Annotated in this window: 116 protein-coding genes and 1 tRNA gene (2 of these 117 only partly in view); 54 read left to right on the forward strand and 63 right to left on the reverse strand. The window is 69.6% G+C overall.

What is annotated here, in order from left to right; genetic code table 11:
• The 8 genes from I7X12_RS19820 to I7X12_RS19855 all read right to left on the reverse strand — a co-directional run.
• Positions 1-284 carry the 5' portion of an NRDE family protein gene (locus tag I7X12_RS19820; protein WP_198061729.1) on the reverse strand. 460 nt of this gene lie to the left of the window's left edge, so 284 of the gene's 744 nt are visible here — the first part of the coding sequence; the start codon lies at positions 282-284; its stop codon lies off the left edge, out of view.
• Between the two features lie 83 nt (positions 285-367).
• Positions 368-1,897, reverse strand: coding sequence for a class I adenylate-forming enzyme family protein (locus I7X12_RS19825; protein ID WP_198063933.1), 1,530 nt, complete (start codon positions 1,895-1,897; stop codon positions 368-370).
• Positions 1,898-1,935: 38 nt separating this feature from the next.
• Entirely contained in the window at positions 1,936-3,000 is a 1,065-nt protein-coding gene (locus I7X12_RS19830) for a mandelate racemase/muconate lactonizing enzyme family protein (protein ID WP_198061730.1), read from the reverse strand.
• Positions 2,997-3,953: a 1,4-dihydroxy-2-naphthoate polyprenyltransferase gene (locus I7X12_RS19835; protein WP_198061731.1), complete on the reverse strand. Its 957-nt coding sequence runs from the start codon at positions 3,951-3,953 to the stop codon at positions 2,997-2,999. Before I7X12_RS19835 ends, I7X12_RS19830 begins: the two co-directional genes overlap by 4 nt.
• Before the next feature lie 74 nt (positions 3,954-4,027).
• Positions 4,028-4,585 (reverse strand): PAS domain-containing protein, encoded by a 558-nt coding sequence (locus I7X12_RS19840; protein WP_198061732.1) that lies wholly within the window; start codon positions 4,583-4,585, stop codon positions 4,028-4,030.
• An 88-nt stretch (positions 4,586-4,673) separates the two neighbouring features.
• Positions 4,674-6,149: a DUF6498-containing protein gene (locus I7X12_RS19845; protein WP_198061733.1), complete on the reverse strand. Its 1,476-nt coding sequence runs from the start codon at positions 6,147-6,149 to the stop codon at positions 4,674-4,676.
• Positions 6,150-6,352: 203 nt separating this feature from the next.
• On the reverse strand, positions 6,353-7,249 hold the full coding sequence (locus tag I7X12_RS19850; RefSeq protein WP_198061734.1) for a 1,4-dihydroxy-2-naphthoyl-CoA synthase: 897 nt from the start codon (positions 7,247-7,249) through the stop codon (positions 6,353-6,355).
• Positions 7,250-7,284: 35 nt separating this feature from the next.
• Positions 7,285-7,671 carry a RidA family protein gene (locus tag I7X12_RS19855; protein ID WP_198061735.1) on the reverse strand — a complete coding sequence of 129 codons (387 nt, stop codon included), beginning with the start codon at positions 7,669-7,671 and terminating at the stop codon, positions 7,285-7,287.
• Between the two features lie 146 nt (positions 7,672-7,817).
• On the opposite strand from I7X12_RS19855, the gene I7X12_RS19860 reads away from it, so the two are divergent.
• Positions 7,818-8,921: a J domain-containing protein gene (locus I7X12_RS19860; protein WP_198061736.1), complete on the forward strand. Its 1,104-nt coding sequence runs from the start codon at positions 7,818-7,820 to the stop codon at positions 8,919-8,921.
• 28 nt (positions 8,922-8,949) lie between these two features.
• On the opposite strand, the gene menD is transcribed toward I7X12_RS19860, so the two are convergent.
• Both menD and I7X12_RS19870 read right to left on the reverse strand, forming a co-directional pair.
• On the reverse strand, positions 8,950-10,740 hold the full coding sequence (menD, locus tag I7X12_RS19865) for a 2-succinyl-5-enolpyruvyl-6-hydroxy-3-cyclohexene-1-carboxylic-acid synthase (RefSeq protein ID WP_198061737.1): 1,791 nt from the start codon (positions 10,738-10,740) through the stop codon (positions 8,950-8,952).
• Positions 10,737-12,083, reverse strand: a complete 1,347-nt coding sequence (locus I7X12_RS19870; protein ID WP_198061738.1) for an isochorismate synthase — start codon at positions 12,081-12,083, stop codon at positions 10,737-10,739. Before I7X12_RS19870 ends, menD begins: the two co-directional genes overlap by 4 nt.
• Positions 12,084-12,336: 253 nt before the next feature.
• Between I7X12_RS19870 and I7X12_RS19875 the strand changes: the two genes are divergently transcribed.
• The gene (locus I7X12_RS19875) at positions 12,337-12,555 is read left to right on the forward strand and encodes a ribbon-helix-helix domain-containing protein (protein ID WP_006884454.1); all 219 of its coding nucleotides are present in this window, start codon (positions 12,337-12,339) and stop codon (positions 12,553-12,555) included.
• A gap of 67 nt (positions 12,556-12,622) precedes the next feature.
• Complete coding sequence (locus I7X12_RS19880) at positions 12,623-12,901, forward strand: UPF0058 family protein (protein WP_198061739.1); 279 nt, start codon at positions 12,623-12,625, stop codon at positions 12,899-12,901.
• Between the two features lie 217 nt (positions 12,902-13,118).
• Here I7X12_RS19880 and I7X12_RS19885 read toward each other — a convergent pair whose 3' ends face one another.
• The gene (locus tag I7X12_RS19885; RefSeq protein WP_198061740.1) at positions 13,119-13,571 is read right to left on the reverse strand and encodes a hypothetical protein; all 453 of its coding nucleotides are present in this window, start codon (positions 13,569-13,571) and stop codon (positions 13,119-13,121) included.
• A gap of 155 nt (positions 13,572-13,726) precedes the next feature.
• Between I7X12_RS19885 and I7X12_RS19890 the strand changes: the two genes are divergently transcribed.
• Positions 13,727-14,638, forward strand: a complete 912-nt coding sequence (locus I7X12_RS19890; protein ID WP_198061741.1) for an alpha/beta hydrolase — start codon at positions 13,727-13,729, stop codon at positions 14,636-14,638.
• A gap of 729 nt (positions 14,639-15,367) precedes the next feature.
• Here I7X12_RS19890 and I7X12_RS19895 read toward each other — a convergent pair.
• Positions 15,368-15,440 (reverse strand) — tRNA-Arg (locus I7X12_RS19895).
• Between the two features lie 77 nt (positions 15,441-15,517).
• Positions 15,518-15,838 carry a Sec-independent protein translocase subunit TatA/TatB gene (locus I7X12_RS19900; protein WP_232342938.1) on the reverse strand — a complete coding sequence of 107 codons (321 nt, stop codon included), beginning with the start codon at positions 15,836-15,838 and terminating at the stop codon, positions 15,518-15,520.
• Positions 15,839-15,989: 151 nt separating this feature from the next.
• Here I7X12_RS19900 and I7X12_RS19905 point away from each other — a divergent pair, with 151 nt between their 5' ends.
• The 4 genes from I7X12_RS19905 to I7X12_RS19920 all read left to right on the forward strand — a co-directional run bounded on the left by I7X12_RS19905 (position 15,990) and on the right by I7X12_RS19920 (position 19,318).
• Positions 15,990-16,466 carry a redoxin domain-containing protein gene (locus I7X12_RS19905; RefSeq protein WP_198061742.1) on the forward strand — a complete coding sequence of 159 codons (477 nt, stop codon included), beginning with the start codon at positions 15,990-15,992 and terminating at the stop codon, positions 16,464-16,466.
• 87 nt (positions 16,467-16,553) lie between these two features.
• The gene (locus I7X12_RS19910) at positions 16,554-17,366 is read left to right on the forward strand and encodes an HD domain-containing protein (protein WP_198061743.1); all 813 of its coding nucleotides are present in this window, start codon (positions 16,554-16,556) and stop codon (positions 17,364-17,366) included.
• A gap of 95 nt (positions 17,367-17,461) precedes the next feature.
• The gene (locus I7X12_RS19915; RefSeq protein WP_198061744.1) at positions 17,462-18,754 is read left to right on the forward strand and encodes an MFS transporter; all 1,293 of its coding nucleotides are present in this window, start codon (positions 17,462-17,464) and stop codon (positions 18,752-18,754) included.
• A 111-nt stretch (positions 18,755-18,865) separates the two neighbouring features.
• A complete protein-coding gene (locus tag I7X12_RS19920) occupies positions 18,866-19,318 on the forward strand; it encodes a hypothetical protein (protein WP_198061745.1) in 453 nt (150 codons plus the stop codon).
• Positions 19,319-19,334: 16 nt separating this feature from the next.
• Here the strand turns inward: I7X12_RS19920 and gfcR are convergent, their stop codons facing one another.
• Positions 19,335-19,970, reverse strand: a complete 636-nt coding sequence (gfcR, locus tag I7X12_RS19925) for a transcriptional regulator GfcR (RefSeq protein WP_198061746.1) — start codon at positions 19,968-19,970, stop codon at positions 19,335-19,337.
• Positions 19,971-20,162: 192 nt separating this feature from the next.
• Here gfcR and I7X12_RS19930 point away from each other — a divergent pair, with 192 nt between their 5' ends.
• The 6 genes from I7X12_RS19930 to I7X12_RS19955 all read left to right on the forward strand — a co-directional run bounded on the left by I7X12_RS19930 (position 20,163) and on the right by I7X12_RS19955 (position 27,164).
• A complete protein-coding gene (locus I7X12_RS19930; protein WP_198061747.1) occupies positions 20,163-21,476 on the forward strand; it encodes an HAD family hydrolase in 1,314 nt (437 codons plus the stop codon).
• Positions 21,477-21,651: 175 nt separating this feature from the next.
• Entirely contained in the window at positions 21,652-22,716 is a 1,065-nt protein-coding gene (locus I7X12_RS19935; RefSeq protein WP_198061748.1) for a Gfo/Idh/MocA family protein, read from the forward strand.
• A gap of 176 nt (positions 22,717-22,892) precedes the next feature.
• Positions 22,893-23,990: a glucose 1-dehydrogenase gene (locus I7X12_RS19940; protein ID WP_198061749.1), complete on the forward strand. Its 1,098-nt coding sequence runs from the start codon at positions 22,893-22,895 to the stop codon at positions 23,988-23,990.
• A 103-nt stretch (positions 23,991-24,093) separates the two neighbouring features.
• Entirely contained in the window at positions 24,094-25,152 is a 1,059-nt protein-coding gene (trmB, locus tag I7X12_RS19945) for an HTH-type sugar sensing transcriptional regulator TrmB (RefSeq protein ID WP_198061750.1), read from the forward strand.
• A gap of 353 nt (positions 25,153-25,505) precedes the next feature.
• Positions 25,506-26,297: a helix-turn-helix transcriptional regulator gene (locus I7X12_RS19950; protein ID WP_198061751.1), complete on the forward strand. Its 792-nt coding sequence runs from the start codon at positions 25,506-25,508 to the stop codon at positions 26,295-26,297.
• Positions 26,298-26,516: 219 nt separating this feature from the next.
• Positions 26,517-27,164 carry a dolichyl-phosphate hexose transferase gene (locus I7X12_RS19955; protein WP_232343163.1) on the forward strand — a complete coding sequence of 216 codons (648 nt, stop codon included), beginning with the start codon at positions 26,517-26,519 and terminating at the stop codon, positions 27,162-27,164.
• A 22-nt stretch (positions 27,165-27,186) separates the two neighbouring features.
• Here the strand turns inward: I7X12_RS19955 and I7X12_RS19960 are convergent, their stop codons facing one another.
• The 6 genes from I7X12_RS19960 to I7X12_RS19985 are packed head-to-tail and all read right to left on the reverse strand — an operon-like array spanning position 27,187 to position 35,017.
• On the reverse strand, positions 27,187-27,774 hold the full coding sequence (locus I7X12_RS19960) for a gluconate 2-dehydrogenase subunit 3 family protein (protein WP_198061753.1): 588 nt from the start codon (positions 27,772-27,774) through the stop codon (positions 27,187-27,189).
• A 6-nt stretch (positions 27,775-27,780) separates the two neighbouring features.
• The gene (locus I7X12_RS19965; RefSeq protein ID WP_198061754.1) at positions 27,781-29,838 is read right to left on the reverse strand and encodes an ArnT family glycosyltransferase; all 2,058 of its coding nucleotides are present in this window, start codon (positions 29,836-29,838) and stop codon (positions 27,781-27,783) included.
• Positions 29,838-30,989, reverse strand: coding sequence for an ABC transporter ATP-binding protein (locus tag I7X12_RS19970; protein WP_198061755.1), 1,152 nt, complete (start codon positions 30,987-30,989; stop codon positions 29,838-29,840). The genes I7X12_RS19965 and I7X12_RS19970 overlap by 1 nt, the downstream gene beginning before the upstream one ends.
• Positions 30,990-31,008: 19 nt before the next feature.
• Positions 31,009-32,613, reverse strand: coding sequence for an ABC transporter permease (locus tag I7X12_RS19975; protein WP_198061756.1), 1,605 nt, complete (start codon positions 32,611-32,613; stop codon positions 31,009-31,011).
• Positions 32,614-33,798 carry an extracellular solute-binding protein gene (locus I7X12_RS19980; protein ID WP_198061757.1) on the reverse strand — a complete coding sequence of 395 codons (1,185 nt, stop codon included), beginning with the start codon at positions 33,796-33,798 and terminating at the stop codon, positions 32,614-32,616.
• A 49-nt stretch (positions 33,799-33,847) separates the two neighbouring features.
• Positions 33,848-35,017 (reverse strand): alpha-1 4-glucan-protein synthase, encoded by a 1,170-nt coding sequence (locus tag I7X12_RS19985; protein WP_198061758.1) that lies wholly within the window; start codon positions 35,015-35,017, stop codon positions 33,848-33,850.
• Between the two features lie 292 nt (positions 35,018-35,309).
• On the opposite strand from I7X12_RS19985, the gene I7X12_RS19990 reads away from it, so the two are divergent.
• The 5 genes from I7X12_RS19990 (at position 35,310) to I7X12_RS20010 (ending at position 39,659) form a co-directional block, all read left to right on the forward strand.
• A complete protein-coding gene (locus tag I7X12_RS19990; RefSeq protein WP_198061759.1) occupies positions 35,310-36,053 on the forward strand; it encodes a beta-ketoacyl-ACP reductase in 744 nt (247 codons plus the stop codon).
• 1 nt (position 36,054) lies between these two features.
• Positions 36,055-37,677: an acyl-CoA carboxylase subunit beta gene (locus I7X12_RS19995; RefSeq protein WP_232342939.1), complete on the forward strand. Its 1,623-nt coding sequence runs from the start codon at positions 36,055-36,057 to the stop codon at positions 37,675-37,677.
• A complete protein-coding gene (locus I7X12_RS20000; RefSeq protein WP_269750339.1) occupies positions 37,677-38,036 on the forward strand; it encodes a hypothetical protein in 360 nt (119 codons plus the stop codon). The genes I7X12_RS19995 and I7X12_RS20000 overlap by 1 nt, the downstream gene beginning before the upstream one ends.
• A 97-nt stretch (positions 38,037-38,133) precedes the next feature.
• Positions 38,134-39,282, forward strand: coding sequence for a thiolase family protein (locus I7X12_RS20005; protein ID WP_198061760.1), 1,149 nt, complete (start codon positions 38,134-38,136; stop codon positions 39,280-39,282).
• Positions 39,282-39,659: a Zn-ribbon domain-containing OB-fold protein gene (locus tag I7X12_RS20010; protein ID WP_198061761.1), complete on the forward strand. Its 378-nt coding sequence runs from the start codon at positions 39,282-39,284 to the stop codon at positions 39,657-39,659. The genes I7X12_RS20005 and I7X12_RS20010 overlap by 1 nt, the downstream gene beginning before the upstream one ends.
• Positions 39,660-39,689: 30 nt before the next feature.
• On the opposite strand, the gene I7X12_RS20015 is transcribed toward I7X12_RS20010, so the two are convergent.
• The 6 genes from I7X12_RS20015 to I7X12_RS20040 form a co-directional block, all read right to left on the reverse strand.
• Positions 39,690-41,213, reverse strand: coding sequence for a hypothetical protein (locus tag I7X12_RS20015; protein ID WP_198061762.1), 1,524 nt, complete (start codon positions 41,211-41,213; stop codon positions 39,690-39,692).
• 245 nt (positions 41,214-41,458) lie between these two features.
• Entirely contained in the window at positions 41,459-41,941 is a 483-nt protein-coding gene (locus I7X12_RS20020) for an HTH domain-containing protein (RefSeq protein WP_198061763.1), read from the reverse strand.
• Positions 41,942-42,069: 128 nt separating this feature from the next.
• A complete protein-coding gene (locus I7X12_RS20025) occupies positions 42,070-42,789 on the reverse strand; it encodes a DUF7547 family protein (RefSeq protein WP_198061764.1) in 720 nt (239 codons plus the stop codon).
• A 76-nt stretch (positions 42,790-42,865) separates the two neighbouring features.
• Complete coding sequence (locus tag I7X12_RS20030; protein ID WP_198061765.1) at positions 42,866-43,963, reverse strand: Gfo/Idh/MocA family protein; 1,098 nt, start codon at positions 43,961-43,963, stop codon at positions 42,866-42,868.
• Between the two features lie 124 nt (positions 43,964-44,087).
• The gene (gene dpsA / locus I7X12_RS20035; protein WP_198061766.1) at positions 44,088-44,636 is read right to left on the reverse strand and encodes a DNA starvation/stationary phase protection protein DpsA; all 549 of its coding nucleotides are present in this window, start codon (positions 44,634-44,636) and stop codon (positions 44,088-44,090) included.
• A gap of 124 nt (positions 44,637-44,760) precedes the next feature.
• A complete protein-coding gene (locus I7X12_RS20040) occupies positions 44,761-45,147 on the reverse strand; it encodes a hypothetical protein (RefSeq protein ID WP_198061767.1) in 387 nt (128 codons plus the stop codon).
• A gap of 112 nt (positions 45,148-45,259) precedes the next feature.
• Here I7X12_RS20040 and I7X12_RS20045 point away from each other — a divergent pair, with 112 nt between their 5' ends.
• Positions 45,260-47,362, forward strand: a complete 2,103-nt coding sequence (locus I7X12_RS20045; RefSeq protein ID WP_198061768.1) for an acetate--CoA ligase family protein — start codon at positions 45,260-45,262, stop codon at positions 47,360-47,362.
• The gene (locus I7X12_RS20050; RefSeq protein ID WP_198061769.1) at positions 47,359-48,507 is read left to right on the forward strand and encodes a phosphotransacetylase family protein; all 1,149 of its coding nucleotides are present in this window, start codon (positions 47,359-47,361) and stop codon (positions 48,505-48,507) included. The genes I7X12_RS20045 and I7X12_RS20050 overlap by 4 nt, the downstream gene beginning before the upstream one ends.
• A gap of 291 nt (positions 48,508-48,798) precedes the next feature.
• Here I7X12_RS20050 and bioD read toward each other — a convergent pair whose 3' ends face one another.
• The 8 genes from bioD to I7X12_RS20090 form a co-directional block, all read right to left on the reverse strand.
• On the reverse strand, positions 48,799-49,512 hold the full coding sequence (gene bioD / locus I7X12_RS20055) for a dethiobiotin synthase (RefSeq protein ID WP_198061770.1): 714 nt from the start codon (positions 49,510-49,512) through the stop codon (positions 48,799-48,801).
• Positions 49,509-50,720: an aminotransferase class I/II-fold pyridoxal phosphate-dependent enzyme gene (locus I7X12_RS20060; protein WP_198061771.1), complete on the reverse strand. Its 1,212-nt coding sequence runs from the start codon at positions 50,718-50,720 to the stop codon at positions 49,509-49,511. The genes bioD and I7X12_RS20060 overlap by 4 nt, the downstream gene beginning before the upstream one ends.
• A 69-nt stretch (positions 50,721-50,789) precedes the next feature.
• Positions 50,790-51,389, reverse strand: coding sequence for a hypothetical protein (locus tag I7X12_RS20065; protein ID WP_198061772.1), 600 nt, complete (start codon positions 51,387-51,389; stop codon positions 50,790-50,792).
• Positions 51,390-51,471: 82 nt separating this feature from the next.
• On the reverse strand, positions 51,472-52,596 hold the full coding sequence (locus I7X12_RS20070; protein ID WP_198061773.1) for a saccharopine dehydrogenase family protein: 1,125 nt from the start codon (positions 52,594-52,596) through the stop codon (positions 51,472-51,474).
• A gap of 24 nt (positions 52,597-52,620) precedes the next feature.
• On the reverse strand, positions 52,621-53,757 hold the full coding sequence (gene bioB, locus I7X12_RS20075; RefSeq protein WP_198061774.1) for a biotin synthase BioB: 1,137 nt from the start codon (positions 53,755-53,757) through the stop codon (positions 52,621-52,623).
• Positions 53,758-53,825: 68 nt separating this feature from the next.
• Entirely contained in the window at positions 53,826-54,530 is a 705-nt protein-coding gene (locus I7X12_RS20080) for a protein sorting system archaetidylserine synthase (protein WP_198061775.1), read from the reverse strand.
• A gap of 98 nt (positions 54,531-54,628) precedes the next feature.
• Positions 54,629-54,883 carry a DUF7344 domain-containing protein gene (locus I7X12_RS20085; RefSeq protein ID WP_198061776.1) on the reverse strand — a complete coding sequence of 85 codons (255 nt, stop codon included), beginning with the start codon at positions 54,881-54,883 and terminating at the stop codon, positions 54,629-54,631.
• A gap of 156 nt (positions 54,884-55,039) precedes the next feature.
• Positions 55,040-55,705 (reverse strand): helix-turn-helix domain-containing protein, encoded by a 666-nt coding sequence (locus I7X12_RS20090; protein ID WP_198061777.1) that lies wholly within the window; start codon positions 55,703-55,705, stop codon positions 55,040-55,042.
• Between the two features lie 130 nt (positions 55,706-55,835).
• Between I7X12_RS20090 and thrC the strand changes: the two genes are divergently transcribed.
• Positions 55,836-57,074: a threonine synthase gene (gene thrC / locus I7X12_RS20095; RefSeq protein WP_198061778.1), complete on the forward strand. Its 1,239-nt coding sequence runs from the start codon at positions 55,836-55,838 to the stop codon at positions 57,072-57,074.
• Between the two features lie 18 nt (positions 57,075-57,092).
• Here the strand turns inward: thrC and I7X12_RS20100 are convergent, their stop codons facing one another.
• Positions 57,093-57,767 carry a metal-dependent hydrolase gene (locus I7X12_RS20100; protein ID WP_198061779.1) on the reverse strand — a complete coding sequence of 225 codons (675 nt, stop codon included), beginning with the start codon at positions 57,765-57,767 and terminating at the stop codon, positions 57,093-57,095.
• A 212-nt stretch (positions 57,768-57,979) separates the two neighbouring features.
• Here I7X12_RS20100 and I7X12_RS20105 point away from each other — a divergent pair, with 212 nt between their 5' ends.
• On the forward strand, positions 57,980-59,053 hold the full coding sequence (locus tag I7X12_RS20105; protein WP_198063937.1) for a CNNM domain-containing protein: 1,074 nt from the start codon (positions 57,980-57,982) through the stop codon (positions 59,051-59,053).
• Positions 59,054-59,106: 53 nt separating this feature from the next.
• Here the strand turns inward: I7X12_RS20105 and trxA (I7X12_RS20110) are convergent, their stop codons facing one another.
• Positions 59,107-59,571, reverse strand: coding sequence for a thioredoxin (gene trxA / locus I7X12_RS20110; RefSeq protein ID WP_198061780.1), 465 nt, complete (start codon positions 59,569-59,571; stop codon positions 59,107-59,109).
• Between the two features lie 144 nt (positions 59,572-59,715).
• Here trxA (I7X12_RS20110) and I7X12_RS20115 point away from each other — a divergent pair, with 144 nt between their 5' ends.
• Positions 59,716-60,015, forward strand: a complete 300-nt coding sequence (locus I7X12_RS20115) for a PRC-barrel domain-containing protein (RefSeq protein WP_198061781.1) — start codon at positions 59,716-59,718, stop codon at positions 60,013-60,015.
• Between the two features lie 182 nt (positions 60,016-60,197).
• Here the strand turns inward: I7X12_RS20115 and I7X12_RS20120 are convergent, their stop codons facing one another.
• Together I7X12_RS20120 and I7X12_RS20125 are read right to left on the reverse strand one after the other, a co-directional pair.
• Positions 60,198-60,596, reverse strand: coding sequence for an OsmC family protein (locus I7X12_RS20120; RefSeq protein WP_198061782.1), 399 nt, complete (start codon positions 60,594-60,596; stop codon positions 60,198-60,200).
• 118 nt (positions 60,597-60,714) lie between these two features.
• Positions 60,715-61,449, reverse strand: a complete 735-nt coding sequence (locus I7X12_RS20125; RefSeq protein WP_198061783.1) for a metal-dependent hydrolase — start codon at positions 61,447-61,449, stop codon at positions 60,715-60,717.
• Positions 61,450-61,589: 140 nt separating this feature from the next.
• Between I7X12_RS20125 and I7X12_RS20130 the strand changes: the two genes are divergently transcribed.
• Positions 61,590-61,946 carry a hypothetical protein gene (locus tag I7X12_RS20130; protein WP_198061784.1) on the forward strand — a complete coding sequence of 119 codons (357 nt, stop codon included), beginning with the start codon at positions 61,590-61,592 and terminating at the stop codon, positions 61,944-61,946.
• A gap of 37 nt (positions 61,947-61,983) precedes the next feature.
• On the opposite strand, the gene I7X12_RS20135 is transcribed toward I7X12_RS20130, so the two are convergent.
• Positions 61,984-62,301, reverse strand: a complete 318-nt coding sequence (locus tag I7X12_RS20135; protein ID WP_198061785.1) for a hypothetical protein — start codon at positions 62,299-62,301, stop codon at positions 61,984-61,986.
• 84 nt (positions 62,302-62,385) lie between these two features.
• On the opposite strand from I7X12_RS20135, the gene I7X12_RS20140 reads away from it, so the two are divergent.
• Together I7X12_RS20140 and I7X12_RS20145 are read left to right on the forward strand one after the other, a co-directional pair.
• Positions 62,386-63,753 carry a serine hydrolase domain-containing protein gene (locus I7X12_RS20140; protein ID WP_198061786.1) on the forward strand — a complete coding sequence of 456 codons (1,368 nt, stop codon included), beginning with the start codon at positions 62,386-62,388 and terminating at the stop codon, positions 63,751-63,753.
• A 77-nt stretch (positions 63,754-63,830) separates the two neighbouring features.
• Entirely contained in the window at positions 63,831-65,018 is a 1,188-nt protein-coding gene (locus I7X12_RS20145; protein ID WP_198061787.1) for a S1C family serine protease, read from the forward strand.
• A 70-nt stretch (positions 65,019-65,088) separates the two neighbouring features.
• Here the strand turns inward: I7X12_RS20145 and I7X12_RS20150 are convergent, their stop codons facing one another.
• The 3 genes from I7X12_RS20150 to I7X12_RS20160 form a co-directional block, all read right to left on the reverse strand.
• Positions 65,089-66,135 carry a hypothetical protein gene (locus tag I7X12_RS20150; RefSeq protein ID WP_198061788.1) on the reverse strand — a complete coding sequence of 349 codons (1,047 nt, stop codon included), beginning with the start codon at positions 66,133-66,135 and terminating at the stop codon, positions 65,089-65,091.
• Between the two features lie 16 nt (positions 66,136-66,151).
• A complete protein-coding gene (gene priS / locus I7X12_RS20155; protein WP_198061789.1) occupies positions 66,152-67,312 on the reverse strand; it encodes a DNA primase small subunit PriS in 1,161 nt (386 codons plus the stop codon).
• A gap of 275 nt (positions 67,313-67,587) precedes the next feature.
• A complete protein-coding gene (locus I7X12_RS20160) occupies positions 67,588-68,073 on the reverse strand; it encodes a GNAT family N-acetyltransferase (RefSeq protein ID WP_006884509.1) in 486 nt (161 codons plus the stop codon).
• Between the two features lie 106 nt (positions 68,074-68,179).
• Between I7X12_RS20160 and I7X12_RS20165 the strand changes: the two genes are divergently transcribed.
• The 4 genes from I7X12_RS20165 to I7X12_RS20180 all read left to right on the forward strand — a co-directional run bounded on the left by I7X12_RS20165 (position 68,180) and on the right by I7X12_RS20180 (position 72,887).
• Positions 68,180-69,208, forward strand: a complete 1,029-nt coding sequence (locus I7X12_RS20165; protein WP_198061790.1) for a DUF502 domain-containing protein — start codon at positions 68,180-68,182, stop codon at positions 69,206-69,208.
• Complete coding sequence (locus tag I7X12_RS20170; RefSeq protein ID WP_198061791.1) at positions 69,205-69,633, forward strand: archease; 429 nt, start codon at positions 69,205-69,207, stop codon at positions 69,631-69,633. Before I7X12_RS20165 ends, I7X12_RS20170 begins: the two co-directional genes overlap by 4 nt.
• 67 nt (positions 69,634-69,700) lie before the next feature.
• Entirely contained in the window at positions 69,701-70,792 is a 1,092-nt protein-coding gene (locus I7X12_RS20175; RefSeq protein WP_198061792.1) for a DoxX family protein, read from the forward strand.
• Positions 70,793-71,381: 589 nt separating this feature from the next.
• Positions 71,382-72,887, forward strand: coding sequence for an RtcB family protein (locus I7X12_RS20180; RefSeq protein WP_198061793.1), 1,506 nt, complete (start codon positions 71,382-71,384; stop codon positions 72,885-72,887).
• Between the two features lie 13 nt (positions 72,888-72,900).
• On the opposite strand, the gene I7X12_RS20185 is transcribed toward I7X12_RS20180, so the two are convergent.
• A complete protein-coding gene (locus I7X12_RS20185; protein WP_198061794.1) occupies positions 72,901-73,389 on the reverse strand; it encodes a type IV pilin N-terminal domain-containing protein in 489 nt (162 codons plus the stop codon).
• Between the two features lie 178 nt (positions 73,390-73,567).
• Here I7X12_RS20185 and I7X12_RS20190 point away from each other — a divergent pair, with 178 nt between their 5' ends.
• Positions 73,568-74,419 carry a translation initiation factor eIF-2B gene (locus I7X12_RS20190; protein ID WP_198061795.1) on the forward strand — a complete coding sequence of 284 codons (852 nt, stop codon included), beginning with the start codon at positions 73,568-73,570 and terminating at the stop codon, positions 74,417-74,419.
• Positions 74,420-74,464: 45 nt separating this feature from the next.
• Here the strand turns inward: I7X12_RS20190 and I7X12_RS20195 are convergent, their stop codons facing one another.
• The gene (locus I7X12_RS20195) at positions 74,465-75,223 is read right to left on the reverse strand and encodes a proteasome assembly chaperone family protein (protein ID WP_198061796.1); all 759 of its coding nucleotides are present in this window, start codon (positions 75,221-75,223) and stop codon (positions 74,465-74,467) included.
• A 164-nt stretch (positions 75,224-75,387) separates the two neighbouring features.
• Between I7X12_RS20195 and I7X12_RS20200 the strand changes: the two genes are divergently transcribed.
• Complete coding sequence (locus tag I7X12_RS20200) at positions 75,388-76,551, forward strand: mechanosensitive ion channel family protein (protein WP_198061797.1); 1,164 nt, start codon at positions 75,388-75,390, stop codon at positions 76,549-76,551.
• 21 nt (positions 76,552-76,572) lie between these two features.
• Here I7X12_RS20200 and I7X12_RS20205 read toward each other — a convergent pair whose 3' ends face one another.
• Together I7X12_RS20205 and I7X12_RS20210 are read right to left on the reverse strand one after the other, a co-directional pair.
• Entirely contained in the window at positions 76,573-76,974 is a 402-nt protein-coding gene (locus tag I7X12_RS20205) for a universal stress protein (protein ID WP_198061798.1), read from the reverse strand.
• A gap of 105 nt (positions 76,975-77,079) precedes the next feature.
• The gene (locus I7X12_RS20210) at positions 77,080-78,435 is read right to left on the reverse strand and encodes a bifunctional metallophosphatase/5'-nucleotidase (RefSeq protein ID WP_198061799.1); all 1,356 of its coding nucleotides are present in this window, start codon (positions 78,433-78,435) and stop codon (positions 77,080-77,082) included.
• Between the two features lie 126 nt (positions 78,436-78,561).
• On the opposite strand from I7X12_RS20210, the gene I7X12_RS20215 reads away from it, so the two are divergent.
• The 5 genes from I7X12_RS20215 to I7X12_RS20235 all read left to right on the forward strand — a co-directional run bounded on the left by I7X12_RS20215 (position 78,562) and on the right by I7X12_RS20235 (position 80,913).
• Positions 78,562-78,801, forward strand: coding sequence for a DUF5816 domain-containing protein (locus I7X12_RS20215; protein WP_135363358.1), 240 nt, complete (start codon positions 78,562-78,564; stop codon positions 78,799-78,801).
• A 120-nt stretch (positions 78,802-78,921) separates the two neighbouring features.
• A complete protein-coding gene (locus I7X12_RS20220) occupies positions 78,922-79,230 on the forward strand; it encodes a DUF7116 family protein (protein WP_198061800.1) in 309 nt (102 codons plus the stop codon).
• Between the two features lie 87 nt (positions 79,231-79,317).
• Complete coding sequence (locus tag I7X12_RS20225) at positions 79,318-79,956, forward strand: hypothetical protein (RefSeq protein ID WP_198061801.1); 639 nt, start codon at positions 79,318-79,320, stop codon at positions 79,954-79,956.
• On the forward strand, positions 79,953-80,606 hold the full coding sequence (locus tag I7X12_RS20230; RefSeq protein ID WP_198061802.1) for a hypothetical protein: 654 nt from the start codon (positions 79,953-79,955) through the stop codon (positions 80,604-80,606). The genes I7X12_RS20225 and I7X12_RS20230 overlap by 4 nt, the downstream gene beginning before the upstream one ends.
• Before the next feature lie 106 nt (positions 80,607-80,712).
• Positions 80,713-80,913, forward strand: a complete 201-nt coding sequence (locus tag I7X12_RS20235) for a dodecin (protein ID WP_198061803.1) — start codon at positions 80,713-80,715, stop codon at positions 80,911-80,913.
• Here the strand turns inward: I7X12_RS20235 and I7X12_RS20240 are convergent.
• The 6 genes from I7X12_RS20240 to I7X12_RS20265 form a co-directional block, all read right to left on the reverse strand.
• Complete coding sequence (locus I7X12_RS20240) at positions 80,910-81,281, reverse strand: HesB/IscA family protein (protein ID WP_198061804.1); 372 nt, start codon at positions 81,279-81,281, stop codon at positions 80,910-80,912. The two genes, I7X12_RS20235 and I7X12_RS20240, sit on opposite strands and share 4 nt — an antisense overlap.
• A gap of 90 nt (positions 81,282-81,371) precedes the next feature.
• Complete coding sequence (locus tag I7X12_RS20245; RefSeq protein WP_198061805.1) at positions 81,372-81,875, reverse strand: GNAT family N-acetyltransferase; 504 nt, start codon at positions 81,873-81,875, stop codon at positions 81,372-81,374.
• An 81-nt stretch (positions 81,876-81,956) separates the two neighbouring features.
• Complete coding sequence (gene hisD / locus I7X12_RS20250) at positions 81,957-83,279, reverse strand: histidinol dehydrogenase (protein WP_198061806.1); 1,323 nt, start codon at positions 83,277-83,279, stop codon at positions 81,957-81,959.
• Positions 83,280-83,393: 114 nt separating this feature from the next.
• Entirely contained in the window at positions 83,394-84,482 is a 1,089-nt protein-coding gene (locus I7X12_RS20255) for an ArsR/SmtB family transcription factor (protein WP_198061807.1), read from the reverse strand.
• A 93-nt stretch (positions 84,483-84,575) separates the two neighbouring features.
• Entirely contained in the window at positions 84,576-85,793 is a 1,218-nt protein-coding gene (locus I7X12_RS20260) for a DnaJ domain-containing protein (protein ID WP_198061808.1), read from the reverse strand.
• 117 nt (positions 85,794-85,910) lie between these two features.
• Positions 85,911-86,102 carry a hypothetical protein gene (locus I7X12_RS20265; RefSeq protein ID WP_198061809.1) on the reverse strand — a complete coding sequence of 64 codons (192 nt, stop codon included), beginning with the start codon at positions 86,100-86,102 and terminating at the stop codon, positions 85,911-85,913.
• 184 nt (positions 86,103-86,286) lie between these two features.
• Here I7X12_RS20265 and I7X12_RS20270 point away from each other — a divergent pair, with 184 nt between their 5' ends.
• On the forward strand, positions 86,287-87,126 hold the full coding sequence (locus I7X12_RS20270; protein ID WP_198061810.1) for a CPBP family intramembrane glutamic endopeptidase: 840 nt from the start codon (positions 86,287-86,289) through the stop codon (positions 87,124-87,126).
• A 12-nt stretch (positions 87,127-87,138) separates the two neighbouring features.
• Here the strand turns inward: I7X12_RS20270 and I7X12_RS20275 are convergent, their stop codons facing one another.
• On the reverse strand, positions 87,139-87,531 hold the full coding sequence (locus I7X12_RS20275) for a hypothetical protein (protein ID WP_198061811.1): 393 nt from the start codon (positions 87,529-87,531) through the stop codon (positions 87,139-87,141).
• A gap of 274 nt (positions 87,532-87,805) precedes the next feature.
• Between I7X12_RS20275 and I7X12_RS20280 the strand changes: the two genes are divergently transcribed.
• The 4 genes from I7X12_RS20280 to I7X12_RS20295 all read left to right on the forward strand — a co-directional run bounded on the left by I7X12_RS20280 (position 87,806) and on the right by I7X12_RS20295 (position 90,028).
• Entirely contained in the window at positions 87,806-88,201 is a 396-nt protein-coding gene (locus I7X12_RS20280; protein ID WP_198061812.1) for a cupin domain-containing protein, read from the forward strand.
• Positions 88,202-88,318: 117 nt separating this feature from the next.
• A complete protein-coding gene (locus I7X12_RS20285) occupies positions 88,319-89,164 on the forward strand; it encodes a helix-turn-helix transcriptional regulator (RefSeq protein ID WP_198061813.1) in 846 nt (281 codons plus the stop codon).
• A 156-nt stretch (positions 89,165-89,320) separates the two neighbouring features.
• Positions 89,321-89,695: a hypothetical protein gene (locus I7X12_RS20290; protein ID WP_198061814.1), complete on the forward strand. Its 375-nt coding sequence runs from the start codon at positions 89,321-89,323 to the stop codon at positions 89,693-89,695.
• Positions 89,696-89,698: 3 nt separating this feature from the next.
• Positions 89,699-90,028: a hypothetical protein gene (locus tag I7X12_RS20295; RefSeq protein WP_198061815.1), complete on the forward strand. Its 330-nt coding sequence runs from the start codon at positions 89,699-89,701 to the stop codon at positions 90,026-90,028.
• Positions 90,029-90,129: 101 nt separating this feature from the next.
• Here I7X12_RS20295 and I7X12_RS20300 read toward each other — a convergent pair whose 3' ends face one another.
• Positions 90,130-90,603 (reverse strand): DUF3368 domain-containing protein, encoded by a 474-nt coding sequence (locus tag I7X12_RS20300; protein WP_232342940.1) that lies wholly within the window; start codon positions 90,601-90,603, stop codon positions 90,130-90,132.
• A 7-nt stretch (positions 90,604-90,610) separates the two neighbouring features.
• Complete coding sequence (locus tag I7X12_RS20305; protein ID WP_198061817.1) at positions 90,611-90,856, reverse strand: UPF0175 family protein; 246 nt, start codon at positions 90,854-90,856, stop codon at positions 90,611-90,613.
• A 517-nt stretch (positions 90,857-91,373) separates the two neighbouring features.
• On the opposite strand from I7X12_RS20305, the gene I7X12_RS20310 reads away from it, so the two are divergent.
• Positions 91,374-92,987 (forward strand): GMC family oxidoreductase, encoded by a 1,614-nt coding sequence (locus tag I7X12_RS20310; RefSeq protein WP_198061818.1) that lies wholly within the window; start codon positions 91,374-91,376, stop codon positions 92,985-92,987.
• A gap of 11 nt (positions 92,988-92,998) precedes the next feature.
• Here the strand turns inward: I7X12_RS20310 and I7X12_RS20315 are convergent, their stop codons facing one another.
• A complete protein-coding gene (locus I7X12_RS20315) occupies positions 92,999-93,457 on the reverse strand; it encodes a CopD family protein (protein ID WP_198061819.1) in 459 nt (152 codons plus the stop codon).
• A gap of 148 nt (positions 93,458-93,605) precedes the next feature.
• Between I7X12_RS20315 and hisC the strand changes: the two genes are divergently transcribed.
• The 9 genes from hisC to I7X12_RS20360 all read left to right on the forward strand — a co-directional run bounded on the left by hisC (position 93,606) and on the right by I7X12_RS20360 (position 101,769).
• On the forward strand, positions 93,606-94,688 hold the full coding sequence (gene hisC, locus I7X12_RS20320; RefSeq protein WP_198061820.1) for a histidinol-phosphate transaminase: 1,083 nt from the start codon (positions 93,606-93,608) through the stop codon (positions 94,686-94,688).
• Positions 94,688-95,194, forward strand: a complete 507-nt coding sequence (locus tag I7X12_RS20325; RefSeq protein ID WP_198061821.1) for an adenylate kinase family protein — start codon at positions 94,688-94,690, stop codon at positions 95,192-95,194. The genes hisC and I7X12_RS20325 overlap by 1 nt, the downstream gene beginning before the upstream one ends.
• A 13-nt stretch (positions 95,195-95,207) precedes the next feature.
• Positions 95,208-95,816, forward strand: coding sequence for a CDP-alcohol phosphatidyltransferase family protein (locus tag I7X12_RS20330; RefSeq protein ID WP_198061822.1), 609 nt, complete (start codon positions 95,208-95,210; stop codon positions 95,814-95,816).
• Between the two features lie 192 nt (positions 95,817-96,008).
• Positions 96,009-96,356 carry a hypothetical protein gene (locus I7X12_RS20335; protein ID WP_198061823.1) on the forward strand — a complete coding sequence of 116 codons (348 nt, stop codon included), beginning with the start codon at positions 96,009-96,011 and terminating at the stop codon, positions 96,354-96,356.
• A 146-nt stretch (positions 96,357-96,502) separates the two neighbouring features.
• Positions 96,503-96,700: a hypothetical protein gene (locus I7X12_RS20340; RefSeq protein WP_198061824.1), complete on the forward strand. Its 198-nt coding sequence runs from the start codon at positions 96,503-96,505 to the stop codon at positions 96,698-96,700.
• Between the two features lie 707 nt (positions 96,701-97,407).
• A complete protein-coding gene (locus I7X12_RS20345; RefSeq protein ID WP_198063949.1) occupies positions 97,408-98,127 on the forward strand; it encodes a hypothetical protein in 720 nt (239 codons plus the stop codon).
• A gap of 115 nt (positions 98,128-98,242) precedes the next feature.
• Positions 98,243-99,604, forward strand: a complete 1,362-nt coding sequence (locus tag I7X12_RS20350; RefSeq protein ID WP_198061825.1) for a DNA polymerase Y family protein — start codon at positions 98,243-98,245, stop codon at positions 99,602-99,604.
• 51 nt (positions 99,605-99,655) lie between these two features.
• The gene (locus I7X12_RS20355; RefSeq protein ID WP_198061826.1) at positions 99,656-100,375 is read left to right on the forward strand and encodes a fumarylacetoacetate hydrolase family protein; all 720 of its coding nucleotides are present in this window, start codon (positions 99,656-99,658) and stop codon (positions 100,373-100,375) included.
• Positions 100,376-100,455: 80 nt separating this feature from the next.
• Complete coding sequence (locus I7X12_RS20360) at positions 100,456-101,769, forward strand: MFS transporter (RefSeq protein ID WP_198061827.1); 1,314 nt, start codon at positions 100,456-100,458, stop codon at positions 101,767-101,769.
• Between the two features lie 36 nt (positions 101,770-101,805).
• Here the strand turns inward: I7X12_RS20360 and I7X12_RS20365 are convergent, their stop codons facing one another.
• Positions 101,806-102,582, reverse strand: a complete 777-nt coding sequence (locus I7X12_RS20365; protein WP_198061828.1) for a CAP domain-containing protein — start codon at positions 102,580-102,582, stop codon at positions 101,806-101,808.
• Positions 102,583-102,643: 61 nt separating this feature from the next.
• Positions 102,644-102,991, reverse strand: a complete 348-nt coding sequence (locus I7X12_RS20370) for a hypothetical protein (RefSeq protein WP_198063938.1) — start codon at positions 102,989-102,991, stop codon at positions 102,644-102,646.
• A 178-nt stretch (positions 102,992-103,169) separates the two neighbouring features.
• On the opposite strand from I7X12_RS20370, the gene I7X12_RS20375 reads away from it, so the two are divergent.
• Positions 103,170-105,269 (forward strand): helicase HerA domain-containing protein, encoded by a 2,100-nt coding sequence (locus I7X12_RS20375; protein ID WP_198061829.1) that lies wholly within the window; start codon positions 103,170-103,172, stop codon positions 105,267-105,269.
• A gap of 42 nt (positions 105,270-105,311) precedes the next feature.
• Here I7X12_RS20375 and I7X12_RS20380 read toward each other — a convergent pair whose 3' ends face one another.
• From I7X12_RS20380 to tpiA, 5 genes are all read right to left on the reverse strand, one after another.
• Entirely contained in the window at positions 105,312-105,869 is a 558-nt protein-coding gene (locus I7X12_RS20380; protein ID WP_198061830.1) for a sugar O-acetyltransferase, read from the reverse strand.
• Between the two features lie 96 nt (positions 105,870-105,965).
• The gene (locus tag I7X12_RS20385; RefSeq protein ID WP_232342942.1) at positions 105,966-107,225 is read right to left on the reverse strand and encodes an MFS transporter; all 1,260 of its coding nucleotides are present in this window, start codon (positions 107,223-107,225) and stop codon (positions 105,966-105,968) included.
• 93 nt (positions 107,226-107,318) lie between these two features.
• Positions 107,319-107,699: a hypothetical protein gene (locus tag I7X12_RS20390; RefSeq protein ID WP_232342944.1), complete on the reverse strand. Its 381-nt coding sequence runs from the start codon at positions 107,697-107,699 to the stop codon at positions 107,319-107,321.
• Between the two features lie 63 nt (positions 107,700-107,762).
• Positions 107,763-108,119, reverse strand: a complete 357-nt coding sequence (gene trxA / locus I7X12_RS20395) for a thioredoxin (RefSeq protein ID WP_198061831.1) — start codon at positions 108,117-108,119, stop codon at positions 107,763-107,765.
• Between the two features lie 239 nt (positions 108,120-108,358).
• Positions 108,359-108,761, reverse strand: the 3' portion of a protein-coding gene (gene tpiA / locus I7X12_RS20400; protein ID WP_198061832.1) for a triose-phosphate isomerase. The gene runs 245 nt beyond the window's last position; the window shows 403 of its 648 coding nt (coding positions 246-648); its start codon lies beyond the right edge, outside the window; its stop codon occupies positions 108,359-108,361.

Consider the following 108,761-nt stretch of genomic DNA (forward strand, 5'->3'; position numbering starts at 1 on the left):
TCCGCCGAGGACTGGCGGAGCGCGTCCCGGACGAGCAACCCGCGCGAGCGCTCGCCGCCCGGGTCACGCCCGTTCCACCGATTGGTGATCGCGACGAACACACCCGCCTCGTTGTAGCCGATCCAGGTGCCGCCCGCTTCCTCGTCGCGGGGGGCGACGACGCGGGGTGACTCTTCGATCACTTCGGGCGGCGTCGACGGTCTATCGAGCGCCTCGTCGCGGTTGGCCGCCGCGACGACCGGCGCGTCGGGGAACACCTGCCAGGCGAAGACGAGCGTACACACGACTCGGGGTAGGCGACCGAGCGGATTAAACCTCGTGGCGCGACCCGCGGAGAATACGCCTGCCGTCCGGACGAGGACGGCAGTTACTCGTCGGTCCGCGCCGCGACCAGTCGCTCCCGAACGGCCTCGCGGTCGATCGTCCCGGAGTGCGTTCGCGGTATCTCGGTGGCGAACGCGACGGTCTTCGGGACGGCGAACGCCGCGAGGTCGTCGCCGGCGGCCGCTCGGACACGCTCCGGGGAGAGCGCCGCGGCGTCGGCAGGCACGACCAACGCGGCGACGCGCTGGCCCCACTCTTCGTCGGGGATGCCGACGACGGCCGCGTCGACCACGCCGTCGGTATCGCGGAGCGCGTCGGCGACCCCCGCGGTGTGAACGTTCTCGCCGCCGGTGACGACGGTGTCGTCGACGCGACCGACGACCCACAGTCGCCCCGCGTCGTCGGTGTACCCCAGATCACCCGTGTGAAAGCCTCGATCGTCGACGGCCGACGCCGTGTGAGCGGCGTCGAGATAGCCCGGCGTGACCGTCGGGCCCGAGACGACGAGTTCGCCGGTTTCACCGGGCTCGGCGGGTGAGTCGTCGTTCCCCAGGACCGTGACCGTCGTCCCACGGAGTGGCTTGCCGACCGTGCCCGGGTTGTCCCTGGCCTCCCCGGGGGTCGCAGTCGCGACCTGCGAGGCGGTTTCGGTCGTGCCGTAGGTCGGACAGGCGGGGACGCCGCGGTCGGCACAGCGCTCGACCAGCTCGCGCGAAGCGGGCGCACCGCCCAGGAGGACGAACCGCAGCGAGTCGGCGGGCCGCCAGCCGGCGTCGAGCAGTCGGGTGAGCATCGTCGGGACGAGCGAGACGGCGGTGATATCGCGTTCGTCGAGCACGCGTGCGGTCGCCTCGGCGTCGAACTCGCGCTGGACGACGGTCGTCGTGCCGTACAGCGTCGACCGGACGATCGGTGCGAGCCCGCCCATGTGATAGGTGGGGAGACAGACGAGCCAGCGGTCGTCCGGTTCGACGCCGAGCCGGTGAGCCGAGGCGGTAGCGCTCGCGACGAGGTTCCGACGTGTGAGACTGACGCCCTTCGGATCGCCCGAGGTCCCGGAGGTGAACATCACGACGCGCTCGGAATCGAGCGCGCGCTCCGACGGGGCGACACCGCCACGACCGTCGCGATCGCCGTCGTCGAGCGGGAGTCGCGCCACGTCGTCCACCCCGGGGTCGTCGACCGATGCGACCGACACGCCTCCGGGAGCCACCGCGGACGCCAGGTCCTCGGTTGCCCGCTCGCCGACGAGCAGGTCGATATCGGCCCGTGCTGCTTGCGAGCGGAGCCGCGCGGCGGGGAGTTCGACGTTCAGCGCGACCGCGCTCGCACCGAGTCGGCCGACCGCGAAGTACAGGTCCGCGACGGCCGGCCGAGTCCCGAGCACCAGGCCGACGCGACTCCCGTCGAGGTCGGTGTCGGCGACGGCTTCGAGGGCCGTGGCGCGGGCGGACGCCCGCTCGTCGAGGTCGGTATAGGTCCACTCGGCCCCCGTGTCGGCGTCGACGACGGCGGTCGCCCCGGGCGTCGAAGCGGCGCGCTGTGCGAGGCTGTCGACGGACTGGTCCGCCATCGGGTCGTCGACGGGCCACTCGGTCGGACCCGGGAGCGTCACGGACGGTCCTCCGTGATCTCGACACCGATCCCCGGGTCCTGCGGAACCGCGATCCGTCCGTCTTTCACGGGCGCGGGGTCGTCGGCGAGGTCCTCGGCGAGCATGTCGGCCGTCGCGAGTCCGCAGGGAGCCACGTCGGGGATCGACGCGGCGACGTGGACCGCTGCCGTCCGGGCGACGACCGCGTCGACGGTGGTGGTCACCACCGGCTCCATCCCCTCGTCGCGAGCCCGGAGTGCGAGGGTCCGTGCGTTACCCGGGCCGCCCAGTACCATCGGTTTCAGGACGACCACGTCGGCCGCCTCGGCGTCGAACACCTCGGCCATGGAGTGTTCGACGAGCCCCTCGTCGATGGCGATATCGACCCCGCTCCCGCGGAGCCCCGCGAGTCCCGCGAGGTCGTCGGCCGGAACCGGCTGTTCGGCGTAGGCCACGCCGAGCGGTTCGACTCGTTCGAGCGCTCGCTCGGCCTCGGCACGGGACCAGCCGCCGTTGGCGTCCAGACGGAGCGTCACGTCGTCGCCGACCGCCTGGCGGACGGCGCGGACGCGCTCGACGTCTTCGTCGACCGAGCGCGCACCGACCTTGAGCTTCAGGCAGTCGACCCCTTCCTCGACGGCCCCACTGGCGTGGCCGACGGTGGTCTCCGGGTCGGCGTCGCCGACGGTGGCGTTGACCGGCACCGACTCCACCGTTCGCGAGTCGTCGAACCAGCGGTAGAGCGGGCGGTCGTCGGCCCGCGCGTCGGCGTCGAGCAGCGCGGTCGCGAACCCGTGGCGGGCCGCCGGCGTCTCGTCGGCGTCGAGTTCGAGCAGCCCCGTGCTGTGGGCGCCGTCGGCCCCCGCGTCGAGCGCGCGGTCGAGGCCGCGCTCGCAGGCGTCGAGCGACTCCGTCCAGCCGGGGAGCGGCGTCGCCTCCCCGAGCCCCGTCTCGCCGCGGTGGTCGTAGCGGACGAGGTAGCCCGAGCGCTCGGTGACCTCGCCGGCGGCGGTCCCCAGCGGCGATTCGAGCGGGAGCGTGAAGGGGTCGACGTCCTCGCGGGTCGGGTGCTCGCCGCTCATAGCAGTTGGGGAGCGGCGAGGCCGGCAGCGAACAGGATCGAGTGGACGAACAGCGTCTGTCCGACGCGTTCGAGCGCCGGGTTGAGCGCCTCGCCCTCGGTGCGTTCGAGGACGGTCGTCGTCACGCCCCCCGCGAGCGGGAGCGAGGCCAGCGGCGCGAGCGCCCACAGCCCGTAGGCGGGGTCGAGCGCGAAGACCACGGGGACGACGTAGGCCATCCCGACCAGCGCGAGGAACTCGACGCGGCTCCAGCGGTAGCCGAGGATCACCGCCAGCGTCCGCTTGCCGGTCGCGGCGTCGGTCTCCCGGTCGCGGACGTTGTTCACGACGAGGATAGCCGTCGAGAGGCCCGCGGCGGGGAGGCTCGCGACGACGGCCGCGAGCGACAGAGTTTCGGCGGGGAGTCCCGTGGGAAAGAGTCCGACGCCGGCCGCGGTGACCGCCTGGACGTAGTAGGTGCCCGTCACGGCGACGACGCCGAAGTAGACGAACACGAAGAGATCGCCGAGCCCGCGGTAGCCGTAGGGGTAGGGACCGCCGGTGTAGAGCACGCCGGCGGCGATCGAGGAGAGCCCGACCAGAAGGATGGGGACGCCGCCGATGGCGACGAGGTAGGCGCCGACGACGACGGCCAGCGCGTAGGTGGCGACCATCGCCCACTTGACCTGGGCGGGCGGGATGAGCCCGCCGGCGGTGACGCGGGTGAACCCCTCGCGGTCGTCGGTGTCGGCGCCGTTGACGGCGTCGTAGTAGTCGTTGGCGAAGTTGGTCCCGACCTGGATGAGCAGTGCGCCGACGAGCGCCGCCAGCCAGGGAAGCGGGGCGAACACGCCGGCGTGGGCCGCCAGACCGGCACCGACCACCACCGGCGCCGACCCCGCGGGCAGCGTCTGGGGCCGAGCGGCCATCAGCCACGCTCGCCGTTTCGATACCTGCGCGTCTGCGGTCGACATACCCGCAGGTCGGGTCCCGCCGAGTGTCAAAGTTCGCATCCCCGGTCGGCTCTGCGGGCGGACGCTCTCCGCAGTCAGTCCACCGGCACGGCGGCCTGGAGGCCGAACCAGTGTGCGACCGTCCCGTCGTCGCCCGGCCTCGGGACGAGCGTCAGGCGGTTCCGGAAGGGCGTGCCGTCGGCCCGGTAGTTGCACAGCTCGACCGTGACGCCGTTCCAGTTGCGCAGCGCGTTCCGGAGGGCGCCGACGGACGCGTCGTCGGTCTCGGGCCCCTGCAGTCGTCGCAGGTTCTCGCCGCACAGCTCCGCCAGCGAGTACCCGGTGAGCCGCCGCGTCGCCCGGTTGGCGTACCGGATCGGGTTGTCGTGGTAGGCGGCGCCCGCGACGACGACGCCGAGCGGTGCCTCCGCCAGCGTCCACGCGCGCCAGACCGGCTCTCTATCCGGCGCGTCGAGGTGCCCGACGGCGGCTGGCGCGTCGAACGTCTCGGGGTCGGTGTCCAGGCGATCCGTGTCGAAGCCGTGCTCGCCGGCCAGCCGGGCGACGGTCTCGCGGAACGTCCGGCGGTCCGCTGTGAGGGCCTCGCGGAGCCTCGCGCGCAGTTCCGGCTGCTGGGTCGGTCCTCGGTCCACACCAGCCGGTCGGCACCGGATCGGCATAGTCGCAGTGACTCTGACCCGGCGGTGTCGCGCGTCGACCCTCGGCGATGCGAGGACGAAGTCACCTACGCTGGCCGCGAGAGGAACTCGGCTCGGACCGTTCCGGATACGCCCGACGCCACAGCGCTCTGGGGACGGCCAGTCCGACCGGGAGGAAGAAGACGGCGTACAGCAGCGAGGTCGACGACTCCCACGGCCCCGCGACCAGCGCGACCGCGACGGCGACCAGCGCGACCAGCGAGCCGACCGCGGCGCCCGCGACCCGCCGGTCGACCGACGACAGTTCCGTCGTCCCGATCGACAGACCCAGGCGCTCGGCGGCACCGCTCGGGTCCGTGAATGGCCCGAGGAGCCGTCGGTCCTCCTCGTCCCAGCCGGTCGTGGCGGCGACCGTCCGCGTCCCGAGCAGTCGGTCCGAGACCCGGTCGCCGACGACTGCTACGTCCCGGAACGCGTCGACCGAGGCGGCCCACTGCGGTTCGCCCAGCCAGCGGTCGTGGGCGACGACGCGGTCGCCGTACCGGCGGTACTCCAGCGGTCCGTATCGTAGGTAGTGGCTCGTCGCCTTCACCGCGAGCGCGACCAGCAACAGCCCCGCGCCGACGACCGTCGCCGCGACGATGGTCGCGGTCGAGGCGGTGTCGCCGCTCAGGAACACGAGCGCGAAGAACCAGAGGATCGAAAACACCCTGGCGTAGAGCGGCCCGGATTCGAGGACGGCGTGCCCGACCGCGGCGTACCCGGCGGAGCGCCGGTCGACCGAGACCCGGTCGTCGGGCTCGCCCGCCGGGACCCGGGGCGGTTCGGGCTCGTCTGCGGACGCGTCCGGGCCCGAGAGCCAACCGGCGATCCGGCCGTCGCTGCCGTGCGTGGCACGGAACGCCGACCACTCGACGAGGAGTTTCGCAAGCACGAACGCCGCGAGGACCGGTGCGACGGGGGCCCCGCCGTCCTCGGGTCGCGGGACGGCGATCAACACGGCTATCAGGAAGAACGTCTGTCGCGCCGGCGTCTCGACGACCGTGTACGGCGAGACGGTTTCGTATCGACCGCCCCGGAGGTAGTCCCGCCAGGTGTCGACGGCCTGGCCGACGACCAGCGAAGCGACGCCCGTCAGGACCATCGGTTCCCCGAGAACGCCCAGCACGTCGACGGTCTCGTACAGCACGAGCCCGAGGATGCCGGTGAAACTCATCGAGACGCCCAGCACGGTGACGGCGAAGGGGACGGTCCGGAGGTGCAGCGGCGGGAGCCACCCGGCGACCGTCACGCTCCCCCGTTTCCCGGTCAGGTTCGCGTTCGAGACGCTGATCGTCCCGCCGTCGTCGCGGTCGGTCTCCGGCGGCCGCTGGGCGAACAGCGCCTTCGCCGCGGCGATCGGAAAGGAGAGCACGGCTTCGAGCGCGTAGATCACGACCAGCGTCGCCGGGTCCCAGCCGAACCGGAGGACGCCGACGAGCGGCACCAGATTGCCGAGGAGTATCGGCGCGAAGCCGACGAGTGTGGGAGAGCGTTTCGGATCGAGCGGGGAGGGCATCTATCGTCCGCCGATTCGGACGGTATCGCTTAAACACAGGTGATGGCCGGACGATGGCGCGGTCGCGGTGGCACCAGCGTGAACACCGGACGCGAGGGAGCGAAGCGAGGTGTGACCGGAGGGAGCACCTCGTTGTGAACGGCGAGCGTAGCGAGCCGTGAACGAGGCGACCGAGACAGTCGGTCTTTTCGCAGAAAGTGGGCCTAATAAAACCAGTCGTAGTCGTCGAACTCGGGGTCGCGGCCCTCGTTGAAGGCGTCGCGGCCTTCCTTGGCCTCGTCGGTCATGTAGCCCAGCCGGGTGGCCTCGCCGGCGAAGACCTGCTGGCCGACCATGCCGTCGTCGGCGGCGTTGAAGCCGTACTTCAGCATGCGGATGGCCATCGGCGACTTGCTCGTGATGCGGTCGGCCCACTCTATGGCGGTGGCCTCCAGTTCCTCGTGCGGGACGGCCTCGTTGACCATGCCCATGTCCGCGGCCTCGTCGGCGTCGTAGGTCTTGCCGAGGAAGAAGATCTCGCGGGCCTTCTTCTGGCCGACCTGGCGGGCGAGGTAGGCCGACCCGAAGCCGGCGTCGAAGCTCGCCACGTCGGGGTCGGTCTGGAGGAACTTGGCGTGGTCCTCGCTGGCGAGAGTGAGGTCGCAGATCACGTGCAGCGAGTGGCCGCCGCCGACGGCCCAGCCGGGGACGACGGCGACGACGGGCTTGGGGATGTGGCGGATCTGGCGCTGGACCTCGAGGATGTGGAGGCGCCCGGCCTCGGCGGCGTCCTCGCGGTCGGCGTCGTCGTCGCGGTACTCGTAGCCGTCGTCGCCGCGGACGGACTGGTCGCCGCCCGAGCAGAAGGCCCAGCCGCCGTCTTTCGGCGACGGGCCGTTGCCGGTCAGCAGGACGCAGCCGACGTCCGATTGACGCTTGGCGTGGTCGAGCGCGGTCGAGAGTTCGTCGACGGTGCCCGGGCGGAACGCGTTGCGCTTCTCCGGACGGTCGAAGGCGATTCGGACGGCGGGGGTGTCGGTCCCGCGGTGATAGGTGATATCGCGGAAGTCGAACGCGTCGACCGACTCCCAGCGGTCGGGGTCGAAGATCTCCGAGACCATGGCGGCTCTCGGGTCGGGCCGCGCAAAAAGATTCCTCAGTCCGGGACGACCGCCGTCGCCTCGACTTCGACGCAGAAGTCCTCGTCGACGAGGCGGCTCACCTCGACCATCGTCGCGGCCGGGCGCACCTCGTCGAACACCTCGCCGTGGGCGCGGCCAACGGCCTCGTAGTCGTCGATGTCGGTGACGTACATCCGCGTTCGGACCACGTCCGCGATCTCCGCCCCCGCTTCTCCGAGCGCGCCTTCGACGATATCCAGTGCGGCCTTCGTCTGTTCGTACGGGCCGTCGCCGATCACCTCTCCATCGTCGTCGACCGGCGTCGTGCCGGCGACGTGGACCTGTCCGTCGACCGCGACCGCCCGGGAGTAACCGACGTGGGCTTCCCACCCGGTACCGCTGCCGACCGTCTGCCGAGACATGTGAGTGGACTGAGAGGGCGTGGGCAATAGCGTTCCGGTCGCCGAGGGTCTCGCCCGTCCGGACCGAACGCTATCGATCCCGATAGTTCGGGCACAGGGATTTTACCGTCGGCCGCCGAAGTCGAGACGATTCAGGGCGTTCCCCCATGACAGAGACCTTCTACGACCGCCTCGGTGTCGCCGACGACGCGACGACCGAGGAGATCGAGGACGCCTACCGCGAGTCGGTCAAACGGGTCCATCCGGACGTGAGCGACGACGTCGACGCCGGGGAGCGCACGAAACGACTCAACGAGGCCAAGCGCGTGCTGACCGACGGGGAGGAGCGCGCCAGGTACGACCGACTCGGCCACGCCACTTACACCGGCGAGGGGACGCCCGACGCCGGGTCGACGCGGACGGCCGCCGGGAGCGGCGACACCGAATCGGGTTCGAACTCCGGGGCCGGATCGAGCTCCGGATCCACGACGGCCGGGTCGCGAGCGGGCAGGTCGGGAACGGGCGGTCCGAGTTCGGACACCGCGACCGGGACGGGGCGGTCCGACCGTCGCGGGAACACGTGGCGCGGGTCCCAGCAGCGCGGTCGGCGCTCCGGGTCCGGTCGATCGACAGGTGAGACCGACAGGCGTCGCCGCGACCGAGCGCGGGGGCGCAGGCGGGCGGACGCTCGCGGAGCGGCCGCGGGGTCCGCGGACGAGACGAGCCGTTCGACCGGCGAGTCGACGGGGCCGTCCTGGCAGTCCGGCGGCACGGCCGCCGCTGCGGGGGGTGGCGGGAGCGCCGGCTCCCCCTCGGCCCAGCGGCAGGCGGCCGCGGGGGCTTCGAACGGGCCCAACGTCGACTGGTCGTGGAACGCGTGGGACGCCACCGGCGCCTGGGCCGTTCGCAACGGTTCCGACGGGGGCGGCGGGCTCCGACTCGGTCGCCTGTTCCCGGTCGAGCAGTCGGTCGTCCTGCTGGTGTCGACGTTCGTCTGCTACCCCTTCTTCGTCGGCGCCACGCTGTTCCCCGGATTCCCACTGATCGCCCGGGTGACCGTCGGCGTCTGCACGCTCCTCACCTTCGCCTATCTGCTGTCGATCCCGGAGGTCGCGATCCTCGTGTTCGGCCTCTGGAGCGTCGTCGTCCCGATACTCCTGCTCGCGATCCCTGGAATCGGGGTCTTTTCGCTCGCGGGCGTCATCGGCCTGACCGCCACGTGGGTTCCGCTCGGCATGTCCGTACTGACGTTCTCGCTCGTGCGGTCGTGAGCGTCGGCGAGACGAGGCGGAGCGAGACTTAGCGGTCGGCGGCGACTCGATCGCAGACGCGCTCGTGCAGTCGTTCGCGCCGGCGGTGGCTCGCCTCGCCGTCGGTCCGTACCTCGATAACCTGCGTGCCCTCGCTGTCGAGCGACTCGCGGTAGGCCGCCGCGAAGTCGTCGAGGTCCGTCGCGCGCCGGAACGACAGGTCGTACAGGTCCGCCGAGTGCTCGAAGTCGAGGCCGTGCGGCGTGACGAACTGCTCGGTGAACGGCGGGTCGAACGCCTCGATGGGCAGGATGTGGAAGATGCCGCCGCCGTCGTTGTTGATCAGGACGATCGTCGCGTCGACGCCGCAACGGGCGACCGAGAGCAGCCCGTTGGCGTCGTGGTAGTAGGCGAGATCGCCGGTGACGAGCACGAGCGGATCGTCGGTGGCGCTCCCGGCTCCCAGCGCGGTGCTCGTGATCCCGTCGATGCCGCTGGCGCCGCGGTTGCCCAACACCGTTAGATCCGCCTCGCGCGGGCGCCCGAAGCGGTCGCAGTCGCGGACCGGCATGCTGTTCGAGACGAACACCGTCGCGGGATCGGGCGCGTCCGAGACGACTGCCGAGAGGACGGCCCCCTCGAACGGCGTCCCGGCGGCCGCCGACTCGGTGGCCTCGTCGACGAGGTCCCAGTAGCTGGCCTCGGCGCGTTCGAACCGGCGGCGCCACGTCGTCTCGGGGCCGTCCTCGGCCGCCCGCGGACTATCGACTCGCTCGGCGAGCGCACGCGCCACCGCACCGGGGTCGGCCTGGACGTAGTCGGTCGCGGTGAACTCGGCCTCGGGCCAGTCGCCGGCCGGGTCGACGACGACCTGCCGCGCGTCGGCGTCCCGGAGGAACTGCCGCAACACCTTCGACGTGGGCGAGGCGCCGACCCGGAGGACGACATCGGGGTCGGGCCAGTCGGGCGCGTCGAGATACGAGTCGTAGCCGCCGAAGACCGGTCGGTCGGTGGCGAGCGACCCGTACCGTAGGCCCGAGAGCGGGTCGGCCAGCAGCGGGACGCCCGTCGCGTCGAGCAGTGCGCCGACGGCACCCGGGTCGGAGACGCCGGGGTTCAGCGGGCCGGCGACGACCAGGCCGCGCTCGGCCGACTCCAGGGCGTCCGCGACCTCGTCCATCGCAGCGCTGTCGGGTTCCAGCCGCCCCGCGGTCGTCCGGACGAACGGGCCGTCCCGTCCCTCGACGGCAAGCGGCGCTTCCTCGGCCAGCGAGTCGGGCACGTCACCCGGCTCTTCGGTGGGTTCGAGCGGTTTGGCGACGGGGACGTTGAGGTGGACCGGTCCGGGGTTCGATCCGGTCGTCTTCGCGACGGCGCGGTCGGCGGCGACCCGGAGCGACCGGAGCCGTCGGGGCTCGGGCGCGGGTTCTGGCAGGGTCTTGTACCACCGGACGGCGTCGCCGTAGAGCTTCTGCTGGTCGACGGTCTGGTTGGCGCCGCTGTCGGTGAGTTCGGCGGGCCGATCGGCCGTGAGCACGAGCAGCGGCACGCGGGACTGACTGGCCTCGACCACGGCCGGGTGGTAGTTGGCCGCGGCCGTCCCGGAGGTACAGACGAGGGCGGTCGGTTCGCTGGTCCGCCGGCCGCGACCGAGCGCGAAGAAGGCGGCCGACCGTTCGTCGAGGACGGAGAACGTCTCGATGCCGTCGTGTTCGGCGAGCGCGACGGTCAGCGGCGTCGAGCGGCTCCCCGGCGAGACGACGGCGGCGGTGACGCCGCCCTTCGCGAGTTCGTCGACGAGCGTCCGGCCCCACAGCGTCGCGCGGTTCGGTGCGGTCATTCCAGCGCGTCCAGCACCGGGCGGTACTTCAGTTGTACCTCGTCCCACTCGCGGTCGGGGTCGCTATCGCTGACGATGCCGTTACCGGCGAACAGCGTCGCCCGCCGGTCGGTCGCGACCGCCGAGCGGATCGCGACGGCGAAGGTGCCGTCGCCCTCGGCGTCGAACCACCCCACCGGCGAGGCGTACCAGCCGCGGTCGAACGCTTCGGCGTCTTTGATCGTCTCCAGGGCCTCGTCCGGCGGGAGTCCCCCGACCGCGGGCGTCGGGTGCAGCGCCTCGACCAGCGAGAGGACGTGGTCGTCCTCCGCGAGTTCGGCCGTCACCGGCGTCTGAAGGTGCTGTACCGTCGCGAGCCGACGCACGGTCCGGTCGCCGGTCGAGATCGAGGTGGCGTACGGTGACAGCTGCGTCTTGATCGTCTCGACGACCAGGTCGTGTTCGTGGCGGTCCTTCTCGCTGTCCTGGAGTTCGCTGGCGAGCCACTCGTCCTCCTCTGGGGTGTCGCCCCGGCCGGTCGAACCGGCCAGGGCCTCGGTCCTGACGGTCCGGCCGTCACGGCTGATCAGCCGCTCGGGCGTCGCGCCGAAGAAGTGCCCGCCGCCCTCGGGGGCGACGAGGAAGCGAAAGCAGTCGGGATAGGTCGCCGAGAGGCGTTCGTACACCGACGGGACCGACAGCTCCTCGCGCAGGTCGACCGTCAGCGCCCCCGCGAGGACGACCTTCCGGAGGGTCCCGCGTCGGATGCGCTCGACGGCGGCCTCGACCTGGCGGCGCCAGCCGGCGTCGTCCGGCGTGAACGTGCGGCGTTCGATCCCCGGCCCGTCGTCCGACAGCGTGTCGTCGAGCGCCTCGACGCGACCGACCCACTCGTCGAGTCGCGCCCCGGCCTCGGTCCCCGCCGACGTCCCGGTGGCAGTCGCGACGACCCAGGTCGACCCGTCGTCGGTCCGAACGACCTGGACGGCCGGGAGCACGAACTGCGCGTCGGGGAAGCCGTCCCACGGCGACCCGTCCTCGTCCTTGTCGCCTTCGTGGAACGCGAAACCGCCGAACAGCCGCGGTCGGGCGGCCCGCGGCAGGTCAGATTCGACGGTGCGGCCGGCGAACAGCGCCTCGCCGGCCCGCCGGACGTGGTCGAAGCGGTACGGGCCGTCGGCTGTGATCGTCGCCACCGACCCGCCAGCGGCGACGCGCTGGCCCTCGGCCCACCAGGCGACCGTCGGTCGCGGGAGGTCGGCCAGCACGGTCCCGACCGCGACGCCGTCGACCTCGCGTCCGCGAGTCGCGATGGTCGTCTCGTCGGGTTCGACCGGCGACTCGTCACCACGGAGAGGTTCCATCTCCAGGCGCTTAGGACCGTACGCCTTTCAGCCTAACTACTTCGGACCGCACCGCCGGAACCCCGACGGTGGGTCGGTACCACGCCGAAGCGGTGGCCGGTCGGTCTGTCGAGTTGGCCATCTCTCGGCCCAGCGACCGGCAGTCCGGCGGCGATAGGTGCGAGCCGGACGAATCGACCGCTGTGCCGTGATCGGTTCGGCTATCACCCCCGCCAGGCTTAAATACACCCTCCCCGAAGCATCGAGCGATCCGATGCCCAAGGTAGATCTCACGATCCCCGAACACCTCGAGATGCGTATCACCCAGCTCGTCGAGCAGGGTGAGTTCCTCAACCGCGAGGAAGCCATCGAGGACCTGCTCTCGACGGGGCTGAAGGCGTACAAGACGAGCGGGCCGATGGACGACGACGACGAGGCGGGCGGGTACGAGGACGACGGGATGATGGGCCACGAAGACGAGTACGTTTTCTGACCCCGACGATTCGCGTGTGACCCTCTGACGGACAATCGTTAAACCGGCGGTTCACATAGGGACGCCCATGCACAAGGACGAACTCCTGGAACTCCACGCGCAGATGCTCACGATCAAGGATTATTTCGCCGGGCTCGAAGACGTCGACGCGACGCTGTTCGACGCCTACGAGGAACTCGACGTGACCCCCGAAGACGTCCACAAGTCCAAGAGCGAGCACAAACACGCAGTGTTCGTCCTCGGCAACGCCCTCGCGATCGCGATGAGCGAAGACGAGTTCTCCGACGCCGGCCGCGTCGGCAAGCGCATGAAGGAACTCGCCGAGGACGCCGAGAAGAAGCTGTAGCCCGCCGCCATCGACCGATCGACCGCCCGGAGTTCGTCGCTCCCAGGAGTCCGTGTGCTCTTCTCACCGCGATCGCTTCACCGCATCTCACTCGACGCCTCTCTGCACCGTGACGGCCAGGATCGCGGACCGCCAGCGTCGATCCGGTCCCGAACGCCGTCGATTTCGGCCCCGGAACCCCGTGTCGATGCGTGACCGCGAGCGGGGGTGAAACCCGTCAGCGGCGTTCCGCCGGTTCTTCCCGGTCGGGAACCCAGGTGAGTCGGGCCAGTCCCGCTCGGAACCGCCGGGCCGTTTCGGCAGGTCCCCACCGGATCCCGAGCACGTACGCGCTCAGCAGTGGGAACAGGTGAGTGAGACCCGACGGCATCGGATCCACGAACACAAGCGCAAGGATCAACACCGTCGAGAGCTGGACGACTCCGAAAGCGACGAAAAACGCGACCGACTGGACCGCGTCGGGCCGATTGCCCGTCGCCTCCACGAGCGCTATCGGGACGGCACCGGCCACCAGAATCGTTTCGGTCATGGACAATCCGAGCAGGTGGGCTGTGGGCCAGGTGAAGGCCGCGGCCACGGTGCCCCCGACCGGAACGCCCACGAGCACGAAGGCGACGAGCAGACCACCGAGGTCGCGCGTCTCCTCCGAGGCCGTCCGCTCGTGATCCATCTGTCACGAGTCGTCGGCCGCACGGTGTAAATCTTGTGTCGGCGACAGATCGGTCGGTGTGGGTCCTGACCGGTCTGACCCGCTCGTGACCTACGCGACGACACCGTGCCGAGAGTTGGCAAGCGTATATCGTGGACTGTCTCGTAGGGAGACACATGAGGGCCGACGTGACGTTCGAATCGGACGGTGCAGCGATCAGCGGCTGGTTCTACTCGCCCGATACGCCACCACTGTGGCCACTGATCGTGATGGCTCACGGGTTCTCGGCGACCAAACAGATGGTCGCCGACAGATACGCGGAGGCCTTCACCGAGCGGGGACTGGCCGTATTGTTGTACGACCACCCCGGGTTCGGTGAGAGCGGTGGCGAGCCTCGACAGCAGATCGATCCCTGGGTGCAGTCACGGGGGTACCGTGACGCGATCGCCTTCGGGACCACGCTCGAGAACGTCGACCCCGATCGTATCGCCGTGTGGGGCGACAGTTACAGCGGTGGCGTTGCGTTGGTCGTCGCGGCTGTCGACGACCGGGTCACGGCCCTGGTCGTTCAGGTGCCGGCGCTCGGCGGTGAAGACCCTCCAGACGACCCGGATGGCTCCCGTCGTGAATCGATGAAAGAGACGGTTCGCGCCGGCTCTGTCGAACCGACCGAGGACGAAGTTCGCGGGCCGATGCCCGTCGTCTGGGACGACCAACAGCGGCGCCCGTCAGCGCTGAAACCGGAGACGGCGTTTCGGTGGTTCAACGGATACGGGACCCGTCCGGGTACCAACTGGGAAAACGAGGTCAGTATCGTCCGTCCGGAAACCCCACAGTGGCACCCTGGGCTCTGTGCTACGGACGTTTCGTGTCCGGCCTTGTTCGTGGTCTCTCCCGAGGACGAGATGCCTCGGTCCGTTCCCGCCGTAGCACGCGACGCCTACGAGAGGCTATCAGGCGCGAAAGACTGGGTGGAGATTCCCGGCGGTCACTTCGGGCTGCTGTACTACCCGAGCGAGGCGTTCGACCGGTCGTCGTCCGCCCAAGCGCGGTTCCTCGCGGAACGTCTCGTATCGACGGACACGTGAACGCGGACACGTCCTCGGGGTCGACGACTGACGCGAGCGAGCGCAGCGAGCCCGTCGTCCGGCATTCCCGTGAGGGTAGTGAACGATATGGTTCGAGACAGCAGAGCTGTCTCGTCGTGCCGAAAATCTCCGATTTTCGAGCATCTCGTCAGAGCAAGCTCTGACGGTGTCTCTCCCCACGTTTTTGCAGCGGCGGATAGGGTCGCGGACCGTCGACCCGCGACCGCAAATCGTGACGGCGAAGCCGCCACGCGCCCGCGACGCGTCCCCGGCGCGCGGGGAACTCTCCGCTGCAAAAAGTGGTACCGGCGTGACGGGACTGAGCGAAACCGTCGGTTTCGCGAATGTCGAGAGACGCCACCGGCGTCTCTCGGGATTCGAACCGGAGCCAGACGTGCTCGTTCGCTCCGCTCGCTGCGCGCGACTTCCAGGATTCGAACCGGAGGAAGACGTGCTCGTTCGCTTCGCTCACTGCGCGCGACTTCCAGGGTTCGAATCCCGTTCCGGTTCGGTCGCGCGAGCCGAGGCTCGCGCTCCCTGCACGGGCGTGGCGGGACCGAGCGAAACCGCAGGTTTCGCGAGGGCCGCCACGCCCGCGAGCGTGTTCCGAGCGGACGCGAGGAACCGCGAAGCGGGCGTGGCGGGATTCGAACCCGATGCGAGACTCGCTTCGCTCGTCTCGCGTGATTCGAATCCCGCCATGCCGGTTCGCTCCCTACGGTCGCTGCACGGGCGTGGCGGGATTCGAACCCGCGATCGAGGGGTTAGGAACCCCTCGCCCTGTCCCCTAGGCCACACGCCCTACCGAGGACGGCGGGCGCCGGGAGAAAGAACCTTGCTGTTGCTCGCCGGCGTGAGAGAGCGGGGAGAACGGAGTCGTCAGTTCGAGGACGAGGACGAGTCCGAGGAGTCGATGGACGCCTCGGTCTCGCGCTCGGCCTCGGTCTTGAGGATCTCGCCGTCTTCGTCGACGATGTTGCCGTCGTCGTCGATAGTCGCGCCCTCTTTCATCTCCTCGAGCTCTGCCTCGACCTGCTCGCGACCCTTCTGGAACTCGCCCATGGCCTGGCCGGTCGACCGCGCGAGTTTCGGGATCTTGTTGGCGCCGAACAGTAGCACGGCGATCAACAGGATCACGATCAGTTCCGTCCCGCCCGGCATGCCCCCGACCGGGAACAGGGGGATGAGTGTATCCATCATCTCTACCCGACGCTTACTCGACGCCAATTATAACCTTTTTGCTGTCTATCACCCCGCTTGGTACCCGTTTCATCAATCTTTCGCCGGGGCCGGATCCGGCCGCGCCCGCCGGTGTCCCAACGCCCTTGCCGCGCGAGGCTAACCGGCCCGTATGGTCGACGAGGGAGACGCCGCACCCGATTTCACCGCACCGCTGGCCAACGGCGACGTGACGCAGTTCACGCTGTCCGACCGGCTCGACGAGGCGCCGCTCGTGCTCGCATTCTTCCCCGGCGCGTTCACCGGGACCTGCACCCACGAGATGGAGACTTTCGAGGACCGCCTCGGCGAGTTCGACGACCTCGGCGCGACGGTGTACGGCGTCAGCGTCGACACGCCGTTCGCCCTCGACGCCTTCCGCGAGGACAGCGATCTCACGTTCGGGATGATCAGCGACACGAACAGACGGATCGTCGACGCATACGACCTCGGTATGGACTTCGCGTCGATCGGCGTCGACGACGTGGCCAAGCGTGCAGTGCTCGTGATCGACGGCGACGGCGTCGTCCGCTACGAGTGGGTCGCCGGCGACCCGAGCCTCGAACCCGACTACGACGACGTACGCGACGCCGTCGCCGCGCTGAACTGAGGGGGTCGGCTCGCGGTCGCGGCGCCGGATCGACCGGGACCCGAGCGGGTACGAGGGTTTTTGCGCACCCGGCCGGACAGTGGAGACATGAGTGACGACCGAGACGCCGTCGACGGGCAGTCGTACGACCCCGAGGCCGAGCACGCCTTCCCCGACGAGCGACTCGAGGAGGTCCTCGCGTTCGTCGACGACGACGAGGAGATACAGACGTATCTCGACGCCCAGAACGTCAACCCGGTGGCGCGGATGCGCTACAACGACCACGGTGCCAAACACGTCAGCATCGTCCGTGACCGGGCGCTAGCGCTGTACGACCTCTGCTACGAGGGCGGCGTCGAGTTCAACGGCGCCGCCGATCAGGGGCTCGACACCGCCGACGAGCCGGTGATCGTCGCGCTCGCCGCGACGCTACACGACATCGGTCACGTCGTCCACCGGGACGAACACCCCTACTACTCCATCCCGCTGGCGGCCGACCTGCTCGACCGGATTCTCGAGGAGTGGTACGACACCGCCGACGCCGTGCGGATGAAAGGTGAGGTGCTGCACGCGATCCTCTGTCACCACACCGCGGAGACGCCGCTGACGACCGAGGCGGGGATCGTCCGGCTGGCCGACGGGCTCGACATGGAGCACGGCCGGTCGCGGTACCCCTACGAGCGTGGCGGGCGCGGGATCAACACGGTCTCCAGCCAGGCCATCGAGTCGGTGACGCTGAAGCCGGGCGACGGCGCGGCGGTCCTCGTGGAGATCGAGATGCACAACGCCGCCGGCGTCTATCAGGTCGACGAGCTGCTGAAGGCGAAACTCCGCGGGTCCGGCCTCGAAGAGCAGGTCCGGATCGTCGCTGTCAACACCTCCGAGCGTGGCGAGAACATCGTCGAACGGATCGAGCTGTGAGGCGACAGAGCGTCGCCGTCGGGGGGCGCCGAGGACAGCCGGAAGGGCCCGCCGGAGACGAAACGCCCTTTCGGCCGTAGCCGGACCGGTCGATCGTGAGCGACGGCTCGGGCGGATCGCTTCGGCTGTTCGGCAACGCCGAGTTCGTGGCCCTGGCGGGCACGGCCTTCGCGCGGTCGCAGGCGTACTCGACGATCGCGATCGCGCTGGCGCTGTACGCCGACGAGTTCGCCACCTCCGGGACCGTCGAAGGGCTGTTCGGCACCGCCTTCGCGCTGATCCAGCTGATCATCGTCCTGCCGCTCGGGCGGAAGATCGACACCGGCAACGCCAAGCGCTATCTGCTGGTCGGGCTCGCACTGAACGTCGCCGTGTTCGTCGGCTTCGCGATGGTCGAGACGGTGAGCCACGTCGTGATAATGCGGGTGTTCCAGGGACTGGGCGCGAGCCTGCTGTGGATAACCGGATCGACCGTCGTCGGCGAGATCAGCCCGGACGCCGAGCGCGGGCAGTGGCTCGGCACCTACAACCAGGTCGGCGCGTTCTCCAGCCTCGCCGGCGACCTCGTTGGCGGGATCCTGCTCGCGACCAGCGGGTTCGCCCTCACCTACAGCGTGCTCAGCGGCGTGACGCTGCTGGCGTTCGTCGGCGTCTACGTCTTCCTCCGGGACGACCCCGGCGGCCAGGCAGACCCGGAGGAGGCGACCGGCGTCGAGACCCTGCGAATGTTGCTCGGCCGCGCGGCCATCCGCGCGCTTGTCGTCTTCCGGCTCGGCCTGAGTTTCGGCAAGATGGCGGTCATCCTCTTTCTGCCCATATACGCGCGGACACGTTTCGGGATGAGTCCAGTTCTGGTCGGCGGGATCCTCGCCGGCGGGAAGCTCACGAAGTCGCTGACCCAGGGGGTCGTGGGCTCGTACACCGACGAGCTGGGCCACAAACACGTGTTCGTCTTCGTCGGGGCGGTGCTGTACGCCCTCGGTGCGGCGATAATCCCCTTCGCGGAGTACGCCGTCGACTACTTCGCGCCGTACACGGTCGCCGTCGCGGGCCTGTCGACGACGCTTCCGCCCGCCTTCTTCCCGCTGTTCGGTGCCTTCGCCGTCTGTGGGGTCGCCGACAGCCTCCGCCTCCCGGCGAGCATGGCGCTGTTCGTCGAGGAGGGCGAGCACTTCGACGCGGTCGCGGGGAGCATGTCCCTGCGGTCGATCGCCTGGAAGGTCGGCCAGGTCGTCGGCCCGGTCTCGGTCGGCGCGCTGTGGGACGCCACCTCCGTGTTCGCCGCCTTCTTCACCGCCAGCGCGTTCATCGTCGTCGCGGCGGTCGCCTTCTTCGGGCTCTACACCGTCGAACCCGCACCTGAGGGCGTCCCGGCGGCGGGAGACTGATACCGAGGGCGACGCGAACCCCCGTGGACGCACCTGACGGGATCGCGGTAGTACCACGAGTGTGTCATCGGTTAGCACAATGATTTTTACCGTTCCACACCAAGGATAGGTATGAGCCAGACCCCCGTCGACGGGTCCGACAGGGAGGGTCGGACCGTCGGGGACCCAGACCGGGGTACCGAGCCCGATTCGTTCGTCAGCCGCTTCGCCGCACGACTCCGATCGCTCGGACGATCACTCCGCGCCCGGTTCGGGTCGCTGACCGACCGCGAGGAGCGCTCGGCATTCGACGACGCGCAGGCGGTCGAACGAGCAGAGACGGCCGACCGGACGCGCTCGGTGCAGTGCGTCGGACTCACCGAGGAGGTCGTCGAAGGGGACGGCCGCGCCGTCACCGACGACCTCGTCCGCGCGCAGGCGGCCGATGCGCCCGAGCGAGACGGGCCTTCGGAGGATCGCCCGGAACTGGTCGTCAGGTGGACCGACGGCGAACTGACCCTGTCCTCGCCGGACGAACCGGACGCCCACATCACGTCGACCTACTGGGAAGACGTCGAACCCTGACTCGGGCCCAGCCCGGCTACTCGGACTGACCGACGCGCAGCACCTGCACGAGCGAGTAGACGGGGACGCCCTCGATCTCTTCGACGCCGCGCTTGTCCGTCAGCACCGCGCAGGCGACGGGCTCGCCGCCGCGGTCGCGGATGGCCTCGACGGTCTCGGTCATAGTCGTGCCGCTGGTGATGGTGTCGTCGACGACGTAGCACTCGCGGCCGCGGATGCCGGCGAAGTTGCGGGAAAACGAGCCCGACAGCTCCTCGCTCTCGCCGTCGTCCCACTGGTGTTTGCTCGGTGCGTAGGTGCCGAGATCCGTGTCGAGTTCCCGGGCGACCGTCGTCGCGATGGGCGCGCCGGCCTTCTCGATGCCGATGGTCAGGTCGACCTCCTCGCCCTGTTTGGAGAGCAGGTCGGCGACGGCGCGGCCGACGTAGGTGAGCCGGGCGCTGTCGCGACCGATCGCCGACCAGTCGACGTGGATGTCGTGCGGGCTCTGGGAGGTCTTCGAGGTCGCCGTCGTCGTCGTGGCGCCGCTGCGCGAGACGAGCCACGACGCCGTCTCCTTCGAGACGTTGAGCTCGTCCGCGATCTCGCCCTTCGAGAGGCCCCCTTCGGCCAGCTCCGCCGCGCTGTCGATGAGATCGTCGATGTTCTTCATGCGTCTTACCCGTTCGTTCGCACGCGGGGGTGTTACCCGTTGTGGGTTCCAGTCGCTGGCTCGCAGGGCGCCTACGCGACCACCGGGCCCGAAGAGCCGTCCCCCGAGCCGACCGCCTGGAACGAGCCGCGGACCCGCCGTAGTGCGACCCCGATCCCAATCTACACAACGCGCCCCGACGGAACTACGACAATGGAACGCTACGACCAGCTCTATCGGCTCTACGAGGAGTTCGACGCCGAACGACTGGCCGCCCACCAGGCGTTCGTCGACCTGTTCCCGCCGCTGGACTCGCGGGTCGCGCTGACCTACTGGGAGGACGCCAGCGACGAACTCGAGGAGTTGCGCGGGGAGATACGCGACGCCTTCCCCGGCACCGGCGAGACCTACGCCGACGTGGCCGCCCACGCCACCCGCGACCAGGCTTTCGCCGGGCTCGACCTGGCGACGAAGTACGACCGGTCGGTCAACGCCCTGGTCCTCGACGTCGACGAGACGTTGCGCTCGGCGGGAACGACCGACAACGAGATCCCCCGCGAGACGCTGCACCTGCTGACCGAGTTCCACGAGGACGGGATCCCGATCGTCGTCTGTACCGGCCAGACCCTCGAGAACGTCAAGGGCTTTCTCAGCCAGGGGCTGGGCAACGCCGTCGTCAACTCCGGCGACGTGAGCGTCGTCTACGAGAGCGGGACCGGCGTGTTCACGCCCGGCCACGGCCCCGACACCAAGCGCCTGCTGTACGAGGGCCTGGACGAGACGGTCCGCGGGGTGTTCGACCGCCTGCGCCAGCGCGTGCTCTCCGAGGCGCCCGAGACGGTCGCCCGCGGCTGCCACCTCCAGGGCAACGAGTTCAACGTCACGCTGAAGCCGAACTTCGAGACCGGGAGCGACGACGCCGTCGCCGTGATCGACGACGCGCTCGTCTACCTGCTCGACCTGCTCGGCGTCGTCGTCGCCGAGTGCGTCGAGGGCATCCAGGCGGGCGAGCGCGGCGACGACGAAGACGTTCTCGGCGCGGCCGCCGGCGAGTGGACCCGGGCGTTCTACGCCGCTCGGGACCCGGAGATCGAGGCGGTGCTCGACGACCGGGGCGAACTGCCGGCGGAGGGCGCCGAGACCGAAGGGGCGGATGGGACCGGCGAGTCGGGCGTGCCCGACGCGGTCGCGGCGTTCCTCGACCGCGTGGACGTGGCCTACTACGAGGGCGACGCGGCGGAGGTCGTGAGCCGGGAACTCGACAAGCCCGGCGGGGTCGAGGCGGCCTTCGAAGTGCTGGGGGTCGACGACCCGTTCGCGCTGGTGCTGGGCGACAGCAAGAGCGACCTGCGGGTGATGGAATGGGTCGCCGAGCGCGACGCGGGGATCGCCGCCGCGCCCGAGCACGCCTCGACGGTCGTCCTCGAGCACGTCCGGGAGCGCGACGACCTCGTCTTCCCCGCGGGCGACGCCGGCGACGTGCTGCGGACGGTGTACGCCCTCGACAGGCTGGTCGCCGCCGAGTGACGGCGCGGACGTCGTCGGACGACCACGGAAGTTACGGGTGAGCGGCGCCCTGTGTCCCGGAAGATCGAACGGTGCGGGTGGTCGTTCGACTGGCCACGACGTTCAGCCCGCGATCGCGGGAGATTTACAGGAGTCGGTGTGTAGGTTTCCGTGAGAGCCGAACGGAGTCAACACTATGGTCGATATCTCATCTGTCAGACTCGGTATCGTCGGTCTGGGTAACATCGGACACCACCACGCGGAGCGGTTCGTCGACCAGGGAGCGAACCTGGTCGGCGGTGTCGACATCGCGGAGGGGGCCCGTGCCTCTTTCGGCGACGAGTTCGGGGTTCCCACGTATCAGGACCACCACGAACTGTACGACGAGGTCGACGCCGTCGCCGTCACGACCCCCAACAAGTTCCACGAGCAGTACGTCGTCGACGCTCTGGAACAGGGGCTGGACGTACTCGTCGAGAAGCCGCTGGCCAACACGCTGGAGGCGGCCGAGCGGATCGCCGACGCGGCCCGCGCCGCGGAAGGCTTTTGTATGGTCGGCTTCCACACCCGCTTCGAGAGCCCCGTCGAGGTCATCAACGGCTACCGTCAGGAGGGTCGGTTCGGCGAGTTGAGCCACGTCGAGGCCAACTACATCCGACGGCGGGGCGTCCCCGGCCGCGGCTCGTGGTTCACGAGCAAGGAGGTCGCCGGCGGCGGCGCGCTCATCGACATCGGCGTCCACGCCGTCGACCTGTCGCTGTACCTGCTGGGCTACCCCGACGTCGAGGAGGTCTCGGGGGTCACCCGCTCGCAGTTCGGCGGCCGCGACGACTACACGTACATCCAGATGTGGGGCGACGACCAGGGCCCCGAAGGGTTCAACGTCGACGACTCCGCGACCGCCCTCATCCGCTGTGCCGAGGACCGCACCATCTCCCTGGAGGTCGCCTGGGCCGTCAACCGCCCGAAGAAACAGGAGTACGTCCTCCGCGGCACCGAGGCCGGCGCGACCTTCCGCCCCGGCGAGGGCGTCACTTTCCACGAGTCGGGGACCCAGGGCGCCGGCCACATGGTCGAGTCCGAGGTCGAGACCCGGGGCAACGACGCCCACGCCGCCGAACAGACCTACTTCCTCGAACACTGCGCGGCCGGCGAGACGCCCGAACGCAACACCGTCGACCAAGGCCTGACCGTCCAGCGCGTGCTCGACGGTATCTACCGCTCCAGCGAGACCGGCGAAGCCGTCCCGGTCGAAGACTGACCGCCGAGCGTCTCCCGTCTCCGACGACCGATTTCGGTCCCGATTCGACGACCGGCGGACCGTGCCCCGGCCCCGGTTCGGCCGGAGCCACGGCCGAGACTCGACCCGGACTCGGCGGTGGTCGCGGCGCTCCAGAAAGACTTAACTCGGAATAGAGTGGTCATTTTTAGCAACTGATGAAAGCGATCGCTGTCCAGCGAGGATCGGAGGGACCGACGGTGATAGAGAAGCCGCGGCCTGAGCCCGACGAGGGCGAGGCGTTGCTTCGGACGCTCAGGGTCGGGGTCGACGGGACCGACCACGAGGTCATCGGCGGCTCCCACGGCGGGTTCCCCGAGGGTGAGGACCACATGGTGCTGGGCCACGAGGCCGTCGCAGTCGTCGAAGACGCGAACGGCACCGACCTCGCGGAGGGCGACGTGGTCGTTCCGACCGTCCGGCGGCCGCCCGCGGAGGGGACCAACGACTACTTCGAGCGAGGCGAGCCCGACATGGCACCGGACGGCGAGTACGTCGAGCGTGGGATCGTCGGCGAGCACGGCTACATGGCCGAGTACGTCACGAGCGCGCCGGAGTACCTGATCCCGGTCCCGGCCGAGCGCTGGGAAGTCGGGTTCCTCGTCGAACCGATCAGTATCACCGAGAAGGCGCTGGAACACGCCTACGCCTCGCGGTCGGCCTTCGAGTGGGCGCCCGAGTCGGCGCTCGTGCTGGGCAACCGGTCGCTGGGGCTGCTCACGCTCGCGATGCTGGAGTACGGCGTCGACAGCGACCGCTCCTTCGCCGCCCACGACTTCGAGCGAACCTACTGTCTGGGTCGCCGCCAGCGGCCCGACCCGACCGTCGACATCATCGAGGAGATCGGCGCGACGTACGTCGACTCGACGGAGACGCCGCTGGAGACGGTCCCCGACGAGTTCGAGCCGATGGACTTCGTCTACGAGGCGACGGGCTACGCGCCCCACGCCTTCGAGACGGTGGAAGCCCTGGCGCCCAACGGCGTCGGGGCGCTGCTTGGCATCCCGGACTCCTGGGAGTTCGAGGTCGACGGCGGGCGGATCCACAACGAACTCGTCCTGCACAACAAGGCGCTCGTGGGGACGGTCAACTCCCACGTCGAACACTTCGAGGGGGCGGTCGATACGCTGGCAGAACTGCCCGAGTGGCTGCTCTCCGACCTCGTGACGACCGTCGCGACCCCCGAGGACGTGGAACCGGCCTTCGAGTACGGCGACGACCAGATCAAGGCGGTCGTCGAGTTCGACCGTCTGTAGCGAGCGCGTCGGCGCGGGCGACCGGCGGTGGCGCCGGCGGGGTCGCGCGTGGACTGCGCGAAGGGACAGACTGATTTACTCGGTGGCGAAAGAGGGAACCGACATGGCTGGTGACGACCTCCTCGCCTCGCTCGAAGCGGTCTCCGAGCGGTTCGACTTCGGGGAGTACGAGGCCAAGGCGTACCTCACGATCCTCGAACACGGACAGGTCACGGCGTCGGAGATCGCCGACTACACCGATATCCCCCAGCCGCGTGTCTACGACACGGTCCGGAGCCTGAGCGACATCGGTCTCGTCGAGCTCCAGGAGTCGCGACCCATGAAGGTGCTGGCGCTCGACCCCGCCGAGGCGTTCGACGACCTCCAGGAGTCACTGGACACGCTCGTCGACGGGCTCGAACAGCAGTACACCCAGCCCGCTCGCGGCACGGAAGCGGTCTCGCTCGTCAAGTCTCGGCCCACGATCCTCCGATATCTCTCCGAGGTCATCGATTCGGCGCAGTACGAGCTGATGCTCTCGCTGACGCCCGAACTGCTGGAGCGCTTCGAGAGCCAGCTCCGCCACCAGTACGAGGAGGGTGTGGCCATCGAGCTTCTCATCTCGCCGGCGGCGGAGGTCGAAGCCTCCGATGAGCACGAGTACGACGACCTCGCCAGCACGGTCAAGGAGCGCCGCGGCGTCACGACGCCGGTCGTCGCCGTCGCCGACGGCCGCTACTCGATCTACGCTACCCGCGAGAGTCTGAAGGGCGACACCGACCGCTACGGCGTCATCTTCGACCGCTCGGAGCTGGGCTTTCTCGTCTCGATGTTCATGAACACCGTCCTGTGGACCACTGCCGAGACGGTCCGGACGGACGGCGAGGAGCTGACGTTCCCCCGGCGCTACGGGACGATCCGCCGCGCTATCGCCGACATGGTCGATCTCGAGGGCGAGTTCTACGCGACCATCGAAGGCCGGGACGTGCTGACCGGCGAGGAACTGGTCGTCGCGGGGAAAGTCGCGGACGCGAGTATCACCCCGAGCCTCGAAGAGGCGTCGCTCGTCGTCGAGACCGACGAGGGCCGAGTCACCGTCGGCGGGCAGGTCGCCGCGCTCGAGGACATCGAATCCTTCGAGATCCGGGTCGGCCGCGACTCGCCGCCGGAACCCGCCGACTGACGGGCGAGTCGTCGAACGGTTATCGAGTCAACGGAACCCTGTCACGACAGCGGATCGCTCACGAGCGGACGTTTCTCCACGGGAGGGCCGAAAGAACGTGGGCCGGGGCGAGACGGACGACGCCAGTGAGCCGCTCTCCCCATTCGAATCCGAGAGGCCAGCAGGGACCCTACATCCCCCATCGGACCGCATTGTGTCCTCACTCCCCCAACGGTATAAATCTTGAACTTTTCACTCGAAAATAGTTCTATCTATCGAATATCGTTCCGTAAGACCGAAGTAATTCCGAATAGTATGGAATTCGATATGGAACCGAGTGACGGACACGTTCGACGGGTTCGGGGGGGAGCGAGGTGAGTTCTGAGTCCATCGTCGGTTACGTGCTCGGGTCGTCGGTCCGGACGGACGTGTTGCTCGCGGTCGTCGTCGAGCGGCGGTCGATGGCTGCGCTCATCGACGCGGTCGAGGCGAGCGAGTCCGCCGTCTACAACGCAGTCGGCGACCTCGAACGCAAGGGGCTGGTGCGCTCGCTGGAGACGGACTGGGCGGCGACGGGGAGCGGACAGCTGGTCGCGGACCTGATCGAACAGCAAGGGAACCTCTGTCGGCTGCTCGCCGACGACTACTGGCGGAGCCACGACGTGTCCGCGCTCCCCCGTCGGTTCCGGCTCAGGCTGACCGAACTAGCCGGCGCCGAGGTGGTCCGCGCTTCGGACACCGACCCCCACGCGGTCGTCAGGGAGGTCCGCGACCGTGTCGACCGGGCGGGCACGAACGTCGACATCGTGACACCGATCTACCAGGCCGAGTACGAGGCCGTCATGCCCGACTCGGCCGACGCGCGACTGCTAGTCGACGAGAGCGTCGCCCTCGACGCTCTCGAGCGCGTCGACTCGCCCGACGAGGCCGACCAGTGGACCGAGACCACCGTCCGTGTGCTCGACGCCGACGTGGGCATCGCCGTCACCGACGAGGAGGTCATGCTCTCGCTGCCCACCATCGACGGCCAGTGGGACTCCCGTACCGAGGTAGTGGCCGCGGACGACCGCGCGATGGAGTGGGGCCGGGACCTGTTCGAACACTACTGGGACCGTGCGACACCGAACGACGAGTTCGTCGCCGAGTACGTCGCCGACCCACCGTAGCGATCTGTTTTTGGCGAACCTAAAAATTCAAGAGGGTCGAGTCGAGAGTGGTGAGCAATGAGTCAGCTACAGCGTGACGATGGCGTGGACGCGGGCGAAACGGACACCGACGACGGTACCGGACGAGCGACGGTCGATAGCGACGCGGCGGCCCAGTCGGGGACGGAGCCCTCGACGGGGACGGACGGTGAGTTCACGTTCGACGACGTGACGGTCGTGATGGGCACGTACAACGAGGAGGCGGCGATCGGGGCGGTCCTCGACGACGTCGACCGGGTGACCGACGGCCGGGCGAACGTGGTCTGCGTCGACGGCTCGGACGACCGGACGCCGGAGATCGCCCGCGAGCACGGGGCCCGCGTCATCGAACAGGAGCCCCAGGGCTACGGCGTGGCCGTCCGCGCGGCAGTGCTCGCGGCCGACCGGCCCGTCGTGGTCACGACCGACTGCGACGACACCTACCCGATGGAGGCCCTACCGGAGTTCCTCGACCTCGTCAACGACGGCGCCGACGTGGTCAGCGGCGACCGCATCACACCCGGTGCCGACGCGATGCCGGCGTTCAACCGCCAGGGCAACCGCGCGTTCGCCCTCCTCGCCAGCGGCCTGATGGGCGAGCGCGTCTACGACACGACGACCGGCATGCGCGCCTACCGCCGCGAGGTCGTCCAGGAGATCACCTGGACCGAGAACACCGGCCTCTCGGCAGAACTGCTCGTGCGGCCGCTGATGCGGGGTTACGACGTTCGCGAAGTGCCGATCGAGTACGACGAGCGCAAAGGCGAGACGAAGCTCGACCCGCTCGCCGGCGGCGCCGCAATCGCCAAGTCCATCGTGAAAGTCTGTCTCGAAGAGCGACGCCGGTAGGTGAACCCACCGGTTCGTCGTCTCACTGCGGTCCGCGCCGGTAGCTCTCCGTGCCGCCGGGGTGGCCCTGCGGGTTCTCGATACCGACCAGCTCCCCGCCCGTCGGCGACGCGTACAGCGCGAACAGCAACTCGTTGACCACGTAGTAGCGGACGCGCTCGGCGTCACTCCCTTCGGGGTCGGGGTCCGCCTCCCGCGCGCCGATCCGGTCCAGCGCTTCCTCCCGACGGTCGGGTTCGAGCGCCGGGAACTCGCCGCCCAGCCACGAGCGACTCCACTCGACGACGTAGTCGGCCGTCTCGGCGACGCCGGCCGCGTGGTCGGACCGCTCGGCCGCACGTCCGCGGGCGAATCGCTCGACGAAGTCGTCGGCGCCGTCGAGGTCGCTCGGGTAGAGCACGTCGGCGGCGGCCGTCAGCACGTCGAGGTGGCGCCGCTCGAGCGGGTCCGGCGGCGGTCCGGCGTCGGCTCCCGCCGCCGCCGTCTCGTCGGCCCGTGTCGCGTCGTCGTCGGTCGAACACCCCGCCAGCGCGGCGCTGCCGGTGATGCCGGCCGCCGCGAGGGCGGCTATCGCGTCGCGTCGCGTCAGTTCGGTGTCGTCGGTGGTCATGAGTAGTCAAGTGTCGCGTTCGGTCGCGGTCAGGTCGGTCTCCACTGAGACGCCGTCGGGCGCGGTCTCCGGGACGTACGCGGCCGCGCCGCCGCAGGAGCGGACGCCCCGACAGAGTTCGACTTCGGGAGTGAGCGCACGGACCCGGCCGTCGGTCGCGTCGACCGGCAGGTCGAAGCGGTAGGTGAAGCTCCCGCCGGGACCGTAGTCGACGAAGGCGCTCGCGTGGACGGTCTCGACGCCGTCGACCGCTAGCGTCTCCTCGGGCCCGCCGAGCCCCTCGACAGCGACCCGCTCGTCGGTGACGACCAGGCGAAAGTCGACCGACGAGTTCGCGCCGTTCGCGACGCGGTAGAGGCTTCCGTCGTCGGTGCCGACGCGGACGGTGACGCTGTCGGCCCCGGCCGGGACGCCGACGGTCGCGTCCAGCGCCAGCCGATCGCCGCGCACGTCCTCGACGCGCTGGAGGCGGGCCGCGCTGGGTGACCCGTCGTAGGGCGCCCAGCCGCCGCGGTAGGCGTACCGGTGGAGCCGTCGGTCGGGGAACGCGTCGGCCGTCGCGAACGGTCGGTCGTCGATGGCGTAGACCGCCCGGCCGTCGTAGCCGGGGTCGTTGCGCACCGCCTGGAACGGGTGGTTGAGCCAGTTCCCGTACGGGTCCGGCAGCAGGATCAGCGAGTTGACCGGCGGCCCACCTTCGAAGGGCTCGTAGGCCCGCTCGTAGCTGTCGGTCACCTCGGCGTTGCGCTCGACGGGCTCGCGGGCGATGTCGGCCGTGACCGCCCCGACGGCGCCGGCGAGCAGGAGGAGGGCCACAGCGGCCGCGACGCGACCCGCCCGCGCGTCGACCGTCCGGCGGCCGGCGACCGCCGCGCGGACCCGACCGGCTACGGCGAGTACCACGACCGCCGCGAAGGTGGCCGTCGGGAGCAGCAGGTCGAAGTGGTAGTACGGGCCGAGCGCGGACACGAGGCCGTCGCCCGCGGTGTCGAGCCCGCCGAGGACGTTGAAGTTGCCCCAGAAGTAGACGTTGCCGAGCGGGATCGAAACCAGGAGAGCGGCCAGGGGCGCCTGCCGGGCCGTCAGACCGCGACGCGCGGCGACGGCGACGCCGAGGCCGGCCAGCGCCGCGGTGACCAGTCCGCCGGCGATCCACTTCGCGAAGAATATCCAGAGGACCCGCCCGTTGGCTTCCAGCGCCAGCTCGGGCGTGTAGACGACCTCGTGGGAGAGGATGCGTCGCTGGCCGAACCCGAGGCCGTCCAACGGCGCGAACGCCGCGTACGGGAAGGTCAGGGCGTGGCCGGTCACGACGGTGTTGTAGCCCAGGGCGAGGCCGACGCCGACCAACCCGAGCGCCGCCGTCGTCGCCTGTCGGCCGACCGCGTCGGAGCCGCGAACGAGCGCGACCGGGTCGCGGAGCGCGTCCACGCCGACCTCGTCCCGGAGCGTCCACAGCGCGTGGCCGACGAACGGCAGCGCGAACAGGACCGCCGTGTACGGTCGCGCGAAGAAGGCGAGTCCCACTGCAGCGCCCGCTCCCGCGGCCCAGCGCCGACTCTCGGTGCGGTCGGCCCGCAGGTAACAGTAGGCGAAGGCGAGGTTCAGGAAGTGCGTCGGTGCGTACGGCAGGAACACCGACGAGTTGAGGACGAACAGCGGAGACGCGAGCACGAGGACGCCCGCGAGTAGTCCCGTCCGCGCGTCGAAGGCTTCGCGGACGACACCGGCGGCCAGCGCCAGGTTCCCGGCGGCGACGGCGACGAGCGTCAGGCGGTAGCCGCCGAACAGTTCCCCGACGGCGAACATGGCCGCCGGGACGGGCGCGTACTTGGGGTACATCCCCTCGGGGGCGTCGACGAAGAACCACGGTCGCAACACTCCCTCGACCGGCGGGTCGAGGTAGAGCTGGCCCTCCAGCAACATCGCGGCCTGCTGGAGGTAGACGGCCTCGTCGTGGTTCAGCGAGTGGTACGGAAACAGGGTCGTCGAGACGAACCAGACGAGGAGGGCGCCGGCGAGCGCGAGTGCGGCCGTCCCGAGAGTCGCGCTCCGGCGGCGCATCATTCGGCGGGGAACCAGGCCAGGGGGTGGTCGACCCGGAGGTCGACGCGGACGCGCTGGTCCAGCGCGAGGTCGTCGGCGTGGTTGTGCTCGCAGTACACGTGGTCGCCGCCGTCGAGTTGCACCTGGTAGACGAACGAGGGGCCGGTGTACTGGCGGTGGACGATCTCGCCGTTGCCGGGGTCGATCCCCGGTTCGGCCTCGACCGAGTCCCCGTCGGCGGGCGTCGCCACGAGGTCGTCGGGCCGCACCATCACGTCGACGCGGGCGCCGTCGTACTCGCGGCCCAGGCCCTCGATCACGTCCGCCGACAGCGTCCCCAGGTCCGTCTCGACGGACCCCGAATCGAGCGTCCCGGAGACGAAGCCGGCCTGGCCGAGGAACTCGGCGACGAACCGCGACTCGGGCTGCTCGAAGACGACCTCCGGGCGACCGACCTGCTCCACGTCGCCGTCGCTGATGACGGCCACGCGGTCGGAGATCGACAGGGCCTCCTCCTGGTCGTGAGTCACGGAGACGGCCGTGACGCCCGTCTGCTTGATGATCCGTCGGACCTCCTCGCGCATCTCCACGCGGAGGCTCACGTCGAGGTTCGAGAACGGCTCGTCGAGCAGGAGCACGTCCGGCTCCGGCGCGAGCGAGCGGGCGAGCGCGACGCGCTGGCGCTGGCCGCCCGACAGGTCGTCGGGCGAGCCCTCGCGGTAGTCGCTCAGGTTCACCAGGTCCAGCAGTTCCTCGACGCGGGCCTCGCGGTCGTCGGCCGACCAGTCGTCGATGCCGAACGCGACGTTCTCGCCGACGGTGAGGTGTGGAAAGAGCGCGAAGGACTGGAAGACCAGCCCCACGTCCCGGTCGTCGGGCGCGACGAAGGCGTCGGGGCCGGCGACGACCTCGTCGTCGACGCGGATGGTACCCCCGTCGGGACTGTCGAGGCCGGCCAGGAGGCGTAGCGTCGTCGTCTTGCCACAACCCGACGGGCCCAACAGTGTGAGCAACTCGCCCTCGTAGACGGACAGCGACAGCTCGTCGACGGCCGTCTCCTGGCCGAACTCGCGGGTGACGCCGTCGAGGTCGAGCACCGGTTCGCCGTCGTGCTCGTCGCGGGTCCGCACGCGGTCGTCGGCCGCCGAGGGAACTGTTTGCTCGATCATCGTCGGAACTCTTTAGCCGTCAGTTGTCCTCCTGAGTCAAAAGCACGGCCATCGAGAGCCCCGAGACGACGACGAGGACGAACGCCGGAATTGCGGCCTGGCCGTACAGACCGGTCTCCTCCGCGCGCCAGATGAACGTGACGAGCGTGTCGAAGCCGAACGGGCGCAACAGCAGCGTCGCCGGCAGCTCTTTCATCGAGGTCAGGAACACGAGCGCCGCGCCGGTCACGATCCCGGGGAGGATGAGCGGGAACGTCACGGCCCGGAACGCCCCGAACCGGGAGCGCCCGAGCGTGCGCGCGGCCTCGACGAGCCGGTCGTCGACCTGCATCGTCGAGGTCCGGATCGAGCCGATGGCCTGCGGCATGAACCGGACGACGTACGCGAACACGACCAGCGCGACCGTGTCGCGACCCAGTTCGTACAGCGGCGGCGCGGCTTCGAGCGTGAAGGCGATCAGCGCGATCGCCAGCACGATCCCCGGCGTCGCGTAGCCGACGTAGGGGATCCGCGCCGTCACCGAGGAGAGCTTCGAGTCGGCCGTCGCCGAGCGCAGCGCGATGGGCAGGGCGACGAGGATCGACGCGACCGCCGCCAGCAGCGAGACCTTCACCGAGTTCCAGCCGTAGCTCCACGAGAAGGTCAGCTGTGCGAGCTCGTAGCCGGGGCCGCCCCGGAGCAGCCAGAAGCCGAAGATGCCGATTGGGAGCGCGAGCGCGGCGGCGGCGACCAGCGCGGGCAGCGCCATCGCGGGGTAGCGCCACGCGCCGAGGTCGAGTTCGGCCGCGCCGCGGTTGCCGCGACTGGCGTAGGCGCCCGAATCGTCGGCGCCGATCGCCGACTCGGCGGCGAGGATGACGCCGGTGACTGCGAGCAACTGCAGCGACAAAAGCGCGGCGTACCCGCCCATGCCCGCCCGGTGGCGGCTGTAGATGAACTGCGTGTACACCTCGAGGTTCATGAAGTTCGGCGTCCCGAAGTCCGCGAGGGTGTACAGCGCGACCAGCAGCGCGCCCGCGGCGATCCCCGGGAGGATCTGCGGGAGCGTCACCCGGCGGAACGCCGCCAGCCGCCCGCAGTTGAGCGTCCGGGCCGCCTCGACCAGCGACGCGTCCAGCGACAGCAGCGACGCGCGCGTGGTGAGGAAGATGTACGGGTAGGTGTACAGCGTGAGGACGACCGCGGCCCCGACGAACCCTTCGAGAGCCGGGAGCGGAACGCCCAGCGCCTCAGAGAGCGGGCCCGAGGGGCCAAAGGCGGATATCGCGGCGAACGCGCCGAGGTAGCTCGGGACCGCCAGCGGCAGGGCGATCAGCACCGTCCAGAACCGGCGGAACGGGATGGACGCCTGGACGGTCAGCACCGCCAGCGGGACGCCGATCGCGACCCCGCCGACGGTGACGACGGCGACGAGCGCGACGCTGCGAACGAGCACCGCGAGCGTCTCCGAGGCGACGAGAAAGTCGAGCGCCTCGCCGCCGAGCCCGGCGGCGTCGACGAGGAGCCAGGCCAGCGGCGCGACCAGTACCAGCGCCAGCAGCGTCGCGAGCGCGGCGTAGGCGGCGTCGACCCCGTCCTCGGGGAGGAAGTCGCTCGCCGGCCCGACGCGCTCGCGGACGCTCATCTACAGGACACCCGCCTCCCGCATCAGCTCCAGCGTCGGCTGGAGGTTCGCCAGTTCCGCCAGGTCGATCTCCGGCGGGTTCAGCTCGTCGACCGTCGGCAGGCCGCCGACCGGCTGGACGCCCGGGATCATCGGGTAAGCGAAACTCACCGTGGCGAAAAACTCCTGGGCCTCCGCCGAGAGGAGGTGTTGCACGAAGTCCGCGACCAGATCGGCTTTCTCGGTGCCCTGGACCGCGAGCGCACCGGCGACGTTGACCAGCGCGCCGGCGTCGCCGCTGGTGAACGCCAGGTCGATCGGCGCCTCGGGCCGCTGGTTCAGCACGCGCATCGCGTAGTAGTGATTCGCGAAGCCGGCCGACAGCGTCCCGTCGGCGACCTGCTGGGAGACGACGTACTCGTTGCCGCGGCGGACGATCCCGGCCTCTTGCATCGATTCGAGCCACTGCTGGGTTGCGTCGGCCCCGCGCTGGAGGCGCATGGCGGTGACGAAGGACTTGAACGCGCCGTAGGTCGGCGCCCACCCCATCGCGTCCTGGAACGCGTCGGTTCCGGGGAAGTCGGCGACCTTGTCGGGGATGTCGCTCTCGCTGAGTTCGTCGGTGTTGTACGGGACCGACCGCGCGCGGCCGGCGACGCCGACCCACGCGTTGTCGTCGCCGCGGAAGTCCGACGGGACCGACTCGACCGCCTCGTCGGGCATCGGCTCGTAGGCGTCGTTGTTCGCGACGTAGCCGAGCGAACTCGCGTCGATCGACCAGAACACGTCGGCCTGGGCCGCGCCGGCCTCGACCTCGTCGACGATGGTCTGGGCGAGCGACGCCGACCCCGCGTCCGAGGAGAACACCGTGAACTCCGGGTAGATCTCTTGGAGCATCTCGACGAACTGGTAGTAGATCCCGCCCTCGCCCCCGCCGATGTAGAGGTTGAGGTCGCCCGACAGATCGGGCAGGTCCTGGATCGACGTGCCCTCCGGCGCCGGTCGTCCCGACGCGAGCGTTCCCGACCCGCGGAACTCGGTGAGTGAGGGGATCTCTGCGTTCGACCCGCCGTCGCCACCGTCTCCGCCGGAGTCGGTGGCCGTCCCCGAACCGGGCGCGAGCCCGCACCCGGCCAGTCCCACCGCCGACCCCGCGGCGAGTGTCTTGACGAACCGACGCCGCCCGAATCCTGTGTTGTCGCTCATGTGGTTTAGGCCTACCTAAAGAAATAAAAAGTTCCCGGTATCGTCGCGCTCAGTCGTCGGTGGCGACGGGTGTCGCGGCCGGGGTCGACCCCTCGATCCCGTCGATCTCGTCGAGACATGCGAGCCAGTCGCGCATGTGCTCGCCGACGAAGTTGAGGAACTCGCCGTTCTCGTAGTCGAACTCGCCTTCGGCGAGTTCGTCGGCGATCGCGGCGAAGACGCCGGCGTAGGTGTCGGCGTCGCCGCCGACTCGGTCCGCGACCTCCCAGACGTGTTCGTTGAGTTCGAGGCCCGGGACCTCGTTGTTGAGGTCGCCGAACGTCGAGCGGGGGGCCTTGTTGTGCTCACAGAGGGGGGCGCCGTTGTAGATCCGCGTGCCGAGCACGTCGCAGGCGCGCTTGAGGAACACGCCGCTCCAGATGTCGTCGAACCGGCCCACGTCCCACGGGTTGTCGTCCATCGGCAGCTGGTAGAAGGCGGGGATCACTTCCCGTCGGAAGGCGAGGTTCATCGAGCAGACGGTGAGATAGTGCTCGCGCGCGGCGACGAAGTCCTCCCCGTAGTCGTCGGCGTCGAGGCGAGTCTGGGCCTGACCCTGCAGGTCGCCGTCCATCAGGATACGGACAGCGTCGAGGTCGGGCACGTTCGTCCACAGGCCCTGGGAGGCGACCACGTCCGAGACCTCGGTCGTCTCCGTGTCGACGGTCTCGTCCATCGCGCTGTAAGGGTACCCCCGCGGGTACAACTCGTGATCCTCGACGTTGTCGTAGAGGACGTTCACCCACTGCTCGTCGGAGGACACTTCGGTGATCTCCCCCTCGTAGGCCAGATTCTCCAGGTGGCGACCGAAGAAGTCCTCGTCCTCGTGGGGGAGGGTGTCGTCGTCGATGAAGAAGCCGATGTCGTACTCGCCGGCCCACATGTACAGCAGGCCGAAGCTCGTCTCGGCGTGGCTCGCAGCCGGGACGACGTGTTCGTAGTCGGCGACACCGTGGTCGCGATACCACTGTTCGCGACCGCTCCCGTCGAACACCTCGCCCGACAGTCCCTCCTCGTCCAGCATCGCCCGCATCTCGTCGGTGTCGCAGAAGTCCTCGGTGACGAGGACGAACTGCAGCCGATCGAGGTCGAACCCGTTCGCTCGCGCGTTCTCGGCGTACGCCCGCACACACTCGTACTCGCGGATCGTCGGCACCACGACACAGATATCCCCTGACATTGCTTTCTCTCGCCCGTATGTCTTTAGGTCGCCCTAAAATACCTGTCGTTGTCGGACGAGCGACCGAGGCGGTCGGGGTTCCCACGTGGGTATCGACTCCGGTCACTCTCGTCGGGTGTCGGGGGACGGACGGCGCTTCGGTCGTCCTATCGTCGGATTCCGGAGGTTTCGGTCGGGTGTTCGGGCCGACAGTACCGACGACATGTGTAAATTTTTTAAGGGGAACTATTAACCCGTCTCCGGGGGCCACTGTAGATATGAATCGGTACCGTCGCGAGCGGAGGTCGGGGCCATGAATCTGGAGGGCCAGACCTGCGTCGTCACGGGGAGTTCCCGGGGCATCGGGAAAGGTATCGCCGAGGACCTCGCCGGCCGCGGCGCGGACGTGGTCGTCAACTACCGCTCGTCTGCAGCGGAGGCCCGGGCGGTCGTCGAGTCGATCGAGGACGAGGGAGGACGGGCGGTCGCCGCTCAGGCCGACGTGTCCGACTTCGAGGACGTGCAGGCCATGCGCGAGGAGGTCGTCGACGCGTTCGGTTCCGTCGACGTACTCGTCAACAACGCCGGGGTCACCGTCGACAAGAAGTTCGAGCACATGACCCGCGACGACTGGGACACCGTGATCGACGTCAACCTCGGCGGCGTCTACAACTGCACGAAGGCCTTCTTCGACGACATCAAGGAGAGCCGCCACGGCCGGCTGGTCAACATCTCGTCGGTCGTCGGCCAGCAGGGAAACTACGGCCAAGCAAACTACGCGACGACCAAATCGGGCCTGTTCGGGTTCACCCGCACGATCGCCCTGGAGATGGCCGCCTCGGGTTCGACGGCCAACTGCATCGCGCCCGGATTCGTCGAGACGGACATGCTGGAGGAGGTGCCCGAGCGGGTCCAGGAGAAGATCCTGCGGGAGATCCCGCTCGACCGGTTCGCCACCGTCGAGGACATCTGCGGGATCGTCTCGTTCGTCGCCAGCGAGGAGTCCAGCTACATGACCGGCCAGGTGATCGGTGTCAACGGCGGGATGGAGTGGTGAGATGAGCCAGGAAGAGACAGACGAGGCGACGGATTCCGACGCATCGGACGACACGACCGAGGGAAGCGCGACGCCGGCGGAGGAGACCGCCCTGGAGGAACTGCGACGGCGCCGCGAGGAGTCGCGGATCGGCGGCGGCGAGGAGCGCATCGAGCGCCAGCACGCTCGCGGGAAGATGACCGCCCACGAGCGCGTCGAATACCTCCTCGACGACGGCACGTTCACCGAGATCGACCCGTTCGTCGAGCACCGGGCGACATCCTTCGGCATGGAGGAGAAGGAGTTCCCCGGCGACGCCGTCGTCACCGGCTACGGCGACGTCAACGGTCGGAAGGTGTTCGTCTTCGCCCACGACTTCACGGTGCTGGGCGGCTCCGTCGGCGAGGTCGTCGCCGACAAGATCTGCAAGGCGATGGATCGTGCGGTCGACGCCGGCGTCCCGGTGGTCGGGCTCAACGACTCCGGCGGCGCGCGCATCCAGGAGGGCGTCGACTCGCTGGTCGGCTTCGCGAAGATCTTCGAGCGCAACACCAAAGCCTCGGGGATGATCCCCCAGATCTCGGCGATCATGGGGCCCTGCGCTGGCGGCGCGACCTACTCGCCTGCGCTGACCGACTTCACGTTCATGGTCCAGGACACCTCCCACATGTTCATCACCGGCCCGGACGTGATCGAGACTGTCACCGGCGAGCAGGTCTCGAAGGAAGAACTCGGCGGCGCGAGCAGCCACTCGACGAAGTCGGGCGTCGCGCACTTCGCCTGCGAGGACGAGAAAGCGGCGCTGGACGACATCCGCAGGCTCCTCTCCTACCTCCCGCAGAACAACATGGAGGACCCGCCGCGAGTCGCCTCCTGGGACGACCCCGACCGCGAACTCGACGGCATCACCGACATCGTGCCCGAAGCGCCGCGCAAGCCCTACGACATGACGAAGGTGATCGACCGCGTGGTCGACGAGGACTCCTTCTTCGAAGTCCACGAGAACTGGGCGCGCAACGTCGTCGTCGGCTACGCCCGCATGGACGGTCGCGTGGTCGGTATCGTCGCCAACCAGCCACGGGTCAGCGCGGGCACCCTCGACATCGACGCCTCCGAGAAGGCCGCGCGGTTCATCCGCACCTGCGACTCGTTCAACGTCCCCATCGTCTCGCTGGTGGACGTGCCGGGGTTCATGCCCGGGACCGACCAGGAGCACAACGGGATCATCCGCCGGGGCGCGAAGCTCATCTACGCCTACGCCGAGGCGACGGTCCCGCTGCTGTCGGTGGTCGTCCGGAAGGCCTACGGCGGCGCCTACATCGTCATGTCTTCGAAGTTCCTCGGCTCGGACGTGAACTACGCCTGGCCCGCCTCGGAGATGGCGGTGCTGGGTCCCCGCGGCGCCGTCAACATCCTCTACCGGAAGGAGCTCCAGCAGGCCGAGAACACCGACGAGCGCCGCCAGGAACTGATGGACGAGTTCCGCGAGGAGTTCGCCCACCCCTACGGCCCCGCCAGACGGGGCTATCTCGACGACGTGATCGAGCCGAAAGACACGCGCAGGCGCCTGATCCGCGACCTGGACATGCTGGAGCGCAAGCGCGAGGACAGCCCGCCGAAAGACCACGGCAACATCCCACTGTAATGGCCGAATCTGCACTCTCCGACGGCGAGGAATCGAACGCCGGCGACGCGGGACCCGACGGATCGAGCGGTGGCCCGGACGGCGAGACGGTGACGCTCACCGTCGACGGCGAGGAGGTGGCGCTGTCGCTCCCCGCAGACGCCGACGCGGCCGAGGCGGCGGCTATCGCGTCGGCCGTCGGCGCGCACGTCCACGACCGGCAGGTCGCCGCGGCCGCGGCGGCCGCCGCGGAGGACGAACCCGACAGCGTCGACGCGTGGACGCTCGCCGGGCGGATGAAGTCGATAGGTCGGAGCCGCTGGCCGAAAGACGTTCGGAAGGGCGACGAGTGGAAGGCCAGCGCCCGCTCGTTCTACTGAGAGCCGAGCCCCGCTGAGGCGAGTGTGAACCGCAACGCTCCGCCGGCGGACCGTCGCCACCGTAACACCCACATTACAGCCCTCCGAGGTGGCACACATGACAGTCGCAGTGATCGGCGCGTCGATGACGAAGTTCGGCGAGCGCGACGCCTGGATCCAGGAGCTGATCGCCCAGGCGGGCGAGGCCGCGCTCGACGACGCCGGCATCGAGCCCGACGACGTGGAGCACCTCTACGTCTCGAACATGTCCAGCGGCGAGTTCCAAGGCCAGACGGGGATCATGAACGCACTCGCTCACGACCTGGGCGTCATGCCCGCCTACAGCGAGCGAGTGGACCAGACCTCCTCGTCGGGCGGCGCCGGTATCTACGAGGCCTGGCAGTCCGTGGCGTCGGGCGCCAGCGAGATGAGCCTGCTCGTCGGCGGCGAGAAGATGACCCACCGCTCGACCGCCGAGTCGACGGACATCATCGCCTCGATCACCCACCCCGCCGAGTACAAGCACGGCCTGACCCTGCCCTCGTTCGCCGGCCTCACGGCGCGACACTACCTCGAACGGTTCGACGCGCCCCGGGACGCGCTGGCGAAGGTCGCCGTCAAGAACCACAGGAACGGCGTCGACAACCCCCACGCGCAGTTCCGGAAGGAGATCGACGAGGAGACCGCCCTCGAAAGCCCGATCGTCGCCGACCCGCTCCGGCTGTACGACTTCTGTCCGATCACCGACGGCAGCGCCGGCCTCGTGTTCACCACCGAGGAGCGCGCCGAGGAGATCGCCGACGACTACGCCGTGATCTCGGGTATCTCGGGCGCGACGGACACCCACGTCGTCCACGAGCGCGACGACCCGACGGTCATGGGCGGGGTCGTCGATTCGGCCGACGACGCCTACGAGATGGCCGGGCTCGGCCCCGACGACGTCGACGTGGCCGAACTGCACGACATGTTCACGATCCTGGAGTTCCTCCAGATGGAGGGCTGTGGCTTCGCCGAGCAGGGCGAGGCCTGGAAGCAAGTGGAGGAGGGCCGCACCGAGAAAGACGGCGAACTGCCGATCAACACCTCCGGGGGGCTGAAGTCGAAGGGTCATCCGCTGGGCGCCAGCGGGGTCGCACAGGGCTACGAGATATACAAACAGCTCGTCGGCGAGGCGGGACCGCGGCAGGTCGAGGCCGAGACCGGTCTCGCGTGCAACGTCGGCGGATTCGGAAACTGCGTCATCACCACGATCATGGAGGCACGATAATGTCGCTCGACGCCCACGTCTGCGAGAACGGCCACGTCACCTACCCCGGACACACGCTCTGTCCGGACTGCGGCGAGAAACAGACCGACTCACTGGATCTGACCGATCGCACCGGCGAGGTCGTCACCTGGACGACGTCGACGGCGACGCCGCCCGGCGTGCGAGCGCCGAACACCATCGCCATCGTCGAGTTCGATCTGGCCGACGACGAGGTGGCCGACGAGTTCGTTCGCGCGGTCGGGCAGGTCACGACCGAGGACGTCGAGACGGGCGACGCCGTCGAGCCGACCTACGTCGAGGAGCTACGGGACCCCGAGGCGGGGATCAAGGTGCCCGAGAGCCAGGAGTGGGACGGCTACCGGTTCGAGCCGGTCTGAGTTCCGGTCTCGACGTTCGCAGTTCGACCCTCAGCAGTACTCGTCGAGCGCGAGCAACACGCTCGCGTCGCGGTCGAAGTCGTAGCGTGCGAAGTCCTCGCCGGTCAGCCGCCGGTCCGGTTCGAGAACGTCGCCCGGGCCGTCGGGGAGCGTCTCGATCCGCGATGTCGCGGTCATCGCCGTGATCTCGGAGTTCGGGAGCGTGAACGAGACCAAGTCTCCGAAGTACGTCGGCGCCTGGACCGGCGGCGTGCCGACGTGGGAGGCCCCGAGCCGCCGGAGCGTCGCCAGGAGCGAGACCCCGGCACTGAACGTCCTCGCCGCGGTCACGACGACGACCGCCGGCGGCGCGTAGCTCCCGGCCGACGGCCAGTCCGGTGCCTCCAGCCGTTCGAACGTCGGGACCGACTCGACGAGGTCGTCCCGGATCTCCTCCACAGTGCTGTCGCCACCGCCGATGGCGTACTCGCCGGGCCGGAGCGACCACTCCCTGCCCTCGTCCTCGAACGGCTCCGTCCCGCGGCGCTCGACCAGTCGGTCGGAGTACCGGAGCGCGCCCGGTCGGTCCCGGGCCGTCGCGACGCCGTCCCAGCCGTACAGGACGTAGGCCAGGAGGTCCACGAGGACCCGATTTCCGCCGGTGTTGTCCCGGAGGTCGACGAGCAGGGTACTCGTCCCCGCCGTCGCCATCTCGTCGGCGAGGTCGCGGAACAAGTCCAGCGCCGCCGGGACTTTGTCGAGGACTTCGTCGAAGTCGTCGGGGTCAGGCTCGCCCGTCGCCGCCCGGCAGAGCGAGCGCGCGCTCGCTCGGGCGTGTTCGTCGAGGTCGCCCTGTCGATACTGGAACGCCTCCCGATGATCGCTCATCGAGGGGATCCGTAGCCACGCGGCGTCGCGCTCTGGGAGCAGTTGATAGGTGGGCCACGCTTCCGAGTCTGGCCGTTCGAGCGTCGACGGCGCGACGCGCTCCGCGCCGTCCCCGGTCGTCGGTTCGAGCGGCTCGCGTCGAGTGGTGCCGTCCGACGCTTCGAACGCGAAGGTCGCTTCGTCGGGTCGTTCCGCTCGGTCGAGGAGCGGTGCCATCGCCCGCCAGTTGCGCAGCGAGAGCGCGAGGTTGAGCAGGTCTCCGTGCGGCGTCTCGCTCCCCCGGAGGCGCGCCTGCCGTTCGATGAGTTCGCCGACGGGAACACCGTCGACCCGGCGGAGCCGTGAACCGACGAGACTCTCCGGCACTCCCTCGCGGACCGACCGGACCCGAATCTCCCCGTCGACGACGCCGAGCCGGAGCGGAATCGTTCCGTCCGCGGTCGGCCAGACGACGAACATGTGAGCGTCACGAACTGCCGCGGCCAGGGACGCAACCGTCTCCTGGAGGCCCCGTTCGGGCCACCCGTCGCTCGGCACGTCGTCGAGCGCGGACTGTACGCGCTCGTAGTACGCGAAGCGTCCGCCCGCTCCCACGAACGGCGCCGGATGCGTCGCTTCCAGCACGTCGACGAACGTTCGGACGTCTGCCAGGACCGCCTCGTGCGTCAGGTCGGCGTCTTCGGCCATGGCGTTCCGTTAACCTCGGTGGCCGATAAATTATGGTAGTATGACTGAAATATCCAAACGTATAAGTATCGCGTACTCACTTTCGAGTGAAGCGGTCGCTGTGGGTCCGGACGGGCCGAGAGAGCTGACACCGACGACCCGCGGCTTATCGCGTCGTCTCACGGAGACTCCGGGCCGGCGGGGGCCGGTCCGCCCGCCGGAATGAATCGGGGTGTCGGTGGTTGCGGGTGGCTGACAGCAGATGATCAGTCGGCCAGCGCCACGGAGCCGTGGTCGCCGACCAAATCGCCGGAGCCCCCGGCGAGCGCGGACAACCCATCCGCCACCGAGCGGTACTCCTCGCCGTCGGCGTGCGGGTAGACGGCGACGAGGTCGCCCTCGTCGTAGACGGCGAGGGTGATGGCGGGGAAGACCAGCCAGTCGCACAGCTCGCCGGTGTCCGCGGCGTAGCACTCCCGGGTCGCGAAGAACGGTCGCAAGCGCACGCCGCGGTCGCGCGCCCACTGCGCGAACGACAGGTACCGGTCCCGCGCCGCTACCGCGTCCGGCGCCTCGCTGCGGATGCGTTTCGGACAGGTCCGCACCTCGAAGTAGTCGATCTGCTCCGCCGCCTCGAGTGCGCGCAGTCTGTCCGCGAGCCGGTCTCGCTGGCGCGCAGCCGGCTCCGGGAGCGTCTCCCTGAGATGCAGCGCGACGCGCCGGTCCCCCCTCCGCTCGGTTGGCGTCATGGGTACTCCACTCTACGAGCGTAGTGGGTAATAAATCATTATGTTTTGGATTTGGGTAGTATTCGGACGACCGCTCGGAGCGGCGTCCGCTGGTCGAGCCGAGAGAACGGAGCGACGAACCGGGCGGGTTACTCGCGGTTCGAGCCGTCGGAGCCGTCGTCGGGCGAGGCGTCCGAGGGCGGTTCGTCGTCGTCACCGTCGCCGTCTCCGGACGCCTCGCCGTCGCCGTCGGTCGGGGCGTCGTCGGCGCCCGGGAGTTCGTCGAGGTCGCGCTTGATCGACTCCAGTTCGGCGTCGACGTCGACCGAAACCGCGTCGTCACCGTCCGCGTCGGAGCGGCCGTCGGGGTCGGACGACTCGTCTTCGGCTCCACCCGACGCGCGGTCGACGTCGCTGTCCTCGGGAGCGCTCTCGCGGATGCGCCGGTGGATCTCCGCGCGCAGTTCGCGGGCGTCGTCGAGCAGCTCGGCGGCCTCGTCGTCGTTCGGTCGCCCCTCGACGGCGTCCTGGAGGCCGACGAGCGCCTCGTCGAGCCGCGAGAGCGTCGACTCGCTGGCCGACTTGGCACGCTCGCGGAGCTGTTCGGTCTCCCGGCTGGCCGTCTCGGCGCCGTCGGCGAGCCGCAAGGCGCGCTGGAGGAGTCTGAGCGCGCGGATGTTCGTCTCGAGGATCAGGATAAAGCCGGGGATCGCGACCTCGCTGGTGAACCGGCGGAGGTCCCGCGGCGTCGGGAGGCGCGGCCCGTCGTCGGGTCGCGGGGGCTCCAGTTCGTCTTCGAGTTCGCGGAGCGTCCGGACGAGGTCGGTGACCAGCCGCGCCAGGTCCTCGTCCGAGGAGTCGTCTGCCATGTCCCGGCCTTCGTGGGCCGACGGAAAAAGCGTGACCACTCGCGTGACTGCGAACTCGGGGACCGGGCGTGGGCCGTTAGCGGTCCACGTCCGGGAAGTCGGCGGGGAGCGGCGCGGGGCGGCCGGGATCGGAGTCGATCGTCGCGAAGGCGCTCTCCTCGGAGGCGGTCCGGACGGCCTCCATGACGTCGAGGACGTGGCCGGCCAGTGCGTCGCTGGTACGGTGCTCCCAGTCGCCGCGGACGGCGAACGCCAGGTCCGCCAGCCCGGCGCCGCGACCCTCCGTGTACTCGTGGGTCAGCGGGACCGTCTCCCAGTCGTCGTCCTCGTGGTCGCGCACCCGGACCGGCCCTTCGAAGTGGTTGGGGTCCGGCAGCGCGAGCGTCCCCTCGGTGCCGTAGATCTCGAAGGCGGGGAACGGCATCGTCGAGGCCTCGACGTCGAAGCTCGTCAGCAGGTTCGCCGTCGCACCGTTCGCGAAGTCGACGATCCCGGCCTCGTGGGTCGGCACCTCCGCGTCGATCTCCTCGCCCGCACGCGGACCACTCCCGATGGTCCGTGTGGCGCGCGGCCGGCTGACCGACCCGGCCACCCGCTCGGCGCTCCCCAACAGGAAGACGAGCGCGGTCACGTAGTACGGCCCCATGTCGAACAGCGGGCCGCCGCCCTCCTGGTAGTACAGGTCGGGGTTCGGGTGCCAGAGCTCGTGGCCGGGCGAGGTCCAGTGAGCGGTCGCGCCGACCGGCTCGCCGATACGGCCGTCGTCGACGACCTGCCGAGCGGTCTGGAGCCCCGCGCCGAGGAACGTGTCTGGCGCCGAGCCGACCAGCAGCTCCGACTCGGCGGCCCGGTCGCGGGTCGTCTCCGCTTCGGCGGCCGTCGCGGCGAACGGTTTCTCGGTGTAGACGTGGTTACCGGCGTCGAGCGCGTCCGTGATAACCTGAGCGTGTGCGCTCGGCGGCGTCAGGTTGACTACCGCCTCCACCGCGTCGGCGGCGAGCAGTTCGTCGACCGCCATCGCCTCGATCCCGTGTTCTTCGGCCGTCTCGCGCGCCAGCTCGGCGTCTAGGTCGGCGCAGGCGACCAACTCGAACGCGTCGAAGACCGCGTCCGCCGAGAGATACGCGTCGCTGATGTTGCCACAACCGACGAGGCCGACCGAGAGCGGATCCATGGACTGGCCTGCACGAGCGAGTTAATCAATCCCACGACTCCGGACGGACGTTCCGCCGGACGGCTCCGCACCTCCCCACTCGAACGTCGGGACCGACCTCGCGGTCGAGACGCGACGATAGCGCTTACTTCTCGACGGCTTCGGGCGTGACCAGCGTGTCGTCTTCGAGGTAGTGTTCGACGTGGTGTGCGTCCTCTTCGACCTGGACGAGAATCTCACGGAGGATCTCCGCGGTGGCGTGGTCGCCAAGATCGGTCGCGAGTTCGACGTGCTCGCGGAGGTCCTCGACGATATCACCGTACATCGACAGGTCGTGCTCGAGCGACGTGCGGATGTCGTACACGTCGTCGCCTTCGAACTGGACGGGCGCCGTCTCGGCGACGGTCACCGGGTTCGAGACCGGCGTGCCGCCCAGCGCCTGGAGTCGCTCAGCAGTCTCGTCGGCCGCCTCCTCGGCGCGGTCGGCAGCCTCGCCGAGGAAGACGTGCAGGTCACGGAACTCCGCGCCCTCGACGTTCCAGTGGTGCTTTTTTAGCTGGTGGTAGAGCACGTACGTCGACGCGAGGTCCGCGTTCAGCGCCCGGACGATCTGCTCCGCCGTCCCCCGTTCGAGTCGCAGTGAGTTCTCTTCGACCGTGCCTGCCTCCTGCAGAACGCGCTTCTGGGTGCTCATTGCGTTCGTATCGTCGGTCGCCTGCCCCTTATACGTTCCCTTTTCGAAAAATAATATTTTGTACTGCGAAAGAATGAGTGGCTTTTCGGGATTCAAGATTGGCGATCTGCCGTGCTCGAACGGATCAGGGGCGAGTCAGCACGAGCGCGGCGTCGTCGTCGAGCCGTCCAGTCTCGACGCCCGCCTCGGACGGGGCGGCCCGCGCCTGCGCGTCGTGGGCAGCCAGGAGGGCAGCGCTCTCGGCCTCCTCGAGCCCGAGGTCGTCGGTGAACTCCGCCCAGACGTGGTCGGGCAGCGCCAGGTAGTACGCGCACTCCGTCCGCCCCACGAGCGGGTCCCGATGGAAGTAGTTGCGCCACTCGTAGACGATGTCCTCGACGCCCGGCAGCTCGCGCACGTTCGACTGGTGGGTGCGAACGATGTCGGTCAGTCGCTCGACGGACACGTCGCGGTCGGTCGCGACCGATTCGAGGACCGCCCCGTCGAAGGCCGCGAGTTCGTCGCTCGTCATTCGACTACACTGGGCGTGCCAGCGAGTTTACCGTTGTGCTCCCCACCTGCCTTCCTGCGATTTGAGAAGCCGGGCCAGCTTATAAACCCGGTCGGGTCGAACTAACGGGTAGATGGGCGAATTAGCGACGCTCTTCGGGCCGAGACGAGTCGCCGTCGTGGGCGCGACCGACCGGGACGGGTCGGTCGGACGGGCGATCACGGAGAACCTCCTCGCGGACTTCGAGGGGGACGTGGTCGCCGTCAACCCCACGAAAGACGAGGTCCTGGGGCTGGAGAGTCACGACAGCGTCGGGGCCGTCCCCGACGTGGACGTGGCCGTCGTCGTGGTCCCGCCCCCTATCGTCCTCGACGCCATCCGCGAGGCCGCCGAGGCCGGGATCCGCGACGTGGTCGTCATCACCGCCGGCTTCGGCGAGTCCGGCAGCGAGGGCGCCCGCCGCGAGCGCGAGCTCAGAGAGCTCGCCACGGAACACGACCTCAACGTCGTCGGACCCAACAGCCTGGGAATCATGAACACCGGTGTCGGGCTCAACGCCACGTTCGGCCCCGAGAACGCCCGTGACGGGTCGATCTCCTTCATGAGCCAGTCGGGCGCGTTCGTCACCGCGGTCGTCGACTGGGCCAACGACCGTAACCTCGGCTTCCACAACGTCGTCTCGCTGGGGAACAAGGCCGTCCTCGACGAGTCCGACTTCGTCCGCGAGTGGGGCGAGGACCCCGACACCGACGTGATACTCGGCTACCTCGAAGACGTCGTCGACGGTCGCGCGTTCGTCGAGTCGGCCCGCGAGGTCTCGGGTGAGACACCGATCGTCGTCGTCAAGTCCGGCCGCACCGAGGCCGGCGCCTCGGCCGCGGCCTCCCACACCGGCGCCATCGCCGGCTCGGAGGAGGCCTACGAGGCCGCCCTGGACCAGGCCGGCGTGCTCCGCGTCGACACCGTCCAGGACCTGTTCGACTTCGGGTCCATCCTCGCCGGGCAGCCCCTGCCCGAGCGCGACGGCGTCGCCATCGTCACCAACGCCGGCGGCCCCGGCGTGATGACGACCGACGCCGTCGGCGACTCCGACCTCTCGCTCGCGTCGTTCACCGACGACACGGTCGAGCGATTCCAGGACGCGCTGCCCGACGAGGCCAACGTCTACAACCCGGTCGACATCATCGGCGACGCGCCGGTCGAGCGCTTCGAGGATGCGCTGGACATCGCGCTGGCCGACCCGAACGTCGGCGCCGCGGTCGTGCTGGCCTGCCCGACGGCGACGCTCTCCTACGAGGCGCTGGCCGACTCGGTCGTCGACCTGCAGGCCGAGTACGACACGCCGGTCGCCGCGACGCTGATGGGCGGCTCGTCGGCCCGTGACGCCAACGAACGACTCTCGCAGGCCGGCATCCCGACGTACTTCGACCCGGCCCGCGCCGTCCGCAGCCTCGACGCGCTCCGGGAGTACCGGGCGATCGGCGACCGGGAGTACACCGAACCGGAGACGTTCGACGTGGACCGCGAGGCGGCCCGCGAGATCCTCGAGTCGGCCGCTCGGCGCGACACCAACCGACTCGGTGTCGAGGCGATGGACTTGCTCGACGCCTACGGCATCCCGACGCCCGACGGCGAGATCGTCGACGCCCGCTCCGACGCCGTCGACGCCGCCGAGCGGATAGCACCAGACGGCGAAGTCGTCATGAAGATCGTCAGCCCGGATATCCTCCACAAATCCGACATCGGCGGCGTGGCCGTCGGCGTCCCGCCGGAGGAGGTCGGCGACACCTACGAGGACCTTGTGACCCGCGCCCGTAACTACCAGCCCGACGCGACGATCCTCGGCGTCCAGGTCCAGGAGATGGTCGATCTGGACAGCGGCGTCGAGACCATCGCGGGCATGAACCGCGACCCGCAGTTCGGGCCGCTGGTCCTGTTCGGTCTCGGCGGTATCTTCGTCGAGGTGCTGGAAGACACGACCCTGCGGCTCGCCCCCGTCAGCGAACCGTCGGCCCGGGAGATGCTATCGGAGATCGACGCCGCGCCGCTGCTGCGAGGGGCCCGGGGCCGTGACCCCGTCGACGAGGGGAGCGTCGTCGAGACGCTCCAGCGCCTCTCGCAGCTGGTCACCGACTTCCCCGCCATCGTGGAACTGGACATCAACCCGCTCGTCGCGACCCCCGACGGCGCCCAGGCCGTCGACGTGCGACTCACCATCGACCAGGAGCAACTATGAAACCCATATTCGTCACCTCGACCGGAGAAGGCACCGGCAAGACAGCCATCGCGATCGCCGCCGCGAAACTCGCGCAGGAGCGCGGCCTCGACGTGGGGTACTTCAAACCGAAGGGCACCCGGCTCAAGAGCCCCGTCGGCAAGACCCGCGACGAGGACCCGCTACTCGCCATGGAGATGCTCGGTATCGACGCCGACCTCTCCGAACTCGAACCGGTCGTCTACTCACCGGCGTTCGTCGAGGAAGCCATCCGCGGCAACCGCGACGGCGAGGTCCGCGAGCGGGTGCGCGAGCACTTCGACGCGCTGGCCGACGACTACGATCTGGTCGTCGTCGAGGGCGGCGGCCGTCTGGAGACCGGCGGTATCGTCGGCCTGACCGACCCCGACGTGGCCGAGCTGCTCGACGCGCGCACGGTCGTCGTCGGCGGCTACGCCAACCCGGCCGACGTGGACGAAGTGCTCGCCGCCGCCCGACAGTTCGAGGGTCACCTCGCGGGCGTGCTCTTTAACGCCGTCGCGGACGCGAACTTCGACTCGCTGAACACGGACGTGGTCCCGTTTCTGGAGACCCGCGACATCCCCGTGCTCGGCATCGTCCCGCGGGTGCAGGAACTGGCCGGCGTCACCGTCGCCGACCTGGCCGACGCGCTCGGCGCCGATCTGCTCAATCCCGAGGCCTCGACCGACGGCTTCGTCGAGCGATTCGCCGTCGGCGCGATGGGCAGCGACGCGGCGCTGCGTCACTTCCGGCGGATGCGCAACGCCGCCATGATAACCGGCGGCGACCGCTCGGAGATCCAGGCGGCCGCGCTCGGAGCGCCGGGCATCGAGGCCGTCGTCCTCACCGGCGGGCTCAGACCCTCGGGCGCCATCCTCGGCAAAGCCGCGGACGCGGACGTGCCGGTCCTGCTCGTCCAGTCCGACACCAAGGTCACCGTCGACCGGATCGAGAACGTGCTCTCGACCGGGCGGACCCGCGACCCCGAGACCGTCGAGCGGATGGTCGACCTCCTGGCCGACCACGCCGACCTCGAAGGGCTGTTCGCCGACGGCCCAGAGCCCCTCGGCACCGACCCCGAGACCGGCGCCGAGACCGGAACCGCCACCGACTCCGAAACCGACGACGACACCGACGAGGAGTGACGACACGGACCAGTATCGGCGGAATCGAAACGGCCCTCCCGACTGGAACGAGGCGGCCGGATAGCGTGTTCGAAGCCGGGTAACGGCCCCTTACCTCGGTAACGGGAGGATTCGGGGCGCGAACGATCGCGTACACTTTTACGCACTCGAACCTTCGTTTCCGATGGAGCCAGTTGGCTCCGTAGTGTCACACGCTGGGGCGCCCCGCCCCACCGTTCCCCTTTGTGACAGACCGACTACCCGACAGCGACCGCTCCGTCAGACCGGAAGCCACGGTCCGGGCAGGGTCGGTCACGCCTTCGGAAACGCGTCGGTCGGGAGGTGTTCACGGAGGCCAGCGACGGCGTCGGAAGGGTCCTCGAGGGCCAGCGGCGGAAGCGTCCACACCGGGCAGCCAGTCATCTCCGCCAGTACGTCGGGATTGGTTCGCTCGGCGACGGACGTGCCCTCGTACTCGTTGCAAACGATCCCTTCGACCGTACAGCCGCGACGTTCGAGCGCTTCGACGGTCAGCGCGGTGTGGTTGAGCGTCCCGAGCCCGGAGCGCGTGACGACCAGCACGGGCACCGACAGGTCCGCGACGAGGTCGACCACCTCCCGGTCGTCGGCCAGCGGGACGCGCAGCCCGCCGATCCCTTCGACTACGCCGACCGCCGCGTCGGCGAGTTCGCGCGCACAGCCGTCGCGGATCGACTCGTAGGACAGGTCGACGCCCGCGCGGTCGGCGGCGACCGCCGGCGCGAGCGCCGGTTCGAGCCGTTCGAGACAGGTCGCCGCGTCGTCGGTTTCGCAGGCCTCCGCCACGTATCCGGCGTCGTCGTCCGGCGGGTAGCCCGTCTGTGCCGGTTTGACGGCCCGCGCGTCGACGCCGACCGCCCGGAGCCATCCGACCAGCCCGGTGGTCACGACCGTCTTGCCGACACCCGTGTCGGTGCCGACGACGGCGAAATCGGAGACGCACTCGGCGGACGGTTCCGTCGCGGCCGTCCTCCGGTCGTCGCTCACAGCAGTTCCACCTCCCGACCGGCCGCCTCGAAGGCGTCGAGACACCTCGCCACCTCCTCGTCGGTATGCGTCGCCATCGGCGCGACCCTGATGCGGGCGGTCCCCTCCGGAACCGTCGGCGGGCGGATCGCCGGCGCCTCGACCCCGCGGTCGGCCAGTCGCTCCCCCAGTTCCAGCGCGTCCGCCCGGTCACCGACGAGAACAGGGAGGATCTGCGTCTCGCCGAGCACGTCGTAGCCCATCGATTCCAGCCCCTCGCGGAGCGTCGCGACGGTCTCCCAGAGCCGCTCGACCCGGTCCGTCTCGCGGGCGATCCGGAGCGACTCGCGGGCGGCGCCGACCGCCGGCGGCGCCAGCCCCGTCGAGAAGACGAACGAGCGGGCGGCGTTCAGGAGGTACTCCACGAGCGCTTCGTCGCCGGCGACGTAGCCGCCCTGACTCGCCAGCGCCTTCGAACACGTCCCGAGTTGCACGTCGACGCGGTCGGCCAGCCCCTCGCGCTGGACGACCCCGCCGCCGTCGCCGAACAGGCCAGTCGCGTGGGCCTCGTCGACCATCACCCACGCGCCGAACGCCTCGGCCGCGTCGCAGATCGCGTCCAGCGGCGCCACGTCGCCGTCCATCGAGAACACCGAGTCGGTGACGACCAGCCACGACTCCTCGGCCCCGCTGTCGAGCGACCCGGCCGCCCGCTGGGCCAGCTTCGCCCGGAGGTCGTCGGGGTCGGCGTGGTCGTAGACGACAGTCTCGTCGGCGCCGACGCGGCAGCCGTCGACGATGCTCGCGTGGTTGAGTTCGTCCGAGAAGACGACGTCCGGCGCGAGCGCCTCGATGGTCCCGATATTGGCGGCGTAACCAGAGGAGAACAGCAGCGCCCTGTCCGCGCCCTTGCAGTCGGCCAGGTCGCGCTCGAACGCACGGTGCAGGCCGGTGTCACCGGTGACGAGTCGGGAGGCGCCGGCGCCGGTCCCGACCGCGCGGGCGCCGTTCTCGGCGGCCTGCAGGACTCGCCGGTCGTTCGCCAGTCCGAGGTAGTTGTTCGAGGCGAACACGAGCCGCTCGGCGCCGTACTCGGGCGCACCGCCGCGCGGGTCGTCGCTGATTCGGGCCCGCGCCCCGATGGATTCGGCGGGGTCGAGATGGCGGCGCAGGCCCGCGCGCTCCCGTTCGCGCAGCCGCGCGTCGAGGTCGAAACCGCGCTCTGTCATACCCGGGAGCGGGGACCGCTCGCCCCTCGTCCTTTCGGTCCGGGGCGGTTCGACTCCCGACAGCCCCGCCTACCCGTCCAGATACGAGACGAAGACCATCCCGTCGGTCTTCAGCTCGTAGTCGACCGCCGTCGAAAGCTCGTTGTAGTTGAACGGCTCGGTGACGACGTGATAGCCGTTTGGCGTCTCGCGAGTCAGCGCGACCGCGGTGTGACTCCGCAGATCGTCGACGAGGGCGTCGCGGTCGGCCGCGGTCGCGTCGTCGAGGTCGAAGACGAAGTTCGTCTCGTCGCGACAGGCGTCGGACTGCAGCGTCGATTTGAACTCGCTGTCGACTCGCTTGAACTTCCCGCGAATGCCCTCGTCGCCGTGGATCCGGCCCTCCAGCCAGTCGTCCATCGATCGCCGAAGTTCGAAGGTGGCCTTCAGCGCGTCACGAGCGTTCGCGGTCAGGTAGAGCCGGAATCGCTCGTCGAAGCGCTGGGCGGCGTGTTCCAGCTCGCCGGCCGTCCGGGCGAGGTCGCCCTCGTCCTCGACGACCTTCCGGATCGCCGGGGCCGAGTTGCTCGTCGTCCCCTCGTTCTCCTTGGCTCGCGCGAGCGCCATCAGCAGGTACACCCTGTCGCCGCCGAACTCGCAGTACTCGCCGAACGGGCCCATGTCGACCATGGTCGTTCTGGGCGGCCAGGGGACTAAACGCTGGTCGAAGCGTGCGAACGGTGAACGAGGGGGCGAGGGCGCACACCGCCGCTCAGAAGCTCGGCATGACTTCGCTCGGCCCGTAGACGCCGTAGTCGCCGGCCCGGTTGCGGAGCACTGCGGCCTTCAGGTAGCCCAGTGCCGGGCCGTTGACGTTGGCCTCCATGCTCGTCGCGTCGTCGAGTTCGAAGGTGTTGGTGCCCCGCTCGCCGTCGAAGGTCGTCCCCGTCACGCGAACGGTCGTCGTCGTCGGCTTCTCGTCGGACCGCACGTCGAGGACGCCACCCACAGAAACGTCGGCGGCGTCGCAGATGCCCGCCCGTTCGAGCAACACGTCGTCGGCGTGCTCCATATCGTGGAACTCCAGCCGGCCGTCGTGCTCCTCGACGAGTTCCTCGATCTCGGTCTCGCTCAGCTCGCGGGCACGCTCGATGTCGTAGCCGTCGAGGTGGGCGATGTCCTCGCGGACCGTCCCACGATTATCCTCGTAGCCCGACTTGAGGCCGACGCCCCACCAGATCTCGACCTCCTCGACCTCGACGAACGACTGAGCGGCCAGCGCCGCCGCGCCGGTGAGGAAGCCGGGCGTCGCGCCCGCGCCGCAGACGAAGGTGATACCGCTGTCTTCGAGGGTGTCGGCGCGGTCGTCGAGCATGCCGACGACCCGCGAGCGCTTGAGGACGTCGACGAGGACGCCCTCGTAGCCCGCGGCGGCGAACCGCTCGGCGACGCGGGGGACGAAGTCGTGTTCGAGGTTGGGGAGCGCCAGCAGCACCGCGTCGATAGCGTCGCTCTCGTCGATCACGTCGTCGATGGGCGTCTCGGTCGGCTCGCCCTGTCCGCTGGCGACGATGCCGGCGTCCTCGCCGGCCTGTTTCACGCCGTCGCTGGCCGTCTGGCCGTTCCCGCCACCGTCCATCGCGGTCGCGCCTCCGTCCGACGCGTAGTCGCTCTCCGGCGTCGCGGGCGTGTCGCCGTCGGCCTCGGGACCGGAGGCGATGTTGCCCTCCGTCGCGTCGAGCAGTTCGGCGACGTCGAGTCCCGAGTGGTCGACCGCGACGCCGTTACGGTCGCAGGCCGCGACCGGGGTGAGTCCCTCCTTGTGTCGCGCCACGTCGAGCGTTCGTCTGCCGATGCCACCGGTTCCCAGTACCGCGAATGTCACGTCGTCGTCCATGGGTCGAGTATCGAAACCGCGTCGTCAGTCGGAAACGTTACTGGTCGCGCTGCCCGCGGCCGTCTCCGCGTCGCCGCCGCGGTCGGTCGATGCGTCCGCCCCGCCGTCCGCGTGACGGGCCTTCACCGCCGCCGGGTCGAAGTCGTTGGCCTCGGTGTTGGGTTCCAGCCCCGCACGTTCGACGACCTCGATGTCGTCGGCGGGGGACTGGCCCTCCGTCGTGAGGTAGTCGCCGGTGAGCATCCCGTCGGCGCCCGCCTCGAACGGGAGATGCTGTTCGTCCGCGTCGAGGTTCGCCTCGCGCCCCCCGGTCAGGCGCACGCGCGCCTCGGGATGGAGCAGCCGGTAGACCGCGATGGTCGCGACGATCTCCTCGGTCGAGATCGCCGCGCCGTCGTCGAACTGTTCGCCCAGCGGTGTCCCCGCGACGGGGTTGAGCACGTTCACCGGCAGCGATGAGACGCCGATATCCTGGAGCGCCACGGCCGCGTCGACCCGGTCGGTCGGGCTCTCGCCCATGCCGAGTATGACGCCGGCACACAGGTTCATACCCGCTTCCTTGGCGACCTCCAGCGTCTGCACGCGGTCCTCGAAGGCATGGGAGTCGACGATCTCCGGGAAGAAGTTGGGCGAGGTCTCGATGTTGTGATTGTAGTGGTTGAGCCCCTCCTCGGCGAGGATCTCGGCTTCCTCCTCGGTGAGGATGCCCAGGGAGGCGTCGACCTCCACGTCGGTCTCGTCGCGGACCAGTCGGACGGCTTCGAGGACCTCCGCCCACTCCTCGGGGCGGCGTTCCTTCGAGACCCCCTTCTCGGCGACGACGATGCCGAAGCGCTGAGCGCCGTCGCGTTCGGCCCGCTTCGCCGCGTCGAGTATCTTCTCGGGGCCGAGGAAGCCGTAGTTGTCGATCCCGGTATCGAAGTGGACCGACTGGGCGCAGAAGCCGCAGTCCTCGGCGCAGTCGCCGGCCTTGGCGTTGACGATCGAGCAGGCGTCGACGGTGCCGTCGCCGAACTCGGCGCGGACCGCGTCGGCGGCCGCCGCCAGCTCGTCGACCGGCTGTGCGATCAGCGCGAGCCCGTCGCGACGCGTCAGGCGCTCGCCAGCCAGCACGCGCTCGACGGCGTCGTCTATCGTTCGGTTGCCGGTCTCGTAAACCACGATCGAGTCGTCGGTTGACGTATTGAAAAAGGTTCCCCAGCGAACGGGTGGTCGACGGTCCCCGTCGGTCACTCGCCCCAGTAGAACCGCGGCGCGAGGAACATGTACCCGAGCGCCGCGACGAGGAGGAATCGGGGGAGGAGTCGCCCGAAGGCCGTCGGCGCGAGGATGGCCGCGGCCTGGACGACCCCCAGAATCCCGGCGTCGCGGGCCAGCAGCTTCGGGTAAGAGACCGGCGCGACCATCGCCACCGAGAGGACGGCGGTGACGGCCAGCAGGCCAGGGACCCACGTCAGGCCAGCGAGGTACGCCGCGGCGAGGATCGTCGCGCCGAGAGTGTTCTGGATACCCGGGCGGTTCTCGTCCTCGCCGACGAACTCGCTGTAGAGGCTGGTCCGCAGGACCGAGAAGACGACGAACAGCGCACCGGCACCGACGGCCGCGACGGCCTCGGCGGGCGGTGCCGCCGCGATCCCGTCGGCGAGCCACGCCCACTCGGCGCTGGCGATACCGACGACCAGCAGCGCGGGCGTCGCGCCGAACGAGACCACGTCGGTCACCGAATCGAGCAGCGGACCGACCTCGGTGCCGCCGAAGGCCCGGGCCGCGATCCCGTCGAGCGCGTCCGCGATGGCCGCCAGCAGGACGAGCCGGGCGGCGAGATGGGGGTCCGAGAGCGCGACGACGCCGGCGGCGAAGCCGACGACGGCGTTGGCGAGCGTGACGGCGTCGGCGACGCCGAGTCGCTCGCGCACGCGCAACCCCTCGTTCATACCAGCCCGGTCGGTGAGCGGGTACATCAATCACGGGGAAGCACGGTCGCCGGTCGCGACCGTCGAGTCCGCGGAGAACGGACCGTGGCAGCGTCTGCTTACCCGACGACGTCGAGCACCTGCACGAGCGATCCGACGCGTTCCCGCGGTTCGACGATGTCGCCCTCCTGGTCGTAGCGGACGGCGTCGCCGTCGACCAGTTTCGGCACGTGGGTGTGGTACAGCGCGAGGTACAGCTCCGAGACGGTCTCGGAGGCGATCTCGCTCACCGGCCTCCCGTGTTCGCGGCGGGCCGTCTCGTCGGCGAGATCCGCGAGCGTGAGCTCGCGGCCGTGGTCGTCCAGCGTCCGCACGACGTGCCGTCGGTATCGATGGTCTAGCAGTCCGAAGGCGTCCGTTACGGGGTTCGAAGCCGCTGTCGGCTGTGACTTCATACACCGGAGGACGGGCGACGCCCGGGTCCCCGTTCGTACTGCCCACGTCAAGGGTTTATCAGGGAGCCGGAACGGCTACGCTTTCTCGGCGGCGAGCGGCGTCACGCGGATGGTACTGGCGACGAGGGCGTGGTGGCCCCGGCGCAGCCGCTGGGAGAGCGACTGACGCGTGATGTCGAGTTCGTCGGCGACCTCGTCGAGCGTCGTCTCGCGCGGTTCCTCGAAGTATCCCATCTCCCAGGCGGTGTCGAGCGCCGCGTGTTGCTTCTCGGTGAGGCCGTACTGGCTGCCGGTCCGAGGGTGTTCGGTCTCGTAGAGCTTCACGAGGTCGTAGGTGATGTCGAACCGATGGGCGTACTCCTGGAACGACTCCAGCGGTTCGCGGTCGTCGAAGCGGATGCGGATATTCCAGACGCCGCGTTGGCCCTTGGCCTCGAGGATCGTCGCGCCGGCCTGCGTCGAGGCGTACACCATCGTGTCGACGTTCTCCGTCCAGGTCGCGCGGTACAGCGACGCCGACTCGAAGTCGTCGAGCCGCCGGAGGTCCTCGATCGATGGGTCCGCCCCGGCCGCGGCCTCGAACTCGTCGAGGTCCACGTCGGAGATCCAGAAGTAGGGGGTGAGCAGCTCGTCGGCGGCCGCGACGCGGTCGATCTCGACGACGAGGTCGGGGAGTCGCCCGAGCGTCGACGACAGCGCGAAGTCCTCCGAGGGGACGTGGAACTCGGCGAAGAGACTCATGCTCGCTCGGTTAGAGGCCCCCTCGGATAACGTCGTTTGCGGGATCGGTGTCGGTCGCTTGCGCCGAGGACGCCGAAAAGCCAGAAGGCATTTGTGACGGTCGGAACGACAGGTAGGCCAAGGCAACCCCATGACACTCGTCGAGGCCCTGGCCTGCGAACGCTGCGGGCGCCGCTACGCGCCCGCCGACGTCGAGTACACCTGCCCCGAACACGACGGCGTGGGCGGCATCCTCGACGTACGCTACGAGTACGACGCCGTCAGCGACGAACTCGCCGGCGTCCTCGACGGACCCATCGGTGACCTGTGGACCTACGAACCGCTGTTGCCCGTCGACGGCGACCCCGTCAGGCTGGGCGCCGGCGGCACCGACCTGCTCGACGCGCCCGCGCTCGGCGACGCGCTGGGCGTCGATGCACTCGTCAAAAACGAGACGACCAATCCCACCGGATCGAACAAGGACCGCGGGAGCGCCGTCGCCGTCTCACGAGCGCGCCAGCAGGGCCACGAGGTCGTCGCCTGCGCGTCGACTGGCAACGCCGCCGCGTCGCTGGCGGGCTACGCCGCCCGCGCCGGCCTCGACTGCCGCATCTTCGTCCCCGCCGACCTGCCCGAAGCGAAGGCCGTCCAGCCGCGCCTCTACGGCGCGACCGTCCTCGGCGTCGACGGCACCTACGCAGACGCCTACGAACTCTGCCGGGAGGTCTCGGCCGAACGCGGCTGGTACAACCGCAACGCCGCGATGAACCCCTACGCGGTCGAAGGCAAGCGCACGCTGGGGTTCGAACTCGCCGAACAGGCCCCGGCGGCCGACTGGGTCGTGATGCCGATGGGTAACGGCTGCTCGCTCGCCGGCGTCTGGAAGGGACTCCGGGAGTTCGAACGACTCGGCGTCGTCGACGACACGCCGCGGCTGCTCGGCGTCCAGGCCGAGGGCGCGACGGCCATCTACGACCGGTTCGTCGCCGAATCGGACGACAGCGACGCCGGCGCGTTCCCGATCGGGGAGCGCGAGGACGGCGCGGACACGACCGCCGACAGCATCGACGTGAGCGTCCCGCACAACGCGGGCAAGGCCTGTCGCGCGCTCGTCGAGAGCGGCGGCGACGCCGTCGTCGTCTCGGACGACGAGATCCTCGACGCCCAGCGACTCCTCGGCGAGTGCGAGGGCGTCTTCGCCGAACCGGCCTCCGCCGCGGCGGTCGCCGGCGTCCGCGCGGCGGTCGAGCGCGGGACCGTCGCGCCAGGCGAGCAGGTCGTCACCGTCGCGACGGGGACGGGTCTCAAGGACTCGGCCAGCGCCCGCGAGGCCGTCGACGACGTGATATCCGTCGACGCCGCCGGCGAGGGCCTTCCGGAAGACCTCTGAAGGCGGATTCGCACTCACTCAGTTCTCTTCGATCTCCCCGAGCCCGAGTCGGGCGGCCGTCACGACCGTCCCGGTGACGAGGATGGCCAGCTGCCAGCCGTGGCGGACGACCGGGAACATCCGCTCGGGGTCCTCGACGGTGTCCGGGTCGGGGCCGCCGCCGACGCCGCCGGGGTTGGGGTCGACGCCGGTCGAGATGTTGACCTCCTGTGAGGAACCGCGGCTGCGCGGGCCGGACTGCTCGGTGTCGGGGCTCAGGTCGACGTAGCTCTGGACGATCCCGCGCTGGTCGGAGACCTCGAAGCGGCCGTCGAGGACGTAGAACTGGTCGTGGAGCGGCCACAGCGGGTTGACGCCGTGGTCGACGAAGTCCAGCCCGATGCCCGCGAAGGCCAGCGCGACGACGCTGACCCACGCGAGGCGGACCCCCTCCGGACCCCAGCGGCCGCGGACGAACGAACGGTCGCGCAGACGGAGGTCGACGTACAGGAGCGCGCTCGCGACGATCGGGATGAGGTACGTGTGCAAGAGCGTGCGGTGACCGGCGACGAAAAAGAGGGCCAGAAACGAGTCCAGGTCCGGCGCGGCGACGACGGCGAGGACGACCAGCAGCGACCGACGATCGAAGACCGACCCCAGCAGCGCGGCGGCGATCATCCCGCCGAAGGCGAGATGGACCAGCGTGGAAGGCATACCCGTGGCTGTGTGATGTAGTGGCATAACCTTTCAGGGCCGAGCGGCGAGCGGCGAAATCGGATCGAGAGAGTCCAAGACACCACAATTTTCCGGAATCAGCCGTTCCGCCGCTTCTATAATCCTCGAAAGAGAAGCGGGCGGCGATGACCGCCCTGGAGACGTGGATCCGGTTGATCGCGGGCGTCGGCGTAGCGCAGGCGCACAGCTCGATGACCTCCCTGGAGGTGTGGGCCCGACTGATCGCAGGCGTCGGGTTGATCCTCGCCAACGGCTTCTTCGTCGCGATCGAGTTCGCGCTGACGCGGGCGCGACAGTTCACCGAGGAGGAGTTCGTGGACGGCAGCGCGGCGCTCGAACGAGCCTGGGAGATGACGAACAACCTGGAGATCTACCTGACCACCTGCCAGGTGGGAATCACGGCCTCCAGCATCGCCGTCGGGATCGTCGCCGAACCCGCGCTGGCGGCGATCTTCTTCCCGCTGTTCGAGGGGACGCGGCTGGCGACTATCGGCGCCGGCGCCATCATCGCGTTCCTGATCATCAACCTCGTCCACCTGACCCACGGCGAGCAGACGCCGACGTATCTCGGCGTCGAGCGCTCGCGGATGGTCTGCCGGTACGGCGCGGCGCCGCTGTACTGGTTCAACTACGCGATCTCGCCGCTGATCACCCTGGGCGACTACGTCGCCAAAGGGACGCTGGGACTGTTCGGCATCGAGATGACCGGCGCCTGGCTCGAGACCGAGGAGGACGTCATCGAGTCTCGCGCCGACTTGCGCAACAAGATGGGATCGGTCCTCGACGAGGGGGACCTCTCGGAGGAACGCCGCGACGAGGTGATGAACGCGCTGCACATCGGCGAGCGCCCCGTCAGCGAGGTGATGGTTCCCGTCGACGACATCGTCGCGCTCTCGACGACGGCCGACGTGACCGAGAACTTCCGCCGGATGGAGGCGAACCCACACACCCGCTACCCGCTCGTCGGCGACGACCTCACCGACTTCCGTGGGATCCTCTATCTCCCCGTCCTCGCGGGCCACCGCGAGGACCTGGCGAACGACGAGGCGATAGACTTCGAGGACCTGGCGGCGCCGCCGATGACGCTCTCGCCCGACGCGGACGTGAGCGACGCTATCGACCAGTTCCAGGCCGAAAATCAGGAGCTCGCCCTGGTCATCGAGGACGGCGAAGTGGTCGGGATGGTCACCGTCACCGACCTGCTCGAATCCGTTACCGGCGACATCGAGGACCCGATCGACACCGGCGAGGCGACGCCGAACTGACCGGGTCGGCCGGTACCGACACGCGGCGAGTTTTCCGGAGCGGTCCCGCTCGCTCAGACGTGCTGGCCGACGAGTTCCCGGAGCGCTCCTTCGTCCTGCACGCCGACGCGGCGCTCGGCCGGTTCGCCGTCGACGAACAGGACGAGCGTGGGGACGCCCTGGACGCCGTACTCGCGGGCCAGTCCCTGGTGGGCGTCAACGTCGACCTTCGCGACGGTCGCGTCGGTCGTCTCGGCGATGTCTTCGACGATCGGTTCGAGCATCTTGCAGGGACCACACCAGTCGGCGTAGAAGTCGACCAGGACGACCCCCTCGGCGACGGTCTCCTCGAACTCGCTCTCGGTCTCGATATGGACCGGGTCGTCGGGGGTAGCTACGCCACCCACACCCGGTTCGGACTCGTCGGTCGCCGAATCGCCCGAGAGAGTCGAACTCTCCCCGGCCTCGAGCCGTTCTCGCTTGCGCTCGCGGATCCGTTCGAGCTCCTCGTCGGTCGCGTCGTCGCTGGCGTCACTCATCGGCCACCCGTAGGAGTCGCGCCCGTTTAACGCCCACGGCGTCGTGTCCGTCGGACGCACGGACGACGCCCGACAGACGGGATTTCGGCGGCTGCGTCAGACACAGAACAAGAATTTAAGACCCCGCCAGCCGAGTTACGGCATATGAATCCCGAGACGGCGCCACAGGAGATCACGACGCTCGTGGGGCGGGAAGTCTACACCAAAAACGGCGTGTTCGTCGGTGAGGTCGAGGACCTGCGGCTCGACCTGAACGTCGAGCAGGTGACTGGCCTCGCGCTCCACCAGATCAACGCGGAGCTGTTCGGCCCGGACGTCTCCGGCTCGCGCGGCGTCATCGTCCCCTACCGCTGGGTGCAGGCCGTCGGCGACATCGTCATCGTCAACGACGTGGTCGAGCGCGTCCACGGCGACGAGGGCGACGAGGAAGAAGTCGCGGCCTGACGCTCCGTTCTCGGTTCTGACCACCGTTCCCCGTCTCGCGCCACCGCCGTCCCAGGAGCGCGAGCGCGACGACGAGCGCCACGGGTCCCGCAGTCAGTCGCCTCACGGCGGCTACTCCGCACTCTCCGGCAAGCGCCTCGGCCCGTGCAGGGCCGAAAAAGCTGCGAGAGTGGGACCGGTCCTCAGAAGGCGTCGTCTTCGAGCGTGATGTCGGCGTGGAGCTCGTCGCGCAGCGACGAGTGGACGTGGCAGATCTCCTCGCCGAGCTCGACGATCTCCTGGCCGTCCTCGCCGAGCGACTCCTCGACGTGGATCGTCCACGTGAACGCCTCGATGTCGTCGTCCTCGTCGAGGTCGGCCTCGACCTCGACCTCGACGTGACCGATATCGTCGTAGCCGGTCTGGTCGGCGGCGACGCGCAGGGCCGGGATGTAACAGGAGGCGTAGTCGGCCGCCAGCACCTGGTTCGGCGACGGGCCGTCGTTCGAGAGCGCGTCGACGACCAGCGACCACTCGCCGTCGATCTCGTTTTCGACCGTGTACCCTTCCTCACAGACGCTCGTGACTTCGATGTCGGACATACGCGAAGACGTTCGGTAGCCCCCTTCTAAAAGCTGCCCAACCGAGGCGAGCGCGCCGGAGACGGCGGCGGCGAGCGGGCTGTTCGAACCAGGCCCGAACTGCGTCGTCCTCGAGTTGTCAGTGGCCTTCCGTGAGGTCGAACGTCTCGTCGCCGTCGAGGACGTGGACCTCGGCGTCGCTCCCGGTCGCCGCCACCTCGTCGACGAAGTCGTCGGTGTCCATCTCGATCGGCGGGAACGTGTCGTAGTGCATCGGGAAGGCGTGATCGACGTCGAGCCAGTCGGCCGCGATAGCGCCCTGCATCGGCCCCATCGTGAAGTGGTCACCGACCGGGAGCGCCGCGGCGTCCGGTTCGAGGAACGGCCCGATCACGTCGCGCATCTCCGTCATGAGACCGGTGTCGCCCGCGTGGTAGAACGCCTCGCTCTCCTCGTCTTCGACCTGCGTCGGCTTGGTGTCGGAGATCACGAAGCCGGCGGGCGGCCCGGCCGAGTACTCGTAGCCGGTCTCGATGCCGTTGGTGTGGTCTGCGCGGTGCATCGTCACGAAGGCGTCGCCGCACTCGACGGTCCCGCCGAGGTTCATGCCCATCCCGCCGACGGCGTCCTCGAAGCCCAGTTCCTCCTGAGCGTAGGTCGCCAGCTCCGGGACCGCGACCAGCGTCGCGTCCGAGAAGGCCCCTGCGTGGCCGATGTGGTCGGCGTGACCGTGTGTCAACAGGACGTAATCGGGTGTGTCGACGTCCTCCGGCGACAGGTCGGTCTTCGGGTTGTCGAAGAACGGGTCGATCAGGAGATCCGTGCTACCCACCGTGACGTGCCACGTCGAGTGGCCGTGCCAGGTCAGTTCCATAGTCGGTCCGTGGTACGTGGCAGACGCACTTAATGGCACGACCACCGGCAGGCCCTCGCCCGAAGCCGTCGCTCCTCACCGGCCGCCGCGGGTCCCCGCGGACCGGTCGACTTTTATCGGTTAGTTGTTAAGAACGTCTCGTGTCCGACGAGGTCCTCCGCTGCGCGTATCGCTGGGGCGTCCGCGGCGCGGGCGCCGTGACGCTGCTCGTCTACGGCGGGCTCTGGCTGGGCGGTGCGACCCACGACGACCTCGTCGCGACGACGCTCGCGCTGGCGTTTCTCTGTCTCTCGCCGGGTGCCCTCATCCTCGGGTGGGGCGAGTCAGGGACGAGCGAGGTGGGCGCCGCCTCGGAGATGGGCGTGACGCTGGATGCCGACACGCGACAGCGCGCGGTGGTCTCGACCGGTTCGCGGCTCGTCCCGCTCGGCTTTTTCCTCACCGGCGTCGGAGTGCAGGGGGTCGTCGTCACCGCGCTCGTGGGGCTGATCGGATGAGCGTGCGGGGACGCGACCGGACCGGCGCCGTTCCGTCTCACTCGTCGGTCTCGGGCCGTTGCTGTCGACGACGTCGCTTCTCGCGCTCCCATCGCTTCTGTCGCTGGCTCTCCTGGGCGCGGTTGCTCGCGTAGCGGACCCAGGCGTAGGCCTGCCGGTCGAGCGCGCGAAAGAGCAGCGCGGCCGACCCGACGACGGCACCGACCACGATCGGCGCGACGACCAGCGGCGAGGAGAGGTGGACGGCGACGTAGGCCGCGACGAGCGCGATCAGACTGATCTCCAGGCCGACCCGCAACGCGGGTCGGCGCCAGTCCGGCCGCCCCTTCTCGTCCGTCGCGACCCATCGGCTCATGGCACACCCTTTGGGCAACTCCGTGTTGTAGTTTGCCCCGCGGATCACGTACCGATTTGCGCGCTCGCCGAGAGGGAGAGCGTGATGGCCCCGCCAGCGACTTCGCCCGATCGCGTCGAATCGGCGCTCGACCGTGTCGAATCGTGGGTCGACGACGAAGGGATCCCCGGCGCGAGCATCGCGCTCGTCGACGGGTCGGAGGTCGTCGCGACCGATGGGTTCGGACGGCGGGGCCCGGACCGACCCGCCACCGGAGACACGCTGTACGCCGTTGGCTCCGTCACCAAGCCGGTGACTGCCCTCGCGACGCTCGTCCTCGCCGACCGCAAGGGGATCGACCTCGACGACCCGATAGCCGACTACGTCCCGTACTTCGCGGACGCGCCGGGTGAGCCGGTCACCGTCGGACGGCTGCTCTCGCACACCTCCGGCATGCCGAACGACGACCTCGCGTTCGCGGCCGACGCGCTCGACGGGTGGGACGAGTTCCGATCGTTCGTCGCCGAGTCGACCGACCGGGGGCTTCTCGATGACGACCGCTTCTACTACTACAACAGCGGGTACGCGGTCCTCGACCGTCTCGTGACGGCCGTCTCGGGGACGGAGTTTCCGACGTTCGTGCGACGGGCGGTGTTCGACCCGCTGGAGATGCGCGAGGCGACCTTCGACCGTTCCGTGTTCACCGATCCGTCCGCCGACGTGATGACGCCGTACGTCAGCGCCGCCGAGGAGTTCCGCGACGCCGCTGGGTCGGAGAACCCGATCCTGACGAGCGACCTGCTGCGAGCCCCCGGCGGACTGCTCGCGAGCGTCACCGACCTCGCTCGCCTCGTTCGAGCCCATCTGGCCGACGACCCACCGCTGTCCGAGACGGTATTCGATCGGCTGTCGACGCGCGTCGCGACTCGCGAGCGACTGGTCGACGGAACGGAGACGGCGTACGGCCACGGGCTGGAGAGCGAGCCGTTCGGATCGGACCGGCTCGTGGGACACGGCGGCAACACCGGCTGCTCCGGTGGATACGTCGGATTCCTCGAGGACGCCGGCGTCGGTATCGCGATCGCTCACACCGGCGTCGCCGACGGGAAGGCAGCGACGCGAGACGCCCTCGCGGTACTGGTGGGCGTAGACCCGGACGCGATCGACCCGGTCGCCGCAGTCGACGCCGTGCTCGACGACCTGGTCGGTCGCTACGAGAGCCCTGGCGGGAACCACCACGCGACCGTCCGACGGGACGAGGCCAGACTGGACGTCGCGTTCGGCGGGGACGGCGGTCGTTTCGAGGTCCGCGCGCTCCCGCTCGACCTGTCGGGGAGCCTCTACCGGTTCACCGACGTGGACTGCGCGGAGAGCACGACCGACGTGGAGTGGTACGCGGGGGACACTCCGAAACTCGTGTTCGAGGGGATGCCGTTCCGGCGCGTCGGACCCCGCTCCGCCGACGGGGACTGAGTGGACAACCGGCGCGACCGCTCCGAGACCACCGCCCCCGTCCGCGGTTTTATTCGGCTGGTCTCCTACGAACCAACATGGACGACTCCGACTCGTCGCGGCGGCGATTCCTCGCGGTCTGCGGGACGGCGCTGTCGGCGGGCGTCGCCGGCTGTTCCGGCTCGATCTTCGGCGGAGAGACCGAGGACACGACGCCGGTCGATCCCCAGCCGTCGACGCCCGTTCCGGACGCCGAAGGCGACGGCGGCCCGGGCGGTTCGGACGGCGCCGCCGGCGACTTCGAGCAGTTCGACCAGTCCGACCAGTCCGACCAGTCCGACGCGGCGACCTACACCGACGTGTACCGGTCGACCGCTCCGTCGGTCGCGCAGATCCAGGTGTACACCGGCGCGCCCGGCCCCTCGCAGGGGACCGGCTTCGTCTACAGCGACGGCCACGTCGTCACGAACCAGCACGTCGTCGAGGGCGCAGAGACGATCTTCCTGCGGTTCAGCGAGGGCGGCTGGCTCGGCGCGGCCGTCGAAGGGACGGACGTGTACAGCGACCTCGCGGTCCTCTCCGTCGAAGGACTCCCCGAGAGCGCCGAGCCGCTGGCGCTCCGGGAGTCCGACCCCGACGTGGGAACGGAGGTCATCGCGATCGGCAACCCGTTCGGCTTCTCCGGGTCGGTCTCCTCGGGCATCGTCAGCGGCCTCAACCGGACGCTCCCGGCGCCGAACGACTTCTCCATCCCCGACGCGATCCAGACCGACGCGCCGGTCAACCCCGGCAACTCCGGCGGGCCGCTGGTCACGCTCGACGGCTCGGTGGCGGGCGTCATCAACTCCGGCGGCGGCAACGACATCGGCTTCGGCATCTCCGCGCCGCTCACGCGCAGAGTGATCCCCGCACTGCTCGAAGACGGGGAGTTCGAACACGCCTACATGGGCGTCCGCCTCCAGACGGTCGGCCCGCTGCACGCCGAGGCCAACGACGTGGACGAACGCGTCGGCGTCTACATCGCCGTCGTCCGCGACGGCGGCCCGTCAGAGGGCGTCCTACAGGGTTCGACCGGCGAGACGACCGTCGCTGGGCAGTCCGGCGTCGAGACCGGCGGCGATATCGTCGTCTCGATGGGCGGCACACCGGTCCCGACCAGGGAAGCGCTCGCCAGCTACCTCGCGCTGGAGACCAGTCCCGGCGACACCATCGACGTGACCGTCCTTCGCGACGGAGAGGAACGGACGGTCGAACTCACCCTCGGATCGCGACCCGACCCGGTCTGATCGGTCGGGAATCGACAGTAGGGCCGCCGCTGTGCGGTCGGTCTTCGCGTCTGATCCGCGGTGAGACGTCTCAGTCCAGCCGCTCGGCCGCGTCCCGTTCGACGAGCGGCCCGGCGTTGGCCTCGGGCAGCGTCACCACGTCCTCGGCGGTGAGGTCGTACGAGCGGTCGTCGACGCCGAAGATCTCGCCCACGTCGCTCGTGATCTTCACCGTCGCGCGGTCGACGGACGGCTCCGCGTCCGGCTCCGGCTCGTCGGCCGAAGCTGGCGCCGGCCCGGAGCCGCTCCCCGGATCGACGGCGGTGGACCCGCCGTCGGCCTGTGGCGGCCGGTCGCGGGGGTCGTCGTCCGGTGATCGATCGCCGGAGGTCTGTCCCTCCGAGCCGACCGACTCGGCCGTCTCCGAACCGTTCCCCATCAGGTCGGCCGCGTCGACCCCGGACGCTTCCGGGGGCGTGTCGGGCGGCGGACTCGGCGCCGAGTCGTCCGCGGGCGTGTCCGTCGGGGGCGCGTCCGGCGGCGCCGTCCCGGGGGCGTCACCCAGTTCGTCGGGGTCGGTCGGCATGTCGCGTCGGTCGCCGTCGGCGGGCGACGGTTCCCGGTCCGGATCCGCGGGCGAGGCGTCCGCGGCGCCGGCGTCGACTGCCGGGCCTGCGTCGGCCTGCTCGGCCGGGTCCCTTCCGACCGCGGGCTCCGGGGTGTCCACGTCGGCCGCGGCCGCCGCTGGATTCTCGCCGTCGATGACGGCCTCGACTCTGGCGCGGTTCTCCTCGATGGCGCCGACCAGCGTCTCGAAGAGGCTCCGCTCCTCCGTGGTGAGCCCCTCGTCCTCGGTGGGCATATCGGCGGCGGCGAGCGACGCCATCTTGACGATCTTGCCGACGCGGCGCTCGTAGATGGCCTCGACGGTCCCTTCGGCCGTGTCGATGTCGTCGCTGAGGCGGTTGACCTCGGGAGCGTCCCAGGGGTCGTCGGCCTCCTCGGCGGCGCGCTCGCGCTCGCGGTGGAGCTGCTGGATGAACTCGCCGGCGTCCTTGTAGAACGACTCGCGCAGCTGTTGGAGGCTGTCGGTCTGCCGTTCGCGGCTCTGGGCCGACTGGAGTTCGTTCAGGTCCATCATCGCGGTTCGGTCCTCATTCTGGTGCCTTCTCGGCGCGACCTCTGGCCATCAGGAACACGCCGAGGTACTCCGGAACGGAACGGATTCCCGCCTGGAGATTAAAGCTATCGCCACGCAGTTCGACCTCCCCGGAGGTCGTCACCTCGACGTTGATCTCGTGGCCCACGAACGTCTCGGGGACGGCGTCGACCAGCGGATCGAAGTCGTCGAGGTCCGTACGGTCGATGCGCCGCACCGCCAGCGCGCTCCCGCCGTGGAGGCTCCCCGGCAAGCGAATGAGACGGTTCACGTCGGTCGTCACCGGCTCGTCGATCGGGGCGTTTTGCGCCTCGACGACCTCGTCGACGAACGCGTCGAGCAGCGTCCGCAACCCGACGCCACCGAGTTCGACGTTGCCCGCCTCCAGCGCCGCGGCGTTGCTCTCCAGGGCGCCGTAGATAGTGTCGGCTCGCCCTTCGCCGATACCGTCGAGTTCCCGCAGTCGCGCCGTCGCCTCGTCGTCGTCCATCGCGAGCAACTCGTCGACGAACTCGAGGAGTCGTTCGTGGACGCGGCGGCCCCAGCCGCCCTGCGTCTCGACGACGCGCCGGCTGACGCCGCCACGCATCTCGCTCGTCTGGACGTACTCGTCGTCCAGCCCGATCCCACGGACGTAGTCGACGATCTCGCGTCGCGCGTCGCTCCCCAGTTCCTGGACCGTCTCGTCGCGGACGTGGACGTGATAGCCCCGACCGCCGGAGAAGACGACCGTCGTGTCGTCGAAGCCGAAGTCGTCGTCGAGGAAATCGAGCAGCCGACGGAGCGCGTCCTTGCATTTGGCGAGCATCTCGGCGTAACTGTCCTCGCCCAGCGTCACCGACGGGAGGTGGTCGGCGTCGAGGTCGAAGACCAGGTCGGAGGCCCGCCAGGTCTTCTCACTCATCGAACTCGCGCCGGGGCTCTCGTAGCGGCCGGCGGAGAAGTAGACGTGTTTCGGGCGTTCGCGGGCGAGGAAGTCCTCCAGGTTACCCACGTCGAGCAGCGAGCGGTGGCGGATCATCGTCTCGCCGGGGCCGTCGGTCCAGGGGATGTACCCCCACTCGCGCTCGTTGGCCTCCGGCGGCGGGGTCAGATCCGACCGTCGGTAGTGGTCGCCGAAGCGGCCTCGGAGGTACGCCCGCGTCTGTTCCTGCACGGCTACCGGGTTTCGGACCGGGCGTAAAAGCGGTTTCGCTCATCGGCCGAACGTGTCGGACGACCGTCCCGAGATCCACCGCTCACGGGTCATTTCGTTCACCGGAAGACTCGCTACGCTCGCCTTCCGAGCCTGCGCTCACTCCGTTCGCGCAGATCCCGTTCGCATCGAGGTCTCCCTGCGCTCGCGGCACACACCACTCAGCAGACGAATCGCTCGCAGCTCACTACGTTCGCCGCTCGCGTATCCGAGGCGCTCGCTTCGCTCGCGCCTCGTTATCCCCCGAGCAACTTCGAGAGACGGTCGGCCAGCCCCTCTTCCTCACCGAGCTTGAGGTAGTAGGCGTCGCCGCCGTCCTCGTAGTAGTTGTCGATGCGGCGTTCGATGGAGAAGCCGATGTGCTGGTAGAATCGCAGCGCGTCGCGGTTGGTCGTCCGGGCGTGGCAGGTCACCGAACTGTAGTCCTCCGCGACGCGGGCGACCAGCGCTTCGCCGAAGCCCTCGCCCTGGTAGGCCGAGTCGACGGCGAGAAAGAGGATGTAGCCGTCGCGGCGGACGGCCGCGAAGCCGACCATCGCGTTGCGGTCGGCGCGGTCGACGAACAGGTAGACGGTCGAGCGCTCGTAGGCGTTCTCGAAGAACCCGCGGCGCTGGCGGAGCACACCGTCACGGGCGCGGATGCGCTCTTTGAGTTGCCAGGCCTGCTCGACGTAGTCGGCGTCTCCTGGGTCGACGACCCGTCGCTCGACGTTGACGCTCACTAACCGGGGTGTAGCGTGCAAGCCACTATAATTCCATCGGCGTCGACGCGGCCGTCGGCCGCCCTACGGCCACAAACCTTTCGTCGGGCCGCGGCCAGCAGTGTGTATGGTGTTGCTCTCGTCCGGGCCGACACCGGACGTCACCGGGTCGGACACGACGCTCTCCGAGACGGTCCGGCAGGTCTTCATCACCGGCGCGGCGCTGACTATCCCCATCCTCATCACGGTGATGATCCTCGCGTTCGTCGTCAACTTCATTCTCCAGGCGATCAGCCCGGTGGTCGATCTCGTGAGCGAGCAGTACGGGGTCGGGACGAACCTCGACCCGATCGTGATGGAGTTGCTCGCTGTCCTGACGCTCGTCACGCTGATCTTCGTCATCGGCCTCGTCGCCGAAGCCCGCTCGGGCAACGGCTTCGAGCGGGTGTTCGACACGCTGATGGCCCGCATCCCGGGCGTCGGGTCGGTCTACACGAGTTTCAACGAGATGACCGAACTGCTCCTGTCGAACGACGCCGAGAGCTTCCGCGAGGTGAAACTCGTCGAGTTCCCCCGCGAGGGCTCGTACTCCCTGGCGTTCGTCACCGCCGACGCACCGCCGACCATCGGCGAGACCACCGGTCACGACGACGTGACGACGCTGTTCATGCCGCTCGCCCCCAACCCCGTGATGGGCGGGTACGTCGTCCACGTCTCCAGCGACCGGGTGTACGACGTGGACCTGACGGTCGAGCAGGGGATCCGGTCGATCGTCACCAGCGGGGTCGCCACCGGCGAGCGGGGCGACGACGACTCGCCCGAGGAACTGGTCGACCTCGAGACCATCCGCGAGCAGGCCCGTGACGGCGTCGGCGACCTCAGCGACTGGGGGACCCGAACCGTCGACGACCTGAGCGACATGACCGGCGACGCGGCCGACGACTTGCGCGAACAGGCCCGTCGGGAGTTCGCCGCGCTCCACCCCGAGATCGACGAATCCGAGATCGACGACGAGGAGGCCGTCCGCCATTACATGCTCGAACAGAGCGACGCCGAAGTCGGGCGGTCGGCCGGCGGCGACGCCGACGGCGAATCCACCGACGAAACGCCGACAGACGACACGACGGTCGGCGGCTCGACGGGGGGCGACGCGTGAGCTTCGAACTGCGCGAGCACACCGCCGACGTGGCCGTCGAGGCCGTCGGGGAGTCGCTCGACGCCGTCTTCGGCGCCGTGGCCGACGGGATGGCCGCGGCGATGTGCGACGAGATCCCGACCGACGGCGACGAGCGCTTCGACTTCTCCGTCACCGCGGAGGGCCGCGAAGCGCTGCTGTTCGACTACCTCGACGAACTCATCTACGAGCGCGACGTGCGCGTCGTCCTCCCGGTCGACAACGAGGCCACGGTCTCGGCCCCGTCGTCCGACGACGGGCCGAACGAGTGGGTCCTCTCCGGGTCGGCCCGGGGCGTCCCGCTCGAACGCGTCGAGGCGCGTGACCTGAAAGCCGTCACCTACTCCGAGATGGACCTCTCCGAGACCGACGACGGCTGGCACGCCTACGTCGTCTTCGACGTGTAGGTCGGAGAACCGACCCGTTCCGGCCGAGAAGATGCCATTTATCCCCGACCGATGCCAACCACCGAACATGAGACAACCGGCTGCGCGGTCGGGTTCGGGCCTGCTTCTGGTCGGATTCGCGCTGGCGACGCTCGTCGGGCGAGCGAGCGCACACGTCGACTACGTCACCGACCCGCCGACGGCGACGCGGGACGCGGTCGAGTTCGCCGTCGAGGTGCTCTCCGACCCGCTGAACCTCGCGCTCGTCGCGGGCGGGACGGTCGGCGTCGTCGGCCTCTTGACCGCGTTGCTCGTGGTCCGACCGACGGTACCCGACTTCGAGGCGCTCCGGAGCGCGCTGTCGTCCTACCGGGAGTACGTCCCGTGGATGCTGCGGCTGAGCCTCGGCCTCCCGCTCGTCGGCGCCGGGTTCGCCGGCTATCTCTTCAGCCCGGCCGTCCCCGCCGAGGCGCGGATCCTGCAGGTCGGGCTCGGATTTCTCCTGCTCTTCGGTCTGGCGACGCGGGCGGTCGCCGCCGTCGGCCTCCTGACGTATCTCGCCGCCTTCGCGTTCAACCCGGGACTCGTCCTGGCGATCGAGTACGTGCCCGGATTCCTCGCCGTCCTCCTGGTCGGCGGCGGCCGCCCGAGCGCCGACCACATGCTGAGCGTGGTCGCGGGCACCGCCGGCACGTACTACGGCCGGGTCGACCCTATCGGTGGCGTCGCCACGCGGTTCGCCGAGCTGATCGACCCTTACGAGCGCTACGTCGCGACCGTCCTTCGGGTCGGCGTCGGCCTCGCGTTCGCCTATCTCGGGCTCGTCGAGAAGCTCGCGAACCCCTCCCGGGCGGTCCAGGTGGTCTACAAGTACGACCTGACGAGCGTCGTCCCCGTCGACCCCGGCCTGTGGGTGCTGGGCGCCGGCCTCACGGAGATCGGCGTCGGCCTGCTGCTGGTCGTCGGCTACTACACCCGCGGCGCCGCCGCCGTCGCGTTCACCATGCTCGTCATGACGCTGTTCGGTCTCCCCGACGACCCCGTGCTCGCCCACATCACGCTGTTCGGCATGATCTCGGCCATCTTCACCCTCGGCAGCGGCCCCCTCTCGCTCGACGCCTGGCTGAGCCCCTCGGAAGAGCGCGAGCGGGACCGAGACACGGTTTCGGTCGCCGACTGACCCGCCGAGCGTAACGTTCAGTACAGGTGAGGGAGTGAGCAGTCGCGGTGCGGTCGGCGCGCGCTGTCGCGAGACGAGACTCGCGACAGCATCGTGCGAGGGATGAGCGGAGGAACGGAGTGACGGAGCGAATCGGCTGGGGAGGGCCGTGGCTATCTGCGGTGCTGTGCGGGGCGGTCTCTTGTTCCGGTCCTGGTGGACTGAACGGGCGAGGCGCGCTCGCGTCTCCTTCAGTCGTCTGAGCGGGTCCTATCCGAAGCGGCCGGAGGCCGCGAGGATATCCCGCTCAGCGACCGCGAGAGCGAGGTCGACCGCAGGGAGACCTCGTCAACGCGAACGGGGTCTGCGCGAACGAAGTGAGCGCAGGCTCGGAAGACGAGCGGAGCGAGTCTTCCGGCGAGCGAAGCGACCCGTGAGCGAGCGCGCCGAGGGCTTTCATCGGTTGCTGTCCCCGGTGAGGGCGGTTGCTGTCACTCGACTTCGTCTCGCCCCAGCACAACCAGAAACTCGCGATACATTCGCACATCGAATCGAACGCGCCTCACGGAACAGCGAAACCGCTTTCGGCGCGCCGGGCGGACACTCGGGCATGACCACCTACGACGCCGACGGCATCACCCTGGAGAAGGTCAGGGACTACGTCTGGGAGATCCCGCAGGAGGGCGACATGAACGTCCCCGCGCGCGTGCTCGCCAGCGAGGAGTTGCTCGACGAGATCAGCGAGGACAAGACGCTCCAGCAGCTCAAGAACGCGACGCATCTGCCCGGACTCCACAAGTACGCCGTCTGCATGCCCGACGGCCACCAGGGCTACGGCTTCCCGGTCGGCGGCGTCGCCGGCATCGACACGGAGGAGGGCTGTATCTCGCCCGGAGCGATCGGCTACGACATCAATTGCGGCGTTCGCATGATGACGACGAACCTCACCTACGACGACCTGCGGGGTCGCGAGGAGGAACTCGTCGACGCGCTGTTCGCGAACGTCCCGTCGGGGCTGGGCGGCGGCGGCGTCTACGAGGGGTCGATGGACGACGTGGAGGCCATCCTCGACCGCGGCATGGAGTGGGCCTTGGAGGAGGGCTTTGCCGTCCCCGAGGACCTCGAGCACTGCGAGGACGAGGGCGTTCGCCACGATTCGGACCCGAGCAAGGTCTCGAAGAAGGCCAAGGACCGCGGGAAGAACCAGGTGGGGAGCCTCGGCAGCGGCAACCACTTCCTGGAGGTCCAGCGCGTGACGGACGTGTATCGCGAGGACGTGGCCGCCGAGTTCGGGCTCGCCGAGGATCAGGTCGTCGTCCTCATCCACTGCGGCTCGCGCGGACTGGGCCACCAGGTCTGTACCGACTACCTGCGCGAGATCGAACAGGCTCACTCGGGGCTGCTCTCGGAGTTGCCCGACAAGGAGCTGGCGGCGGCGCCCGCGGGCTCGCAGCTGGCCGAGGACTACTACGGCGCGATGTGTGCGGCGATCAACTTCGCGTGGGTGAACCGCCAGCTCATCATGCACCGGACTCGTGAGGTCTTCGAGAAGGTGTTCGATCGGTCGTGGCAGGACATGGAGATGGATCTCCTGTACGACGTGGCTCACAACATCGGCAAGAAGGAGGTCCACGAAGTGGGCGTCGACCCGGAGGGGCGACGGGCCGGAGACGGCGACGCCGTCGACAGCGAGGAGCGCGAGGTGTACGTCCACCGGAAGGGCGCGACGCGTGCGTTCCCGGCCGGCCGGGAAGAGGTGCCGCCGGCGTACCGCGACGTCGGTCAGCCGATCCTGCTCCCTGGGAGCATGGGCGCCGGGAGCTACGTTCTCAGGGGCGGCGAGCGGTCGCTGACGGAGACGTTCGGCTCGACGGCCCACGGCGCCGGGCGGCTGATGAGTCGGACGCAGGCCAAACAGGAGTTCTGGGGCGGCGACGTACAGGACGACCTGCGCGAGGGCGAGCAGATCTACGTCAAGGCCCAGAGCGGCGCGACCGTCGCCGAGGAGGCGCCGGGCGTCTACAAGGACGTCGACGAGGTCGTCCGGGTCTCGGACGCGCTGGGCATCGGCGACCGCGTCGCGCGGACGTTCCCGGTCTGTAACATCAAAGGGTAGCCGGGGAGTGCGGTCAGACGGTTCCGGTCCAGCGGTCGAGCACCGTCTCGTTGCCGGTCGGCGGCGCGTGGACGATGGAGATGTTCGCCCCGGACGTGACCTCTCGACCGTAGGCGTTCTGGTCGCTCAGCTGCACGGACGCACCCGGGGCCACGGTCCCGTTCGGACCGATACTGGCGAGTTCGTGCCACCGCACGTCGGTACCCTGCCCTCGGAACGTGAGGTTCGAGGCCGTGAAGTTGTCCCCGCGGTCGTACGTGGTGATGAGGACCGACGCGTCGCTGATGTACCGGAACGAGAAGTTCGCGTTCGGGCCGGGACCGTCCGCGGTCGTGCCGACGAGCACGTACAGCCCGACCGATCCCGTCACGAGCAGCGTGATCCCGACCAGGATCGCGACGCCGGCGAACTCCGAGACGCCGCGGTCGTTCGCGCCTCGCCCGCCGGATCGGTCGCTCGCCGCGCGGTCGGTCCGCCCACGGTTCCCGTCGCCACCGGCCATGTGCTCGTGCTAGCGGAGGCCGATACTAAACCAGCTTCGGCGGGAGTATCAGAATCGATAGAACGAGGCTGCGCGCCGGGGACCGAAATAGGTGGTCGTCCGGGAGCGAGGCGCCCCGTCCTGTCGGGTGCGATCGGCAGGGGGAAAGCCTTTGAGCGCGAGCGGCGACGGTCCTAGCATGATAGACGAGACGGTCGAAGAGATCGCGGACATGCAGACGCACAGTTCGTCCGTCGTCGCGGTGAAGGCGGCCGAGGCGTTGCTCGCGCTCACCGAGCGGGAGTACCCGACCGTCGAGGAGTACGTCCGGACGCTCGAGCGGAACAGCCACGCGCTCCGGCGGGCGAACCCCTCTCACGCCTCCCTGCAGACGACCCAGCGGGAGATCCTCTCGACCGTCGAGGAGGCCGACGCCGACTCGGTCGACGCGGCGAAAGCGGCCACCCGAGACGCCGTCGAGTCGGTCGTCGACCGCGTCCAGTCGGCCAAAGAGCGGGCCGCGGAGCGGGCCGTCGAGTACGTCGAAGACGGGACGACGCTGTTGACCCACGACTACTCCTCGACCGTCCTCGAAGCGATCGAGCGAACCGTCGCCGCGGGCGCCGAGCTCGAGGTGTACTGCACCGAGGCGCGACCGCGCTACCTCGGACGGAAGATGGTGCGCACGCTGGCCGACCTCGACGGCGTCGAGGCCCACCTGATCGTCGACGGCGCGGGCGGCCACTTCCTCCCGGAGATCGACCAGGTCGTCGTCGGGATGGACTGCATCGTCGAAGACACCCTGTACAACCGGATCGGTACCTACCCACTGGCGGCGACCGCGCACGACTCGGGCGTGCCCGTCCGCGTCGTCGGCGCCGAAGCGAAGGTCGTCACCGGCGGGTTCGCCTTCGAGAACGAGCACCGCTCGGTCAGCGAAGTGATCCGCGAACCCGCCGACGGGTTCGCCGTCGAGAACCCCGCCTACGACGCGACGCCCACGCGCCTGCTCGACGCCGCGATCACCGACGAGCAGGTCCACGAGTTCTGAGAACCGGCGCCGGGTTGGCGGGACCGTGGTGTCGTCTCTCGTCGGTCACATGTACATCCGGTCGTCCGGCTGCTGGTCCTCGCGAGCCCGTTCGACGCGCGCGGCCAGGTCCCGATAGTGACGCTGTACGTCGGCCGCGAACGACTCCATCGGACCGGTGTCGATCCCCAGGTCGTAGACGTCGTCGACGGTCTCGACGAGTCGCAGGGCGGCCTCGGCGTCGGGTGCCTGAGCGTGGACCGGCGTCGCGTAGACACAGGCACGGAGCGGGGAGTCGATCCCGCGGGCGAGGAGACTGGCCTTGACACCGTCGGTGAGCCCGGCCGCCATCGGCGGTACGCCCGCGTCGGCGAGGCGCGCGCGCCGGTAGTCCTCGGTCGCGACGTAGAACGTCCGGTGGTCCCTTTCGGCGTGGGGCATCTGGACGCCCGAGAGGACGACCGTCTCCGGCACGTCCGCCCGCTCGGCCCACGAGAGCAGGGCGTCGGTGAACGACCGCGCCGCGGTCACCGGGACGAACTGCTCGCTCACGAGGACGACGACGGGGACGGACTCGGCGGTGAACAGCCGTACCGGGTGGCGGGGGGTGCCGTCGTCGAACGGTGTGATCGTCGGGAGGTCCCGCGTCGTCACGTACCCCGTCGGTTCCAGGTCCAACGCTTCGACCAGGTAGTCCGCGGCGGTCAGCCCCGCGAGGGCGAACTCGGAGAAGCCCGCGATCAGCGTCTCCGCCTCGGGGTCGTCGGCCTCGTGGATCTCGAACGTCGCGTTCGTGGCGTTCTCGGTGGCCGCCTGTCGGTCCATACGTGGGATACGGCGACCGGTCACAAGTCCGTTTCCGCACCTCTCCGAGCGTGCCGGACTCCGGCGGGGGACGACCGAGACGCGGTCGAACGACGCCCGGAATCGCCGACGCTCGGACTGCCCGTGACACAACCCTTTTTGCTGGGTGCGATTGACACCATGCCATGGTCCAGTGGGCGCGGGCGCTGTCGGGCGCGGTCGGACAGACGGCGACGCCCTCGGGCACGACCGCGACGCCCTCGGGCACGACCGCGACGGCGGACGGTAACACGACGGACCTCTCGTGGCTTCCCGACTGGATAGTGCGGATCCTCGACGCCACGCCGGTACCGGTGATACAGCTCGTCCAGTCGCTGGTCGTCGTCGCGTTCGCGTATCTCCTCTCGCAGTTGCTCGTCAAACTGCTCGGGCGGCGGATCGCCCGTCGGTTCCGCCGACCGAGTCTCACCCGGACGGCCCTCAGAGGGATCCGGGGGATCGTCTTCCTGTTCGCGGCGCTGACTATCATGGGCATCTACGGGTACGAGCTGTCCGACCTCACGCTCTCGGTCGCCGTCTTCTCGGCGGTGATCGGTGTCATCCTCGCGCCGATCGTCGGGAGCATCGTCGGCGGCGTCTTCCTGCTGGCCGACCAGCCCTACGAGATCGGCGACATGATCGAACTCGCCGACCGCGACCAGCGGGCGTTCGTCGAGGACATCACGCTGCGATACACCAAGGTATTCACGCTCGACAACACGTTCATCGTCATCCCGAACGGGACGATGCGCGAGCGCGACGTGGTCAACTACTCCGCCGAGGACACCCGAACCCGCCAGTCACTCGACATCCTGATCACCTACGAGAGCGACGTGGCCCGCGCCCGCCAGCTCGCGGAGGAGGCGGCCAGGGACCTGGACGACGTCGTGGGCGGCGGGCCGGCGATCCGGGTCGGTGCCGCCCGTTACCCCGCGGGGCCGACCTGCTACATCGACGCCTTCGGCGACCACGGGATCAACCTCCGGTTGCGCTACTGGGTGGAAGAACCGTACTGGCTGCTGCGAGTCCGCTCGAAGATCCAGACCGCGTTCGGCGAGGCCGTCGCCGACGAAGACGTGGAGATCGCCTACCCCCACCAACACCTCGTCTTCGACGAGACCAGCGGCGAGATGCAGGTCGGCGTCGCCGACCGACCGTCCGGACAGCGACCACCGGGGGACCCGCCGACCGACGACCGTCCGCGGCGTCCGGACCGCGGACCGGCCGACACGAGCGGGTCCGTCGAACCGCGGGACCGACCCGACGATCCGTCGGCCGGCGGAGACGGACCCGAGGACGAGCGACAGTGACGCGGGCCCCGCGGGCGGCGGTCAGCGTTCGGCGGTGACCACGTCGCAGTCCAGCTCCTCGCGCAGGAACGTCTCGATGTCGGGGTCGTCGACCAGTCGGCGGATCATCCGCCGCCAGCGGCCGGCCTGTTTCTTGCCGATGACGACGATATCGGCGTTCTCGGCGACGATCTCGTCGAGCAGCGTCTCCTCGACGAGCAGCCCCTGACGGACGACGTAGCGGGTGTCGGGTAACCGGCCGAACTCGCGCTCGACGGCGTCTTTCAGGTCGCGTCGGGTCGGCTTGTGGTTGTCCTGGTACTGGTTGACGTGGAGCACGGAGAGCTGACCGCCGCGCTCCTCGACGATCTCGATGGCCCGGGAGAGCGTCGCCTTAGAGTGTTCCGAGAGCGGGTAGCGGACCGGGACGACGACCTGCGTCATCGACAGAGGGTTCTCGGCCCCGCGGCCTGAACCTTTCCATTGGGCTCGCCGGCTCGGTCGGTCCCCGCTGTCGGCGTCCGCCGACTGGTCACGCCGTGCAGGCGCTCACTCGGCGGCGACCGCGTCGGGGATCCGCCCCTCTAGGCGCGCGTCGATACCGGTCTCGCGGGCGTACTCGACGACGACCTCGTACTGGAGGGCGTAGCGCTCGACCGCGTGTGCCTCCGTCAGCGTCGGGAACTCCAGGTCGGTGATCAGGAGGTAGTTCGGGACCGCGAGCGTGTAGCGTTCGTCGCCGGCGACCCGGTCGCCGCCGACGTACGGTTCGTAGCCGCCGTTCTCGGCGGCGACGCGCATGCCGCTGACGTGGCCGTACCAGTAGTCGGACAGCCCGTCGACGGCGCGGCCGTCGGCCTCGGCGACGACCGACCGGAGCTCCCGCCCGGTGACCGAGGCGACGACGACGGGCTCCTCGAACGGGCTGACGCTCACTAGGTCACCGACGGTCACGTCGCCGGAGAGGGCCGGCCCCTCCCGGATCCCCCCGCCGTTCTGGAGCGCCGCGTCGGCGCCGGTCTTCCAGCGGTAGGCGTCGGCGACGAAGTTGCCCAGCCGCCACTCGCCGCCGAGTCGTCGCTCGCGGTCCCGCGAGATCGGTTCGTCGACGTGTGCGACCACCTCGTCGAGGTCGTTCGCCGCGACCCGCTCGCGGAGCGCGGCCGCGACGGCGGAGTCGGGCTCGGCCGTCGCGGTCTCGTGGCAGGCCACCGCTCCGGTATCGAGGTCGACCTCGTAGACGTACGCCCCGGTCGCGCCCGGGCGGGTAAAGGGCGTGCCGTCGATGGCGGTCGCGTGCTGGTGGTGGGAGTGGCCCGCGAGCACGGCGTCGACCCCGGTGTCGGCGGCGATAGCTCGGGCGTCGTCGTCGTCGGTGTGGGCGAGGGCAACGACGTAGTCGGCGCCCGCCTCGCGGAGTCGCGGGGCCTCCCGGGCCACTGCGTCGACGGGATCACCGAACTCCAGCGCGTCGGTACCGGGCGTCATCTCCGTGGTCGCGGGGTCGAGAACGCCGACGATACCGACCGTCGCGTCGGCCACGTCGACGATGGTGTTCGACTCGATACCCACACCGGCGCCGAACCGCTCGCCGTCGAGGGCGACGTTCGCGAGCGTCCACCGCTGTGGGGAGTCGGCGACCACGCTCCGAAGGGCGTCGAAGCCGTGGTCGAAGTCGTGGTTCCCGACGGTCTCGACGTGGGGCTCGACCGCCTCGAAAAAGTCCAGCGACTGGTGACCTTCGGTGACCAACGAGAGGACGCCCGGTCCCGTGTCGTCGCCCGAGCCCGCGACGAGCGCGTCGGGCCCGCGCCGGTCGGCGAGCAGGCCCGCGACGCGGGCGACCCGTTCGGGCGTGTCGTAGGCGTTCTCGATGTCCGAATAGTGGAGGAGGCGGGGCGACATCCGTCGGATCGTGGTCTCCGCGGGCCATATCGTCTTCGGTGGCCCGGCGGTCGGTCACGCGCCGACCGCCCGGCCGCACCTGCCACGGACGGAAGGACTTTGGGCGGCGTGGCCGTCTTTCCCCACATGGAGACGAAGACCGGTCCCGACGCGGAGACGCTGTACGTCGACACCGAGGACGCCGAGCGCGGGGCGGAGGGCCCCTTCTTCGTCGTCTACCGGACGCCCGACCGCGAGCGCCGCTGGGGCTACTTCTGCGGCAACTGCGACTCGTTCCGGACGGCGATGGACTCGATGGGACGGATCAAGTGCAACGACTGCGGCAACCTCAAGAAACCCGACGAGTGGGACGCCGCCCACGAGTGACGGCAGCCGACGCTCGCCTTCCGTAATACGCCGCTACCGGCCGATAGGACCGCGTTCGCGTTCCCGGAGCCCGTGAACCGTAGGAAGGTTTATATCTGGTCCCGCGGTATCGGAACACGAATGAGGGCTGTTACCAAGCACCTCGACGAGAAGGCCCGGTCGATCTTCGCAGACCTCGGATACACGGTGACCGACAGCGGCGGCGAGTACCTGGCCGAGCGCAAGTGGCGCAGCGTCCACGTCACACCGGCCGAAGAGTTCGACGAGGCACCGGCTTCCGGGGAGTACCGGTGTTTCGTCGCGTGGTCCGACGACGTACCGGACCTCGAGCGCCGGCTCGAAGCGGCCGACCCGGACTACGAGTGGGCGATCATGGGTGTCGACGAGGACGGCGACTACGAGGTCGCCTGCCACCGCAACGCGGCCTGACGGGCCGCCCAATTGCTGTTTTCATTTCACTCCCGACCCTGGAGAGCCGTCAGCGTTTCAACGGTGGGGTCGCATCAGGCAATACGAATGGCACAGAGGGATCTCGGTGAACTGCTGACGGATACGCGGATCAACGCCGGCGTCGGCTGGGCGCTCGTCGCCGTCTTCGGACTGGTGACCGTCGAGAGCGCGCTGGGTGGTGATTACCTGTGGGCTGCGTTCGCCGCGACGGTCGGCCTCGTCGTGGCGCTGCCCGCGCTCGCGCGGGGCAACCCACGCGCGATGGCGCCCGCCGAAGTCGTCTTGCTCGCGGGCCTGCCGGTCGTCGGCCGGGCCGTCGCGACGCTGCAGGTGACCAGCACGGTCGCGGTCTACCTCTCGATCGCCGCGTTCGCGCTGCTGGTGGCCGTGAACCTCCACCTGTTCACGCCGGTCGAGATGAGCGTCGGCTTCGCCGTCCTGTTCGTCGTCGTCACCACGCTGGCCGCCGCGGGACTGTGGGCGCTCGCTCGCTGGGGCTCGGACGTCCACCTCGGGACGACGCTACTACTCGACCCCGGCCCGGACGGCGTCCTCACCGATCCCGACCTCGAAGCGATCGAACACGAACTGATGGTCGAGTTCGTCGGCTCCGGGATCGCCGGACTGGTCGCCGGGCTCGTCTTTCAGGTGTACGTCCGGCGCCGAGCGACCGTCGTCGACAGAGTCGAGGGGGGTGCGGTATGAGGCTCCGCGACCGCCTCGGGGTCTCGACGCGACGCCAGCGCCAGCTCACGTGGCTGATGGAGCTGGTGATGCTCGGGGTCTTCCTCGTCGGCGTCTGGGAGACGAACGTGAAGATCATCGCCAACGCCGGCGTCGCGCTGCTGATCGCACAGCTGGTGCCGGTGCTGGAACGCGACTACGGCGTCCCGCTCGACGCCGGACTGACGCTGTGGATCACCAGCGCCGTCTTCCTCCACGCTTTCGGGACGATCGGCACCGGTCAGGAGAGTTTCTACGCCTCCGTCTGGTGGTGGGACCACATGACCCACGCCCTGTCGTCGTCCGTGGTCGCCGGCGTCGGCTACGCGACCGTCCGCGCGCTCGACGAACACTCCGACACCGTCAGCCTCCCGCCCCGGTTCGTCTTCGTCTTCATCCTCCTGTTCACCCTCGCGTACGGCGTCTTCTGGGAGATCATCGAGTTCACGATCGGCGTGGTCGCGTCGATAGCCGGGACCGAGACGATCCTGACCCAGTACGGGCTCACCGACTCGCTGTGGGACCTCATCTACAACACGCTCGGCGCCGTCGTCGTCGCCACCTGGGGTACCGCCCACCTCAACGACATCACCCGCTACATCCGGGACCGACTCGAGCAGCGAGCGGCCTGAGCGACCCCGACCGCCCGTGGTCGACCACGGCGCCCGCGGACGCGACCGCCGTGACGCTGTCGCCCGGACGAAGTTTTTGTACCGTGCGACCGTACCACACGGCGCGATGGTGTTCAAGAAGATAACGCTGATCGGAACCAGTACCGAGAGCTTCGACAAGGCCGTCGACGACGCGGTCGGGCGCGCCGAGGAGACCTTGCAGAACGTCAAGTGGGTCGAGGTCGAGGAGATGGGCGTCGAGATCGCGAGCGTCGAGAACCGGGAGTACCAGGCCGAGGTCGAGGTGGCGTTCGAACTGGAAGACTAGGTGCGGAAGCTCTCGCCGCACCCGCACTCGCTGACGACGTTGGGGTTCTCGACGTGGAACCCCTCGCCCTGTAACCCACCGTCGAAGTCCAGCACCGACCCCTCGACGTAGTCGATGCTGGCCGGGTCGACGAACACGCGCAGGTCGTGGTGTTCGTGGACGGTGTCGTCGTCGTCGGGTTCGAACTCGAAGCGCATCCCGTAGGACAGCCCCGCGCAGCCGCCCTGCTGGACGAACAGGCGCAGCCCCGCCACGTCGGTGTCCATGTCCTCGTCGTCCAGCAGCGAGACGGCCTCCTCGGCGGCCGCCTCCGTGACCTCGATACCCTCGCCGCCCGGGTCGGGGTCGGCCTCCGTCGTGGAACTCATACCCGTGGGTTCCGTCCCGAACGTGTTAACCCTGACGGCGATCGAACCTCGTGGTGGTCTCCGCCGGCCCCGCATCCACGATTCGCCCCACTACAGGCGCTTCCGGAAGACGTACTCGGTCGCGGTCGTGCCCTCGAAGTCGGTCTCCTGCTCGTCGACGCGCTCGAAGCCGACGGCCTCGTAGAAGGCGGTCCCGCGGTCGTTGCCGGCCAGCACCTCCGCTTCGTAGCCGTTCACGTCGCGGTCGTACAGCGCCTGCTCGACCTCCGCGACGAGGTTCCGGGCGATCCCCTGGCGCCAGTGGTCGGGGTCGACGTAGAGCCGATACACCTGGTGGACCCGCCGGGGCGGGTGCGGGCCGGCGTGCGCGTAGCCGACGACCTCGCCGTCGACCGTGGCGACGAAGAAATCCTGGGCCTCGTGTTCGACGCCGGCCTCGATGGCGTCGTCGCCGTACCACTCGTCGAGCATCGTCTCGACCGTCTCCGCGCCGAGGATATCGTCGTAGGCGGCGTGCCACGCGTCGTCGGCGACCCGCTGGATGGCGGCCACGTCGCCGACGTTCGCCGGCCGGTAGCGTACGTCCCCTGTCATGCACGACCGAACGACGCTATCGCAGAAAGACCTGACGACCCGCGTCGCAGCCACGGTTCCGACTGCCCGGGTAGGACGAGACTACTCTCCGGAGCCCTCCGCGTCGGTGGCTTCGCTCGTGCCAGTGGCCTCGTCCGCGTCGAACCGTGCGTCGACGCTGTGTGCGTGGGCCTCCAGCCCCTCGGCGTTCGCCAGGGTCGTCACGGTGTCGCGCAGGTCGCCCAGCGAGTCCTCGGAGAGCCGTTGAACGGTCGTCGACCGCAGGAAGGTGTCGACCGAGAGCCCGCCGGTGACGCGGGCCTTGCCGTTGGTCGGGAGAACGTGGTTGGTGCCCGTCGCGTAGTCGCCGGCGGCGACCGGGCTGTAGGAGCCGAGGAAGGCGCTGCCGGCGCTGGGGATGCGGTCGAGCAGCGCCTCGGCGTCGTCGGCCTGGATCGAGAGGTGCTCGGGGGCGTACTCCTCGGCGAACAGCACCGCCTCGGGCATCGACCGCGCGAGGAAGACGCCGCTGGCGTCGTTGTCGAGCGCCGCCCGGACCGTCTCCTCGCGGTCGCGGCCCGCGGCGTGGTCGTCGACGGCCGCCGCCACGGCCTCGGCGGTCGCCTCGTCGTCGGTGACGGCGACGACGGAACTCGTCTCGCCGTGTTCGGCCTGGGCGACCAGATCCGCCGCCACGAGCGACGGGTCGGCCGTCCCGTCGGCGACGACGAGCACCTCGCTCGGCCCGGCGAGGAAGTCTATCTCGACGTCGCCCCGGACTTCGGCCTTGGCGGCGGTGACCCACTGGTTGCCGGGGCCGACGACCTTCTGGACGGCGGTTATCGTCTCGGTACCGTAGGCGAGCGCGGCGACGGCCTGCGCACCGCCGACCTGGTAGACGGCGTCGGCGCCGGCGATGTCGGCGGCCGCCAGCGTCACCGGGTTGATCTCCTCGGCGGGCGGCGTCGCGACGGCGACGTGTTCGACGCCCGCGACGACCGCCGGGATCACGCCCATCAGGACGCTGGAGGGGTAGGCGGCGGTCCCGCCGGGGGCGTAGACGCCGACGGTGTCGAGCGGTCGGAAGCGCCGGCCGAGTTCGCGCCCCTCGAAGTCCTCGGTCCAGTCCTCGGGCAGCTGTCGCTCGTGGAACGCGCGGACGTTGGCCGCCGCGTCCTCGATGGCCGCGCGGGTCTCCTCGTCGATCGCCTCGGTCGCGCGCTCGAGGCGGTCGGTCACGTCGACGTTGCCGACCTCGACACCGTCGATCTCACGCGAGAGTTCCCGGAGCGCGGCGTCGCCCTCGGAGCGCACGCGACCGACGATATCGCGGGCGTCGTCGCGGACGGCGTCGACCCCTGCGTCGCGGTCGAACAGTGCCGCCCGCTCGCCGGGGTCCAGCGCGTCCACTCGTCGTACGTTCATGCCGGGTCCTTGCCGCGACTGGCTCATACGACTTGCTATCGCGGCCGGACGACGCCGACCGGTGGCGTCGAAGCGATCACCGGGGGCGCCCGTGCGACGGGACCCCCCGCGGCCTCACCCCTGGACGTACCACCAGGCGGTGACGACGAGGAGCATGAACAGCCCGCCGAGGAAAAAGGCGAACGCGGGGTCGGCCAGCAGTGAGTCACCGCTCCCGGCGACCTGACGGGCGCCGTCGACCGTCCCCGCCGGGACCTGCGTGGCGGTGTCGAGCGTGATCGTCCCCGAGTCCATGCCCGTCTCGGTCGGCGTCGGCGAAGGGGGATCCGTCGTCGTGGGCGTGGGCTGGGGCGTCGCGGTCGGTGTCGGTGCGGCCGTGGGCGAGGGTGTCGCGGCCGGCGTGGGGGTCGACGCCGGCGTCGGAGCAGGCGTCCCGGCCGGCGTCGCCGTGACCGACGGGGCCTCGGTCGCGGTCGGCGTCGCCTGCGTCGCTGTCGCCGGTTCCGGCGTCGGGCTCGCGGTAGCTCCTCCCGCGTCCGTCGCCGTGTCCGCGCCGCCGAAGATGCCGATATCCCCGCTTTCGGTCGTCGTCGCCGTCGCCGTGTCGGTCCCCGGTTCCGACACGGTACCGCCACCGTCACCGCCCGAAGCGCCGGCGTCTGCGCCGTCGCCGCCAGTCTCGCTATCGCCGCCGCCGGCCCCGCGCTCGTCGCCCGATTGCGAACTCGCTCCGAACGAGACGCCGTAGTCGCCGAGGTCCGCACCGGACTCGCCGAACAGCCGCCGCACCGCGAGGCTCGCGACGGCGAGCAGCCCGACCGAACCCAGCAGGCGCGTCAGCGCCGTCTTCAGTCGCGAGCGGTCGTGTTCCTGCCCCGCGAAGAGGACGAGCGCCTCGCTGGCCGGCGCGTAGATGGTCATCTCCGTGCCCTTCTCGGAGTAGCCCTCGCCGGCGGGCTGGATAAGCTCCGCGTCCTCCAGCCGCTCGACGTGGTAGTGGACGTTCTGCAGCGACGTTCCCACCTCGTCGCGGATCTCCGGCGGCGTCTTCGGCTCCTCGTACAGCGTCGCCAGGATTGTCCGCGCGGTGTCCGACGAGAGCGCCGACAGCGCCGCCTCGGTCGCCTCGTCGTCGAGGTCGAGGACTCGTGGCTCGTCGGGCGTCCGTGTCGGCTCCGACTTGAACGGCAGCAGACGACCCATTGGTCTAGCACAGATGGCCGACCATAATGGGTTTTCCCAAAAGACAAAAACTCGTTTGAAGCTCGAATCGCGCCCAGAGGCGCCCAGTCGGCCCTATCGGTAGAGCCGTGAGAGTATGTGTAACGACGACAGAACCACCGCCAGCCCCACTTCACCGATCAGCACGAACAGCAGCGCGACAGACCGCTCGGCGGGCGCCAAGACGACCGCGTAGACGTACCAGCCGGTCCCGACCGCCAGCGAGAGGAACAGTGCGTGGACCAGGATCCACGGCCCGAGACGGCGACACACGGCGAACGCGCGGCGGGTCACCGGATTCGACGACCGCCCCACGCTCGGACTGTCCGCCGCGACCCCCCAGAAGCTGGTCGTGGCGTAGGAACCCGTCGACGACCGCTGGGTCCGTCCCGTCCGGTCGGTCGCCGTCCCGCCGTTCGCGCGGCGACGCCGTCGGCCGGCGGTCTCCGACGCTGCTCCCGCCTCCGCTGTCCTCGCCTCCGTCCTCCCCGACGCGTTGCGGTCGGTCGCCGTCCTCGACGCCGTCGCGTCGGAACCGGCCGTCTGGGTGTCGTCGCCGTCCCGTTCCTCGTCACCGCTCGACGGTTCCTCACCCGCCGAGCGACCACCGCCGTTCGATGCCGTGTCCTCGACGTTCGACGTTTCGCCACCACCGGACCCGACCGAACTCGAGGACCCGGGATCGACGCCCGAACCCCTCGATCGGTCGCTCACTGTCTCCTCCGTCGACCCGTCGCCGTCGTCGCCGGTACTCGACGCCGCGGCGCTACTCGACCGGGACGACCGCGATCGGCGGGCACCGTCGCTCCGCGTTCGCTCCCCCGTCCGCCGTCGACTCCGCCCACTCGACGACCGACGGCTCGTCCCCGTTCGTCCGGCCCACGTTCCGGTCGAACCGCTCCGGGACGAGCCGTCGGTCGCGTCGCGGGTTCGACTACGATCAGCCGCCGCGCCCCGCGAGCCAGTCGTCGCGTCCCGAGTGCCGTTCGCCCCGGGCGTCGAACCCCGAGACTGCGACGCGGTCGGTTCCGGCGACCGGTCGCTCGCCCACAGCGTCGAGTCGGCGTGCGAGTCTACGTACGCCCGGTGTCCGAGACGGTCGTACCTGGCGCGGTCGGCGGCGTCGAGGAGCGTCTCCTTGGCCGCGGTCAGGCGCTTGAAACGATCGGCGGCGTCGGGGTCTGAACTCACGTCCGGATGGTGTTCCTTGACGCGCTCGCGGTAGGCGGCGCGGATCGCTTCCTCGTCGGCGTCGGGTCCCACCCCGAGGACGCCGTAGAACGTCCTGCTCATACACCCAGTGTCTGCGTGACACGATTCTTTCGGCTTCGGCTATAAGATTGTACCGGAGCGACCGAACCCGTCGGCAAACTCGCACCGCTTCGCGCCTGGCTCCCCGGCCGTCGTTCGTCAGGACTCGGTCGGCCGACCACCGTCGGCCACCGCACGGCGCTCCGCCGTGGTCGTCCGACCGGTCTCGCCGAGTTCGGGGTGACAGTCCTCGCAGACCCAGGCGACCGTCCGGTGAGTCATGGTCTCCGTCCGCTCGCGTCGCCGCCACGCTCGAAATACGTCGTCGCCGCAGTGGTCACATTCTACCATCGTATCACATCGTGTGTGAGACGTTCACATATAGCTTGCCCTGAAACGAGTATGGACCCAGGGGAGGTCGTAAGATCTCCTTATACGTCCAGACGTGGCGAACCGTCGGTCGGTCCCCGGTCGTGAGAATCCTTCGGTGGGAGGGGATCGCTTTTGCCGTGGACGCCCCTACAGAGGGACGAGAATGGCAACGAGTGAGCGGTCTCCGCTTCGAACAGTCGTGGCGCTGGTCTCCGCCCTCGGCCTCGGCGGCGGCGGGCTGGCGTTCGGGTTCGTCCTCGCTTCCGTCGCGGCCGCCGTACTGACTCTCGGCCTCGGCGTCGAGATCTCGCCGGCGGCGGTGATCGTCCTGAGCCTCGTCTTCGTCCAGGGCGTGGGCTGTGCCGGCGTCGCGTTCGCGTATCTGAGACTACGGCCGGTCGTCGGACCGAAGGTCAGGTCCGTCGTCGGGCTCGACGGGGTACCGGGCCCGTTCGACATCGGCGTCGACCTGCCGGACCTGCGCGGCGTGGCCGTCGTCGTCGGCGGCTACGTCCTCGCGCTCGGCGCCGCCTTCACAGGGTCGATCCTCGTCACCCTCCTCCAGGTCGACACCGGCACCAACCAGGCCGCCGAGATCGGGATGCAGAACCCCGAGGTCCTGCTAATCTTGATCCCCGCGTCGATCCTGCTCATCGGTCCGGGCGAGGAACTGCTCTTCCGCGGCGTCGTCCAGGGGCGACTCCGCGAGGTCCTCGGCCCGGTCGCCGCGATCCTCCTCGCCAGCACCGTCTTCGCGTTCCTCCACTGGTTCGCGCTGACCGGCGGTTCGGCGGCGGGCAACTTCGTCGCGCTGGGCATCCTCGTCGGCCCTTCGCTCGTCTTCGGCGCGGCCTACGAACTCACCGACAACATCGTCGTCCCGTCGCTGATCCACGGGATCTACAACGCGACGCTGTTCTCGCTCCTCTACGTCGTGGTCGCGTTCGGCGACCAGCTGCCCGACCCACAGAACGCGACGGCAGCGGCGCTCGCGCTTCTCTGAGTGCCACCCGTGCTACAGCCTCGACAGCGCGAACAGCAACGGCGGATACACGCCCAGCACCGTCGCGCTGACCACGCCCACGAGCGCGGTCGCCCGGTCGGCGTCCGCGGCGACCCGACCGGTGTAGGTCGCGAACGCCGAGTAGAGCCCGACGACCGAGAGCGCCATCGTGGCGACTTCGCCCAGCGCTCCCCAACCGCCGACCGTCGCGAGCGCGTAGCCGAGCCCGACGAACAGCCCGCCGCTCAGGACGGCGAAGACGCCCGTCTCGAACACCGGCTCGGGCGGTTCCTCTTCGCCCTCCCGCGGCGGCGGCTCGTAGTGGCTGCGCGTGACGACCGCGACGGCGCTCGCCCCGAGTAGCGAGACGACCGCTATCGCCGCGGTCTGGGCGTCGACTGACATGGTGCTGGTGTTCGAAATCCCCCGTCTTAACGGTGGATCACTCGCGACGGCGCGGTGGCATCTCCGATGGACATCGTGTCGCGACCCTGACTCGATTTTCAGTCCGTGAATATGTGCAGCGGGTAACTACACTTCTCCCCCGCCCGACGATACTAGTGCTAAGAGGGGACCGATGGGATCGGTCGTTCGGCCGGCGGGAGACCGCCCGGGATGGATCTCGACGCCGGGTCGAGACGCGGGCCGTCGGTCCGCCGCTTGGCGACGGGAGAACGAGATGAAACGAGACAAACAGGCCGTACCGGTCAGAGTCGACACGCCCGACGCCGTCGCTCGCCAGCAGACGGGGTTCGGTGACGCGAGCGAGTACGGGGAACTCGGCGGGGAGTACTTCACGTTCGCTTCCGGGACGGACCTCACGCCGCTCCTGGAAGGACTGGAAGACGACCGCTGTCAGTGCCCGCACTGGGGCTACGTTCTGGAGGGGTCGCTCACCGCGAGTTACTCGGACGGGCGCGAAGAGGAGACGGGGACCGGCGACCTCTTCTACTGGCCGCCGGGCCACACGATCCGGGCGAACGACGACTCCGAGATCGTCATGTTCAGTCCACAGGACGAACACACCGCGGTCATCGAACACGTCCTAGCGAAGGTCGAGGGGAGCGAACGATAGCACGGTCCGCCGCGACGTCACCCGATCGGGGACTCGCTCACCGGCGAAATCGGGTCCCCTCGGGCGGGATTTGCGGCTCGGACGAAGCGATTTATACCCCGGTTGCCACTAGTTAGCATGGATTCCGCGATTCAGGCCATCGAGTTTCTGGCGCGGTCGGAGCACCGCGTCGCGGCACTGGAGGCCCTCTCCGAGGAGCCCCGGGACCGCCGCGATCTCCGCGACGCGACGGGGGCGTCGGATCCCACTATCGGGCGCGTCATCAGGGATCTCGAGGACCGGTCGTGGCTCGCGCGCGAGGGAGCGCGCTACGAGCTCACGCCCCTGGGAGCGTACGTGACCGACCGGTTCTTCGAACTGCGCGAGGGTATGAGAACGGGCGAGCGGCTCCGGGAGGTCTGGCGGTGGCTTCCCCGGGAGATGGAGGGGTTCGCGGTGGAGCACTACGAAGACGCCGTCGTCGCGTATCCCGGCCCGAACTATCCGTACGCTCCCGTCGAGCGGGTCACCCATCTGCTCGAATCGACCGCGTCCATCCGGGGGCTCGGGACGACGCTGTACAAGTCGGGGAACCTCGACGTGTTCTGCCGACGCGTGATCGAGGGGATGGAGACGGAGTACGTCTACTCGCCGCCGGTCCTCCGGGCGATCGTGGACTGGAACCCCGAGCTGACGGCGCGAGCGTTGGGGTGCGATAACTGCACCGTGTTCCTGCACGACGCCCTCCCGGACGACTCCCGCTGCGGGCTCAACGTCATGGACGACTGTATCGGCATCTGCGGCCACGATCCCGAGACCGCCCAGCTCGAAGCCGTGATCGACACGCGGTCGCCCGAGGCACGCGAGTGGGCGGAGGACGTCTACGCGCGGTGTCGGTCGGAGGCGCGACAGTTCGACGTGGGGGAACTGGCGCCCGATGCATCGCGTTCACCGGAGGGACGGCTCCGCGTCGAGCCACGGTAGCCCCCGGCCCGCGCACGGGACCCTCGGTTGCGGAGAGACACGGCTGTTCGAACGGCAGCGATGTGCGCCCGGAACCTACCGGGCGAGGATCTACTAGTGAATCCACACCTGAAGTACGGCAGTACGTTCATTACGTACGCACACTAATTCCGCAGTATGCCCGTGAGCATCGACGAGTTCGAATCGGGTGACCTTCCAGAGGGGCCGAGTGTGCCCGAGCAGGTGATCACGTACCTCCACACGCGCCGGGACGCGGCGTTCACCCGGTCGGAGATAGCTACTGCCATCGACGAGGATCCGAACACGGTCGGCACCGCGCTCACGCGATTGAAAGCGCGTGACCTCGTCCGTCATCGAGGGCAGTACTGGGCGATCACGGAGGACGAACAGCGGATCACCGCAGCGTACGATCTACACGACGTGAGCGAACGACTCGACGAAGCCGACGGCGGAATCGAGTCGGAACACTGGGACGCTGTCGCACCCGACCAGCCGCATCCGAGCGAACGGGATTCGAGCGGCGACGAGTAATCGATGGAGCCGGAACGCGGCGATGTCGTCAGGAGTACCGACCCGTTCAAACTCGGTACTGATCGCCAGCGACCGTGGCTCGTCGTGAACAACGGTTCCCACCCGTTTGCCGGCGAACAACACGTCGCGGTCGCTATCTCGACGAAGGAATGCGACGACTCGATTCGTCTCGGGGAGGATGTCTGGGAAACGGGCGGTGTTCCACGAGCGTCGTTCGTCTCGCCGTGGGCAGTTCACTCGCCCCGGAGCGAAGACCTCGTCGCGTGGCAGGGCCGAGCTACTGACGAGTTCGTTGATCGCGTCGTCGACTCACTGGAGACGTATCTGCGGTAGTTTCGAAGTGTACGCCCGGAACACTACCGGGCGAATTTCTACTAGTAGGCTCGGTGGGAGTGGAATCGTGCCCCTCAGTCGCTCGTCGACGGACAGAACCCCTATTCGTCCACTTCCGAGAGAACGCGCGAATAGAGACCGTCGGAAATCCAGAATCCAGCCTCGCGGAGGGCATCGAGTTCCATCTCCAGATCTACGTCACCGGTTTTCGCCCCACGGAGTAAGATGCCGATGACGCCGGTAACCTCCAAGTCGTGTCTGCGGGCGACGCGCCGCCCATCTCGTTCGTCGAGTAGAACAAGTTCGGCCCCGTGTTCGACCCCGTAGCAAATTGCCGCCGTCTCCCCGAGGTCGAGTTCGTGGGAGACTTCGACGAACAGGTCCGAACGCTCCACCTCGACGATGCGCAGGAAATCGTCATCTCGTAGCTCTCGGAGCGCTTCCAGCCCCGCCTCTCCCTCGGTGAGTTCGTTCCAGACCCGGCGCGGGACGGTAATGTCGGAGAACTGTGTTCGGAGAAGGTCGAGCCGTTCGATGAGTGCGAGATTCAGGAGTGGCGATGTGTCGGAGACCACCGCCGCGCTATTCGGCATAGTCGAGGTCTTCTTCGAGTTCCCGGTCGCCGTAGTGGCGGGGAATCTCTCGCTCCCCGAGGAGTTCTTGGAACTCCGCTTTCGACATCTCCGCCAGAGTCCGGGCCTTCCCGAAGGAGAGTACGTCACGGGCGTACAGCGAGACCGCTAACTCCCGCTTCATCGCGGGCGAGCGCTCCCCCTCTGGGAGCTGTAACGCCTCGTAGACGTCGTCGTCGATCTCTATTGTCGCCATGCTCGGGCTACGTGGAGGCGATTCTTGAGTGTTTGGCCGGGGCTTCCCGAGCGGGCGACATGTGAAGCGAGCGCTCGAAGCAGTCGAAATGTGCGCCCGGAACACTAACGACCGACATCATCCCTGGCGGCGTGCCGGGTCAGCCGGGAAACCCTCGTGCCGGGCGAGTGGCGCGGTAGCGCCACTAATTGCCGAAGCGGCGTGAGCCGCTGAGGCGGGAAGTGCCGTCAGGCACCTCCGATTGCCGAGACGGCGTGAGCCGTCGAGGCGGGTGCCGAGGCGACCGCGACCCCTCGGCTGGCCGGCGCTTGCGGCGCCACTCGGTGTCGCGTGCCCGGGTTCGCCGCGCTGTCATCGCACCCGTCCGGGTACGCTCGGGCGGGGACTAAAGGCACGCAGTCGGGCGTAGACGACCGGGACGATTAAACACTCCGCACCGCCGCGACCGATCGACCGGCGTCCGCGCGCCGCCTCGCCATGGCAAGCCCTAAGTTTAGGTTTGCCTAATCCACGTCCGATGAGCGCGAGCGGAGGCGACGGCGCCGACCGGACGCCGAGCGAGCGGGTCGACGTGTGCGTCGTGGGCGCGGGACCGGCGGGCGCGCTCGCGGCGTACCGACTGGCCGAACGCGGCCACGAGGTGGTCGTCCTCGAAGCGGGGCCGCGGTTCGACGCGGCGGACCGCCGGGAGCGGATGGAGCGGGCGATCCGGCCGGCACACGGTTCGCTGTCGGTCTGGGAGATGGGCGGCGAGCGCGACGCCCACAGTTCGAGTGGCGAGCTGTTCTACCCGCTGAACGCGATGCGGGTGAAGGGCGTCGGCGGGTCGACGCTGCACTGGCAGGGGATGGTGATGCGGCTGCACGAGTCCGACTTCGAGCGGCGGAGCCGCGACGGCGTCGCCGCCGACTGGCCGATCGCCTACGAGGACCTGCGGCCGTACTACGCCGCCGCCGAGTCGGCCATCGGCGTCGCCGGCGCGTCGGACAACCCCTTCGCGCCGCCACGTGAGGAGCCCCATCCGCTGCCGGCGTTTCCACCCTCCTACAGCGACTCGCTGTTCGCCGAGGCCTGCGAGGAGCTGGGGATCGCGACCCACTCGGTCCCCAACGCCCGAAATTCCGAGACCTACGACGGCCGCGGCCAGTGCGTCGGCTACGGCACCTGCCAGCCGGTCTGTCCCTCCGGCGCGAAGTACAGCGCCGACCACACGGTCGGGGCGGCCGAGGACGCCGGCGCCCGCGTCCTCGATCGGGTCCCCGTCCAGCGCCTGGAAACCGACCGGAGCGGCGAGCGCGTCACTGCTGCGGTCTACGCCGCACCAGACGGGACCGAACACCGTCAGGAAGCGCGGCAGTTCGTCCTCGCCGCGGGCGGGGTGGAGATCCCGCGCTTGCTCCTGCTCTCGAAGTCCGACGCCCATCCCGACGGGCTCGCCAATTCGAGCGGGCTCGTCGGCCGGTACTTCATGGAGCACCTGTTCGCCGGGACCGGCGGGACCCTCGACCAACGCACCCGGCAGAACCACGTCGGGTTCAATACGACGGAGACCCACCAGTACTACGACAACGACTTCGACGGTGTGGGGCCGATCAAACTGGAGTTCCTCAACTACGCCGGCCCCTCGCCGGTCGAGCAAGCGCTCGGTGCCGACCAGTGGGGCGACGACCTGCTCGACTCGCTGCGGGCGAGCTACGGGACTCACGTCGCGATGGGCGGGCTGGTGGGGCAGCTCCCGCGGAAGTCGAACCGAGTCACGCTCGACCCGTCGACGACCGACGACCACGGCAATCCCGTGCCCGACGTCCAGTGGTCGCTGGACGACCGGACGCGGCGGTCGCTCGCGAAGGCCAACGAGATCCAGGGTCGGGTAATGGACGAACTCGGCGTCGACGTGGGATGGACGGTCGGGCCGGAGAACACCGGTCCGGCGGCCCATCACATGGGGACGACGCGGATGGGAACCGACCCCGAGTCCAGCGTCGTGAACCCGCGGTTGCGGACCCACGACGTGGGGAACCTCTCGGTGGCGTCGTCGTCGGTGTTCGTCACCAGCGGCGCCATGAACCCGACGCTCACCATCGCGGCGCTGGCGCTGAAAGCGGCGGACCACGTGGACGAGGATCTGTGAGAAGCGGGTAGTCAGAGGAGGGTCGGCGAGGCGAGCAGACCGCCGACGACCAGGAGGCCGGCAGCGACGACCGACGCCGCGAGGAGGAACGGACGAGCGTCGCGGGCTGGCTGGCGGACCTTTTTCTGGTCGAAACCGTCGGCGAGCTTGCTCGACCCGATCTCGACCAACGCGGCCAGACCGAGCCACAGCGCGACCATCGTGAGGACGAGATGGCCTCGCGGCGACCCCGTGAGCGACTCGACCGTGTACAGCGTGCCCGCCATGTGACCGCCGGAGGCGAGCAGGACGAGCGCGCTCGCTCGCGAGACCCACCGCAGTCGCTCGACGACGCTGCGGAGCGGTTCGGCGTTGGCGGTGCCGTCCTGTGCGAGGGGGAGAATAGCGAAGGTGACGAAGACGACGCTGCCCGTCCAGACCCCGCCGAAGACGAGGTGCAGGACGTACATCGCCGTATCTATCGCTGACATGCGTGACCGGGAGGCCGCGACTCACTTGAACGTACCCACTTCCGGCGGTTCGAGGGCGGCGGTCGGACCCCGCCGAACGGAGGCCGGTGGGCGGCGTGGATTCACGCCGTGTGAGCACGCTTAAGACGCGGCCGGCGTTCGTTCCGGTATGGAACCACGGGACCTCTCCGATCACACCGTCTACCGCGCCGGGAGGGGCATCGAGGAGGTCGCCCGCGACCTCGGGCTCGACCCCGACGACCTCGTCAAGCTCTCCTCCAACGAGAACCCCTTCGGCGCCAGCCCGGAGGCCGTCGAGGCCGTCCGCGAGCACGCCGACCGCGTCTCCAGCTACCCCAAGTCCGCCCACACCGACCTCACCGAGAAGGTCGCCGACCGCCACGGGCTGGCCCCCGAGCAGATCTGGCTCACTCCCAGCGGTGACACCGCGCTGGACAACCTCGCCCGGGCGTTCATCGAACCCGGGGATCGGGTCCTCGTCCCGACGCCGGGCTTCGCCTACTACCCCATGTCGGCTCGCTACCACCACGGCGAGGTCGACGAGTACCGCCTGGAGAAGGCCGAGGACTTCGCCCAGACCCCCGGGACCGTCCTCGACGCTTACGACGGCCACCGGATCGTCTACGTCACCAGCCCGCACAACCCGACGGGCTCGGAGATGCACCTCGACGATCTGCGGACCGTCGCCGAAGAGACCGACGAAGAGACGCTGGTCGTCTACGACGAGGCCTACATCGAGTTCACCGACTCGCCCTCGGCCGTCGACCTCGTCGAGGAGCGCGAGGACGTGGCGCTGATCCGCACGTTCTCGAAGGCCTACGGCCTCGCTGGGATGCGCCTGGGCTACGCCGTCGCGCCCGAGGAGTGGGCCGACGCCTACGCCCGCGTGACCACCCCCTTCGGCGTGACCGAACTGACCTGCCGCGCGGGGCTGGCCGCCCTCGACGACGACGACCACGTCGAGCGGACCGTCGAGGGCGCCAGGTGGGCCCGCGAGTACATGCACGAACACCTCGACGCCGAGACCTGGGAGAGCGGTGGCAACTTCGTCCTCGTCGAGGTGGGCGACGCGAGCGCGGTCGCCGACGCCGCCCAGCGCGAGGGCGTCATCGTCCGCGACTGCACCAGTTTCGGTCTCCCCGAGTGCATCCGGATCACCTGCGGCACCGAGACCGAGACCCGCCGGGCCGTCGAGACCATCAACGAGGTCCTCGCGGAGGGCTCCGCCTGATGCGCGTCGCCGTCACCGGCACGCCCGGGACGGGCAAGACGACCGCGGTCGACCGTCTCGACACCGATCTGGCGGTCCTCCACCTCAACGACGTGATCCACGAGGAGGAGTTCGTCGTGGAGCACGACGAGGAGCGCGACTCGGCGGTCGCGGATATCGACGCGGTCGCCGACCACCTCGACGGTCGCGACGACGTGCTCTTCGAGTCGCATCTGGCCCACCACTTCGACGCGGACCGCGTGGTCGTCCTCCGGACCCACCCGGAGGAGCTGGAGCGGCGGCTCACCGACCGCGGCGAACCGGAAGCGAAGGCCGAGGAGAACGCCGAGTCGGAGGCGCTGGACGTGATCCTCTCGGAGGCGGTCGAGCGCCACGGTGAGGACAGCGTCTACGAGATCGACGCGACGGAGAGCGACCCAGAGGACGTCGCGGCGGCGGTCGAGGCGGTCGTCGCGGGCGAGCGCGAGCCCCAGGCCGGTACAGTTTCGTTCCTCGACTATCTATGACTGGCCCGAGCAGATGACACTGGACCGGTTCCGCCCCGCGGTGAAAGGCGCCGTCGCGCCGTCGGTGACGCTGGCCAAGCGCGTCGGCCTGACGCCCAACGGGGTGAGCGTGCTCGCCCTCGCGCTGGCGCTGCTCGGCGCCGCGGCCTTCGCCGTCGCGCCGCGTCGCGACCCGCTGCTGTATCTCGGCGGCGCGGTCGCGGTGGCGCTCAACGGCTGGCTCGACCTGGTCGACGGCGAACTCGCCCGGGAGACCGGCACCGGCAGCGACGCGGGCGACCTGCTCGACCACGTCCTCGACCGCTACGCCGACATCGCGATGATCTCCGGGCTCGCCGCCGGTCTCGACGCCTACGCCCTGGGGCTGGCCGCCGTCACCGGCGTCCTGATGACCTCCTACCTCGGGACCCAGGCCCAGGCGGTCGGCCTCGACCGCGTCTACGGCGGGCTCGTCGGCCGCGCCGACCGCCTGGCGCTGGTCGTCGCCGTCGGCGCGGTCGCCGCGTTCGTCACACAACCGTTCTCGGGGCTGAGGGTCGTCGGCTGGCTGCTCGTCTTCTTCGCCGTCGTCGGCCACTTCACGGCGCTTCAGCGGTTCTACTACGCGATGAAGGCGCTGTAGCGGGGCGACTGGATCCACTATCGGCGTTCCAGCGACTGACGGATACGTACCGCTTCGAGGTCGACTACTTTCACGGCCGAAAAACCACTTTCACCCGCGGGACGGCGCGGCGATCGGCCCCGAGATTCGGCGTCCACTTTCACTCCGGAGGTGCGGCTAACGGCTTTTGTACCGGGGTCGCTGGTCGGAGGTATGACGGCGAGCGAGTACGCGGACGACGGCGCGGCAGGTGACGGCGCGGCGGGCGACCGCCGGCGGATGCCGGCGCCAGGATCGGACGAGAAGGACGCGCCGTGGCACCGGCGACGGTGGACGACCATCGTGCTGGAGGAGTACGGCGGCGGCTGGCGGGCGACCCAGACGGGCGTCGCCGCGGAGGGACACGGCGAGACCGCGGCCGACGCCGCCGCGGCGTACTGCCGGCGGATCGCCCAGACGGGCGACCGGCGGTCGGGTGGTGGGGACGACGGAAGCGAGGGGCACGACACCGCGGGTGCGGGAGCACCGGCGTCGAACGCGCGGGGAGGGCGCGATGGGTGACGCGGCGCGGCCGGGCTCGCGGGTGGTCTATCGGTGTCGCGCCTGCGGATTCGAGTTCGCCGTCGGAGCGGTCGGAGCGGTCCCGTGCCCGCGGTGTGGCTGCATCGGCGACCACGACCGGACGGGGACGCACACGGGGGCAACGGATGGTGGCCCCTGAGGACCTGGCCGACCTGCTGGCGGACCCCTACCGGGTCGCCTGTCCGAACGGCCACACGGCGCTGAAACCCGCCACGACGACGCCAAGCGCCTACTGTCGGACCTGTCACGAGTCGTATCACGCGAACGAGCTGGTCGACAGACGGGTCGACTCCTGCAAACCGTACCGCAACGGGAACGGTTAAGTATGTGTGGCAATAACATGCAGTTGGAGCCATACGGGGCTCCCGACGTGAATCAGCGTCGTGAACTCCCGGAACATTGGCACCGTGCACGAACAAGCGGGCGACTCGCGACGGGTCCTGGCCACCCCGTCGCACCTCGAGGCTTTTATCGGCGTAACTCGGTGAGAGCAACTAGTTCTGCGTCGCTACGGAGTGATTTCGGTTACCAGATGAAAGGTCGCGAGTCCGAGAACACTACCTCGACGGCGAACGCAAACAGCGTGAAAGCCCCCGTCCGCTCCGGTCGAGGGCCTCGCTGCGCGCTCCACTCGCTCCGCTCGTTGCAGTGCTTATTCCGAGAGAGCAAGCTCTCTCGACGTTCGCCTCACCACGTTCGGCTCACCGTCGGCCGTCTTCCCGGAGCGGACGGCCCCTTTTATACCTACCCGCACAGACTGACCGGCCAGCCGACACGGGCGGGAATGAAAGGGGCGACTCGCTCGACGACGGCGGACGAAGCAAGCACCGCAGGCCGAAGGCCGAGGAGCACAGCGAGGCCCCCCAAGTCGAGCGAGTCGGGGCTTTCACGCTGTTCGCGGGCAGAAGTCAGCCGGCAGCCGGGGCCGACAGATCGCGACCCACCGGACTGTTCGTGACGACCGTGATCGGTCGAACGCTTCGAACGTCTCGGCCAGTAACTCTATTGGGAAGGACGGAAACGAGAGTGTGTGAACGGACGCTGGGGCGGTCGCGGAATCTCGGAGAACGTCGTCCTGCTGGCGATGGGACTGGCGGCACTGTTGCTGGCGATGTCGCTGGTCGCGTCGCTCTCGGGCGGGCCGACCGACCCCGACCGGCCGCGGGCGAGTTTCGTCTTCGAGCCCGACGGGACGGACGTGGTCGTCACCCACTTCGGCGGCGACCGCATCAACGGCTCACAGCTCGCCGTCAGGTCGGCGGCGCGCGGGCGGCTCGGGACCTTCGCCGACACCGACGGCGGCGCCTGCGCGACGCCGGTCGAGAACGTCACCCGCGGCAGCGAGTGCCGGGTCCCCGACGCGGTCTACGAGCAGCTCTACGTCGTCTGGAACGGCCCCGGGGACGACCGGCTCGTCCTCGACGGCCGTCCCGCGGACCCGACGCCCTCGCCGACCCCGACTGCGACGCCGACACCCACCGCGACCCCGACGGCCACTCCCACCCCGACGCCGACCCCCACACCGACCTCGACACCGGACGCGGTGACGCCCGGGACGCCGGGCAACGGGACGGCTGGGCCGAACGGGACCGCCAGCCCGGGACCGAACGGCACGGTCGCACCCGAGGGCACAGCCGCGCAGAACGGGACGAGCGAGCCGGTCGGGACGGATACGCCCTCCGGAACGCCGACCGGCGCGGCGACGCCGTCTGGTCCCGAGTCGCGGACGCTCGCTCGTGCGGACGGATGACCGACGCCGCCGGCGAGGGGTTCTTGTCTCCCGGCGCCGGAGAGAAGGCAGAAGCGATGAGCGCGAGCGAGCGCCGAGCCGTGGGGCGACGACCGGTGCCTGCGGGAGGGCACCGATGAGCGGCGATCTGGGGAGCCTCGGCGCCGACGCGACGCCCGACCAGATACTCTGTCACGTCGACATGGACTGCTTCTACGCGGCGTGTGAGCGCCTGCGCGAACCCGCGCTGGAGGGCCAGCCGCTCGTCGTCGGGATGGGCTACGAGTCGGCGGAGACCCACGGCGCGGTCGCCACCGCCAGCTACGAGGCCCGCGCGTTCGGCGTCGAGAGCGCGATGGCCATCTCCGAGGCGCTCGAACGGCTCCCGCGGAAGGTCGAGGCCGCGCGGGACCCGGATCTCGACGTCGAGGAGGCGGGGTTCTACCGCCCGGTCGATCTCGAGTACTACGACGACGTCGCCGCGGACGTGAAGGCGGTTCTCCACGACGCGGCAGAGGTGGTTCGGGAGGTCAGCATCGACGAGGCGTATCTCGACGTGACCGACCGCGTCGTCTGGGGCGGCGACGACGTGAGCGACGACGACGTGGGCGACGGCGACCCGCACCCGGTCGAAACCTTCGCCCGCAGTCTCAAAGAGCGCATCGAGGCGGAGGCCGGGGTCGTCGCGAGCGTGGGCGTCGCGCCGACGATGAGCGCGGCGAAGATCGCCAGCGACTACGACAAACCGGACGGCCTCGTCGTCGTCGAACCGGGCGAGGTCCGTGACTTCCTCGCGCCGCTGGACGTGGCCGAGATCCACAACGTCGGGCCGGTCACCGCCCGGCAGTTGCGCGAGATGGGTATCGAGACTGCGGGCGACCTGGCCGCCGCCGACCCCGAAGACGTCCGGGAAGCGTTCGGCGAGCGCGGGCTGGCCGTCCGGCGCTACGCCCGCGGCGAGGACCCACGCGAGGTGACCCCCGTCGGCGAACCCAAGAGCCTCTCCCGGGAGTCGGCGTTCACCGAGCCGACCGACGACGGCGAGCGCAAGCGCGAGAAGGTCCGCGCGCTGGCCGCGGACGTGGCCGAGCGCGCCCAGCGCGAAGGCGCTCTCTACCGGACGATCGGGATCAAGGTCGTCACGCCGCCCTACGACGTGAACACGCGCGCCGAGTCGCTCCCGGGACCGGTCGACGACCCGGACCTGCTGGAGTCGACGGCACTGGATCTCCTGGCGGAGTTCGCGGAGGAGCAGGTCCGCAAACTGGGCGTTCGCGTCTCGAAGCTCGACTTCGCCGAGAGCGACCAGGCCAGCCTCGCCGGGTTCGAGGGGCGATCGTCCGGGACGAGCGACGGCGAGACGACGGACAGGGCGACGACCGACGGCGAGCGAGGCGCGTCCGCCGAGGACGAGGCGGACGGGGACGAGGCGGGGGAGGAGACGGGGCGGGCCGAACCGGACCCAGAGGGCCAGCGCTCGCTGTGGGAGTACGAGTAAGTCGGGCGGAGATACTGGGGATTGTTATCCGAGAGCGTCCAACGGCGAGCCATGCGACTGGCACGACTGCAGACTCCCGAGGGGGTCGTCGAGGGCCGCTACGAGGACGGGACCGTCGTCACCGACCACGGCGAGTACGTCGTCGGCCGCGACGGCGAGTTGACCTACCCCTGTTCCCCGTCGGCGCTGTACTGCGTCGGACGCAACTACGCCGAGACGCTCGACCAGATGGACTACGAGCGCCCCGAGGAACCGGACTTCTTCATCAAGCCCCCCGCCGCTCTCGTCGGTCCCGAGGACCCGATCCGGTACCCCGAGTGGACCGACGAGCTCACCTACGCCGGCGAACTCGTCGCCGTGATCGACGAACGCTGTCGCGACGTGGCGCCCGAGGACGTCCCCGAAGTGGTCCGCGGGTACACCGTGATGAACGACGTGGACGCGCTCGACCAGCAGGGTCGAACCGCGCGGAAAGCGTTCGACACGTCGGCGCCGCTGGGACCGTGGATCGAGACGGACGTCGATCCGACGGCGCTGGACATCGAGACCACCGTCGGCGGCGAGCAGCGCCAGGACGCCACCACCGAGCTGATGCTGTTCGACCCCTACGAGGTCGTCTCCTATCTCTCCCGGCGGTTCACCTTCCGACCCGGCGACTGCGTCGCGTTCGGCAGCCCGGCGAATCCGGGGACGGTCGAACCCGGCGAGACCGTCGAGATAACCTACCGGGGCGTCGGGACGCTGCGGAACGAGGTCGTCGGGAGCGAGTGACCGACACCGGCGTCTATCGGGGATGGTGCGAGGTTCCGCGACCGTCGGGGTAAAGACACTCCACGGGGTAGGGGCGTCCAGTGAACGGGAACGACAGGGCGATCACGGGGATCGCGTCGCTGGCCCACGGGGCGGTCCACACCTACGAGATGACGGTCCCGCTGTTCGTCGTCGTCTGGCTCGTCGAGTTCGACGCCATCCCGCTCGGCGTCGCGAGCGTCGACGTGACGACGGCGAGCGTCGGCGTGGTCGTCACGCTCGGTTACGGCCTGTTCGGCCTCGGCGCGCTCCCCGGGGGTATCCTCGTCGACCGGGTCGGCTCGCGGCGGCTCATCAGCGCCTGTCTGCTCGGGATGGGGCTGTCGTACGTCCTGCTCGGACTCGCGCCGAACATGCTCGTCGTCGCCGCGGCGCTGGTGCTGTGGGGCCTCTCAGCCAGCGTCTACCACCCCGCCGGCCTCTCGCTCATCAGCAAGGGCGTCGAGGAGCGCGGGACGGGGCTTGCCTACCACGGCATCGCAGGCAACCTCGGCATCGGGCTCGGGCCGCTGGCGGCCGCAGTCATGCTGCTGTTCGTCGAGTGGCGCACGGTCGCGCTCGCCCTCGGCGCGCCGGCCGTCCTCGCAGCCGTCTACGCCGCTCGCGCGGACTTCGACGAGACCGCCGCGGTGACCGAGAGCGCGGCTACCGACGGCGGCGACTCGAAGGCGTCCAGCGGCGTCGACGATCTCGACGAGTTTCTCACCGAGTCGCGGCGGCTGCTGGTCGGCGGGTTCGCGCTCGTGTTCGTCGTCGTGATGTGTTCCGGGCTGTACTACCGCGGCGTCCTGACTTTCCTACCGGAGCTGCTGCGGAGCCTCCCCGGGTTCGAACCGGTCCCGGTCGACACGCTCCTGCCCGAGTCGATTCGGTCGACACTGGGCGTCGAGTCGGGGAGCGGCCAGACCCTGAAACCGCAGGACTACTTCTACTCCGGCCTGCTGCTGGTCGGCGTCGTCGGCCAGTACACCGGCGGGAAGCTCACCGACCGCATCCCTGTCGAGTACGGGCTGGCCGGGTCGTTCGGTGTGCTCGCGATCCTTGCGGTGCTGTTCGTCCCCGTCTCGCGGGCCGGTATCGGTCCGCTGGTGGTCCTCGGCGCGCTGCTCGGCGCGTTCCTGTTCGTCGTCCAGCCGATGTACCAGGCGACCGTCGCCGAGTACACGCCGTCGGGGACGCGCGGGCTCTCCTACGGGTTCACCTACCTCGGCGTGTTCGGCGTCGGCGCGCTCGGCGGCACCGTCGCCGGCGCCATCCTCGCCGTCGCGAACGCGACCGCCCTCTTCCTCACGCTCGCCGGCATCGCCGCCGTCGGCTCGGTCGTCGGGCTCGTTCTGGCCCGCCGGGCCGACTGAGCCCGTCGGCGCCTCACCGACGGGACCGAACGCCGCTCAACAGAAGTTCTGCGTGGCGATCACCTGCGTCTGTCCACCCTCAGGGTCGAGGACGACGCCGATCCCCTCGCGAGACCAGTAGGGCCGCAGGAGGTTCTCCCGGTGGCCCGGGGAGTTCATCCACCCTTCGACGATGCCGCGGGCGATCCGCGTCTCGTTGCCGTCGTAGCTGACGACGCCGCCCTCGGTCTGTACCGGCGTGTAGGCGTACGTGTACGCGAGGTTCTCGCCGCCGGTCACGTACCGGCGGCCGCCGGTGTCGACCCGGCAGTCGTAGCCGAAGCGGTCGTAGCGGTCGAGCAGGGTCTGCCCGTCGGGCGCCGTGTGGGCGAAAAAGTCCTCGTCGGCCATTCGCCGGCTGTAGTACGTGGCGATTTCGGCCAGTTCCTCGTCGGAGGCCAGCGGTTCGAGACCGCGACCGCGGCGGATCTCGTTGACTCGATCGTGGATCACCCGCTCGATCCGTGTCGTGTTTATTTCGGCGGCGGTTCGGGCGTCGGCGACCGTGGTCGGCCCGTCGTCGGTCACCGCGACCGGGTCGGAGCCGCCGACGACCGTCGCCGACGGGTCCGCGGGTCGGTCTTCCATCGTAGGGCCGGCCCCGTTCGGCACGTCGGACGCGGGACCCGGCCCACCGGGCTCGAGGAACCCCAGCCCGACCGCGGTCGCGACGACGAGGGCCAGAACGACGAGGAGCACGCCGACGGCGCTCCGACTGGCGAGCGCGAGATATCCGGGGGTCCGGAGGGCGTCGCGACGCCGGCGGTGGGCCATCGTGCGGGTCTAGCCGGCGCGCGCGGAAAGCCTCGTCGCCGGTGCGCCGCGCCTCCAGCGCTCAGTCGACGCCGTTCTCCAGGTTCTCCAGCAGCTTGCCGACGAACAGGCCCATCCGCGGGGACAGTTCGTCGTGTTCGAGAGTCTCGGTGGGGTGGGCGGCCATCGTCTCGACGAAGCGCTCGCCGAAGGTCATGGTGTGCATCATGTCGACCACGTCGACGGTCAGGCCGGCGTCGGAGGTGTCCATCTCGGGGTGGCGCTCGCGCTCGGTGTGGGAGTAGCTGATCGTCCACGAGGGGCCACCCACCGCGTCGAGCACCGCGTCGAGCGGCCCGATCTCCAGCGGTCCGTCGGGCGCGCCGACGTAGACCGTTCCCTCCTCGACGTGGGTCTCGTAGCGCGTCACTGTCCCGTCCACTCCATCGGTCGCGACCACTCTACGTCCGATTCGGGCTCCGTTGGTAAATGTATTGACCATCGCAGTGCTGTCGTCGACGGCGGGGAGGCTCCCGAGCGGCGGAGTTTCGGGCGTCAGACCTCCGTCTGACGGGGGCTTATGGCTCGGCCGCGGGTGTCGATCGGTAATGGCAGAGACAGAGTCGATCACCGTCGCGGACGTGAGCGACGGGCCCTGTGGGAGCGGCGAGCCGGGCCGGGCCGTCGACCTGCCGGTCGTCGAGCTGTTGACCGGCCGCGGGTTCGTCACCGGCAAGTCCGGTTCGGGGAAGTCCAACACGGCCAGCGTCGTCGTCGAGAAGCTGCTCGACAACGGCTTCGGCATGCTCATCGTCGACATCGACGGCGAGTACTACGGCCTCAAGGAGGAGTACGAGATCCTCCACGCCGGCGCCGACGACGAGTGCGACATCCAGATCACCGTCGAGCACGCCGAGAAGATCGCCACGCTCGCGCTGGAGCAGAACGTCCCCATCATCCTCGACGTCTCCTCCTTTCTCGACGAGGAGGAGGCCGCCGACCTCCTCACCGAGGTCTCCAAGCGCCTGTTCGCGAAGGCCAAGAAGCTCAAACAGCCGTTCCTGATGCTCGTCGAGGAGGTCCACGAGTGGATCCCCCAGAAGGGCAGCGTCGGCGAGTGCGGCAAGATGCTCATCAAGATCTCCAAGCGCGGCCGCAAGCACGGCCTGGGTATCGTCGGCATCAGCCAGCGGCCCGCCGACGTGAAGAAGGACTTCATCACCCAGTGCGACTGGCTCGTCTGGCATCGGCTCACCTGGAACAACGACACCAAGGTCGTCAAGCGGGTGCTCGACGGCGACTACGCCTCCGCCGTCGAGGACCTAGACGACGGCGAGGCGTTCATGATGAACGACTGGGCCGAGGAGATCCAGCGGGTGCAGTTCCGCCGCAAGCAGACCTTCGACGCCGGCGCCACGCCCGGACTCGACGACTTCGAACGGCCCGACCTCAAATCGGTCAGCGACGATCTGGTCTCCGAGCTCGCGGAGATCAGCGAGGAGAAAGAACAGACCGAGGACCGCATCGCCGAGTTGCGCGAGCAGCTGGACGAGAAGAACTCGCGGATCGCGGAACTCGAAACCGAGCTGCAGGACGCGCGGGACATGCAACGGATGGCCGACCAGTTCACGCAGGCGCTGGTCGACCACGTCAAGGGGTCGAACCCCGGCCGTACCGAGCAGGCGCGGATGCGCGACCGCCGCGCCGCGGCGAACGGTGATCAGTCGTCGTTCGACGACGCCGCCGAGTGGGTCGAGGGCGGCGAGGCGGTCCCGGAGGGCGGCGATCCGCCCCTGCCCGACGAGACCGCCCGCGAGGACGACGGCTACGACGATTCCACGATGACCTGGCCGGGCGACGAGGCCGCCCGCGCCGAGGCCTGGGAGGGCGGCCCCGACGCCCACGGCGAACCCGTCGACGGCGCGGCCGACGAGGCGACCCTGGAAGACGCGACCGCCGACGCCGCCGCGAGCGACGACGGGATGTCGTTCGGCGGGATGGCCGGCGCGTTCGGTGACGACGCCGCGTCCGCGGAGGACGCCGCCACCGACGGTGGGACGGCGCCGCGGATCGGCGAGGGACTCGACGGGGGCGACGACGCGTCGATGACCCGCGGGTTCGACGGCGTCGAGGCCGACCCGCTGGGCGACCGCGCGACCGACGCCTTCGAAGCGGGCACGTCGACGGCCGTCGACGACGAGGCGGTCGAGGACGCCGCCGCGTTCGCCCGCGACATCGCCGACGACCTGGCCGACCTGGCGCCCGAGACCCGACAGATGCTGCGGTACTACCGCGACCACGGGCCCGGAACGCCGATGGACGCGCTGTTCGCCGCGGGCGGGGCCGACGACCGCACCGACGCCTACGCCCGCAATCGACGGCTACGCGTCCACGGTCTCGTCGAGCACGTCGGCCGCGGTCGCTACGACTACCGCGTCCCCGCGCTCCTGGCCGAGCGCACCGACTGCGAGTCGGTCGACTCGTTCGTCCGGCAGGCCGAGCGCGCGCTCGACGGCGACGACCTCGAGGCCCCGCCGACCGACGACGAGGGCGCCGAAGCGTCGGCTGCCGAGGACGCCACCGCGAACGAAGACACCGGCGACGGTCCCGACGACCTGCCGGCCGACGACTCCGACACTCCCGACGACGACCCAGTCGACGACCTGTCGGTCGCGGCCGACAACGACGAAGTCGAGCTTCTCGACTGACGGGCCGACGGCTCGGTCCGCGCTCGTTCTCTCGGACCGCTGCTATTCGATCTCGCTGACGACCTCGGCTGGGTTCCCCTGGACGACGACGCCCGGTGGCACGTCGTCGGTAACGACGGCGCCGGACCCGATCACCGCGCCGTCGCCGACGGTCACGCCCGGATTGATCACCGCCTGGCCACCGATCCACACGTCGTCGCCGATCGAGACCGGTCGTCCGGATTCGAGGCCGCTCGCTCGTTCCTCGGGGTCGAGCGGGTGGGTCGCCGTGTAGACGTGGACGCCGGGCCCGAGGAGACAGTTCTCGCCGAACTCGACGGGACAGACGTCGAGGACGACGCAGTCGAAGTTGGCGTAGAAACGGTCGCCGACGCTGATCTGGTCGCCGTAGTCACACCGGAAGGGCGGCTCGACGTGGATCTCGCCGTCGACGCCGCCGAATAGGTCCCCCAGCAGCGACCGCCGCCGGTCGGTCGCCCCCGGTGCCGTGTCGTTGAACTCGGCGACGAGTTCGCGGGCTCGCCGCCGGGCCGCGACCAGGTCCGGGTCGCTCGGGTCGTATGGCTCGCCGCGCAGCATCTTCTCGCGCTCGGTGTCCATACCGGCGCCGAGTCGTTCCCGCTACAACTGAGTTGCGCTGCCCGGGCGACGAATCGGTCCGGGGCACGGGTCCAACCGCCGCGGGATCCCGCCGGTTCACACCTCGGGCAGCCGAACGCCCGCGGCGACCATCGCGAGCGCACCGACGGCCAGCAGGGCGAGCCCCGGAAAGAACGAGCCAGTCAGGTCCCGTAGACTGCCGACGAGGAACGGGCCGAAGAAGCCGCCGAGTTCGCCGACGGCGAAGACGAGACTCACCGCGGTCGCGGTGAGGCCGGGACCGATCTCCTCGATCTCGGTCGGGATGGCCCGGACGAGCGGGGAGACACCGCCGACGCCGGTCCCGACGACGACCGCCGCGGCGCTCGCCGCGAGGACGCTGCCGCCGAGGGCGAGGCCGACGAGGCCGACCAGCGCCGCGACGCCGCAGGCGACGACCGCCCCGCGGCGCCGTTCCAGACGATCGGAGAGCGGCGGGACCACCACCGTCCCGGCCGCCTGGCCGACGACGAACAGGGTGGCGACGGTCGCGGCCCGCGCGGTCGTAGCGCCGCGCGCGCCGGCCAGCGTCGGGAGCCATCCCTGGAGGCTGTGCGTCAGGAGGAGGTAGACGGTACCGACGACGACGAGGAGCCGCATCACGCGGTGGGAGAACACCTGGGCTACGTCCGCCCGGAGCGACCCGAGCGAGAACTCCGAGTCGGCGTCGCCGCCGTAGGGCGTTCCGTGGCGGCGGGCGTGCCAGGCCGCGACCGGGACCCAGACGACGAGGAAGGCCAGCGCCGCGGCGCCGAGGACGCGGAAGGTCGGGCGCCAGCCGCCGAGTTCGGGCCCCAGAATCGCTCGACCGACGCTGTAGGCCGCCGCCGTCCCCGCGTAGGAGCCGAGGATGTACACCGTCGACATCGTCCCCAGGAGTCGCGAGGGGAAGACGCTCGCGACGAGCTTCGGGAGGCCGAACGTGATCCCGGTCGCGCCGACGGCGAACAGGACGGTGGTCGCGAGCATCCCGGCGAACCCGGTCGTCGCCGAGCGAAGCAGTTGTGCGACGCCGAAGATCGCGACCGCGAGCGCGATGCCGCGGCGCGCGCCGATCCGGTCGAGTGCGAGGCCGGAAAGCAGCGAGAGCGGCACGTACGTGAGCGGGACCGCACCGACGAGCGCGCCGGACTGGGCGTCCGAGAGCCCGATCCCCCGGCCGATGGGTTCGAGAAACGCCGCCAGCGCGAACCAGTTGGCCATGAGCAGGAGGTAGCTCACACCACCGAGGACGACCAGCGCGTAGGAACTCGGCGCAACGGTGTCGCGGTCCCCGGCGGCGCTCGCCACCGTGAGACCTCCCTCGTCGTCGGTCATGCCCGCCCTAGCGAGGAACCGATCAAATATCCTCCGACAACGGACGAGCGGGCCGGTTTTGCGCTTGCCGCCGGAGCGATCGTCGCGCCGTGGTCAGACCGTCGCGCCGGCGACCTCGCCGTCGACGACGGCCTTGCGCGGGACCACCTCGATGTGTGTCTCGGCGCCCATCGCGGTGCCGCCCTCGACGGCCTCGACGCGGAGAACCACGTCCTCGGGGCTGGCACAGCCGCAGTTGACGAACTCCTCCCACTCCTCGCCGACTGCGACCGGCCCGGCGTGAGCCCAGCGGAGGTACCGTCGGTATGAGCGCTCGGCCATCTTCTCGACGACCCAGGCGCTGTCGGCGACCCACCACCCGTCGTCGCCGTCCGCGTCGACGTCGGGCGACCGGAACGAGACGACGATCCGGTCGGCGGGGTCGGCCACCGTCGAGGGATCGGTGGTGTTCACCGCGCGGTCGGTTCCGGTCATCGATACGCCCCTCTCATCTGTTCGTCTCCCGACTGTCGTCCGTGACCCTCTCGTCGGTCGTCGTCACTCGGTGTAGCCCTCGATCAGCTCGCGCAGTTGCGGCTCGGGCTGGGCGCCGACCACCTGTTCGACCTGCTCACCGTCGGCGAACAGCACCAGCGTCGGGACGCCGCGGACGCCGTAGCTCGACGCGAGCTGCTGGTTCGTGTCGACGTCGATCTTCGCGACCGTGGCCCCGGTCGTCTCGGCGATCTTCTCGACGACGGGTTCGAGCGCCTTGCACGGACCGCACCAGTCCGCGTAGAAGTCCGCGAGGACGACCTCGCCAGTCTCGACGAGGTCGTCCAGGTCGGATTCGCCCTCGATCGCGACCGGTGCGTCCGTCGACTCACTCGAATCGTTCGCTGTCTCGGTTGCCATCGTCGTATCGTAAGACCGCCACCGGTTTATAGTTTTGGGAATTTAACGCAATACTGTATCGTGGTCGTCGTCCGGATCGGCCCCAGTAGAGGCTGTCGGTACCGAGTGCCCGGACGCACGACGAGCGGCGGAGTAGAATTGTCTCTGACGTGCGAAACTGTGGTGTCGTCTCGGGTCGGCCGGCTGTCGAACGGGAGTAGGTGTCGTCGCCGGGCGGGAGAGACCTTCGGGCGTGCGAGTCAGGCGAGCGGTTCGACGAGGTCTTCGAGCGCCGCGCGCGGGTCGTCTGCCTTGGCGACGCCGCTGGCGAGCAGAACCCCGGTGGCGCCCAGGTCGGCGGCGGCGTCGAGGTCGTCGCCGGTCGAGATGCCGGCGCCGCAGAACACGTCGACAGACTCGTCGACCGCCGCGGCCGCGTCGACGGCGTCGGTGACGATATCGGGGTCGGCCTTGCTGACCGGTGTACCCGTCCCGATGAGTTCCGGCGGTTCGACGGCGACCGCGTCGGGGCCGAGCGCCGCCGCGGCACCGACCTGGTCGGGGTTGTTCGCACAGACCACCGTCTCCAGGTCCGCCCGTTCGGCGGCGTCCAGACTGGCGTCGATGTCGGCGAGCTTCCGGCGGGCTTCGGAGTGGTTGATC

Source organism: Halosimplex litoreum (genome assembly GCF_016065055.1).
Classification (GTDB): domain Archaea; phylum Halobacteriota; class Halobacteria; order Halobacteriales; family Haloarculaceae; genus Halosimplex; species Halosimplex litoreum.

What these genes read in the sequence shown, in the direction of transcription:
- I7X12_RS20310 (WP_198061818.1), top strand. Translation starts at nt 91,374, where the DNA reads ATGAGCGCGAGCGGAGGCGACGGCGCCGACCGGACGCCGAGCGAGCGG.
- I7X12_RS20330 (WP_198061822.1), top strand. Translation starts at nt 95,208, where the DNA reads ATGACACTGGACCGGTTCCGCCCCGCGGTGAAAGGCGCCGTCGCGCCG.
- I7X12_RS19830 (WP_198061730.1), bottom strand. Translation starts at nt 3,000, where the DNA reads ATGAGCGGCGAGCACCCGACCCGCGAGGACGTCGACCCCTTCACGCTC.
- trmB (WP_198061750.1), top strand. Translation starts at nt 24,094, where the DNA reads ATGGCTGGTGACGACCTCCTCGCCTCGCTCGAAGCGGTCTCCGAGCGG.
- I7X12_RS19855 (WP_198061735.1), bottom strand. Translation starts at nt 7,671, where the DNA reads ATGTCTCGGCAGACGGTCGGCAGCGGTACCGGGTGGGAAGCCCACGTC.
- I7X12_RS20305 (WP_198061817.1), bottom strand. Translation starts at nt 90,856, where the DNA reads ATGGCGACAATAGAGATCGACGACGACGTCTACGAGGCGTTACAGCTC.
- I7X12_RS20040 (WP_198061767.1), bottom strand. Translation starts at nt 45,147, where the DNA reads ATGACGAGCGACGAACTCGCGGCCTTCGACGGGGCGGTCCTCGAATCG.
- I7X12_RS20255 (WP_198061807.1), bottom strand. Translation starts at nt 84,482, where the DNA reads ATGGGTCGTCTGCTGCCGTTCAAGTCGGAGCCGACACGGACGCCCGAC.
- I7X12_RS20230 (WP_198061802.1), top strand. Translation starts at nt 79,953, where the DNA reads ATGAGGCTCCGCGACCGCCTCGGGGTCTCGACGCGACGCCAGCGCCAG.
- menD (WP_198061737.1), bottom strand. Translation starts at nt 10,740, where the DNA reads ATGACCGCACCGAACCGCGCGACGCTGTGGGGCCGGACGCTCGTCGAC.
- I7X12_RS20350 (WP_198061825.1), top strand. Translation starts at nt 98,243, where the DNA reads ATGAGCGGCGATCTGGGGAGCCTCGGCGCCGACGCGACGCCCGACCAG.
- thrC (WP_198061778.1), top strand. Translation starts at nt 55,836, where the DNA reads ATGACACTCGTCGAGGCCCTGGCCTGCGAACGCTGCGGGCGCCGCTAC.
- I7X12_RS20125 (WP_198061783.1), bottom strand. Translation starts at nt 61,449, where the DNA reads ATGGAACTGACCTGGCACGGCCACTCGACGTGGCACGTCACGGTGGGT.
- I7X12_RS20225 (WP_198061801.1), top strand. Translation starts at nt 79,318, where the DNA reads ATGGCACAGAGGGATCTCGGTGAACTGCTGACGGATACGCGGATCAAC.
- I7X12_RS19965 (WP_198061754.1), bottom strand. Translation starts at nt 29,838, where the DNA reads ATGCGCCGCCGGAGCGCGACTCTCGGGACGGCCGCACTCGCGCTCGCC.
- trxA (WP_198061831.1), bottom strand. Translation starts at nt 108,119, where the DNA reads ATGGCAACCGAGACAGCGAACGATTCGAGTGAGTCGACGGACGCACCG.
- I7X12_RS19955 (WP_232343163.1), top strand. Translation starts at nt 26,517, where the DNA reads ATGGGCACGTACAACGAGGAGGCGGCGATCGGGGCGGTCCTCGACGAC.
- I7X12_RS20390 (WP_232342944.1), bottom strand. Translation starts at nt 107,699, where the DNA reads ATGACCGGAACCGACCGCGCGGTGAACACCACCGATCCCTCGACGGTG.
- I7X12_RS19960 (WP_198061753.1), bottom strand. Translation starts at nt 27,774, where the DNA reads ATGACCACCGACGACACCGAACTGACGCGACGCGACGCGATAGCCGCC.
- I7X12_RS19970 (WP_198061755.1), bottom strand. Translation starts at nt 30,989, where the DNA reads ATGATCGAGCAAACAGTTCCCTCGGCGGCCGACGACCGCGTGCGGACC.
- I7X12_RS20185 (WP_198061794.1), bottom strand. Translation starts at nt 73,389, where the DNA reads ATGGCCGGTGGCGACGGGAACCGTGGGCGGACCGACCGCGCGGCGAGC.
- I7X12_RS20000 (WP_269750339.1), top strand. Translation starts at nt 37,677, where the DNA reads ATGGCCGAATCTGCACTCTCCGACGGCGAGGAATCGAACGCCGGCGAC.
- I7X12_RS20140 (WP_198061786.1), top strand. Translation starts at nt 62,386, where the DNA reads ATGGCCCCGCCAGCGACTTCGCCCGATCGCGTCGAATCGGCGCTCGAC.
- I7X12_RS20060 (WP_198061771.1), bottom strand. Translation starts at nt 50,720, where the DNA reads ATGACAGAGCGCGGTTTCGACCTCGACGCGCGGCTGCGCGAACGGGAG.
- I7X12_RS20020 (WP_198061763.1), bottom strand. Translation starts at nt 41,941, where the DNA reads ATGACGCCAACCGAGCGGAGGGGGGACCGGCGCGTCGCGCTGCATCTC.
- I7X12_RS19825 (WP_198063933.1), bottom strand. Translation starts at nt 1,897, where the DNA reads ATGGCGGACCAGTCCGTCGACAGCCTCGCACAGCGCGCCGCTTCGACG.
- I7X12_RS20135 (WP_198061785.1), bottom strand. Translation starts at nt 62,301, where the DNA reads ATGAGCCGATGGGTCGCGACGGACGAGAAGGGGCGGCCGGACTGGCGC.
- I7X12_RS19995 (WP_232342939.1), top strand. Translation starts at nt 36,055, where the DNA reads ATGAGCCAGGAAGAGACAGACGAGGCGACGGATTCCGACGCATCGGAC.
- I7X12_RS20005 (WP_198061760.1), top strand. Translation starts at nt 38,134, where the DNA reads ATGACAGTCGCAGTGATCGGCGCGTCGATGACGAAGTTCGGCGAGCGC.
- I7X12_RS20325 (WP_198061821.1), top strand. Translation starts at nt 94,688, where the DNA reads ATGCGCGTCGCCGTCACCGGCACGCCCGGGACGGGCAAGACGACCGCG.
- I7X12_RS19860 (WP_198061736.1), top strand. Translation starts at nt 7,818, where the DNA reads ATGACAGAGACCTTCTACGACCGCCTCGGTGTCGCCGACGACGCGACG.
- I7X12_RS20145 (WP_198061787.1), top strand. Translation starts at nt 63,831, where the DNA reads ATGGACGACTCCGACTCGTCGCGGCGGCGATTCCTCGCGGTCTGCGGG.
- I7X12_RS19990 (WP_198061759.1), top strand. Translation starts at nt 35,310, where the DNA reads ATGAATCTGGAGGGCCAGACCTGCGTCGTCACGGGGAGTTCCCGGGGC.
- I7X12_RS20045 (WP_198061768.1), top strand. Translation starts at nt 45,260, where the DNA reads ATGGGCGAATTAGCGACGCTCTTCGGGCCGAGACGAGTCGCCGTCGTG.
- I7X12_RS20180 (WP_198061793.1), top strand. Translation starts at nt 71,382, where the DNA reads ATGACCACCTACGACGCCGACGGCATCACCCTGGAGAAGGTCAGGGAC.
- I7X12_RS20105 (WP_198063937.1), top strand. Translation starts at nt 57,980, where the DNA reads ATGACCTCCCTGGAGGTGTGGGCCCGACTGATCGCAGGCGTCGGGTTG.
- I7X12_RS19920 (WP_198061745.1), top strand. Translation starts at nt 18,866, where the DNA reads ATGAGCCAGACCCCCGTCGACGGGTCCGACAGGGAGGGTCGGACCGTC.
- I7X12_RS20315 (WP_198061819.1), bottom strand. Translation starts at nt 93,457, where the DNA reads ATGTCAGCGATAGATACGGCGATGTACGTCCTGCACCTCGTCTTCGGC.
- I7X12_RS20195 (WP_198061796.1), bottom strand. Translation starts at nt 75,223, where the DNA reads ATGGACCGACAGGCGGCCACCGAGAACGCCACGAACGCGACGTTCGAG.
- I7X12_RS19930 (WP_198061747.1), top strand. Translation starts at nt 20,163, where the DNA reads ATGGAACGCTACGACCAGCTCTATCGGCTCTACGAGGAGTTCGACGCC.
- I7X12_RS20010 (WP_198061761.1), top strand. Translation starts at nt 39,282, where the DNA reads ATGTCGCTCGACGCCCACGTCTGCGAGAACGGCCACGTCACCTACCCC.
- I7X12_RS19900 (WP_232342938.1), bottom strand. Translation starts at nt 15,838, where the DNA reads ATGATGGATACACTCATCCCCCTGTTCCCGGTCGGGGGCATGCCGGGC.
- I7X12_RS20030 (WP_198061765.1), bottom strand. Translation starts at nt 43,963, where the DNA reads ATGGATCCGCTCTCGGTCGGCCTCGTCGGTTGTGGCAACATCAGCGAC.
- I7X12_RS19975 (WP_198061756.1), bottom strand. Translation starts at nt 32,613, where the DNA reads ATGAGCGTCCGCGAGCGCGTCGGGCCGGCGAGCGACTTCCTCCCCGAG.
- I7X12_RS20100 (WP_198061779.1), bottom strand. Translation starts at nt 57,767, where the DNA reads ATGCCTTCCACGCTGGTCCATCTCGCCTTCGGCGGGATGATCGCCGCC.
- I7X12_RS20375 (WP_198061829.1), top strand. Translation starts at nt 103,170, where the DNA reads ATGGCAGAGACAGAGTCGATCACCGTCGCGGACGTGAGCGACGGGCCC.
- I7X12_RS19880 (WP_198061739.1), top strand. Translation starts at nt 12,623, where the DNA reads ATGCACAAGGACGAACTCCTGGAACTCCACGCGCAGATGCTCACGATC.
- I7X12_RS20070 (WP_198061773.1), bottom strand. Translation starts at nt 52,596, where the DNA reads ATGGACGACGACGTGACATTCGCGGTACTGGGAACCGGTGGCATCGGC.
- I7X12_RS20205 (WP_198061798.1), bottom strand. Translation starts at nt 76,974, where the DNA reads ATGACGCAGGTCGTCGTCCCGGTCCGCTACCCGCTCTCGGAACACTCT.
- I7X12_RS20335 (WP_198061823.1), top strand. Translation starts at nt 96,009, where the DNA reads ATGACGGCGAGCGAGTACGCGGACGACGGCGCGGCAGGTGACGGCGCG.
- hisD (WP_198061806.1), bottom strand. Translation starts at nt 83,279, where the DNA reads ATGAACGTACGACGAGTGGACGCGCTGGACCCCGGCGAGCGGGCGGCA.
- I7X12_RS20150 (WP_198061788.1), bottom strand. Translation starts at nt 66,135, where the DNA reads ATGGACCTGAACGAACTCCAGTCGGCCCAGAGCCGCGAACGGCAGACC.
- I7X12_RS20065 (WP_198061772.1), bottom strand. Translation starts at nt 51,389, where the DNA reads ATGGTCGACATGGGCCCGTTCGGCGAGTACTGCGAGTTCGGCGGCGAC.
- I7X12_RS20080 (WP_198061775.1), bottom strand. Translation starts at nt 54,530, where the DNA reads ATGAACGAGGGGTTGCGCGTGCGCGAGCGACTCGGCGTCGCCGACGCC.
- hisC (WP_198061820.1), top strand. Translation starts at nt 93,606, where the DNA reads ATGGAACCACGGGACCTCTCCGATCACACCGTCTACCGCGCCGGGAGG.
- I7X12_RS20385 (WP_232342942.1), bottom strand. Translation starts at nt 107,225, where the DNA reads ATGACCGACGACGAGGGAGGTCTCACGGTGGCGAGCGCCGCCGGGGAC.
- I7X12_RS20265 (WP_198061809.1), bottom strand. Translation starts at nt 86,102, where the DNA reads ATGGTAGAATGTGACCACTGCGGCGACGACGTATTTCGAGCGTGGCGG.
- dpsA (WP_198061766.1), bottom strand. Translation starts at nt 44,636, where the DNA reads ATGAGCACCCAGAAGCGCGTTCTGCAGGAGGCAGGCACGGTCGAAGAG.
- I7X12_RS20165 (WP_198061790.1), top strand. Translation starts at nt 68,180, where the DNA reads ATGGTGTTGCTCTCGTCCGGGCCGACACCGGACGTCACCGGGTCGGAC.
- I7X12_RS20275 (WP_198061811.1), bottom strand. Translation starts at nt 87,531, where the DNA reads ATGTCAGTCGACGCCCAGACCGCGGCGATAGCGGTCGTCTCGCTACTC.
- I7X12_RS20175 (WP_198061792.1), top strand. Translation starts at nt 69,701, where the DNA reads ATGAGACAACCGGCTGCGCGGTCGGGTTCGGGCCTGCTTCTGGTCGGA.
- I7X12_RS20050 (WP_198061769.1), top strand. Translation starts at nt 47,359, where the DNA reads ATGAAACCCATATTCGTCACCTCGACCGGAGAAGGCACCGGCAAGACA.
- I7X12_RS19875 (WP_006884454.1), top strand. Translation starts at nt 12,337, where the DNA reads ATGCCCAAGGTAGATCTCACGATCCCCGAACACCTCGAGATGCGTATC.
- I7X12_RS20380 (WP_198061830.1), bottom strand. Translation starts at nt 105,869, where the DNA reads ATGGACACCGAGCGCGAGAAGATGCTGCGCGGCGAGCCATACGACCCG.
- I7X12_RS20280 (WP_198061812.1), top strand. Translation starts at nt 87,806, where the DNA reads ATGAAACGAGACAAACAGGCCGTACCGGTCAGAGTCGACACGCCCGAC.
- I7X12_RS20365 (WP_198061828.1), bottom strand. Translation starts at nt 102,582, where the DNA reads ATGGCCCACCGCCGGCGTCGCGACGCCCTCCGGACCCCCGGATATCTC.
- I7X12_RS20295 (WP_198061815.1), top strand. Translation starts at nt 89,699, where the DNA reads ATGGAGCCGGAACGCGGCGATGTCGTCAGGAGTACCGACCCGTTCAAA.
- I7X12_RS20240 (WP_198061804.1), bottom strand. Translation starts at nt 81,281, where the DNA reads ATGAGTTCCACGACGGAGGCCGACCCCGACCCGGGCGGCGAGGGTATC.
- I7X12_RS20115 (WP_198061781.1), top strand. Translation starts at nt 59,716, where the DNA reads ATGAATCCCGAGACGGCGCCACAGGAGATCACGACGCTCGTGGGGCGG.
- I7X12_RS20340 (WP_198061824.1), top strand. Translation starts at nt 96,503, where the DNA reads ATGGTGGCCCCTGAGGACCTGGCCGACCTGCTGGCGGACCCCTACCGG.
- I7X12_RS20270 (WP_198061810.1), top strand. Translation starts at nt 86,287, where the DNA reads ATGGCAACGAGTGAGCGGTCTCCGCTTCGAACAGTCGTGGCGCTGGTC.
- I7X12_RS20120 (WP_198061782.1), bottom strand. Translation starts at nt 60,596, where the DNA reads ATGTCCGACATCGAAGTCACGAGCGTCTGTGAGGAAGGGTACACGGTC.
- I7X12_RS19870 (WP_198061738.1), bottom strand. Translation starts at nt 12,083, where the DNA reads ATGGAACCTCTCCGTGGTGACGAGTCGCCGGTCGAACCCGACGAGACG.
- I7X12_RS20245 (WP_198061805.1), bottom strand. Translation starts at nt 81,875, where the DNA reads ATGACAGGGGACGTACGCTACCGGCCGGCGAACGTCGGCGACGTGGCC.
- I7X12_RS19890 (WP_198061741.1), top strand. Translation starts at nt 13,727, where the DNA reads ATGAGGGCCGACGTGACGTTCGAATCGGACGGTGCAGCGATCAGCGGC.
- I7X12_RS19885 (WP_198061740.1), bottom strand. Translation starts at nt 13,571, where the DNA reads ATGGATCACGAGCGGACGGCCTCGGAGGAGACGCGCGACCTCGGTGGT.
- I7X12_RS19835 (WP_198061731.1), bottom strand. Translation starts at nt 3,953, where the DNA reads ATGTCGACCGCAGACGCGCAGGTATCGAAACGGCGAGCGTGGCTGATG.
- I7X12_RS20220 (WP_198061800.1), top strand. Translation starts at nt 78,922, where the DNA reads ATGAGGGCTGTTACCAAGCACCTCGACGAGAAGGCCCGGTCGATCTTC.
- trxA (WP_198061780.1), bottom strand. Translation starts at nt 59,571, where the DNA reads ATGAGTGACGCCAGCGACGACGCGACCGACGAGGAGCTCGAACGGATC.
- I7X12_RS20090 (WP_198061777.1), bottom strand. Translation starts at nt 55,705, where the DNA reads ATGAGTCTCTTCGCCGAGTTCCACGTCCCCTCGGAGGACTTCGCGCTG.
- I7X12_RS20285 (WP_198061813.1), top strand. Translation starts at nt 88,319, where the DNA reads ATGGATTCCGCGATTCAGGCCATCGAGTTTCTGGCGCGGTCGGAGCAC.
- I7X12_RS20200 (WP_198061797.1), top strand. Translation starts at nt 75,388, where the DNA reads ATGGTCCAGTGGGCGCGGGCGCTGTCGGGCGCGGTCGGACAGACGGCG.
- I7X12_RS20015 (WP_198061762.1), bottom strand. Translation starts at nt 41,213, where the DNA reads ATGGCCGAAGACGCCGACCTGACGCACGAGGCGGTCCTGGCAGACGTC.
- I7X12_RS20260 (WP_198061808.1), bottom strand. Translation starts at nt 85,793, where the DNA reads ATGAGCAGGACGTTCTACGGCGTCCTCGGGGTGGGACCCGACGCCGAC.
- I7X12_RS19850 (WP_198061734.1), bottom strand. Translation starts at nt 7,249, where the DNA reads ATGGTCTCGGAGATCTTCGACCCCGACCGCTGGGAGTCGGTCGACGCG.
- I7X12_RS20210 (WP_198061799.1), bottom strand. Translation starts at nt 78,435, where the DNA reads ATGTCGCCCCGCCTCCTCCACTATTCGGACATCGAGAACGCCTACGAC.
- I7X12_RS20355 (WP_198061826.1), top strand. Translation starts at nt 99,656, where the DNA reads ATGCGACTGGCACGACTGCAGACTCCCGAGGGGGTCGTCGAGGGCCGC.
- gfcR (WP_198061746.1), bottom strand. Translation starts at nt 19,970, where the DNA reads ATGAAGAACATCGACGATCTCATCGACAGCGCGGCGGAGCTGGCCGAA.
- I7X12_RS19935 (WP_198061748.1), top strand. Translation starts at nt 21,652, where the DNA reads ATGGTCGATATCTCATCTGTCAGACTCGGTATCGTCGGTCTGGGTAAC.
- I7X12_RS19905 (WP_198061742.1), top strand. Translation starts at nt 15,990, where the DNA reads ATGGTCGACGAGGGAGACGCCGCACCCGATTTCACCGCACCGCTGGCC.
- I7X12_RS20290 (WP_198061814.1), top strand. Translation starts at nt 89,321, where the DNA reads ATGCCCGTGAGCATCGACGAGTTCGAATCGGGTGACCTTCCAGAGGGG.
- I7X12_RS20215 (WP_135363358.1), top strand. Translation starts at nt 78,562, where the DNA reads ATGGAGACGAAGACCGGTCCCGACGCGGAGACGCTGTACGTCGACACC.
- I7X12_RS19910 (WP_198061743.1), top strand. Translation starts at nt 16,554, where the DNA reads ATGAGTGACGACCGAGACGCCGTCGACGGGCAGTCGTACGACCCCGAG.
- I7X12_RS20235 (WP_198061803.1), top strand. Translation starts at nt 80,713, where the DNA reads ATGGTGTTCAAGAAGATAACGCTGATCGGAACCAGTACCGAGAGCTTC.
- I7X12_RS20190 (WP_198061795.1), top strand. Translation starts at nt 73,568, where the DNA reads ATGATAGACGAGACGGTCGAAGAGATCGCGGACATGCAGACGCACAGT.
- I7X12_RS19985 (WP_198061758.1), bottom strand. Translation starts at nt 35,017, where the DNA reads ATGTCAGGGGATATCTGTGTCGTGGTGCCGACGATCCGCGAGTACGAG.
- I7X12_RS19980 (WP_198061757.1), bottom strand. Translation starts at nt 33,798, where the DNA reads ATGAGCGACAACACAGGATTCGGGCGGCGTCGGTTCGTCAAGACACTC.
- I7X12_RS19845 (WP_198061733.1), bottom strand. Translation starts at nt 6,149, where the DNA reads ATGCCCTCCCCGCTCGATCCGAAACGCTCTCCCACACTCGTCGGCTTC.
- I7X12_RS20025 (WP_198061764.1), bottom strand. Translation starts at nt 42,789, where the DNA reads ATGGCAGACGACTCCTCGGACGAGGACCTGGCGCGGCTGGTCACCGAC.
- I7X12_RS19940 (WP_198061749.1), top strand. Translation starts at nt 22,893, where the DNA reads ATGAAAGCGATCGCTGTCCAGCGAGGATCGGAGGGACCGACGGTGATA.